Below are 115,343 nucleotides of genomic sequence, written 5' to 3'. Positions count from 1 at the left end.
CGTCTCGGCAGTGATACCGGTACCATCGGAAATGAAAAAAGCAGTGCGTTTCATGCGCGAAGCCTTAAGATAACAGAATTTGCGAGGGCGTCAGTCCTGAGCCCTCGATCAGCGTCAAAGTGGCATTGTGGCGTATTTGTGACTTGCAGACCAGACGGCAAAGCCCGCGCTGCGAACCTATTCATCGATTGACGGAGAGATCACCTTGCTAGAGTACGTAGTGTCCTTTGAGCAACTGGGTGTTGGAGATGTTGAGCGAGTTGGCGGCAAGAACGCCTCGCTTGGTGAAATGATCAGCAATCTGGCTGGTGCCGGTGTATCCGTACCGGGTGGCTTTGCCACCACCGCTGATGCCTATCGCGAATTTCTCGAACAGAGTGGTCTCAACGACCGTATCAATGCGGCGCTAGACGTGCTGGATGTGGATGACGTCAACGCTCTGGTGCGTACCGGTGCGCAGATTCGCCAGTGGATCATGGAAGCCGAATTCCCCGCTGCGCTGGATAGTGCAATTCGCGAAGCCTTTGCCAAGCTGTCGGCTGGCAATGACAACCTGGCTGTCGCCGTTCGTTCCTCGGCTACCGCTGAGGACCTGCCTGATGCTTCCTTCGCTGGTCAGCAGGAGACCTTCCTCAATATCCGCGGCGTAGACAACGTCATCCGCGCTACCAAGGAAGTTTTTGCCTCCCTGTTCAACGACCGCGCTATTTCCTATCGAGTCCACCAGGGCTTTGACCACAAGCTGGTTGCCCTGTCTGCTGGCGTTCAGCGCATGGTGCGCTCTGAAACAGGTACTGCTGGCGTGATGTTCACGCTGGATACCGAATCCGGTTTCCGTGACGTGGTGTTCATCACCGGTGCCTACGGCTTGGGCGAAACCGTCGTGCAAGGTGCGGTAAACCCCGACGAGTTCTATGTTCACAAGCCGACCCTGGAAGCGGGGCGCCCATCCATCCTGCGCCGCAACCTCGGTAGCAAGGCGATCAAGATGGTTTACGGCGAAGAGGCCAGCGCTGGCCGCTCGGTCAAAACCGTGGATGTGGATGCCGCCGAACGCGCACGCTTCTGTCTGAGCGATGAGGAAGTTGTCAGCCTGGCCCGCCAGGCAATGATTATCGAGAAGCATTATGGCTGCCCGATGGATATTGAGTGGGCCAAGGACGGGGACGACAATCAGCTGTACATCGTTCAGGCTCGTCCGGAAACGGTCAAGAGCCGCAGCAATGTCAACGTCATGGAACGCTATCTGCTGAAGGATAAGGGCACGGTGCTGGTAGAAGGCCGGGCGATCGGCCAGCGTATCGGCGCAGGCCCGGTGAAGATCATCCGTGACGTGTCGGAAATGGACAAGGTTCAGCCCGGTGATGTGCTGGTGTCGGACATGACCGACCCGGATTGGGAGCCAGTCATGAAGCGCGCCAGCGCTATCGTTACCAACCGCGGCGGCCGCACCTGCCACGCCGCGATCATCGCCCGCGAGCTGGGGATTCCGGCTGTGGTCGGTTGCGGTAACGCCACCAGCGAACTGAGCGATGGTCAGGAAGTGACTGTTTCCTGCGCCGAAGGCGATACCGGCATGATCTACGAAGGCCGGCTGGAGTTCGATATCCGCACCAACAGCGTGGATGCCATGCCGCCGCTGCCGTTCAAGATCATGATGAACGTCGGCAACCCGGACCGTGCATTCGATTTCGCCAACCTGCCCAACGAGGGCGTGGGTCTGGCGCGTCTGGAGTTCATCATCAACCGCATGATCGGTGTGCATCCCAAGGCGCTGCTGAATTTCGACAGCCTGCCTTCGGAAGTCAAGGACAGCGTCGAGAAGCGCATCGCCGGTTACGCTGACCCGGTCAGCTTCTATGTCGACAAGCTGGTCGAGGGCGTCAGCACCCTGGCAGCGGCGTTCTGGCCGAAGAAAGCCATTGTGCGACTGTCGGACTTCAAGTCCAACGAATACGCCAACCTGATCGGCGGGCGCCTGTACGAGCCGGAAGAAGAAAACCCGATGCTGGGCTTCCGTGGCGCGTCGCGCTACATCAGCGAATCCTTCCGTGACTGCTTTGAGCTCGAATGCCGGGCGATGAAGCGGGTGCGTGATGAAATGGGCCTGACCAACGTGGAAATCATGGTGCCTTTCGTGCGCACCGTGGGCGAAGCCAAACAGGTTGTCGAACTGCTGGCCGAGAATGGCCTCAAGCGTGGTGAGAACGGCCTGCGCCTGATCATGATGTGCGAGCTGCCGGCCAACGCGCTGCTGGCTGACGAGTTCCTGGAGCACTTTGACGGTTTCTCCATTGGTTCCAACGACCTGACTCAGCTGACTCTGGGCCTGGATCGTGACTCCGGCATCATCGCGCACCTGTTCGATGAGCGGAACGCTGCGGTCAAGAAGCTGCTGGCCAACGCCATTGCTGCCTGCCACAAGGCCGACAAGTACATTGGTATCTGCGGCCAGGGTCCGTCGGATCATCCGGACCTGGCTCGCTGGTTGATGGAGCAGGGCATCGAAAGTGTATCGCTGAACCCCGATTCGGTAATGGATACCTGGTTCTTCCTTGCGGAAAACAACGGCTGATCAGCCTGGGAGCATGACGATGTATATAACGCCAGACCTGTGTGACGCTTATCCCGACGTCGCGGTTGTCGAACCCATGTTCGGCAACTTCGGCGGGCACGACTCCTTTGGCGGCGAGATCGTCACGGTCAAGTGCTTTGAAGACAACTCCGTGGTCAAGGAGCTGGTTGAAGAGAACGGTAAAGGCAAAGTCATGGTAGTGGATGGCGGCGGCTCTCTGCGCTGCGCCATGCTCGGCGACATGCTGGCGGACAAGGCGGCAAAGAACGGCTGGGAAGGCATTATCATCTACGGCTGCGTGCGCGATGTGGATGTGCTGATCCAGACACCGCTCGGCGTCCAGGCCCTGGCCAGCCATCCGCGCAAGAGCAACAAGCGTGGCGTCGGCGAGCATAATGTGCCGGTCACCTTCGGTGGCGTGACCTTCCGTCCGGGTGAATATGTATATGCCGATAACAACGGCATCATCGTATCGTCCACAGCCCTGCAAATGCCCCAGTAAGCGCCAGGCATTTTCAGTTCGACACATCGGCCGGGTGACATCATCCGGCCGATGTTCGTCTGTGCTGTGTATTCATCGACTCGGAGATAGCCATGGACGATCCATTTGAAAGCCAATTACGCCAGCTGATGCGCGAAGATGCCTCCGGGCAGCCTCCCAGCGCGGATGACAAGCGGCTGGAACGTGTCCTGCATCGAGCTCATATCCACAGCGGTCTGTTCGATCTGCTCCGGCTGTTCGCCAGCTGGGGGTGGGTCATCGGCGAAGGTGGAGGGCGCGGCTTGCGCCAGGCTGCCGCAGCTCGCCGGGAACGGCGTACCTCTTCCACTGATCTGAATTCATAGCGAGCCTATCCCATGGAACAAGAAACCTGGAGCCAGAGTTTTGTGGCTGCGATGACTGCTTTGTGGACCAAAGTAGCCTCTTTCATACCCGACTTGATCACCGCGCTTATCATTGTGCTGCTGGGCTTCGTGATTGCCCGTATCGTCGATGCGGTGCTGAGCAAGGGCCTGGCCAAGCTCGGGCTCGATCGGCTGATGACCGGCGCAGGGGTGACCAAGATGCTCGGCCGCATCGGCATTGCCTCGCCGGTATCGGCGGTCATCGGCAAGATCATCTATTGGTTCATTATTCTCACTTTCGTGGTTTCCGCTGCGGAAACCCTGGGGCTGGCACGGGTCTCTGCGACACTGGATGCCTTTGCGCTGTACCTGCCAAAGGTCTTCGGAGCGGCGCTGATTCTGCTGGCGGGGTTGCTGCTGTCCCATCTGGTAGCCGGGATGGTGCGCGGCACCGTCGAAAGCATTGGCGCCGACTATGCCGGCGGCATCAGCCGGCTGGTGCAGGGGCTGCTGGTCATCATTACGGTGTCGCTGGCGATAGGGCAGTTGCAGATCGAGACCCAGTTGCTCAATACCGTGATCGCCATCGTGCTGGTGTCCTTCGGTGCGGCGGCGGCGTTGGCCATGGGTTTGGGCAGTCGCGACACGGTCAGTCAGATTATCGCCGGGGTTTATCTCCGGGAACTGTATCAGATCGGAGATCGAATCAAGGTCGAAGACCGTGAAGGCGTGATCGAAGAGATCGGCACTGTTAAAACCACACTTGTGGATGATGAAGGCCGTTTCATTTCTATACCCAACCGCACTCTACTGGATAAACCCGTGTCGCTCTGACGGCGATACGGTCCTGCCAACTTGCCGATGACTCTGTTTTGACCGATAGCCTGGCTTCACGCAATCGCAGCCAATTGTCCGAGATGACGGACGAAGAACTGGTCGCGCGCGCCAATCGTGAACTTTTCCATACTACCGTTGCCTATGAGGAGCTGATGCGAAGGTATCAACGCACACTCTTCAATGTGTGTGCCCGATATCTTGGCAACGAAAGGGATGCTGATGATGTATGTCAGGAAGTGATGCTCAAGGTGCTGCACGGGCTTAAGCACTTTGAAGGTAAGGCCAAGTTCAAAACGTGGCTATATAGCATCACTTACAATGAATGCATTACCCAGTATCGAAAAGAAAAACGCAAGCGGCGGTTATACGATGCGCTTAGTCTGGACGCTCAGGAAGAAGCCCAAGAACCTGAGGGCCCAGCCGTAGACAGCAAGGGCCTGGACCATTGGCTCGTGCATGTCAACCAGGTAGATCGGGAAATCCTGGTATTACGCTTCGTTGCGGAGTTGGAGTTTCAAGAGATATCCGACATCATGAACATGGGATTGAGTGCGACCAAGATGCGCTACAAGCGAGCATTGGAAAAGCTGAGGAAGCACTTGAACAATCCTTTTTAGATGTGGCTCGCTTGAATTACCGTAGCTTCTGCTATACTGCCTGCGAGTTTTGCGCAAAACCTAACGTCCGAATGGATTTAACGGGGATTCAAAGATGAAATTGAAAAACACAGTAGGTATCGTTGTAAGTGCTGCTATCGCCGGCTCCGCGCTGCCGGTCATGGCCCAGAGTGCCGGTTCGGTTGAAGTCGAAGCCTTCGCCAAGCGCTATTTCACCGACAGCCGCCACAATCTGAACGACGGTACTCTGGTTGGTGGTAGCCTGGGCTACTTTGTCACCGACGACGTACTGTTGAACATCGGCCTGGGTACTTACAAGAGTCTGGAAGTGGATAACGGTCCGAACTCCGGTGAAGATATCGACGGCAAGCTCGCCCACGTTGAAGCCGTTTACCACTTCGGAGAAGGTGCGCTGCGTCCTTACATTTCCGGTGGCTTCGCTCACCAGGAACTGGAACAGGTCGGTACCAACACGGATGACCGTACCACTATGGCTGTGGCCGGTTTCGGTGTGAAAAACTACCTGAACGAAAACTTCTTCGTGAAGGCTGGTGTTGACGCCCTGTACGGTCTGGACCATCGCAACACCGAATGGCAGGCCGGCGTTGGCTTAGGTCTGAACTTCGGTTCTTCGCCCGCTCCGGTTGTAGCCCAGGCTGAGCCCGCTCCTGCCCCGGCACCCGCTCCTGAGCCCGAGCCAGAGATGCAGTCCGTTCGCGTTGAGCTGGACGTCAAATTCGACTTCGACCGCGATACCATCCGTCCGGAGTTCCGTCAGGACATCCAGAGCCTGGCTGAGTTCATGAAGACCTATCCTTCGGTCACCACTACCGTTGAAGGTCACACTGACTCCGTCGGCACTGATGCCTACAACCAGAACCTGTCCGAGCGTCGCGCCAACTCTGTTCGTGAAGCGCTGATCGCTGAAGGCGTTGAGTCTTCCCGCGTGAATGCAGTCGGTCACGGCGAAGCTCGCCCGATCGCTGACAACTCAACCGACGATGGCCGCGCCATGAACCGTCGCGTTGAAGCTGAAGTGGAAACTGAGGTTGAAGTTCGTTAATCGATCTTCTTCATCATAGACCCCGTGGCGTTGCATTCGCGACCACCTGGGGTCAGCTTGCCAAGGATGGCAGGCCAAAAAAAGCCGGTCATTGACCGGCTTTTTCGTTTCTGACTCTAGGTATTTCTCAATCGACGGCCTGGTTCACGCCAGGAAAGCGCAACCTGAAATCCTCAGGCATCGGCGCAACCTTTGCGGTAAGGAAGTGATAGAACACGAAGCCGGACTTGGCCAGGGCAACCAGCTCGCCGCTATCGGCCTTGGTGATACGGAAGATGATATCGCCGCCGTACTTGTTCAGATCCATCAGCCCCACTTCAAAGACGAGAGTTTCCCGGGCGAACGCCTCCTTGAGGTAGGTGGTGGCCAGATCGGTGACGATAATGCCGACCTCTGTGACACCAGCTTCTTCTATACCGAACTGATACAGAAAGCGAGCCCGGGCCTCAGATATCATCGAGACCATGGAATCGTTTGCCAGATGCTTGCCTGAGTTGATGTCGGTGATGCGGACGGTCAGTTGAGTGGTGAAGTAAAACTGATCTTCCGGAAACTCCAGATGTAAACGTGCCATTCTTTCCAACCTGTTGCTGCATGATGTGCCGGAGGAGCGAGTACGCCGTCGCGGCCGGCAATGGAGCGCGCATTGTACGCGACTTGGCGGCTTGGAGCCTACTGGAAGGAAAAAGGCCACCCGGAGGTGGCCTTTTCTTCAACACGCGGGCCGAGGCCCGTGAATCAATTCGATCAGAACTGGTTCATGGTGTTGTCTTTACCGCCGGCTTTCAGAGCAGCTTCGCCAGCGAAGTACTCTTTATGGTTGTCACCGAGGTCGGAGCCAGCCATGTTCTGGTGCTTGACGCAGGCGATACCCTGGCGGATTTCCTGACGCTGAACACCTTTCACGTAGGCCAGCATGCCTTCCTTGTCGAAGTACCCTTTTGCCAGGTTGTCGGTAGACAGTGCGGCAGTGTGGTAAGTCGGCAGGGTGATCAGGTGGTGGAAGATACCGGCTTCACGGGCTGCATCAGCCTGGAAGGTGCGGATCTTCTCATCAGCCAGCTGGGCCAGGTCGGTCTCGTCGTACTCGACGCTCATCAGGCTGGCACGGTCGTAGGCGGAAACATCCTTGCCTTCGGCAACCATGGCATCGAATACCTGCTGACGGAAGTTCAGCGTCCAGTTGAAGGACGGGCTGTTGTTGTAGACCAGCTTGGCGTTCGGTACCACTTCGCGGATGCGGTTGACCATGTCGGCAATCTGGCCAACGTGCGGCTTCTCGGTTTCGATCCACAGCAGGTCGGCACCGTGTTGCAGGGAAGTGATGCAGTCCAGTACGACTCGGTCGACACCAGTGTCCTTGCGGAACTGGAACAGACCGGAAGCCAGGCGCTTGGGCTTGAGCAGCTTGCCGTTGGCCTTGATGACCACGTCGCCGTTCTCGATGGAATCGGCATTCTCGATGTAGTCGCCATCGAGGAAGCTGTTGTACAGGTCGCCCAGGTCGCCCGGCTCGTTGGTAACAGCGATCTGCTTGGTCAGACCAGCGCCCAGGGAGTCGGTACGGGCAACGATCACACCGTCGTCGACACCCAGTTCGAGGAAGGCATAGCGAACGGCGTTGATCTTGGCCAGGAAGTCAGAGTGCGGAACAGTGACCTTACCGTCCTGGTGACCGCACTGCTTCTCGTCGGACACCTGGTTCTCGAGCTGGATGCAGCAGGCACCCGCTTCGATCATCTGCTTGGCCAGCAGGTAGGTGGCTTCGGCGTTACCGAAACCGGCGTCGATGTCGGCAATGATCGGCACCACGTGGGTTTCGAAGTTGTCGATCTGGGCCTGGATTTCCTGGACCTTGGCGTTGTTGCCAGCGGCGCGGGCATCGTCCAGAGCGGTGAACAGCAGGTCCAGTTCGCGGGCGTCAGCCTGGCGCAGGAAGGTGTACAGCTCTTCGATCAGACTGGAAACGGCAGTCTTCTCGTGCATGGACTGGTCGGGCAGGGGGCCGAACTCGGAACGCAGCGCCGCGACCATCCAGCCGGACAGGTACAGGTAACGCTTGTTGGTGGTCTTCAGGTGCTTCTTGATGGAAATCAGCTTCTGTTGGCCGATGAAGCCGTGCCAGCAGCCGAGGGACTGCGTGTAGGCAGAACTGTCGGCGTCATACTCGGCCATGTCCTTGCGCATGATAGCAGCGGTGTACTTGGCGATATCCAGACCGGTTTTGAAACGGTTCTGTGCACGCATGCGTGCGACGGATTCCGGGTTGATGGCGTTCCAGCCGTTACCGGCGGTTTCTTTGAGCGCGGAAACTGCTTTGATATCGTTCTGATATGCTGACATGGTCAATCCTTCAAAGTGTGCGTTGGTTCTGACGTTAGTCGACCCCGAACCCTTAAGCCAGAGCCTGGGTTGCGGCACTCCGCAGTGCGTCGAAACAGTGACCGGAATTGAAGAATGACATAAGAGAGAGGAGGGTACGTTACAGTCGATGCGCTGGATGGCGTGTTTTGCTCAAGCTGATAGCTTGAAGAGCATACCGCCGCTCCGGTGTCATACAGGCTGCTACGTTTGAATCGCTTCCCCGTCCCTCAGGACAACTTCGTTCCAGTCGCAACCTCGTCGAACTGCCTTGTGGGCTGTCGAGACACAGATGGGTCCTTAGGTTCAGGAACCATCCGGAGACCCGTAAAGGGGCTCTGGCTAGCGGGAGCGGGGCAATAATGCGGCCTGGAAAAACAGAAGTCAACGATCTTGTAGTGAATTTATCTAAACACTACAAAACTCCAACAAAACTCATTGCAAGCGTTCGACCATCAATCGGATGCTCTGCTGTTGCGCGCTGCGGGTGGTGGTTCGGCGCCCTAGGCCGCGGTCCTGGCGGCTTTCAGCATTATCCACCCCACCAACGGTAACCCACTCGCCGAGGCGTGCGGTGACTACCGTATCGGTACGCTGTACGTCGATGACATCCTTGCCGGCAGGGTGCAGCCGATCGTTGTTGGCGCTCAGGGTGATGGTTGCAAGATCGCCGTTCAGGCGCACGGTGGCGTAGAAGCCGGAGGTGACGTCGTGATATTCGGTCTGATTGATCACTTGGCCATAGATATTGGTCGTGGTGCTGGTCAGCGGTATCCGTTGGCCGGTCTGGATCAGCACCGGGTAGCCTTCGTTGGCTGTGATCACCCGGGTACCGTCACCCGCGCCGCGGGTTTCACGGCGGATGACCCGCGCCTGATTGGCACCTCGCGGCTGCCCCACAACAACGTCCCCAGCGCCAGTTTCCAATCGACCATCCAGCCGGTAGCCGGACTCGTTACCCCGTGAACTGGCCGAGTTGCTGACAGTGATACGCAGCTTGGCCGGTTGGCGATCAAGCTCGCTCAGCAGCGCTCGGATCTCCTGCAGCCGCTCAGGCTCGGCGCGAATGATCAACTGATTGCCATAGGCGGAGACACGTTCGTCGGCACGGAGCATCGGCTGAATAGCCGGAATGACATCCTGGGCCATATTGTAACCCAACGGGATGACCTCGGTCCGCGGCGCGGCGAGGAGCTGAACAGAGCTGAAAGCAAGGGCGAGACTGGTAAAAATGGCCAGCATGATTCGCAGATTCATGGCGCGATCTCCTCGTTACCGAAGCTGAGTTTAGCATTCGAGGGCGCGCGAGAGATCGCCGCCGGCGCCGTTACTGGGCTGCAGTGGCTTCCCACGTCATGCTCTGGTGAGGAATGCCGGCATCGAGATACACCTCCGAGCAGGGCACGAACCCCAGTTGCCCGTAGAAATCGAGCGCGTGGGTCTGGGCCGACAACCTCAGCTGCGTCATGCCTTGCTGGCGGGCGTGCTGCATGACGGCCAGCATCAGTTGCCGGCCAAGGCCTTTGCCGCGCGCCTGTGGCAACAGGGCAACACGTCCGATGCGGCCATCGTCCAGCAGCCGGGCAGTACCCACCGGTTGTTCGTCAGCAGTCAGCAGAAAGTGCGTGGCATGCGCGTCATCTGCGTCCCACTCGAGCTCTGGTGGTACCTGTTGCTCGTCGATGAACACTATCTGACGAATATCGCGCAATGCCGGCGTGCTATCCCAGTCCGCTAGCCGAATATCCAGATTATTCATCCTCGTCCTCTTCCAGCAGCAGATCGCCTTTGCTCAGCAATTGCTCCAGAAGCAGGACGGCCTCATCGTCCTGGCGCCACGCCTGCAACTGCTCGGCATCAAGATAATCGCGATTGCAGATCAGCTGCACCAGCGGCAGCAGTCGGGTCGGTAGCAGGCAATGTTCGCCACTGGCGAACAGCATCAGGTACTCGTCCTGCTCCTGGCGCCAGGCGAGGCGGGCGTTAGGGCTGCGTACCAGGCCGTAACCCTGGCCCAGCGCATCGTTCAGCACCTGCTCGTCCAGCTCTTGCGCCGTGATCATTTCCGGGTAGCGTGGCTCGGTCATGAAGCGGCCGAACCAGGTGCCCAGGGCTTCCTTGTCCTGAATCAGCTCCAGCAGGAGCTTTTGCAGGCGGTCAACCGTCGGCCCATCGATTTGTGCCGGGTCTGCGGGCAGGCTGAGACCAGCATCGCTGTAGCGCTGATGATCACCGAGATACTGACCGAGAAAGTCGCTGAAATGGGTCAGTACTTCGGCGTGGCTGGGAGCCCGGAAACCGATCGAGTAGGTCATGCATTCGTCTTCAGCGATGCCGTAATGGGCCAGGCCCGGGGGTAGATACAGCATGTCACCGGGGCCAAGTACCCACTCATCCTGCTGCTGGAAATCGCTCAGAATGCGCAGGTCGGGATGATTCAATAGCGGGCTGTCAGCATTGCAGGCCTGTCCGACCTTCCAGCGTCGATGGCCATGTCCCTGCAGCAGGAATACGTCGTAGTTGTCGTAATGCGGGCCAACGCTGCCGCCCGGCGCAGCGTAGCTGATCATCACATCGTCGACCCGCCAGCTTGGCAGAAAACGGAACGCCTGCAGCAGCTCGGCCACCTCGGGCACGAACTGGTCAACGGCCTGGACCAGCAACGTCCAGTCCCGCTCCGGCAGCTTGCGGTAGTCGTCTTCGGTGAAAGGACCATGGCGCAATTCCCAGGGCGTGGCGCCCTGTTCCAACACAATGCGCGATTCCACTTCCTCTTCCAGGGACAGGCCTGCGAGCTCATCCGCGCTCAGCGGATTTTCGAAATCGGCAAAGGCCTGGCGGATCAGCAGCGGCTTCTTCTGCCAGTAATCCCGGAGAAACTCATCGGCAGACATGCCGCCAGGGAGGGTGGTGACGGAAAAGGACATGGGGCAGCCTCGAATGCGGCAGGAAGGTCGAAGGGAGTGGCTTGAGCCGATGCCCGGCGAGACCGGGCATCGGCGGCAGTTCAGATACGGCGAGCTTGCGCCACGGCGTTGCCAATGTAATTGGCAGGCGTCAGGGCCTTGAGTTCCCGCTTGGCTGCATCGGGAATCTCCAGCGCGTCGACAAAGCTCTGCAGCGCCTGCGGGGTGATGCCCTTGCCGCGGGTCAGCTCCTTGAGCTTTTCGTAGGCGTCCGGCACAGCGTAACGCCGCATGACTGTCTGCACGGGCTCGGCGAGCACTTCCCAGCAGTTATCCAGGTCTTCAGCAATACGTTGAACATTCAGCTCTAACTTGCTGATTCCTTTAAGAGTTGCTTCATAAGCAATGATGCTGTGAGCAAAGCCGACACCCAGGTTGCGCAGCACGGTGGAGTCGGTCAAGTCGCGCTGCCAGCGGGAAACCGGCAGCTTGCTGGCCAGGTGCTGGAGGATCGCATTGGCGATACCCAGGTTGCCTTCCGAGTTCTCGAAATCGATTGGATTGACCTTGTGCGGCATGGTCGAGGAGCCGATTTCACCGGCAATGGTCTTCTGCTTGAAGTAACCCAGGGAAATGTAACCCCAAATATCCCGGTCGAAATCGATCAGGATGGTATTGAACCGGGCCACCGCATCGTACAGCTCGGCGATGTAATCATGCGGCTCGATCTGGGTGGTGTAGGGGTTGAAGGTCAGCCCCAGGGTTTCTTCGATGAACTGACGGGCGTTGGCTTCCCAGTCCAGCTGGGGGTAGGCCGACAGGTGGGCGTTGTAGTTGCCGACGGCACCGTTGATCTTGCCCAGCAGCGGAATGTTCTCCACTTGGGTGATCTGACGCTCCAGGCGGTAGACGACGTTCGCCAGTTCCTTGCCCAGGGTCGTGGGGGACGCCGGCTGACCGTGGGTACGCGAGAGCATCGGCACGTCGGCGAACAACACCGCCAGGGCGCGAATTTCATCGGCCAGGCGACGCATCAGTGGCAGCACCACCTCGTCGCGACCACTGCGCAGCATCAACGCGTGGGACAGGTTGTTGATGTCCTCGGAAGTGCAGGCGAAGTGAATGAACTCGTTGATTTTCTGCAGCTCGGGCAGAGCGGCGACCTGTTCCTTGAGCAGGTACTCCACCGCCTTGACGTCGTGGTTGGTAGTCCTCTCGATTTCCTTGATGCGCTCAGCGTGGCTCAGCTGGAAGTCATCGACCAGACGATCGAGCAGGGCATTGGCCTCGTCGGAGAACGGACCGATCTCGGGAATGCCCGGGTGCGCAGCCAGGCATTGCAACCAGCGGACCTCAACCTGCACACGAAAGCGGATCAGGCCGTATTCACTGAAAATGCCACGCAGGCTGGCGGTTTTGCTGCCGTAACGGCCATCAACGGGTGAAACGGCGGTCAAGGAGGAAAGTTGCATAGGAGTTCTCGTCAAAGGCTGGCTGAAAGCCGCAGATCATACACCATCCTGAGGTGATTGGGTTCGACCTGCGGGCAGGTGGGCAGCGCCTCGTGCGCTACCCGTTGAGGATGGAGCGGGTCGCTTCCAGCAACTTGCGGCGTGACAACAGCAGTTGCCAGCGATGACCGCCGAGCTGACGCCACAGGCGCGCCGAGCGGATGCCAGATAACAGTAGTGCACGGATGCGGTTGGCAATATCGGGTTGCTGGAGATGCCGCATGTCGCCATGCACCTGAATGCGCAGCCGCAAGGTGCTCAAGGTATCCTGATAGGCGCTGCCCAGGGAGGCCATGGTGTTGTCATGCAGCAGCCCGAAGTGACCAACCTGCTGCTGCGCCTGATCCAGACGCTGACCGAGCACCGCCAGCATGTCGTCGCGCTTGTCCAACTGCCGTTCGAGGGTAATCAGGTTCATGGTGTAGCGCAGGGCATCACGCTGCAGGCTGGCGGTATCCCGCTCCAGCATGGCATTGAGCGCCTGCAGTCCGCTGCGAATCTGGTGATGGGAGCCGCCATAGATACCGAGGGTGTCGTCCGGCGAGCGTTCGAAGATGCTCTGGATAAGACAGCTCACCGGGCCTTCGCTGTGCTGGCCGGTGCGCGCCAGTTTATCGACCTGCAGTGCCGCCTCGAAGATCGCTCCCAAGGCCAGTACCTGTTCTTCAGCCAGTGTCATGGCGCTTCCTCATAGGCGGGAGTCGCCTGCTCGATGACACCGCCGCCCAGGCAGACATCGTCCTGGTACAGCACTATGGACTGCCCCGGGGTAACTGCACGCTGCGGCTCATCGAAGCGGATCAGGTAGCCATCGGCAGTCCGCTCGAGGGTGCAGGCCTGATCGGGCTGGCGGTACCGCACCTTGGCGGTCAACCGCATGGGCTCGGTGATGTCCAGCGGGTTGACCCAGTAGATGTTGGAGCAGGCGAGCGCGCTGGAAAACAGCCAGGGGTGCTCATTGCCCTGGCCGACGACCAGCACATTGCGCTCGAGATCCTTGCGCAGTACATACCAGGGATCATCACTGGCGCCCTGCAAACCACCGATGCCCAGACCCTGACGCTGGCCGATGGTGTGATACATGAGACCATGGTGACGGCCAATGACCTGCCCATCAGTGGTCTCTATCTCGCCAGGCTGGGCTGGCAGATACTGCTTGAGAAAATCGGTGAAGCGACGCTCGCCGATGAAGCAGATGCCGGTGGAGTCCTTCTTGCGCGCCGTGGCCAGCTGGTATTTCTCGGCAATGCGCCGTACTTCGGGCTTTTCCAGTTCACCCACCGGGAACAGCGTACGGGCAAGCTGCTCGCCGCCAACCGCATGCAGAAAGTAGCTCTGGTCCTTGTTCGCATCCAGCCCACGCAACAACAGCGTCTGGCCGTCGCGCTCGGCACGGCGGGTGTAATGGCCGGTGGCGATCAGGTCGGCGCCCAGCATCAGCGCGTAGTCCAGGAAGGCCTTGAACTTGATTTCCCGGTTGCAGAGGATGTCCGGATTGGGCGTGCGGCCGGCCTTGTATTCTTCCAGGAAATGCTCGAACACATTGTCCCAGTACTCGGCGGCGAAGTTAGCCGTATGCAACTTGATGCCGAGGCGATCAGACACCGCCTGGGCATCAGCCAGGTCTTCGCGGGCGGTACAGTATTCGGTGCCGTCGTCTTCATCCCAGTTCTTCATGAACAGACCCTCGACCTGGTAGCCCTGTTCGAGCAACAAGGCCGCAGAGACGGAGGAGTCGACCCCGCCGGACATGCCGACAATAACCCGGGTCTGGCTGGGCGTTTTGGTTTGCGTAGTCATGTCAACGAATCAGATCCAGTGGATACCGCGGTTTGTTCAGGTAATCGGTGAGGCATTCGAGCACCATGGGACTACGCAGCTGTTCACCCAGCGCAGCAACTTCTTCCAGGGTCAGCCAATGGGCGCCTACGATACCGTCATCCAGTTGCAGGTGGGGCTGGTGAGCCACCGGCTGGGCGATGAAGCAGGTACGCTGGTAGGTAACACCATTTTCGCCGCGGAACAGGTAGACTCCGGTAAGCCCGGTGATTTCCACTGTCCAGGCGGTTTCTTCCAGAGTTTCGCGATGAGCAGCCTGTATGAGACTTTCGTCTGCTTCCAAATGCCCGGCAGGCTGATTGAATACAACTCTATTGTTGCTGACTTCCTCAACCATGAGAAACCGGCCGCGATCTTCGACGATAGTGGCGACGGTAACGTGAGGTAAAAAGCGCATATTTGACTCCCGATTCAGGCCGATAGGTTACCGTAAACCGGCCGCCCGGTGAATGGTCGGGATGAAACGCAACGGCTCCAGCGAGGGAGGGGGCTGGAATTGAACGGAAAAAGGGCTAGGATGCGAAGAGCGTCCAGGCCCTGTAGTGAGAATGTAGTCTCACTACAAAATCTGGTCACCAATCAATCAGTGGCTCCTCGAGAAAGGCGTTTCTTGCGGGAGATACCATTGAAGATGATGAAAGTGCGTGACTTTTTGTAGGAAAACTACAACAATACGGCCCACCAAATCCGTATTCTTCCGATTCGGACCAACCGTCCGGGTCTTCACTGACAACGACACACAACGGAGTCACAAATGGGATACCAAAAGATCCAGGTGCCGGCGAGCGGCGACAAAATTACCGTCAACGCCGACTTCACCCTGAATGTTCCTGCCAACCCGATCATCCCTTACATCGAAGGTGATGGGATCGGCGTTGATATTTCCCCGGTCATGATCAAGGTAGTCGATGCGGCCGTGGAAAAAGCCTACGGTGGCAAGCGCAAGATCTCCTGGATGGAAGTGTTCGCCGGCGAGAAAGCCACCCAGGTCTACGACCAGGACACCTGGCTGCCGGAAGAAACCCTGGATGCAGTCAAGGACTACGTTGTTTCCATCAAGGGCCCCCTGACCACGCCGGTAGGCGGCGGTATCCGCTCCTTGAACGTAGCTCTGCGCCAGCAGCTGGACCTGTACGTCTGCCAGCGTCCGGTTCGTTGGTTCACCGGCGTACCCAGCCCGGTCAAGAACCCCGGCGACGTCGACATGGTCATCTTCCGTGAGAACTCCGAAGACATCTACGCTGGTGTCGAGTGGAAAGCCGACTCCCCCGAAGCGAAGAAAGTCATCAAGTTCCTCACCGAGGAAATGGGTGTTACCAAGATTCGCTTCACCGAAGGCTGCGGCATTGGCATCAAGCCGGTTTCCGAGCAGGGCACCAAGCGCCTGATGCGCCAGGCTCTGCAATACGCAGTGGACAATGATCGTAGCTCCGTGACCATCGTGCACAAGGGCAACATCATGAAGTTCACCGAAGGTGCCTTCAAAGAGTGGGGCTATGAAGTCGCTCGTGACGAGTTCGGCGCCGAGCTGCTGGACGGCGGTCCGTGGATGCAGTTCAAGAACCCGAACACCGGCAAGAACATCGTCGTGAAAGACGCCATTGCCGACGCCATGCTGCAACAGATCCTGCTGCGCCCGGCCGAGTATGACGTTATCGCTACCCTGAACCTGAACGGTGACTACCTGTCCGACGCACTGGCTGCCGAAGTGGGCGGTATTGGTATTGCTCCGGGCGCCAACCTGTCCGACTCGGTTGCCATGTTCGAAGCGACCCACGGTACTGCACCCAAGTACGCCGGTCAGGACAAGGTCAACCCTGGTTCGCTGATCCTGTCCGCAGAAATGATGCTGCGCCACATGGGTTGGGTAGAAGCGGCTGACCTGATCATCAAGGGTACTGAAGGCGCCATCGCCAACAAGACCGTTACCTATGACTTCGAGCGTCTGATGGACGGTGCCGTCCTGCGCAAGTGCTCCGAGTTCGGTGATGATCTGATCGCTGCGATGTAATTCAAGCGGCAGTCAGAAGCAATAACAAACAAGCCGGCAAATGCCGGCTTGTTTGTGTAAGAGTGCCCGGTACAGCGAGGAACACGCGGGCAGGTGTCAGTTAAACAAGCGTCGCCACCGGAGCCGCTTCGGTCATTTCAGCCGATTTGCGAACCGGCTCACCAACGGCCTGGATATTGACTGCATGCAGGCCCTTCGGACCCTGGATGATGTCGAACTGTACAGGCTGGCCTGCCTTGAGCGTTCGGTACCCATCCATCTGGATAGCTGAGTAGTGGGCAAAAAGGTCTTCATTGCGACCATTGGCTACCACGAAACCATAGCCTTTGGCATTGTTGAACCATTTGACCTTACCTATCTCCATACTGCTTTCCTCTGCTGTCCCCATACTGGGTAGTGAATCCTGCTGTGACCTCACATGACACGGAATGTCGGAGAATGACGAATTACGTATCAGGCTTGTTACACTTATTAACATTGAATCGAGATAAGTCAAGGCGGGTACTGGCAAGCTGTGTACCAGTGCACATTTTGCCTGTAGCCTGACATACACCATGTGATCAAAAGACATTTGCAACGATGGAAACTCAACTAACGTTCATGCAGGAGCCGGGGCAGCCGGAGCACGAAGAAGATGATGGTCTGGCGGTACAAACCGGCAAACCGGAACTGCAGCCGCCGGCACGCTATCAGGTCATTATGCTCAATGACGATTACACGCCGATGGATTTCGTCGTGGAGGTACTGGAGGTCTTCTTTATGCTGAATCGGGAAAAGGCTACACAGATCATGCTCAGGGTCCATACTGAGGGCAGAGCCGTATGTGGCGTCTATTCTCGGGATATTGCCGAGACCAAGGCGGCTCAGGTAAATGAATATGCCAGGGAATGTCAGCACCCGTTGATGTGTCAGATAGAACGCGAAGCGTAATAGAGCGACCAGAGTCGCACAATGAGGGGGCAGTATGCTAAATCGAGATCTGGAGATCACCCTGAACCTGGCGTTCAAGGATGCTCGCAGCAAACGCCACGAATTCATGACTGTCGAGCATCTGCTGCTGGCCTTGCTCGACAACCAGGCCGCCGTGGCCGTGCTGCGGGCATGCGGTGCGGACATGGACCGGCTGCGTCGGGAACTGACCGAGTTCATCGACTCCACCACACCCTTGATTCCAACCCAGGACATCGAGCGCGAAACCCAACCCACGCTGGGCTTTCAGCGCGTATTGCAGCGCGCCGTGTTCCACGTCCAGAGCTCCGGCAAAGGCGAAGTGAATGGCGCCAACGTGCTGGCTGCGATCTTCAGTGAGCAGGAAAGCCAGGCGGTGTTCTTCCTCAAGCAACAACACATCGCCCGCATCGACATCGTCAATTTCATCTCCCATGGCATCTCCAAGGTGGCCGATGATAACGAGAGCATGCAGGCCGAGCAGGAGAGCCTTGATGAGGAGGGTGGCGAGGCGGTGGCCGCTAATAATCCTTTGGAGTCCTACGCCAGCAACCTGAACGAGCAGGCGCGGCTGGGGCGGATCGATCCGTTGGTCGGCCGCGCAGCGGAAGTCGAGCGGGTGGCGCAAATCCTGGTGCGGCGACGCAAGAACAACCCGCTGCTGGTCGGTGAGGCCGGCGTCGGCAAGACGGCTATCGCCGAAGGGCTGGCCAAGCGTATCGTCGATGGCGAAGTGCCGGACATTCTCACTGAGGCAGTGGTGTACTCGCTGGATCTCGGTGCGCTGCTGGCAGGTACCAAGTACCGGGGCGATTTCGAGAAGCGCTTCAAGGCGCTGCTCAAGGCGCTGAAGAAGCGTCCCCAGGCGATCCTGTTCATTGACGAAATTCATACCATCATCGGCGCGGGCGCCGCATCCGGCGGGGTGATGGATGCGTCCAATCTGCTCAAGCCGCTGCTGTCCTCAGGCGAAATTCGCTGCATTGGTTCGACCACCTTCCAGGAATTTCGCGGCATTTTCGAGAAAGACCGGGCCCTGGCGCGGCGTTTTCAGAAAGTCGATGTGGCCGAGCCTTCCGTCAGCGACACCATCCAGATTCTCAAGGGGCTGCGCAGCCGCTTCGAGGACCACCATGGCATCCGCTATACCGACGATTCGCTGAAGGCGGCGGCGGAACTGGCCGACCGTTATATCAATGATCGGCACATGCCGGACAAGGCCATCGATGTGATTGACGAGGCAGGAGCCTACCAGCGTCTCAAGCCGCAGGATGAGCGGCCCGAGTGCATCGACGTAGCCGAAGTGGAAGCCATCGTCGCGAAGATCGCACGGATTCCACCCAAGCATGTCTCCACCAGCGACAAGGAACTGCTGAAGAACCTCGAGCGAGACCTGAAATTGGTGGTATTTGGCCAGGACCAGGCCATCGATGCGCTCAGCACAGCCATCAAGTTGTCCCGCGCCGGGCTGAAGTCCGCCGACAAGCCGGTAGGCTCGTTCCTGTTCGCCGGCCCGACCGGGGTGGGCAAGACCGAAGTGACTCGCCAGCTCGCCAAGAGCCTGGGGGTGGAGTTGCTGCGCTTCGACATGTCCGAATACATGGAGCGGCATACCGTATCACGGCTGATTGGCGCGCCTCCGGGTTACGTCGGCTTCGATCAGGGCGGTCTGCTCACCGAGGCGATCAACAAGACGCCGCACTGCGTATTGCTGTTGGACGAAATCGAGAAGGCCCATCCGGAAGTCTTCAATCTGCTGCTGCAGGTCATGGACCACGGTACGCTGACCGACAACAATGGTCGCAAGGCGGATTTCCGCAACGTGATCATCGTGCTGACCACCAACGCCGGGGCAGAGTCCATGGCCCGGTCGTCGATCGGCTTCACCACCCAGGACCACACCACCGATGCAATGGAGGTGATCAAGAAGACCTTCACGCCTGAGTTCCGCAACCGCCTGGATGCCATCATTCAGTTTGGCCGGCTCAGCCACGACAGCGTCAAGTTCGTGGTGGACAAGTTCCTCACCGAACTACAGGCCCAGCTGGAAGACAAGCATGTACTGCTGGACGTGGATGAAGACGCTCGTAACTGGCTGGTGGAACATGGTTACGACCCGCTGATGGGTGCGCGGCCCATGGCACGCCTGATCCAGGACCGGATCAAGCGGCCGCTGGCAGAGCAGATCCTGTTTGGTGATCTGGCCGAGCATGGCGGCACCGTGCATGTCACCCTGCGCGACGGCGAGCTGGTGCTGGATGTGCCAGAAGAAGAGATGGCCTGACCGGCCTGGCAGCGGAGCCGGAAACGGCTCCGCTGATTGGGCGCCTCAGACGTTGAAGCTGGCCCACACCGGCGCATGGTCCGACGGCTTTTCCATGGCACGGATGTCATAGTCGATGCCGGTATCGACACATTGGTCGATCAGACCGCGGCTGGCCATTACCAGGTCGATGCGCAGGCCGCGTTTGGGGTCATCCTCGAAGCCGCGGCTGCGGTAGTCGAACCAGCTGAACCGATCATTCACCGCGGGATTCATATGCCGGAAGGTATCGACCAGCCCCCAGTCCTTGAGCCGCTGGAGCCACTCGCGCTCCTCGGGCAAAAAGCTGCACTTGCCGGTACGCAACCAGCGTTTGGCGTTGGCTTCGCCGATACCGATATCGCAATCCTGTGGCGAAATATTCAGATCCCCCATGACCACGATCCGCTGATCAGCCGCATAATCCTGCTGCAGATGCTCCTGCAGATCCGCATAGAACCTGGTCTTGGCCGGAAACTTGATGGGATGAGCCCGGCTTTCGCCCTGGGGGAAGTAGCCATTGAATACAACCAGCGGCGAGCCATCAGCGCAGGGCAGGGCGGCACTGATCATGCGGCATTGTGCCTCCTCACCATCATTGGGCAGCCCCTTGCGTACCCACAGCGGCTCTTCGCGGGTCAGCAGCGCCACGCCGTAATGGCCTTTCTGACCATGAAAATGCACGTGATAACCCAATGCCTGAACCGACTCCAGCGGAAACGCAGGGTCATCCACCTTGGTTTCCTGAAGACCGATGACATCGGGCGAGTGCTTGCTGACCAGCTCCTGCAACTGGTGAGGGCGGGCGCGCAAGCCGTTGATATTGAACGAGACAACTTTCATCAAAATTCCTATCCTGAAGAAAACGGGAAAGCCGGAATGCGTATCGGCCAGAGGCGGTCTGCATGTTAGCATTCCCCGGCGGCAAGTTGGCCGCACCAACCCGTCCGGCAGGTTAGGAAACGCTGAACCACGATGCCATATTGATGCTGGAACAGAAAATGGTCCGTTTTTCCATATTGCTGGCTCTACTGCTGTTCACCACGGTCGCCCATGCGGAACTCGAGGTGCAGGTCGAGCCACGCAATGATGCGGCCCGCAAGAATATTGAGGCCTTCATCGGGCCTGTGACGGCCACCAGCCGCGAAGCCATGTGGCGCCTGGCCCGGTCCAGCCGGGAGCAGGCACTCAGCGCGCTTCAGGCACTGGGTTATTACCATGCCCGGGTACGCCCGCGGGTCACCGGCGAGGATACCGACCCGGTGCTGCTGCTGGAAGTGACCCTGGGCGAGCCCGTGCGGCTGGATAACGTGACCCTGGAGGTAAGCGGGGCGGGCCAGGATGCGGACTATTTCAACTTCCCCCTCAGCCGCCACATGATGCCCGGCGCGCAGCTGCACCATGGCCATTATGAAGACACCAAGAGTCTGCTGCAGAACCAGGCTTTGCAGCACGGCTATTTTTCCGCCGAGTTTCTGGAAAACCGGCTGCTGATCGATGTCGAAGACAATCTGGCGGATATCATTCTTCGCTATGACACCGGAGAACGCTACAGCCTCGGTGAGGTGAGCTTTTCCGAAACGCCTTTCGATGCCGATCTGCTGCAGCGCATGGTGCCGTTTCGCTATGGGGTACCCTACGAGGCGGATTTGATTGCCGAGTTCAATCGCGAGCTGCTATCCAGTGGTTACTTCGAAGCGGTGCAGGTTACCGCACCGGCTGATCTTGCGGTGGATGGGATAATCCCTGTGCAGGCCCAACTCAAGGCGCGCAAGCCCCACTCGCTGGGCTTCGGTGGCGGTTTTTCCACCGACGTAGGGCCGCGCGTGAAGGCTGACTGGACGCAGCATTGGCTCAATTCCCGAGGGCACAGTCGTGGCGCCGAGCTGGAGGTGTCTGCCCCCCGACAGAAGATAACGTCCTGGTATCAGATCCCTCTCACGCCGCCTCAGTCCAGCCATCTGCGCTTCTTCTCCGGCTGGCAGCGCGAGGATATCGACGATACCGAAAGCCAGAGCATGGTCATCGGCGGCTTGTTGCAGCGACGGTTGGAGAACGGCTGGAACCGCAGCATCGGTCTGCGCCTGGAGCAGGAACGCTATTCGCTCGGCGACGACTCCGGCCGCAGCACTCTGCTGATTCCCAGCCTCGGCTTTCAGCGTACCGTCAGCGACAACAGCATGGACCCGAGCCGCGGCTACAGTCTGATGATGGATCTGCAGGGCGCCAAGGCCGGCATCCTTTCCGATATCGACTTCCTGCGCCTGAATCTCGCTGCCAAGGGGCTGTATACCCTGTGGGACAACCACCGTTTCCTGACCCGCGCCCAGGTCGGCGGCATCGCCAGCGATGGCTTTTCCAGCGTGCCGCCATCGCTGCGCTTCTTTGCCGGTGGTGACCAGAGCGTACGTGGTTACGATTACCGTACCCTGGCACCTACCGATGATACTGGCGAGCGTATAGGCGGGCGCTACCTGCTGGCCACCAGCGGGGAATACCAATACGAGTTCCGCCCCAAATGGCGCGCGGCAGTGTTCATAGACCACGGTAATGCGGTGGACAGCTGGAAAGACCCGATGAAGACCAGCACCGGGGTAGGCATACGCTGGGTCTCGCCGGTAGGCCCGATCCGCCTGGATCTGGCCAGGTCTATGAGCGATCCGGATGAGGGCTTCCGCATACACTTCTCCATGGGTGCCGAACTGTGACGGGGTTTCTACTCAAGGCGCTGTTGCGCGGGCTGCTCATTCTATTGGCAGTGCCTGTGCTGTTGGTGGCGATCCTGCTGGCGGTGCTGTCCAGCGAAGGGGCCAATCGATGGCTGTTTGGCAAGCTGCCGGAACTGGAGCCGCGCCTGCAGTTGGAGTTCAGTGGCGGGCAGTTGTGGCAGGGCTGGCATTTTTCCCAGGTGGCCTGGCGTGACACTGGTATCGAACTGACCATTGATGAGCTGGAACTGGCCTGGACACCCGGCTGCCTGCGCGGCAAACGCCTGTGCATCGATCTGCTCTCGGCGGAGCGCATTCAGGTACACACCACCCCCACGGATGAGCCGGACGAGTCACGGCAGGACATCACCCTGCCGGAGATCCGCCTGCCCCTGGGCATACAATTGCAGGAAGCGCGCGTCGGTGAGGTGCGGGTGAACGGCGAAGAAGCGCTGCTTCACGATATTTCCCTGCAGGCTCAGCTCAGCGGCGACCAGCTGCATATCTCCCACTTCAGCGGCCAGGGGCCCGACCTGACCTGGGACCTGGAAGGCGATCTGCGCATGAGCGGCGACTGGCCGCTGCGGGTGGTAACCGCACTGGCCTTGCCGCCGATGGATGAACGCCCTTGGGAGCTGCAGGCCCGCATCGATGGAAGCGTTGCCCAGCTGCAGCTGGAAGCCCGCAGCAGCGGTTATCTGTCCGGCGTGCTGACAGCTGACGTCCAACCACTGCAAGCCGAGCTGCCGCTGACAGCCCAGTGGCGCGGCGAGTCTTCTTTTCTGGCGCTAGAGTCTCTGCCGCCCAGCCTGACCCTGAACGATCTGGTGGTGAACCTGGCCGGTGATCTGGAGAGAGGCATCGCATTGCAGGCCGACAGCCATTTGCCAGGTGAAGGTGGCAGGATAGACCTGACCGTACGCGGCCAAGCCACGAGCACCGGCGTATCCGACCTCAACTTGCATCTGGTCGTGGCTGAGCAGCCGGAACGGGAACTCAGGCTCACAGCCAATGCTGGCTGGTCTGACGTACTCACCGCCGATGCGCAGCTCGCCATGCAACAGTTTCCGTGGCAATGGCTGTATCCGCAGGATATCGGACCGCTGGAAGTGCACCAGCTGAATCTTGAGGCCAATCTGCGGGATATGGCATTCGACGCGGCACTGCAGGCGCAACTCGGCGGGGTGGGAGAGCAGGAGGCCGATCTGCAACTGGCCCTCAGCGGAACCCCGGAACATATCGATATCGCCCCCTTGGCGCTGACCACCGAGCAAGGCAGCCTCACTGGTGAAGCGGCGCTGAGCCTGCTCGATGGCATTGCCTGGGACGTCAGACTGCTGTTGCAAGAGCTCAATCCGCAGATGTTCGCAGCCGAGTTGCCCGGCTCGCTGAATGGCCCGGTAACCAGCTCCGGCAGTATCCGCGATGAGCAACTGCAACTGACTGCCGACTGGGACTTGAGCGGCACCTTGCGACGCCAGCCCCTGGCCCTATCCGGCGCTGTGGCAAGCGCCGAAACGGGCTGGCAGATCACCGATCTGGAGCTGCGCCAGGGTGACAACCGTATCCGTGGTGCAGGGCACTGGGGGCAGACCGTAGAAGGCCGCTTCGATATCAACCTGGCGCGCATGGCAACGCTGTGGCCGGGGCTGTCTGGCAGTCTGGTAGGTAACGCCGAGGCATCGGGATCGGCAAATGAACCGACCGTGACGCTGGCATTGCAGGGTGAGCGGATGGGCTATGCCGATTTCGGCCTGGCGGCGCTCAGCGCTGACGGCCGGGTCACGCTCAATTATCAGTTGCCCGGCAATCTGACCCTTTCTGCCAGCCGCCTGCGCAACGGTGATACCCGGCTGGGCAACCTCAGCCTGGTACTTGACGGCACCCGGGCATCGCATCAGCTGGCGATTGATCTGCAAGGCGGCCTGGTGGATCTGGATACGAGCCTGACCGGCAGCCTGAATGACGAACGCTGGCAGGGCCAGTTGCGCGACGCCAGCATCGCCGCTGAAGACATGGTCTGGCAACTGAACGACTCCGCAGCCCTGAACTATCGCTTGGCCAATGGCGAACTGCGTCTGGGCGCCCACTGCTGGAGTCACCTGCAGAGCCAGCTCTGTTTCAATGGCGAACAACGGTTGATGCCCGACCGGCAGGTAAATCTCAGACTCACCGATTTCCCGCTGGCCTCGTTGCAGGAATGGCTGCCGGATGACCTGATCTGGGATGCAACGCTCAATGCCGAAGCGCAATTTCGCCAGGCGGTGGGTGCCGAGCCACGGGCCAACGTGGTGGTCAGTAGCCGTAACGGTGAGCTGCGGGTCAACAACCCGGACCAGCCATTGACCTTCCCTTACGAAAACCTGGAATTCACCATCCAGCTCGATCCCGAGCAGGCCCGTAGTCGGCTGCAGTTGGTCAGTGACGGGCTCGGCAATCTTGATGTCCAGGCCGATATTGCCGACCCCGGCGGCGCCCAGCGTCTCGACGGCCGCTTCGATCTGCGTGATGTGCAACTGGATATCCTGCGACCCTTCCTGCCGCAGGTCGACACGCTCAACGGAGACCTGATTGGCCGCGGCACCTTGGCCGGGACGCTCACCGAGCCGCAAGTAGACGGCGATATTTTGCTGAGCAATGGTGAAATCAGCGGACCGGAGCTGCCGGTCAGCTTCAAGCAGTTGCGGATGCAGGTGGGTATCACCGGTCAGCAGGCCGTGATCGACGGGCAATGGCAGAGCGGGGAAGGGCAGGGCCAGCTCGCCGGCACCGCCGCCTGGGCACCGGCCCTGGCCGTGGATATCAGCCTGACCGGTACCAACCTGCCAATCCGCGTCGATCCCTACGCTGACCTGTTGGCCAGCCCGGATCTGCATATCGGTCTGGCCGACAATAACCTCGCGCTCACCGGCACCATCGCGATTCCCGAGGGGGATATCACCGTGCGAGAGCTGCCGCCGGCCGCCGTCCGAGTGTCACCGGATGCAGAGATTGTCGGTGCCACCGAAGAGATGGAAGGATCCCTGCCGCTGGGCATCAGCATGGGCATTCAGCTGCTGATCGGTGATCAGCTGAACTTCAGCGGCTTCGGTCTCACTGGCCGGCTCAGTGGCCAGCTGCATGTGCGCGAAAACATGACCGCCGCTGGTAACCTGAATATTCTGGACGGACGCTTTCGCGGCTACGGCCAGCGCCTGGAATTGCGGCGGGCGCAGATTCTGTTCGCCGGCCCGATCAGCAAGCCCTACCTGGATATCGAAGCCATCCGCCGGGTCGATGATGTCATCGCTGGCCTGCGCCTGACCGGCCAGGCCGATGCACCCATATCCGAGGTGTTTTCTGAGCCGAGCATGGCCCAGGAGCAGGCGTTGGCCTACCTGATTCTCGGGCGCCCGCTGGGTGCCGATACCGGTGACAGCAACGTCTTGGGTCAGGCCGCGCTGGCGCTGGGCATGGCCGGTAGCACGCCGCTGGCGAAGAACATTGCCGGGTCGCTCGGTATTGATGATTTTCAGTTGGATACCGAGGGCAGCGGCCTGACAACCAGTGTGGTAGCCACCGGCTATCTCACCGAGAAGTTGAGTCTGCGCTATGGTGTAGGGGTGTTTGAACAGGCAAACCGGTTGGCCGTGCGTTACGATCTGACCAAACGCCTGTACCTGGAAGCCGTTGGCGGCCTGGTCAGCTCCCTGGATTTTTTCTACCGCATCGATTTCTGATGCATCACTTGTGACTTAAGGAGTTTCAAATGTCGAACGTTACATTGCGTGGCAACCCGATTACCGTTGGCGGCCAATTTCCCTCCGCTGGCGACAATGCTCCGGCATTCAGCCTGGTGGGTCTGGACCTGGCTGACGTGGATCTGTCCTCGTTTTCCGGCAAGCGCAAGATCCTGAACATCTTCCCCAGCGTGGACACCCCGACCTGCGCCACCTCGGTGCGTACCTTCAACAGCAAGGCCAGCAACCTGCCCAACACCGTGGTGCTGTGCATCTCGGCGGATCTGCCCTTTGCCCAGAAGCGTTTCTGCGCCGCTGAAGGCCTGGAGAATGTGATCAACCTGTCGACCCTGCGCGGCGGCGAGTTCATCCGCAACTACGGCGTCGCCATCGAGAATGGCCCCATGGCTGGCCTGGCCGCGCGTGCGGTTGTCGTGCTGGATGAAAACGACAAGGTGCTGCACAGCGAGCTGGTGTCCGAGATCGGCGACGAGCCGAATTACGACGCAGCACTGGCCGTCCTGGCCTGATCTGTGTGCTGGCCGGCTTCGCCCTTGCGGCGAACCGGCCGGTATTGGCGGATGCTCCCCAGGCGGCTAACGCCCCTTGATCGGGATCGCCTTGATTGAGCTGGCTCGCTGATCGTCCAGCGAATCGTAGTAACTGTCCTGGGTCGTGGACAGGCTCTCGTGGCGCAGGTCTGCCTGCAGATCCTTCATGTCCCTGAACGGCGCATCCAGCGTTGCCGACGTATGTCGCAGCCAGTGCAGACTCGCCGCGCGCAAGGCATCGCAATCCTCCTGCAGCCCTTCGGCAATCATGCGCGCGCACGCCGCATCGAACACCATCTGTACCAATTCCCGTATCCGCCGGCCCGATAGCCCCGTGCGGCCATCCAGCGCCGACAGCAGCGGTGTCTGTTCGCCAGGGTAGGGCAGGTCAGTCAGCCCCAAAGTACTGCGGTAGCGGACCAGATACGGCAAATAGCTGTCGCGCACGCTCACTTTGGCCGCCTTGTTGCCTTTACCCACCACATGGAACCACCAGTTATCACCCGCTTTCTTGAAACTGCCCATGGTCGGCTGCCAGTTATCCCGCCCAGTCAGATCCGATACCCGCAGGTACATCGAGAACAGCGTGGTGAGAATGAACAGGGTACGCTCATGGAACTCCGGCTCCTGCTCAGCCATCTGTTCCGCAGTTTCGATCACGAACTCCCATTGCAGTTGGGTCAACGAGCGGCTGGTCACCTGGGAGACAACGCTCTGCTTGTAGCGGGATTTCTGTTTGACCGCCCGAAACGGATTGGCATCGGTGTAATCCTCATCGATGCAGAATTGATAAAAACTGCCGCACACGGTGAATACCTGGGCAATGGTGGTCTGCGACATCTGATAGGCCTGGATCTCCGGCATGCCAGACTCGGTTTCATCAGCCAGTTTGCGCGTTGCCTTGCTCACCGTGTAGTTGAATGGGCGCCAATCGGGATTGAGCACAAAGATATCCGAATCGGCTTTCTTGCGACCACCAATACGTATAAAGCGCGACTTGGTCACCGGACCGACCCAGTTATCGGGCGGGTTGAGGCAGAATTCCAGAAAGGCTTCGGCATCCTGGCGGCGTAAATGCAAGATAGGCTTCTTGCACACCAGCAACGACCACAACAGCAGACGCTCGACATGGGTGCGGTAGCTGTTGAACGTAGCCTGATTGGCGGCATAGGATTTCAGGAACAGCTTGACCACAGAATAACCATCCATGGCCTCGGTGGGATTGGCGAATCTCTCGAAGGCAGTGAGAACAGCGGGCAGTTCGCCGTCCAGATTATGCCGAGTAAGAAACTGGAAGTTCTTGTAGGTATCGAACAAGGGAACCGGTTGGGACATAAGGCGAATGATCCAGAAACCAAAGACAGAACGGCGCGGCCAGTGAGATTACCACATATGTAATATCCGATAATGGCTAATATCGGAAACGGGATATAGCGGAGATGGCAGCTTCCACCTAGGTTCGCATAATCTATATTATGTTAAATTAGATATGTATCTAAGAAGAACCTTACGATTTGCTTATTGCAGTCCGGCGTACCCGCAGTCGACTGCCCCCCTCCGTTCTCAGCCTGAAAGCCATGCACTGCGTGAGGACGCCCGCCAACTACGCCTGCAAACGGAACACCATCGAATTCCAGGCTGCGCAGCATTGCACCCAAACGTACATGAAGATGAAATGATTAGCAGCGATCATCGGCAAGCATCACCCCACTGATAGTACAGGATGTACCATGTCTCGTTTTACTCGTCGTGACTTTCTGCGTCTTTCTCTGGCGACCGTGGGCACCGTCGCCATTTCCACAGGGCTGCAAGGCTGCCTCAGCAGTAGCAGCAATAGTCGAGCTGATGAGCAGGCTCGACAGGCCGCCTTTCTGCATGGTGTTGCCAGTGGCGACCCGCTTCAGGACCGGATCATGATCTGGACCAGAGTCACGCCTCAGGATACTGATCAGCGCGATATAGAGATCAGTTGGGAAGTTGCCAGTGACTCCGAGTTCACCGACTTGCTGCATGACGGGAGCTTCACCACTGGCGCCGAGCGTGACTTCACCCTCAAGGTCGACGTGCTCAACCTGCTGCCGGGTCAATCCTATTACTACCGTTTCCATTGCGCGGGAGCCACCTCGTCTACCGGCAGCATGCGTACCCTGCCCGCAGCCAGGGTTGATCAGGTGCGTCTGGCCGTCTTGTCCTGCTCCAATTTCCCCGCTGGCTATTTTCATGTGTACGCCGAAGCGGCCAAGGTCGAGCAGCTAGACGCTGTGATACATCTGGGCGACTACATTTATGAATATGGGGCTGGTGGTTATGCCAGCGAAGATGCTCAGGCCCTTGGTCGTCAACTGCCTGCAGACAATGCAGGCGAACTCCTGACCTTGACGGATTATCGACGCCGCTATGCGCTGTATCGCACCGATCCTGATCTGCAGCGTCTGCATGCCAGCGTACCCTGGCTTCTGGTCTGGGATGATCATGAAGTAGCCAACGATGCCTGGCGCGAGGGTGCGGAAAACCACAACGAGGGTGACGGCGACTTCGCTGAGCGCAAGCTGGCGGCGCTGCAGGCCTACTTCGAATGGCAACCGATACGCCCGGCCTCCGAGCATGACGAGGAAACCCTGTACCGGCGCTTCGACTTTGCCGACCTGGTCAGTCTGCATATGCTCGATACCCGCATCATTGGGCGCGATGAACAGCTCGACTTCACCAATTACCTGACTGCCGGCGGCATGGACGGCACGCGCCTGGCGGCGGATCTGGCCGACACTGACCGAACCATGCTGGGTTTGCAGCAACTGGATTGGCTGCAAACCCAACTGGCCACCTCGACCGCCACCTGGCAGGTGCTCGGTCAGCAGGTGCTGATGGGCCGCATGCTGGTGCCTGCGGAAATGCTGGCAGCGATACTCGCCACCATGACCGATCCGGGATCCACCGACATAACAACCCTGTTGACCGAGCTGGTCACCCTCAAAGTGCGTCAGCAGAACAATGATCCTACGCTGACGCCCCAGGAGCTTGCTCGGATCACGACGTTGATCCCTTATAACCTGGATGCCTGGGATGGCTATGCCTACGAGCGCGAAGTCCTTCTGGAAACCTGTGCCAACCTGAACAAGAACCTCGTGGTGCTGGCCGGCGACACGCACAACGCCTGGGCCAGTGACCTCAAGACGGTTGACGGCAAGCAGGTAGGTGTCGAACTCGCCACCGCGTCGGTGAGTTCACCGGGGCTGGAAGCCTATCTGGACTTGCCACCTGAAATGATCCAGCCAGCTGAACAAGCCATCACCATGCTGGTCGACGATCTGCATTACCTCAACGTCAATCAGCGCGGTTTCATGGTTGTCACCTTGACGCAGGAACAGGCCCGCGCCGATTGGCACTTCGTCGATACGATCAAACAGACTGACTATCGAATGGATACCAGCCGCAGCCACTCATTGCAAACCCTGCCCGGTGCCGGACAACGACATTTGCAGGCACTGCGCTGATCGAAACGTTGCTTGGCTGCTGTCGTCGTGCTGAAGGATTAGTACTCGCTAAAGGACCAGCACTCCCCATCAAAAGCCCGGCAAAAATGCCGGGCTTTTGTTTCCAGGCCTAGAAGCCGAACGGCGTAGCAATACGATCACCGCCCCTTGTCGCACGATACCTGTGTCGTCTGGCTACAAAGTAAAGACCCTCTGCGCTATAGTGCGTGCCCTTCATGACATGAAGAAATCACTGCGGCTTTCCTCCTTCCATTTCTCGATGAAGTCCTGCTCCGTGTCCGCTCAGCTATCCAATATCCTTGCTGCCATCCTGCCCATCCTACTGTCCCTGCTGGTCGGTTATCTGGTGGGTAAACGCCTGCCCAAGCCCGTTGTGAAACCTCTGCTGCGCTGCATCACTCCCGTGGTCTGGATAATCCTGTTCGTGATCGGCCTGGATTCGGGCGCGACCTTCAGCAGTCTTGCCTCGGGCATGGAGGTATTGAAGCAGTCGGCGCTCTACGCCTTTACCATCAGCGCCGTGGTATTTGCCTGCCTCATGCCGCTGAACCGGCCCGGCACCGCGCAAGAAGACAGCCCCGGCGGCTGGCTGGGACTCTGGCATCCGGTCAAGGAATGTCTGATCGCCTTCGGCCTGGTTCTGCTTGGCGCTTTTGCCTGGCGCCTGCAATGGCATGACAACGGCATTGGTGCTGCGCTGATCAATATCTCCGGGTGGCTCTATGCCCTGCTGTTCCTGATCGGCCTGGACCTGGCCCAGGTTGTCATCAGCCGCTCCTGGTTGGCCCCGCGGGTGCTGAAAATCCCGCTGGTGGTGATGCTTGCCTCCATGCTGGCCGGTGTGCTGCTGAGCTGGATCACAGGTGAGCGACTGGCCGTGGCCCTGGCCCTGAGCACCGGCTTTGGCTGGTTCAGCCTGTCTGGCGCCCTCGCTGGACAATATCTGGGAGAAGCTTACGGCAGCGTCGCTCTACTAACCGATCTGATGCGCGAGCTGATTGGTCTGACGGTGGTGTTCATGTTGGGGCGTAATTTTGCCAATAGCAGCATTGGCGTCTGCGGCGCAACGGCCATGGACACCACCCTGCCCTTCGTGCGCCAGGCCTGCCATTACGAATATGTGCCCACCGCTATCATCAGTGGCCTGATCCTGACCATTGCCGCGCCCTTCTTCATGCTGTTCTTCCTCAGCTTTGTCTGACGACAGCAGCCGGCTCCAAAGGACCCGGCAAAATGGCGCCCTTTGTTGATAGACTGTAGGCCCGGCATGCAGAGGATATTTGACTGCTGCCAATGGACTGCTGATGAGAGGAAAGACATGTCTGTGCAACCACCCATGTACGGTACCCAGGATGCCTCCTACCAGGCCGCTGGCGGCATCGATGGTTTGCGCCGGCTGGTGGATGACTTCTACCGGATCATGGATACCTGGGAGCCCGCCCGTACTATCCGCGCCATGCATTCAGAAGACCTGACCACCGCACGGGACAAGCTCGCCTGCTTTCTCAGCGGTTGGCTCGGTGGCCCCAAGCTGTTCCAGGAGCGCTACGGGCAAATCAGCATTCCCATGTTCCATACCACCTGGCCGATCGGTGAAGCTGAGCGGGACGCGTGGCTGGGCTGCATGGCGCAGGCCATCGAGTTGCAGCCCTACACACCTGAATTCAAGGACTACCTGTTGCGCCAGTTGCGGATACCGGCGGAACGTGTGGTTGCCGTGCAACGCACCCACTGACAGATTCAGGGTGCGACGTTCATATCCTTTGGCTGAACAAGTGCAAACGACGCGGCTGTTCCAGCCAATCCTGCAGTGTCTCTTGCCACATAGCTTGGGAGAGCTGCTCCAGCGCGATGCACTGTTCGTGGATCGTTGCCCCCGGTAACCCCAGACCGCGCGCCCAATGCAGTTCAAGTTGGCCGGATGGCGTAGAGGACTGGGCTCGCAGATGCGTTGCCAACCGCTGCGCCTGGCTTTGGACTTGTTCAAAAGGCAGCCCTGCCAACCGTTCTTGCTCACCTTTTAACCAAGTTGTAATGGCGGTTTCGATCTGTTCGTGGTCATGGGTGGGCGACTGCACCAATAGCATCAGCCCCGGGGTTCCTGCCACTTCATGGTAGCGAGCCACAACCCAGTAGCCGAGTTGCTGCCGAGTGCGCAGCTGATCGAAGAAAGACGCGCTGATGTGCTGTTGCAGCAATTGCCAACAGGCGCGCTCGGATATGCCGCTGGTGCGGGCCTGGCAATACAGAATCTGGGCCCGGTCAGCGTGCTGGCAATCCACCAGAACAGTCTTCGTGCCCTCCTCCACACGCCTCACCGCTGGTAGTTGCCAATGAAATGGCTGAGCCACACGGGGACAAAGGCGTTGCAGGCTGGCAGCTATCGGCTCCAGCTGTTCGGATTGCCAAGGTTGCGGATGCAACCAGACCACCTGGGCGGCCGATGGTTGAGCGGAATCGGCAGCGTCCCGGGGCTGGCTGGTTGGGCTCAATAGTACCTCCAGTTCATCGAGCAGACGATAGGCTGGCAGGGTATGGCTGCGCTCGTTCAGACTTTTCTGGTAGCGATGCTCGGCCAGGCGCTGCAGTGACAGATCAGGTGGCTGGGCCAACGCCGCCAGTGCCGCGGCTGTGCCAACCCAGAGGGCCTTGTCCGGACCTTGCAACTCCAGCGAGATCAAACCCGCTTCATCATGCCAGTGCAGGCTGAGACCAGAGGCATTTGCCCAGTTATCCAAAGGCTCGAGCAGGAGGGACCATACAGCTTTCAGCCTGTCTCGCTGGTGACGATCCAACTGCCCTTCGGGCCAGCACCAGGCAAAGCGGGTTGTTTCCATGCCCTGCCCCGCTGTGGGCACTTTCGGGCTTGGGATCATGTGCAAGCCGGGCATGGCGGTTACGCTGCGGCGGCCTATCTCCTGTGCTCTCACAACCCAGATCGGCCAGCCCGCCTCTGCCAGGGCATCAGCGTCGCCTGCAGCTGGTTGCCAGTACAACTGGCTACTGGCGAAGCGGGTATCTGTCCAGGCTGTTCGTTGCGGCAAATTTGTACTGTCGCTCTGGCTCTGGGCAAGCAGCACGCGCTCTGGCTGAATCTGCTGCAGCAGCCGGTGCCATGCTTGCTCGCATAAATGCGCCCACTGGCCGGTGCTTTCCAGGATCTGCTCCGGGAGCTCGTATAGGGTGCGCTCCGCGAGTGCGGTCAGCCAGCGCAGCGGCTCCCCCTGTGGTCCGTTGAAAAAGGCCTGATCAGCCAATTGCTGGCGGGCATCCTGTGGCCAATCTGATATCGGTGTTGCCCGCAATGCGGCCAGCCAGGAGAAAAAGCCGCCGAGCAGCGCAGGATAGTCACTGGCCGCCAGCAAGGGCTCAACCTCAATCCGCAACAGGGTTTGCTGACCGGTATAACGCTGGGTGCGAACATTCAGTTGCGCGGCCAGCCCCTGGGCTCGCAACCAGCCAAGTCCCCCGGCCGGGGCTGGGCTGGCCAGCCACTCGCATAACCAGCGCAGGGCCTTTGAATCTTCTGCCGTATGGGCGTCATCCAGCGCAAACAGCAAGAGCCATTGTTCCTGCTTGCCGCGGTTCTGCCAGCGCAACAGGCCTGGCAGGCGCTGCGGAGAAAACAGCGGCCCCGCACTGGCTCTGGTTGCCGGCGCACCCGTCGGCAGGCGAGCATTCAGCTCATTTGCCAGTAGCTCGAGCTGATCCATGGGCAGCGCTGCGTGAAGCAGGAGGCAGCCATTGGCAGCTCGGTAGTGTTTTTCGTGAAACTGCCTGAGCGCCTGCGCCAGAGCCGTAAGTTCCAGGTTCAGACTGGCCAGGTTGCCTGCGCTGAAACGGCTCAGGGGATGACTCGGATTGAACATCTGTCCCAGAGCAGCCTGTTCATGCAGGGCATCATCCGCCAGCCGGGTATGAAACTCGGCATCGATCACCTGCCGCTCCGCGGCAACCGCCTCAGGCGCAAACAAGGGCGCGGCCAGCATATCGGTGAGCTGGGTCAGGCAGGCACCCAGGCCGGCCGGGTTGACGCTGAAATGATAGCGCGTGCGTTCGGCTGCGGTGCTGGCGTTGAAGCGTCCTGACCATTCGCTGACCAACTGCGGGAAGGAACCGGCCTGTGGGTAGCCCGCCGAGCCCATGAACAGCATGTGTTCCAACAAGTGCGCCAGGCCGGGTAGGTCTTCTGGCTCATCATGGCTGCCAACGGCGAACTGGACCACGCAACTGGCGGCATCGGCTGCTGGATCGCTGATCAGCAGGCAGAGCAGTCCGGACGCTGCCCTGCAGAGCTGGTAGCTTCGGCCGTCGTCAGGTAGGCGTGGGGGTTCGAGTATGTGCATGCGTGCTCTTTGATCTTCTGAGAGGCCGTTGGCGTAGCGCGAGTGCGCTACACCCCGAAGACAATACCGTCCAATTAAACCTAAATTATTAAATTACAAATACATACGATAGAAGCTTAATTCTGTATCGAGAACGTACTGCAGATTGGCTGGTTGTCGAAAGCCATGTCGCTCCTCATCGAATTTGACGTACTGCACGGGCACGCCCTGCTTTTCCAGCGCCGTGACCATCTGCTCGGTCTGCGCCGGCAACACCACCGCATCCTGCAGCCCCTGAAAGAAAATCGTCGGCGTACTGATAGCTGCTGCCTGGATCAGCGGCGAGCGCTCCTGATAGCGCTCGGGCTGGGTGAGCGGATCACCGATCAACCAGTCAATGTAGTCAGCCTCGAACTTGTGGGTAACGGCACGCAGTTGCAACAGATCACTTACACCATACAGGCTGGCCGCTGCACGAAAACGCCCACTGGCATGGACCAGGCTGTTGAGCGTGGTAAAACCGCCTGCACTCTGGCCGCGGATAAATACCCGTTCGGGATCGATCAGGCCGCGCTGGGTCAGATGGTCGATGGCCGCCAGCACATCCTCGGTATCGGTCACGCCCCAGTTGCCCTGCAGCCGCTGCCGGTAGGCTCGGCCAAAGCCGACACTGCCTCGGTAGTTCAGATCAGCCACGGCAAAACCGCGCTGGGTCCAGAACTGGATGCGGTTATCCAGCGCCGGGTAACAGGCTGAGGTCGGGCCGCCATGGGTAAAGATAACCAGTGGCGGCCGCTCACCGCTTGCCAGCCCTGCCTGGCTGTTGCGTGGCGGATAAAAAAAGCCGTGGGCCAGCTCCTGATGGGCTGTGGGATAGGTCATGGGTTCGGGATGGGAAATATCCTCCGGCAGCAGCCTGTTGGACGCCTGTGCCAGCACACTGACCTCCCCGCTGGCGAGGGAGACGTGCACTACCGCTGCACTGCAATCGCGGGAGCTGGCCAGACAGAACAGTCCGGTGCGGTTGTGGGCCAGCCCCCGAAAGCGGGTATATCCCTGGGCCAGCTGTTGCTCTTCGCTTCGATCGGCGTGACGCAGAGCCAGGCGACCATAGCCCTGTTCGCTCCAGCTCAATGCCAGCCAGCCATCTGGCAGAGCAAGATAATGCCTGGGGTTGAGTTGCCAGGGCGCTGGGGCGTGGTCGGCTTCGCGCGATGGCAACATGTGCCACTGGTCTGCCGTCTGCCGCCAGGGCCGCCAGTGGCCGGTGCGGTCTGTCAGGGACAACAGCTCATTGCTGTCATCGAATAATGGCTGCTGCAGTGATTCACCCTCGCCCATGCGTTCAACCGCGCCTGGCAGGCCCTGGCTATCCAGGTCGGCCCAGCACAGCGAGCTGCTGGTCCAGGGGAGTTCGGGACGCTGCCATTCGATCCAGGCCAGGCGCTGGCCATCGGGACTGAGACAGGGACTGTTGTAGAAATCCGCGCCCTCGGCAAGCAGTTGTCGGGCGCCCTGCCAGTCGATCGCGACCAGCCGATGGCTCACTACGGTTCCGTCATGCTGCTCTTCAACCGCAACGACACGTCGGCGTAATGGATCGTGAACCAGCCCCCCATAGCGGCAATCGGCGGCGAAAGTGAGTTGTTCGCAGGTCAGACTGTCCAGCGACTGACGATACAGCTGTTGATCGGCTTCGTTAACGAACACCAGACTATCGCCGGCCAGGCAAAGCGCGCCGCCGCCATACTCATAGACCCGGCTCCGCACGCTATAGCCCGGCGGGGTAAGTCGCCGCGTACCGGCCGGCGTCCACTCCACTACGGCATTGAGCCCCTCCTCCGGGAAAAACTCCACCCAGAGCACATGCTGGTCATCACAGATCAGGTCAGCGTAATCCGTGCCGGCGGCGACGGCATCGGCTGCGGAGAAGCTACTGTGCCAGTGCCCGGCCCGCTCAGCTCTTGCAGATGATTCTGGAGGTGCGTTCATTGCGAAAGGTCAGTGCCTCGATCGGTGGCTGGGGTAGATCGGCCTCGGCGCGGGCGGCAAGGATCTGATGATGGTGTGGTGATTTGCTGCAGACTGGATCGGCCTGGGTGGCGTCCCCAGTCAGCATATAGGCCTGACAGCGGCAGCCGCCGAAGTCCTTTTCCTTTTCGGGGCAGGAGCGACAGGGTTCCTGCATCCAGTCATCGCCCCGATAACGGTTGAAGCCGAAGGAGTCATACCAGATATGCGACAGGCTATGTTCGCTGACATTGGGAAAGGCCACCGGCAGCTGCCGGGCACTGTGGCAAGGCAAGGCGGTGCCATCGGGGGTAATCGTCAGGAAGATGTTGCCCCACCCGTTCATGCAGCCCTTGGGGCGATCTTCATAGTAGTCAGGCATCACCAGAATCAGCTTGCACGGATGGTCTTCGGCCGCCAGCTTGGCCCGATAGCGATTGGTAACCGCTTCAGCGTGGTCCAGCTGCGCCTTGGTGGGCAGCAGGCCGGCGCGATTCAGATGTGCCCAACCGTAATATTGGCAGGTGGCCAACTCGACAAAGTCCGCCTCCAGCGCCAGGCACAGCTCGATGATCTTCTCGATCTGATCGATATTGTGCCGGTGGGTAACGAAGTTCAGCACCATCGGGTAGCCTGCGGCCTTGACCGCCCGGGCCATGGCCAGCTTCTGATCGAAGGCCTTGCGCGAGCCGGCCAGCATGTTGTTGACCTCGCTGTCCGAGGCCTGAAAGCTGATCTGGATATGATCCAGCCCGGCGTCCAGGAACTGATCGATGCGCGCCTGATTCAGCCCCATCCCCGAGGTGATCAGATTGGTGTAATAGCCCATGTCCCGCGCCGCGCTGATCAGTTCGGCCAGGTCATCACGCACCAGCGGCTCACCACCGGAAAACCCCAGCTGGGCCGCACCCAGCGCCCGCGCCTGGCTGAACACCTCAATCCATTGGGCAGTGGTCAGCTCCTGTTTGTGTTCGGCAAATTCCAGCGGGTTGGAGCAATAGGGACACTGCAGCGGGCAGCGGTAAGTCAGCTCGGCCAACAGCCACAACGGCGGTCCCTGTTCGGGTCGGTCTTGCATGTCAGCGGAAAAGGATCCAACGTTGTTCATGGGCTTCCCCCATAAAGGCCAGGACGTCTTCATCCAGTTCGGGTGCAGACGGAAAACAGGCTTGCAGTTCAGCGATGATCTCGTTGATTGAGCGCTGGCCATCGACCCGTTTCAGGGCTTCTGCAGCGCTTTCATTGAGTTTGACCATCCCTTCGGGATAGAGCAGTACATGGCAGTTCTGTACTGGTTCCCATTGCATCCGGTAGCCGGGACGCAACGCCGGCACGGCGGTCGGCTGCGGTATGCTCATAAGCGGATCCCCCGGTGCCAGACCGGCTGGTCGGTGACCGTATGGTATGGTGCGCGGCCCAGTTCATAGGCCATCGACATGGCATCGAGCATGCTCCAGAGCACATCCAGCTTGAACTGGAGAATCTCGAGCATGCGCTGCTGAGCCTCGAGTGTCTGATAATGGTCCAGGGTAATGCGCAGACCATGCTCCACATCCCGGCGCGCTTCGCCCAAACGGGTGCGGAAGTAGCGATAACCCTGGGCGTCGATCCAGGGATAATGCTGCGGCCAGCTATCCAGCCGCGACTGATGGATCTGTGGGGCAAAGAGTTCGGTCAGCGATGAGCTGGCCGCCTCCTTCCAGTTGGCGCGGCGGGCAAAATTGACATAGGCGTCTACCGCAAACCGCACACCGGGCAGTACATGGCGCTGATCGAGGAGTTCTTCCCGGCTCAGGCCCACGGCTTCGCCCAACTGCAGCCAGGCTTCGATGCCACCGTCACCGTCGGCCGTGCCATCGTGGTCGATGATCCGCTGCACCCACTCGCGGCGCGCAGCGGCGTCGTTGCAGTTGGCCATGATGGCTGCGTCCTTGAGCGGGATGTTCACCTGATAGTAGAACCGGTTGGCTACCCAACCGCGGATCTGCTCTGGAGTGGCGCGCCCTTCATGCATGGTGATGTGGAACGGATGATGGATGTGGTAGTACCGGCCCTTGTCACGCAGGGCCTGCTCGAACGCCGCGCGGCTCATCGGCTCAGTTGGCACCTTGCTCTCCTTACAGATTGATCAACATCCCATCATGGGCGACTTCGATGCCGTGGCGCGTCAATTCGGCGCGCTCGGCAGAGTCTTCGTCCAGAATCGGATTGGTGTTGTTGATGTGGGTCAGTACGCGCCGGCTCTGCGGATAGGCACTGAGTACCTCGATCATCCCACCAGCCCCGCTCTGGGGCAGATGGCCCATCTCGCTGCCGAGCTTGGTCCCTACCCCGGCGTGGAGCATTTCGTCCTCGCGCCAGAGGGTGCCATCCACCAGCAGGCAATCGGCAACGCCCATCGCGTCTCTGACCTGACTGCTGAGCTGTCCCAGGCCAGGCGCATAGAACAGCACCCCGCCGGTATGGGTGTCGCGCACCAGCAAACCGATATTGTCACCGGGATGCGGATTGTTACGGTGCGGTGAATATGGCGGCGCGGCGCTGCGCAACGGGATCGGGGTGAAATGCAGGGCCGGACAGGCGGGAACGGTAAAGCCGGCGTCCAGCTCTATACGGTTCCACTGCAGGCCGCCGTTCCAGTGCTCGAGAATATTGAATAGCGGAAATCCGGTGCTCAGGTCCTGATGAACCATCTCGGTGCACCAAACCTGGTGCGGGCAACCTTCACGCAGGGTCAGCAGTCCCGTGGTGTGATCGATCTGGCTGTCCATCAGGATGATTCCGCCAATCGCGGTGTCGCGCGACTGGCGGCCCGGTTGCAGCACTGGCGTCTGTTCCAGTTGTGTGCGGATATCCGGGGAGGCGTTGCACAGAATCCAGTTGCCACTGCCGTCGGACAGGGCAATCGAGGATTGGGTGCGTGAGCGGGCATTGATCTGCCCCTTGCGCAAACCGTCACAATTACGGCAATTGCAGTTCCACTGCGGAAAACCACCGCCCGCAGCGGAGCCTAGAATATGGATCAGCATGATATGGGTCCTGGATGCGGCTGCTTGACCGGTTCAGCATGCAACCGGCCAAACAGCACGCCTGTGCTCAGCGGTTGGCAAAGTACATGGTGACTTCAAAGCCAATGCGCAGATCGGTATAGCTGGGTTTGGTCCACATAATCGAATCCTCCAGTAAGTTGACGATCAGGCCTGCCGACACCTGCCGGCAAACTCGGTTAAGCACTTGAACCCTGACGTGCTACATAGGCAACCCTCCTTACCATAGGAGCCTGGCGGGCCCCTGTCGACCCATACGCCATAGCCAGTCCGGTCCGCTATTGCTCGACAGCAACCGTTTCCAGCCAGGCGCGGATAGCCCAGAGTGCTTCCTGGCTGAGAAAATCAGCCATCTTCGGCATATACACTCGACCGTCACGTACGGCGCCATTGACGACCCTTTCCTTGTACCACTCATCGCCGTAGTCGCCGTTTTCCAGGTAGCGCAGGTCGGGATTGATGCCGCCGGAGATACCATCCAGCCCGTGGCAGGCGGCGCAGTTCTGGTTGTAGGCGGAGGCGCCGATGGTCACGGCGGTGTCATATTGCGGATGGCCTTCACGGTAAGGGTTGGTGTCCAGCCACTCATCGCCAAGATCGCCGAGGCCCTTGGTATCAACTGCCTGGGGGGTCACATTGCCATGCGCCCATGCCTGGCCGACTGCCAAGGCCAGCCCTATGGCGACCAGTTTCAGTGTCTTCTTGTGGTGTGTCATCCTGCTTACCTCGCGGCCAGGTGATCTGTGTGTGATCACGGATGTTTTTATTCTGTTGTCGGCAAGGATGATAAGAAGGCCCTGTCTTCCCCCCTATGCTGCTTTGGTTGTCGAGTTCTGCTCCCTTGGTAGTAGTTCATGGGCAGCCCCGATGTCACAGACGCCATCAGGCGCGGCGCGGTACGGCGCCGGCAGATACCAAGGCAGCAATTTCCTGCTACTGAAGTAGCGGTCCCCCGGTATCCCTCCCAAGGAGCATCCGCAAGGGACTATTTCCCGCCAACTACGGGTTATTTTCCGTTTCGCCCCTTCCTTGCCCTGACCAAGATGTTGGCGTGGACCAGCAACGCTGCCCTCTTCCAACAACAAGGAACACTGCCATGACAACAAAAACACTTCCTGCCCTGAGGCCTGCAGCCCGGGCCGTCAGATACCTGATTCTCTCGGCGGGGCTTGCCCTGAGCGCCTCTCAGGTGGCGGCCAAACCAGTCACCTGGGACGATATCGCCAACGATCACGTCTCCACCCACAACGTACTGATGTACGGCATGGGCAACAACGCCCAGCGTTACAGCCCGCTGAGCCTGGTGAACGACGAGAACGTCTTCAAGCTGACGCCGGCCTGGTCGTTCTCGTTCGGCGATGAGAAGCAGCGCGGGCAGGAGTCCCAGGCGCTGGTGCACGACGGCGTGATCTATGTCACCGGTTCGTATTCGCGGATGTTCGCCCTGGATGCCAAGACCGGGAAGCGTCTGTGGAGCTACTCCCATCGCCTGCCTGATGATATTCGGCCCTGCTGCGACGTGGTCAACCGCGGTGCTGCGATCTATGGCGACAACGTATTCTTCGGCACGCTAGATGCCGGGATCGTGGCGTTGAACAAGGACACCGGCAAGGTGGTCTGGCGGGAGAAGTTCGGTGATCACCGTGCCGGTTACACCATGACCGGGGCACCGACCATCGTCAAGGATCAGAAGACTGGCAAGACGCTGCTGATCCACGGCTCCTCCGGCGACGAGTTCGGCGTGGTCGGCAAGCTGTTTGCCCGTGATCCCGCTACTGGCGAGGAAATCTGGATGCGGCCCTTCGTCGAAGGTCACATGGGTCGCCTGAATGGCAAGGACAGCACGCCCACCGGCGACATCAAGGCGCCCTCCTGGCCCGACGACCCGAACTCCCCCACCGGCAAGGTTGAGGCCTGGAGCCAGGGTGGTGGTGCGCCCTGGCAAAGCGCGAGCTTCGACCCGGAAACCAATACCATCATCGTCGGTGCCGGCAACCCCGCGCCGTGGAACGGCTGGGCGCGGACCTCCGAGGACGGCAATCCGGCTGATTACGACAGCCTCTACACCTCCGGCCAGGTCGCGGTGGACCCGACCACCGGCGAGGTGAAGTGGTTCTACCAGCACACCCCCAACGACGCCTGGGACTTCTCCGGCAACAACGAGCTGGTGTTGTTCGACTACAAGGACTCGTCGGGCAAGACCGTCAAGGCCACCGCCCACGCCGACCGCAACGGCTTCTTCTATGTGGTCGATCGCAACAACGGCAAGCTGACCAACGCCTTCCCGTTCGTTGACGACATCACCTGGGCCAGCCATATCGACCTGGAAACCGGCCGCCCGGTGGAGAACGAAGGCCAGCGCCCACCACGTTTGCAGCCGGGCCAGGAGCGTAGCGAATCGGTCGAGGTATCGCCACCCTTCCTCGGTGGCAAGAACTGGAACCCGATGGCCTACAGTAAGGACACCGGTCTGTTCTATGTTCCCGCCAACCACTGGAAGGAAGATTACTGGACCGAGGAAGTCAGCTACAACAAGGGCTCGGCCTACCTGGGCATGGGTTTCCGCATCAAGCGCCTGTATGACGACCACGTCGGCATCCTGCGGGCAATGAACCCGACCACCGGCAAGGTCGAGTGGGAACACAAGGAACCGCTGCCGCTGTGGGCAGGCGTCCTGGCTACTGCGGGCAACCTGGTGTTCACCGGCACTGGCGACGGCTACTTCAAGGCGTTCGATGCCAAGACCGGCAAGGAGCTGTGGAAATTCCAGACCGGCACCGGGGTCATTTCCCCGCCGATCACCTGGGAACAGGATGGCGAACAGTACATCGGCGTAACCACCGGCTACGGTGGCGCGGTTCCGCTGTGGGGCGGCGACATGGCCGAGCTGACCAAACCGGTCGCCCAGGGTGGCTCCTTCTGGGTCTTCAAACTCCCCTCCTGGTCGCAGCAGACCGCCAAGCGCTGAGCACTATCGCGGTAACCAGCGTTGCGCCAGGCCCAGCCTGGCGCAACAGCACGAATCACAGACAGAGGTACGGAGCATGAAACCACTGACACCCCGTATGCTGCTGATATCCGGCCTGGCAGCATTCAGTCTGACGCTGCAGGCCCAGGTGGCGGATGTAGCTGAAGAAGATGTCGTCACCATCAACGGCTGTGCCCTGGTGCGCGGCACATCCTGCCCCGGCGTAGACCTGCGCCAGGCCGATCTGCGCCACAAGGACCTGAGCAAGGCCGACTTCACCGGGGCCGATCTGCGCGGCGCGGACCTGCGTCACGCCAAGCTGGATCAGGCCAAACTGGATAACGCCCGGCTCGATGGCGCCAACTTCAACCGCGCCAGCCTGCAGCAGACGGCCATGCGCGGAGCCAGTGCCATCGGCAGCAGCTTCGTCGCCGTCCAGGCCTGGAACCTGAATGCCCAGGGTGGCGAATTCAAGCAGGCCGACTTCACCGGCGCCAACCTGGAGTTCGCCCGCTTCAGCGCAGCGCACATGCATGACGTGATATTGCGTGCCGCCAATCTGGAGATGGCCTGGCTGCCCAAGGCCGACCTCAAGGGCGCCGACCTGAGCGATGCCAACCTGCAGGAATCGAAAATGAACCACGCCAACCTCGAGTCGGCCACCATGACCGGCACCCGCCTGCATTACGGGACTTACCTGAACATGCACATGACCAACTGCACCGACTGTCCGGTGAACTGGGAAGCCCATCTCGGCTCCCAGGCGCGCTAGGGTGGGTTGACCATCTCAGCCGCCTGTCGGCCAACCAGCCCGTGCAGGCGGATCACACCGGTATCGATGGCCAGGTGAACCAGTTCGGTCAACGAGGTCACCTCAAGCTTCTGTTTCAGACTGGTCAGGTTGTTGGAAATGGTCTTGCTGCTCAGGCACAGGTGGTGGGCCACCTGACGCGGCGCCAGTCCCTTGGCAAGCATGACGAAGATCTCGAATTCGCGCGGCGTCATGCACTCCAGCCGCGGATCGAGCCGGGTTTGATCGCCCGAACAGGCAAGCTGGATGGCCAATTCCTGCTCGATATAGCGATGTCCGGCCAGGCAGCGCTTCACCGCTTCGAGCAATACCTCTTGCCCCGCGCCCTTGGTTATGAAGCCCATGGCGCCGGCGGCCAGCGCCTGGCGCACCAATGGCAACTCATCGTGCATGCTGAAGAACAGAACGCGCAGCAGCGGCCAGCGCTGCAACAGGCGACGAGCGGTTTCGATACCACTGATGCCGGGCAGGCTGACCTCCAGGATCACCAGGTCCGGCACCCGCTGCTGGACGGCACAGAGCGCTTGTTCGCCATCACCGGCTTCGAGGATTGCCGCCTGCGGAAACTGCGCCGTGAGCAGGCTGCGGTAGCCCTGCCTGACAATGAAGTGACCATCCAGTAACAGGATATGCATGCCCCGACCTCCCAGCCAATAGCGGCGGCACCGCCAACGTGCTTCCATGCTAAGGCCTGGGCCCTGCACTTGAATGCTACCTTGGTACTTCCTGAGCGCTACTTGTTGGCAGGGTGCGGCAGTTTTTTCCACTGCCATCTACTACTTTGGTTGTATCTTGTGATGCCAATGTACTATTTGAAAGTGCCCCTGCCGCAGGGTGTAATGCCGGACATAATACAAATGCTGCGAGCGTCATGACTGGCAGCCCATAACAAGAAGAATCTGGAGCAGGCCATGCACAAGATATTGATAGCCGACGATCATCCGCTGTTTCGTGAAGCTATCTGCAACGTGATTGCAGCCGGCTTTCCCGGCTCTGAACTGCTGGAAACCTCGGACCTGGACAGCGCGCTGACCATTGCCCGGGAGCACGATGATCTGGACCTGATCCTGCTGGACCTGAACATGCCCGGCATGAACGGGTTGAACGGCCTGATCAGCCTGCGCAACGAGTCGCCCTCGATCCCGGTGGTGATCGTCTCCGCCGAGGAAGACAAGCAGGTGGTACTGCAGGCCATCACCTATGGGGCGGTGGGTTTCATCACCAAATCCTCGCCCAGGGCGCAGATGACCGAGGCCATAGTGCAGATCCTCGCCGGTGACGTCTACCTGCCGTCGGATATCATCCGCTCCAACCGCATCATTACCCGCCGCACCCCCGATGAAGCCCCGTTGTCACCCGAGCTGCTGTACGCTCTCACCCGCAAACAGTTGCTGGTCCTGGAGCGCATGGCCAAGGGTGAGTCGAACAAGCAGATCGCCTATCACCTGGACATTGCCGAAACCACGGTCAAGGCGCATGTGTCGGCGATCCTGCGCAAGCTCAGCGTCAGCAACCGGGTGCAGGCGATTCTTTCCGCCGTCGATGTGGACTTCAGCGCCTATCTCAGACGCTGAAGCGTCACCGCTCTGTGGGTGTCAGCATGTGGCTCATGGCAGCCTTCAGCTTCATCGGCTTGACCGGTTTGTGCATCAGCATGTGCCCCAGCTCCCGTACCTGCTGCTTCAATTCGTTGCTGTAGTTGGCGGTGATCAGTAATACCGGCAGCGGCATGGCCCGGCGGACGTTGATCGCCGCGGCAACATCCACCCCATTGACCCCATTGTCCAGGTGGTAGTCGGCGAGCAGCAGATCCGCTGCGGCGCGGAAGCCATCCACCTGACTGGCCAGGTCATCGGCTGACAGCGCCGTGATCACCTGGCACTCCCAATTCTCCAGCAAGGTGCGCATGGCCGCGCAGATGGACGGGTCATTATCCAGCACCCAGATACGCGCGCCGCGCAAGTATTCGCCAATGCTGGCCGGCATGCTCAGCTGCTTGGCCGCAGCCGGGCCGCGCCTGCCGTAGGGTATCTCGACGGAAAACACCGATCCCCTGCCCTCGACCGAACGCACCTGGATGCAGTGACCAAGCATGCGCGCGACCTTATCGGCGATGGCCAGCCCCAGGCCCAGCCCCTGATCCCGAGCTTGGCTCGCGGGCTGAATGCGCTTGAACTCCTGGAAGATCTCTTCCAGCTTGTCCTGGGCAATGCCCATTCCGGTATCCCAGACTTCGATGCGAAGCCCCCGAGCATGCCGTCGACAACCCAGCAGCACCCGGCCATGCTGCGTATAGCGAACCGCGTTGGTCAGGAAGTTGCGCAGAATACGCGCCAGCAGCTGCACATCGCTGTGCACCACGCATTGGCTGCCGACAAAACGGAACTGCAACTGTTGGCTGGCGCAGACCTGCCGGTACTCGTTGGCCAGGTTGTCCAGCAGGTCAGCGATATTGAAGGAACCTACATCGGGCTTGATCACACCGGCATCGAGCTTGGATATGTCCACCAGGGTGCCAAGCAGGTTCTCGACATCTTCCAGGGACTGGTTGATTTGCCTGGCCAACGCACTACTGGCCGGCGGCACCGGCTGCTCGAGCAGGGCGCCGGTGAACAGGCGCGCCGCATTCAGCGGCTGCAGCAGATCATGGCTGACCGCGGCGAGGAACTTGGTTTTCGACAGATTGGCCTGTTCGGCCTCATGCTTGGCTTCGCGCAAGCGCGCCTCCGCCCTGGCCCGCTCATTGATTTCCTGACGCAGTTGGTCATTGACGCTGGTCAGTTCCCGGGTACGTTCGCGCACCCGTTGTTCCAGATGCTGATAGGCCTGGTGCAAGGCTTCAGCGCTGCGCTGGCGCTCGGTGACATCGCGGATCAACACGAACAGGCCGGTAACCTCACCATCGGCGTTGCGGTTGGGTACATAGGAACGCAGCAGGTAGCGCTCATCCCCCTGGAGGCTGCGTTCGGCAAACTCGAAGCTCACGCTTTCGCCCTGGAAGGCCCGTTCGATGTAGGGCTCCAGACGAGCGAATTGCTCCGCGTCATGCACATGAATCATGCTCTGCCCGAGGATGTTGCCGCGTTGCCAGCCGTACCATTCGTCATACATCCGGTTGGTGAACTGATAGCTCAGGTCCTGCTCTACGTAGGCGATCATGGCCGGCAACTGGTCGGTGATCAGGCGTACCCAGCGCTCGCTTTCCAGCAGTGCCTTGGCATACAGGTCACGCTCGGTGATATCGGTGTAGGTATTGACGAAGCCACCGGCCGGCATGGGGTGGCTGCGCATTTCCAGCACCCGGCCATTGTCCAGGCGCTGTTCACGGGTCAGCTCTGGCTGGCCCGCTACGCTGTGGCTGCCGGGCGTGAACAGCTCCAGTTCGCTGTCCTCCAGCACTTCGGCAAAGGGCCGGTGCGGCTGTATCGGGGCCAGCCCGGCCAGCTCCAGGAAGCGGTAGTTCCAGAGCTCCAGCCCGCCCTGCTCGTTGACCACGGCAACGCCCTGGGACAGGCTGTCCACGGTCCGCTGCAGCAGTCGCGTCTTCTGCGCCAGGGCCTGTTCCCGGCGGGCTGTTTCGGAGTTCTTCAGGTCGGTGATGTCTGTATAGAGAATGACCAACCCGCCCTCTCGGGTCGGACGCTCACGGACCTGGACCCAGCGTTTGTTGCGCATACGGTAAAGCATGTGCCCATCGCTGCCGGCTTCCATGTCGATCACCAGGCCGGTTGCGGTCGCCAGGCGCTTGAGCTCCTCCAGTCGCGCCCCCTCACGCACCCGCACCCGGGTGCCATGCCAGAAGCGCGCATAATGACTGTTGAACAGCACCGCACGTTTGTCCTTGTCGAACAGTACCACCCCGTCATTCATGCTTTCGATGGCATCTGCCAGGTGATGCCGGGCGGTTTCCGCCCGCGCCCGCGCCTCGTTGAGCAGCCGGTTGCTGGCTTGCAGCTCGGCCATGGTCTCGTTCAATGCCTGGGTACGCTCGCGTACCTGCTCGGCCAGCTCTACCGAATGCTGGAAAGCTGCGTAACCTTCGGTACGCGGGTTGGCAATCGACTCGACGCGCTCGATCAGCGCCGCATTGATCCGCCGCAGCTTATTGTTGGCGGCGCGCAGAGCCTGCAGTTCGTCGCGATCAGCCTGCGTGCTCGCTTCAGTGCGGGTAGGCAAAGACCACCCCGGTGAAGGTTTGGTTGATGTGCATGCCATTGAACTGTTCGCCATAGGTATTGAAACCTATCACTGCATTGCTGGCCATGTAGCTGGCCAGCTCTTCATCGTCCCCCAGCAGCTCCGCTTCCAGCCGACGCAACACGCAGTCGCAGGCGATCATGAGTACCGGCTCGCCCAGGCGCTGGCGCAACTGCGCCAGTTGCTGCTGCAGGTCCGGCAGCAATGGTCGCGAGGCCATTGCGGTCAGCACGATGCCGGTATCCACTGCGCAATAGAAGGTCAGGCTGCCATCAGGGTTGACCCGCTGGATGGAGCGTACATAGAACTGATCACGGATACGCACCGCCAGTGCGTTCAGCGCGAAGGTGGCGGTACTCAACTGCTCGACAGGCACACCAACCAGCCTCGCGTACTCCTCTGCGGCGGGCTCGGCATTGAGCTCCAGCACGGTCCGGCGCTCGGTATCGGCGGCGGTTACCACCAGTTTTTCAGCCTTCGCCTCCAGGTTATGGGTGGTGAAAACTTCGAAATCGAGCCAGGTATTGACCATCACCACTACCGCCGCCTCGGAGTGGAAGGTGCCCTGGTAATAGACGTAAGTATGCACCGGGTGATCGTCGCCGCCCGCCGATCCGCCAAAATGCGGAATGCTCCCCAGCGTGGCGTTCAGGGTGGCTAGCACCACTTCCTCGCGGCTGGAAAGGCCATCGAGCAAGGTCAGGGCAAAGGTGTGCCCCTTGATCGGAGCCAGTCCCGCGTGGCGGCAGTGGTCGAGCATTCGGTCGGCCGCCGCCTGAGCATCCACCAGGCTGAAATCATCCAGTGCACTGATCAAGGTACAGTCGATGGCGAAGGCGCGGCAATCGAATCCCACGGCGCTGATGCAGCCCCGGCCATAACCTTGCGGGGTTATCTCGCCGGCCGTAGTGCAGCCGACCAGAACCACTCCGCCAAAATGCTGCTCCAACGCCTCCCCCAGCCTGGTGAGCGGGTACTGAGATGAGCAGAAGAACAGCACGAAGCCCAGATGGGGATGGAGCAGCTGGCTAGCCAGGCTCTGCGCCGCCAGCTCGGGATCGGCAATATCGGTAATGGCGGTCCGGAAACAATCTGCCAATATCTGCTGCATGATTACCTCTCGCACTAGGGGCTGTTGTCATTCTATTGAGCCCCCCGCCCCGGCCCCATCCTGCTTGAGTAGCAAGACCCTAGTGCTAAAGGACGAAGGGCTGCCCGCCGGCCTCTACCAGCCCAGCGCCACTCCCAGGGCCAGGGTGTCGGTTTCTTCTATCCGGTCACCGGCATCACGGTTCTTCAGGTCGAAACGGTTGTACTCGGCAACCAGTGTCAGGTTCTCATTGAGACTGTGGAACAGGCCGATACCGCTGGTCTTGAAGTCCGCCTGATAGCCCAGGCCGTTGCCGTCATCCCGGGTCTTGCCATAGGACAGCGCCACCCGGGTCTTGCCAAAGGTATAGGAGCCCTGCAGCAGGTATCCCTTGCTGTCGCTTTCGCGCAGGCTGGCCTGGGTCGCGTTGTTGGTGAAGAAGGGATTGACGCCCTCGGCGTTGAAGCCGGAGCCGGTCAGCGACAGCGCCCCCAGCTTGGCCTGCACACCGTAGCCCAGCCCGCGGGAGGTCACCGAGTCAATGCCTGCGCCGGTATTATCCGCCTGCTGGTACATGCCGTTGAGCCAGGTGTGCAGTTGCGCGTCACCCAGCTCGAACTGGTAGGTGAGCTCACTCTCGAAACGGGGGCTGTCCTGGTAGTCCTTGCCGGTCTGCACCCCGTTGTCGTCCACCAGATGACCATCGACCGGGTCCATGATGCCCACGGCGGCGCGAAAGCCGCTCATCACCGGTGAACGGTAGGTGATCTGCGAAGTGGGAAACGGATAGGGATAGCCGGTGCCGATATTGCCGAAGGATACGCCGCCACCATCGACCAGGCCGAGGGTGTCGCTGGACTGGCCATAGGCAGTAAGGAACTCGTCGAGCATGATGTTCGAGCGTCCGAACAGGCCGAAGTCCTTGCCGAACAGTACCTCACCCCAACTGCCGGAAACGGTACCGTAGAACTGGCGAACATCGATGCCGGTCTCGGTGGCGTTGTCCTGGCTGTCGTTGATGGTGACCCAGAACGAGGAACGGCCACCGAGGGTCAGGTTGTCGTATTTCTTGCCGACATTGAAACCGATGTAGTTGGGCAGGAAGCCCATTTTCACCCGCGACTGGTTGCGGTCCAGATCGGGGTCGATATGATCAACCTTGTTGTGCACGTAGAAGGCATTGAAATAGCCGTCGACCGAAAAGCTGGTGTCATCCTGATCGTACAGGGTAATGGCGGCCGAGGCCGGTGCGCTGAGCATGGCCGCAGCCAGGGCGGTCAATAGAGGATAGGCAGTATTGTTCTTGTTCATTGTGCTCTCCGATGGAATCAGTGGCTGACGAAACTGGGCGTCCAGCGGATTATCGGAAAGCGGAGGCAGCGCCCCCATTCTGCCAAGGAGCTGAAAGTACCGGGCTTTGGTGGGCCCTACCAAAGATTGACGAGCTGCTGCCAAAGCACAGGCTCGCTTGCTACCTTGGGAGGAAGCGCGTTTTTCCACTCACCCTCGGGCACATTGCTGCCTGGCTCTGGCCGAGGTGGAGGGACTTGGGCCTGGGAGGTTCGAGCACCAGCTCGTACCAGGACTGGCCAGTGGCAATGGCGTTACCGGCTGACTCCCATCAAGCTGGTGCTTGACGTTCCCAGGGCCAGAGCCTAATGCAGCACCTGCCCGAGCATGGCCCTGAGCTTGCCGGCCTTGATCGGCTTGTTGAGCACCGGTATGCCCAGGTCACGCAAGCGCTGCCGACTGTGTTCACTGCGATCGGCGGTGATCATGATTGCCGGTATCTGCCATTGGAAGTGTTCGCGCAACCGGCTTACCGCATCGCAACCAGTCTGCCCGGCATCGAGGTGGTAATCGGCAAGGATGGCGTCCGGGAGGCGACCACCCAGCGCCTCCAGTGCGCCCGGCAGGTCGACCGCGACCTGCACCCGGGCGCCCCACTGTTCCAGCAGCCCCTGCATACTGGAAAGGATCATCGCATCGTTGTCGATCACCAGCAGATGCCGCCCCTGCAGCGGCGCGTGCAACCGCGCCAGCAGTGCATCCGGCGGGGTCGGTGCACTGGCCCTGGCCAGCGGCACGGTGACGCTGAACATGGAACCTGAGCCAACCACCGATTGCACTTGCAGGGGCGCCTCGAGCAGCCGGGCGATGCGTTCGACAATCGCCAGCCCCAACCCGGCTCCCTTGCGGGGGCCGACACGGTCACCATGCAGTTGGTTGAACTCACGGAATATGTCATCGAAGCGTTCGCTGGGGATGCCCAGGCCGGTGTCCCACACCTGGATGCTCAACAGCTCACCCCGGCGCCGGCAACCAATCAGTATCCGCCCGCTCGGTGTATAGCGAATGGCATTGCTCAGCAGGTTGCGCAGAATGCGGCTGAGCATGCGGTAATCGGTACGCACGGCCCAGCGCCCGAGCCGTGCCCGCACCTGCAGTCCGCAGGTTTCGACCAGCCCCTGAAACTCGCTCAACAGCGGGTCGATGATCTCGGCCAGGGTGTGATTGCCCAGCTCCAGCGGGATGTTGCCATGATCCAGGCGGGCAATATCGAGCAGGTCACTGAGTATGTCCTCGGCGTTTTCCAATGCTGCGTGGGAGCGTTCGACCAGTTGCGCCTCGGACCTGGGCAATGCTCGTTCACGCAGGGTGGCCATCAACAGCCGCGCGGCATTCAGCGGTTGCAGCAGATCGTGACTGACCGCGGCCAGGTAGTGATCCTTGTTGCGATTGGCGAGCTCGGCGGCATCCCGGGCATCACGCAGTGCCCCTTGCACCCGCTCCCGCTCGATGATTTCGCGGCGCAGGCTGTCATTCAGGGTTTCCAGTTCCAGGGTGCGCTCATGCACCCGCTGCTCCAGTTGTTCGTTGAGCTGCTGCATGGCCCGCTCGGCCTGCTTGCGACCGCTGATGTCGGCAACGAAGCCCTCCACCAGTTGGCGCCCCTCCTCTTGTTTGAGCAACAGGTTCATGCGCACATCCAGCTCGCTGCCATCCAGGCGCCGCAGGCGAGTCTCGTAGCCAACCAGCTCGCCCTCCAGCTGTAGCCGCTCGCAGACCTGGACGAACTCCGCCGGCCCCCCGGCGAAGAAGTTATCCTTCAGCTCACCGGCTGCCGCCAGCACGGCCTCGGTCGAGGGATAGCCGAGCATGCGCACCAGCGAGGGGTTGGCGGCCCGGATGCCGTGCTCCATATCACCCTGGAATATGCCATGCACGGCATTCTCGAACAGCCACTTGTAGCGATTGCGCTCTGTTTCCAGTTCCTGCAGACGGTCCATCAGTTCCGGATAGTAGCTTTTACGCGCGGACTGCAGCCCCAGCCCCAGCAGGCCGGTCAGCATCTCGCGACGTGGATCAAAGTGCTTCGGCATAAACCACTTCCACATCCCTGATGCTGGATTCACGCGGGTTGGTCAGGATACAGGGGTCGTCCATGGCGTGGATCGACAGCATCGGCAGATCGCTGATGCCCACTCCATGCATGCCCAGCGTCTGCGCGAAGCCCACCGCATGCTTGAAATCAATCAAATGCTGCACCAACCGCTGGCGGACCTGCGGGCCGCTCAGGCCGCGGATATCGATTCCCAGCGTCTGGGCCACCACCTTGAAGCGGTCTGGCGCGGCATCATAATTGAAGGCCACCACGTGCTCCATCAGGATGGCATTGCACAGACCATGGGGCAGATCCAGATAGCCGCCCAGGCTGTGCGACATGGCATGCACCGCCCCGAGAATGGCATTGGAGAACGCCAGCCCGGCCTGCAGGCTGCCGAGCATGATTTTCTCGCGCAGCTGGATATTGTCGGGCTGCTTGATCATCGCCACCAGGTTGCCGTTGATAAGTCGCATGGCCTCCAGCGCGTGGGCATCGGTCATCGGCCCACTGCCGGTGGATACATAAGCCTCGATCGCATGCACCAGGGCATCGACGCCGGTACAGGCAGACAGGAAAGGATCCATGGTGGCGGTGACTTCCGGATCGATCAGGGCCACGTCCGGCACCACCGCCTTGCTGATGATCGAGAACTTCACCCTCTCCTGCTGGTTGGAAATGATCACGAACTGGGACACATCCGCCGAGGTGCCCGCCGTGGTCGGTATCAGGATCACCGGCGGCACGGGCGTGCGAATGGTATCGACTCCCTCGAAATCGAGGATATGCCCACCGTTGGTGGCGACAATGCCGATCGCCTTGGCGCAGTCCATCGGGCTGCCCCCGCCAATGGCAACGATGGCATCACAAGCCGAGGAGCGATAGACCTCGGCGCCCAGCATCACCTCCTCTACCCGCGGATTGGCCGATACCTGGGTATACAGAACGTAGTCCACGCCCTGCTCTTGCAGACTGTTCTCCACGTCTGCGGCCCAGCCCGCTGCTACCACGCCAGGGTCGGAAACCAGCAGTACCTTGCGGGCGGCGAAGGTGTTGACGTAGTTGGCCACGGTTTTGCGTGAACCGGCGCCGAAAATGATCTCGGGAGTAACGAATTTGCGTAGCTGGCTAATATCGTAGGCCATGGTAGTAAGCGACCTTTATTGTTTTATTTGTGGAAACCACAGGTTACCTCAAAGCGGGCGGCGGAGGCGTTTTTACGACTGAAGTCGTGCCTCGGCGCCCCTCAAGTCGCATGGTCGCGTGTCCTGAGGCGGATAGCATGGTGAGACACCATGAACCGATCGAGGCAAGCCATGTCGATGTTCTCTCGACTGCAGCCAACGCTACGCTTGCTGGCGCTGATCCTGCTGCTGATCAGCCCGCTGCTGCCAGCCGATAGCGCTCCACCACCCAAGGTCCAGGAAGCGATCCAGGCGCTGTTCCCCCAGGCGACTCGGGTTGATGCCAAGCAGGGCGATGTGCCTGTTTACCCGGTATACCAGTTGAATGAGCTGCTCGGCTACGCCTTCGAATCTACCGACCACTCCAGCCTGCAGGGGTTTGCCGGCAAACCCTTCCACCTGCTGGTTGGCCTGGATGTCGATGGAGTGCTGACCGGGGTCCGGGTGCTGGGTCACCATGAGCCGGTATTCCTGCATGGTATGGGGGACAAGGCCCTGCTGGATTTTGTTGAACAATACCGCCAGCACCCCCTCAGCAAGCCCGTGGTGGTCGGCGGTCGCAAGCCGGATTCCAGTGACGGCCAATCGATTACCCAGTTCGATGGCATCAGCAAGGCCACCGTCTCCGTGGTGATCCTCAATGAAAGTGTGTTGCAATCGGCTCTGGCCGTCGCTCGCGCTTATCTTGAAGGCTTTACCAGCGCGCCGTTGGCGACACCACGCATGGATCTGTTTGAACCATTGGATTGGCAACAACTGCTGGAGCGGGGGCTGGTCCAGCGTTGGCTACTGAAGCCCGACGAGTTGGAGCAGCGCCTGGGGCATTCACTGGAGCATTATCCAGGCATGGATCACGACCAGGCTTTCAGCGAGCTGTTCCTTGCCTACCTGGATACGCCCATGAGCGGGCGCAACCTGTTGGGCGAGCAGGGTTTTGCCCGTTTGCAGAGCAGCCTGCGCGACGGAGAGCAGGCACTGCTGGTGATGTCGCGCGGCAGCTACCGCCATGTGCCGGAGGATTTCACCGCCGCCTCCTCGCCCAGCCGGCTGCTGCTGGTGCAGAACGGCCAGGCCATCGAACTGCACGATATGGACTTCGATAACGGTGCGCTGCTGGATAGCCTGGCGATAATGCCCCCGGATGATCTCCAGGCGCATATATTCCGCATCAAGACCCACGCAGCCTACAATCCCGCGCAACCCGCCCAGGTGCGGCTCAACGTCAACCTGCAACGCAATCACCTGGTAGAAAGCCAGCTGGTACTGGAACACCCCTTCGAGCCCGACCCCAGGCTATTCGAGATCCACCAGCCCAGCGCCGCCGCCAAGCCGAGTCCGGTGTGGTTGCGTCTATGGCAGGAGCGTTGGTGGCAGTTGGCGCTGCTGGGTAGCGCGTTATTGCTGTTGAGCCTGATCTTCACCTTCCAGCACCGGATCAGCCGGCACACCCGTGCCTTTCACCTGCTGCGCGGCGGTTTTCTGCTGTTCACCTTGGTGTTTATCGGGCTGTATGCCCAGGGGCAGTTGTCGGTGGTCAATATCACCACGCTGTTGCTGGCACTGGTCGATGGCTTCGATATCCGGGTATTTCTGATGGACCCGGTGATCTTCGTGCTCTGGAGCTTTACCTTTGTCAGCCTGTTCATCTGGGGGCGCGGACTGTTCTGCGGCTGGCTCTGCCCGTTCGGTGCGCTACAGGACCTGGTCGCCTGGCTGGGCCAGAAACTGCGCCTGCGCCAATGGAAAATAGCGGAGCCGCTGCACCGCCGTCTGCAGTGGATCAAGTACGGGATTCTGCTGGTCCTGCTGGTCAGCGCCCTGCTGTCGCAGACCCTGGCCGAGCGCTTGGCCGAGGTCGAGCCGTTCAAGACCACCATCACCCTGTTCCTGATCCGCAGTTGGCCCTTCGTCGCTTATGCCTTGCTGTTACTCGGGCTGGGCCTGTTCATCCACAAGTTCTATTGCCGCTACCTGTGCCCGCTGGGTGCCGGGCTGGCGGTACTCGGCAGGCTGCGCCTGTTCTCCTGGCTGAAGCGCATTGATGCCTGCGGCAAGCCTTGCCAGCATTGTCGCAACCACTGCGGCATAGGCGCGATACACCGCGACGGACGGATCGACTATGACGAATGCATCCAGTGCCTGGAGTGCATCGTCATCCTGCATGACGATCAGCAGTGCGTGGCTACGATCAGTGCCCGCAAGAAGGCCGAGAAGAGCCAGCGCAAAGCTGGCTCTGGGGCACTGATCTACAAGAGTTAAGGGCGGGTTCGCATTAGCGCCACTGATACTGCAGCCCCAATCCCACCAGCCAGCTGCGCTCCGGCGCCGGCTCGTAGTAGCGCCCACCCGAGCCGTTGACGATCAGCGAGCCGATATACTCGCGGTCGGTGATGTTATCCAGGCGAGCGAAGGGCTCGAGGGACAAATTGCCGACCGGGTATTGATAGCCCGCGCGCCAGTTGAACACCGTATAACCCGAGGCCTTGTGCTGGTTGTCGTCGGTAGCGTAGCGCTGGCTCATGCCCTGGGCCTCGATGGCGGTGGCGAAGCCACTGTCCTGGGGCTGCCAGGCCAGTTCGGCGAAGAAGCTGTGGCGCGGAATGCCCGGCAGGTCATTGCCCGCATGGTTGGCGCCATCGCCGTCGACGAAACGATCGTACTCGGCCTGCAGCCAGGTATAGGCAAGGTAACCACTCAGGCCAGCGGCGAACTGCTGCTCGATGCTCAACTCCATGCCGCGGCGGGTGGAGCGCCCGGCATTGGTATAGGTAGAACGGCCGGTGCCCAGCTGGTTGGTGCCGGTAACGATCTCATCCTTGACCCGGCTGTGGAACAGGGCGAGATCCAGCCGGGTGTTTTCCCGGCGCCATTTCAGCCCGATCTCGGCATTGCGGGACAGGCTCGGCTTGAGCGCCTGGTTCATGCCAGCACCATCGGGCCGGTAGGCCAGCTCCTGGAAGGTCGGGGTCTCGAAGCCCTGGCCGAAGGCGGCGTACAGACTCATCTCCGAGCTCCACTGCCAGTTCAGACCCAGCGCCGGGTTGGTGCGGTGCACACTCATGCGGCCGCTGTCGTCCTGGCCATCGTCCAGATAGTCGTCGTCCGAGTCGAATTCCACCCAGTTGTAGCGCATCCCCGCTACCAGTTCCCAGCGCGGCGCCAGTTGCCAGGTACTGATCAGATAGGCTTCCTGGCTGTCGACCCGGTTGAACTCGTCGCGCTGCAAGCCGCCCTTGCTGCCGCTGGCATTGACGAAGCCTTTGCGTTCCTCGCCCTGGTAGTTGTAGGCCAGACCGGCTGCAAAGGTCACCGGCAATTCGAACACTCGGGTCTCACGCTGCCAGCCCAGTTCGCCGCCGCCGAAACGTCGGTCCAGCTCGACTACCCCGCCACCAGCGGTCGCGCCACTGCCGGGAAAGGCCAGAAACTGCTGCATGTCTCGCTCGCCACCGTAGACCATCGCCGTCAGTTGGTCGTCATTGGCCAGGCGCCGCTGGTAGTTCAGCCCAACCTGGTTGTGGCGTACCGACTTGCGGGTATCGAAGGTGTAGGCCTGCGGTGGTGCCTGGCGTCGGTCGGCGCGCATCTGCTCAGCGGTCAACCCCAACGGGTCCTGGGTATCGGGCTGGTCCAGGCTGTTGATCAACAGGGTCAAACTGGAATCATCATCAATATCCCAACCCAGACGCAGGTTGGCGATGTCGCGGCGGGTGTCGCTGTGGTCGCGGTAGCCGTCGGTCTCCAGCCGCGAGACGTTGGCGCTGATGTTCAGGTCGCCATGCTGGCCACCGTAGCGCAGGCGCGAGCGCCACAGTCCGTCGCTGCCGATCACCGTGCGGTTGTCCAGTGTCGGGTAGAACGGTGCCTCACCGGTGTAGCCCTGAATGATGCCGCCGGAGGCATTGCCGTACAGCGTGGTCAACGGGCCGCGCAGCACCTCGATGCGCTGCAGACCATCAAGGTCGAATAGTGCCGGTTGGCCCTGACCGTCAGGCATGGTCAGCGGAATACCATCCTGCACCAGACGCACGCCACGCACGCCGAACTGGGCACGGGCGCCGAAACCACGAGATGAAATTTGCAGATCCTGGGCATAGTTCTGCCGGTTGAGGGCCACCAGTCCGGGTACTCGTTGCAGGGATTCCGAGAGGTTGGCACCCAGGTTGGGCCCATTCAGCTGCTGGCCTGACACCGTATGCCGCGCCAGCGGCAGTTGCAGGTCCTGGTCATCGCCACCACCGAGGATGATCTGCGCCGGCAGGCTGAGCCGGTCCTGGGCGTGGGCCTGCGGTAGCAGTGCAAGCGTAAGTGCGAGCGCCAGCGGCGTCCGTCTGAGTATGCGCTCACTGGATGTTGTGCACATGTCGTGTCCTTTTTGTCATTGCAACCGAAAGCCTGCTGATAGCGGCGGACATCATACTGAGGGCGCGCTTATCCGGCAGCCTGGTAGATAAAAAAAGGCCCCGAAGGGCCTAAGATCCGAAGCATGCTATTGCGGCCTGCCGGTGGAGCGGACCGGCACACCGTCTGGTTACCAACAGCTCAGAAAAGGCCCATCGGATTCACGTCGTAGCTGACCAACAGGTTCTTGGTCTGTTGATAGCTGTCGAGGATCATCTTGTGGGTCTCCCGACCGACACCGGATTTCTTGTAGCCGCCGAAGGCTGCGTGGGCCGGGTACATGTGATAGCAGTTGGTCCATACCCGTCCGGCCTGGATTCCGCGGCCCATACGGTAGGCAACGTTCATGTCTCTGGTCCAGACGCCGGCGCCCAGGCCAAACTCGGTATCATTGGCGATGGCCAGCGCTTCGGCCTCATCCTTGAAGGTGGTGACACTTACCACCGGGCCGAAGATTTCTTCCTGGAACACACGCATCTTGTTGTGTCCCTTGAGCAGGGTCGGCTCGATGTAGTACCCACCACCCAGTTCGGCCTCCAGACGCTCGGCGTTGCCACCGATAAGGAATTCAGCGCCCTCCTCCCGAGCGATTTCCATATAGGAAAGGATCTTGTCGAACTGCTGTTCGGAAGCCTGCGCTCCCACCTGGGTATCAGTGTCCAGCGGATTGCCACGTTTGATGCGGCGAGTGCGTTCAAGCACCCGCGCGATAAAGTCGTCGTAGATACTTTCCTGAATCAGCGCGCGGGCCGGGCAGGTGCAAATTTCACCCTGGTTGAAGAAAGCCAGCACCAGACCTTCGGCCGCCTTGTCGATAAAGCTCTCTTCCGCCTTCATGATGTCGGCGAAGTAGATATTGGGAGACTTGCCACCCAGTTCGGTTGTGGACGGGATGATGTTCTCCGCTGCACAGCGCATGATATGCCGGCCCACCGGGGTGGAGCCGGTGAAGGCAATCTTGGCGATGCGCTTGCTGGTGGCCAACGCTTCACCAGCTTCCCGGCCATAACCATTGACGATATTGAGTACACCCGGCGGCAGCAGGTCGGCGATCAGCTCGGCCAGCACCAGGATGCTGACCGGCGTCTGCTCAGCCGGCTTGAGCACGATGCAGTTACCCGCTGCCAGCGCCGGCGCCAGCTTCCAGGCGGCCATCAGGATCGGGAAGTTCCAGGGAATGATCTGCCCTACTACACCCAGCGGCTCATGGAAGTGATAGGCCACGGTGGTTTCGTTGATTTCCGCGGCACTGCCTTCCTGGGCGCGGATACAGCCGGCAAAGTAGCGGAAGTGATCGGCCGCCAGCGGGATGTCGGCATTCAGCGTTTCACGCACGGCCTTGCCGTTGTCCCAGGTCTCGGCTACCGCAAGCAGCTCCAGGTTCTGCTCGATACGATCGGCAATCTTCAACAATAGATGCGAGCGCTCCTGCACAGCGGTTTTCCCCCATGCCGCCTTCGCCGCGTGAGCTGCGTCCAGCGCCAGCTCGATATCTTCGGTCGTGGAGCGGGGGATCTCGCAGATGGCTTCACCGGTAACCGGCGTGGTGTTGCTGAAGTACTGGCCTTTGACCGGGGCAACGAATTCACCGTTGATGAAGTTGCCATAGCGGTTCTTGAAGGTGATGAGGGAGCCGGCAGCTCCAGGATTGGCGTAAATCATTGTTCTTAGTCCTCTATGCGCAGCCTGGCCCCAAGGCGCAGGTCATGCTTCGATACTAGTGACTCCAGGCGTGTAGCGTGAATGCCTCCTTGGCAGGTCTGGTGTCGTCATTTAGTAGTAGATGCTGCGGTTAGCGGATCAACACTTAGGGCGGGTGACGGCTGATGATGGTCTGCAGCCAATGGGTCTGCCCCGCTTCGACAAGGCGTGCATCCGGTCCGGCATTGGCGGCTTCGATGCATACCATGCCGCGATAGCCATCCGCGGGGAACTGGGACAGGCGTGCGCCCTTGGCTTGCCATGGGTTCCATACCACCACTGATTGGCTATTGCGGCGCTGCACCCACAACGGCTCGCCCGAGCCATCAAGCAATTGCACGTCCGCTGTGGTGTCAAAGTACACCCGGTCCACTTCGCCACTGAACCGAACGGGTCCCTGCTGGCGACATTGCGCGCCCGCCTGCAACTTGTCGATGTAACTGGCACCCTCCAATCCCAGGATCTGGGCGCTATCGATATCGTCCACGGGTAGATAGCTGTGCAGCGCCTGGCTCAGAGGCTGGGGCCGGGGGCCGGTGTTCGTTGTGGTGAGCGTCACACTCAAACTGCTACCAAGCACCATCTCGACCTGGACGGCCCAATGCTCACCGGGCAATTGCCGGGCTATCTCCTGCTCGGGCAGTTCCAGCACGAGGCGCACCTGCTGCGAGTCGGCTTCGGCCAGGCGCAATTGCCAATGGCTGGTACGGGCGATGCCGTGTGCCGGCCCCGGGCGCTCATCGGCAAACCATGGCCAGCACAGCGGAATACCGCCGCGCAATGCGGTGTCGGGCTTGGCCGGGTCCACCGGACTCATCCATAACAAGGGTTGTTGACCGGTGGGTGCGCAAGCGATGATCTGTGCCCCCTGTTCCGCGATCCGGGCATGCACCGCTGGGTGGTCAACCTCAATGAAACGACGTCCAAGCGCATTGCGGGTCCGGATGACGCCGGTTGGCAGAGTATCGATCACGCCTATTCCGCTCCCATGCAGAGATATTTCAGCTCGGTATATTCATCCAGGCCATGGCGGGAGCCTTCGCGCCCCAGACCGGACTCCTTGACGCCACCGAATGGCGCCATGGGATTGGAAATCAGCCCCTCGTTGATACCGATGATGCCTGCCTCCAGCGCATCTGCCACCCGCCATATGCGGTGGATATCACGGCTATAGAAATAGGCCGCCAAGCCAAAGGGAGTGGCATTGGCCAGCTCGATCGCTTCTTCCTCGGTGTCAAAACGCAACACCGCCGCCAGCGGGCCGAAGGTTTCCTCGTGGCACAACGTCATTTCGGTGTTGATATCAGTCAGCAACACCGGCTGCACATAGTTGCCTCGATCGGTGTCCGGCGCCGGCCCGCAGACCCGTTTGGCTCCCTTGGCCAGGGCATCCTCGAAATGCTCCACCACCTTCTCTACCGCATCGCCATTGATCAACGCCGATTGCGTGACGCCCGGCTCGAAGCCATCTCCCACCCGCAGCTTGCCCATGGCTTCAGCCAGCGCGGCGACGAATTCATCATGCACGCCCGACTGCACCAGAAACCGGTTGGCGCAAACGCAGGTCTGCCCGGTGTTGCGGAACTTGCAGACCATCGCGCCTTCTACCGCCCGGCTGATATCCGCATCGTCGAAGACGATGAAAGGTGCGTTGCCACCCAACTCCAGGGAGATCTTCTGAATATGCTCGGCGCATTGCGCCATCAGTCGGCGGCCAACATCCGTCGAGCCGGTAAAGCTGAGTTTGCGGACCTTGGGGCTGTGGGTCAGGGCTTCACTGATTTCACTGGCTTTGCCGGTCACTACATTGAATACGCCGTGGGGAATGCCCGCCTCGTCCGCCAGTGCTGCCAGGGCCAGAGCAGAAAATGGCGTTGCGCTGGCCGGTTTGACGATGATGGTGCAACCTGCGGCAAGTGCCGCGCCGGCCTTGCGGGTAATCATCGCTGCGGGGAAATTCCAGGGCGTGATCGCTGCACATACTCCGACCGGCTGCCGAGTGACCAGGATATGCTGACCGATCCGCGCCCCGGGAATGGTCTCCCCGTACATCCGCCGGGCCTCCTCGGCAAACCAGCGGATGAAGGAGGCGGCATATTCGATTTCGCCACGGGATTCCACCAGCGGCTTGCCCTGCTCGAGGGTCATCAGCGTTGCCAGATCTTCCTTGTGTTCGAGCATCAGGTCATGCCAGTCCAGCAGGCAATCGGCCCGTTCCTGGGCGGTACGAGTGCGCCACTGGCGCAGCGCTGCTGACGCCGCGTCAATCGCCGTACCTATCTCCTCCGCCGACATGACCGGCACCCGCCCAACCAGATCGCCATTGGCAGGGTTGTCCACTTGCAGCGTCTGACCGCTGGCGGCATCAAGCCAGCGGCCATCAACATAACACTGCTGACGAAACAGCCGGGGGCATTTCAGCCGAGAAATCGTCATATGTCCTCCTGAACAAGGGGAATGGGCCTTGATAGACGGTTAGATAGCACCGTCACGCAGGGCTTTGCAGGCCATATTCAGAGGTTAGACACAGCCATGCGGGGACGCAAACGGGAGAGGAAATAAGCGGACCAGAGCGGCAAGGGAGCCGGCGCCCAGCCCCCCTCCATAGAACATCGAAATCAACTGCCTTCGACGCGAAAACCGATTTTCACAGTGACCTGGAAGTGCGCCACCTTGCCATCGACAATGTGCCCGCGGGTTTCCATCACCTCAAACCATTCGACGTTCTTCACGCTCTTGCTGCATTCGGCGATTGCGTTACTGATGGCGTCTTCAATGCTATTGGTCGACGAACCGACCAGTTCGAGCTTCTTGTAGGTGCGATGATCTGACATATCAACCTCCTCTTTTGCCTGTCCTGAGTATGGCAAAGGATTGACAGGTTGGTTCAAAGATCCCCGCTGACGCTCCGTCGCGCTTTGCGCCGGCTATCGGTTTTGGCTGGGCAACCAGGCGCACGGCATTTCTCAGTGCGGCTGCGCTCGAGTTCCTGCAGTGCATGCCAGGCTTCGCACAGGGATCGGGATGATCCAGCCATCAAAGTCACTTTGCTCATGGAACAGCCTCCGGAATAAATCGATAGACCGAGTATTATCGCGATGACACAAGCTGTCAATGAGAATAATTCCCATTATTCTTCGGGTTTTCTCCTGCGTCGCATTGCAATATGAAGATACAAGTCTATAATCGCAACGCAAATCATTATCACCGGGAAACGGGACTCAACCATGGCACGCACCTTTCGCTACACCACATTGGCTTTGACGATATCCGCTGCGGTGCTGCTCAGCGCCTGCGACAACAACCAGGACCCGGTGGCGCAATCTCCGGCCGCGACGACGTCCGATGCGGCGCAGTCCCAGCCCGCTGACAACACCAACACCACACCAGCTGCCACGGCGATCAGCGAAGCTGATGTAGCCAGCCATTATGCCGACCTGGCCCACGCGGTGTACCTCGATGCGCTGACCGCTGCCCAAGCTCTCGACAAGGCCATCGCTACCTTGCTGGCAGAGCCGAACGAGGCGAATCTCGAGGCTGCCCGCCAGGCGTGGCTGCAGGCGCGTATTCCCTATCAGCAGTCCGAGGCATTCCGGTTCGGCAATGCCGTGGTGGATGATTGGGAGGGCCAGCTGAACGCCTGGCCGCTGGACGAAGGACTGATCGATTACGTTGCCGCCGACGACTATCAGCACGAACTGGGCAATGAAGGTGCGACCGCCAACCTGATCGCCAACCAGACCCTGACCATTGGCGGTGAGACGCTGGATGCCAGCGAACTCAGCTCCCAGCTGCTGGCTGACCTGAACGAAATCGGCGGCTCGGAAGCGAACGTCGCCACGGGCTACCATGCCATCGAGTTTCTGCTCTGGGGCCAGGATCTGAATGGTTTCGAGGCCGGTGCCGGCCAACGCCCGGTGACGGATTTCGTACAGGGAGAGGGCTGCACCAACGGTAACTGCGACCGCCGGGCGGCTTATCTGAGCGCCGCATCCGAGCTGTTGGTCAATGATCTGCAGTGGATGGTCGAACAGTGGTCCGCCGACGAAGCCGGCAACTACCGCGCCGAACTTCTGGCGCTGCCGACCCAGGACGTGTTTCAGAAAATGCTGTTCGGCATGGGTTCGCTGTCACTGGGCGAACTGGCCGGCGAGCGAATGAAGGTCGCACTGGAGGCCAACTCCTATGAAGACGAGCATGATTGTTTCAGCGACAACACGCACAACTCGCATTACTACAACGGCAAGGGTATTCAGAACATCTACCTGGGCAGCTACCAGGCATTGGACGGCTCGGTGACCAGTGGCCCTTCCCTCTCGGCACTGGTAGCGGAAAAGAATCCCGAGCTGGACCAGCGTCTGCGGGATGATCTGGATTCCACCATGGAAGCGCTGACCGTCATGAAAGAAGCCGCCGAAGGTGAATCAGCCATGACGTTCGACATGATGATCGCCCCGGGTAACGAGACCGGCGCGACTATCATCAACGATGCCATCGCCGCTTTGGCCCAGCAGACCGGGTCCATTGAGCAGGTCGCTACGGTCGTGGGCGTAGACTCCCTGCAACCCGATGACGCTGGCCATTCCTTCTGATCCGTGATGATGGCGCCCGAGCCCCCGGCCAGTTCCGGGGGCTCGGGCGTCCATGTCTTCATCCAGGCCATACAGATTCACGCCCATGAAATTCTTGCTTTTCACTCCTGCTCTGGCGCTATGCCTGTTCGCCACTCCCAGCCTGGGCGCCGACTATCCGCTGCAGGACACACCCAACTCCGGCGGTGCCGGTACCGTTACCCAGAGCGACCACAACGCCTACTCCCTGCCCCTGGGCAATCTGCCGATCTCCCGCCGTCTGGACTTCAGCGTGGGCAACAGCTTCTTTCGCAACCCCTGGGTGATTGCGCCGTCGAGCACCGACGCCCGTGACGGCCTGGGCCCGCTGTTCAACACCAACTCCTGCCAGGGATGCCACATCAAAGACGGTCGTGGTCACCCGCCGGCACCGGGGGAAACAGCCGTTTCGCTATTTCTGCGGCTGTCAGTGCCGGCCGGCCCGGATACGGATCCGCAGCTGTTGCAGCAACATGGTTTCGTACCCGCTCCAGTCTATGGCAGCCAGTTGCAGACGGCCGCCATCCCGGGGATGAAACCGGAGGCGCGGTTGAATATCGAATGGCAGCTGTTCGAGGAAACCCTGGCCGATGGCAGCAAGGTGGAATTACGGCGCCCGCAGTACCGGATTGATGACCCAAACTATGGCGCCCTGCCCGAGGATCTGCTGATTTCACCCCGTGTCGCTCCGCCAATGATTGGTCTCGGCTTGCTCGAAACCATCCCCGAGGAAGCCATATTGGCGGCCGCAGACCCGGACGATCTGGATGGCGACGGTATTTCCGGGTGCGCCAATCAGGTGTGGGACCGCGTAGGCCAACGCACCGCGCTGGGGCGCTTCGGTCTGAAAGCAGCTGAAGTCAGCGTCATGCAGCAGAGCATGGCCGCCTTCGCCGGTGATATGGGGCTGAGTTCCAACATCGTTCCGGACACGGACTGCACCGCCGCGCAAGAATGCGACCGCTTTGCAGACGGCGGTACGCCCGAGGTCAGCGACAAGATTGCCGCCTTCGTCAACTTCTATGCCATGAGCCTGGCAGTACCGGCCCGCCGTGATATGGACAACCCAGCTGTGCAGTCGGGTGCGAAGCTGTTCAATGAGATAGGTTGCGCCGCCTGCCACACGCCGCGGCATACCACCGGCACACTGGCTGACCGACCGGAACTGAGCGATCAGGAAATCTGGCCCTATACCGATCTGCTGCTGCATGACATGGGCGAAGGGCTGGCCGATGGCCGCGCCGAATTCCTGGCCGACGGCAACGAGTGGCGCACGCCGCCGCTCTGGGGCCTGGGGCTGACCCAGCAGATCAATCCCCGAGCCGGCTTTCTGCATGACGGCCGCGCCCGTACGCTGGAAGAAGCCATTCTCTGGCATGGCGGCGAAGCCCAGGCAACGACAGAGCGCTACCGGACATTGCCGGCGGAACTGCGCCAGTCGCTGCTTACCTTCTTGAACTCCCTGTAACGGATCTCACATGCCCTCATTATCCAATCTGAGTCTACGCACCTTGAAATGGGGCTCCACCGCCCTGCTCGCTGCGTCCTTCTGCACTAGCGCCTGGGCGCAAGCGCCCCGCGAAGCCTGGCACGGCGCCCTTACCGAAGGCTATGCTGCTTTGGCCACCAGCACCGCCAACCTCGACCAGGCGGCAACGACCTACTGCGCAACGCCCTCGGCAGAGCAGCGTGAAGCCCTTGAGTCCGCCTGGTTCAGCGCCTTCGACAGCTGGCAGGCGGTGCGCTTCGTCGATTTTGGGCCGATCGAGCAGGACAATCTCAGCTGGCAATTCCAGTTCTGGCCGGACGCCAAGAACACGGTCGCGCGCAAGGTGAATCTATGGCTGGGCGGCGAGCAAGCGATCGGCGTCGACCAGCTGCGGGCCGACAGCGTAGCGGTGAAGGGCTTTCCCGCCCTCGAATACTTACTCTTCGACCCGCAGGCCGCCAGGACCCAGCCGCTGCCGGAAAAACGCGCCTGCGAACTGGTGACCGCCATCAGTAGCCTGCTGCAGCACAACGCCGCGCACTTGCAGGAACAATGGCAGGCGTTCCGCCCGCACTACCTGAGCACCGAGCAGTTCCAGAACACCACGGTGCTGGCCGCCATGCACGGGCTCGACATCCTGCGTAACAAGCGCCTGGCGGCGCCCATGGGTCTGGAAGGCAAGCCACGGCGCAATCCCTACATTGCCGACGCCTGGCGCAGCGAACATTCTTTGGCCGGTATCCGCGCCAGCCTGGTCGGCCTGCAGCAGTACTTCCTGCCGGGATTGCGCCAGTTGATGGTTGATGCCGAGGGGAGCGAGCTGGTCGAACGCCTGGATCAACAATTGACGGCGACCATTGCCCGGCTGGAGCAACAGCCGGCGGATATGCAGACGTTGCTGGCCAACGATGACGGCTATCGCACGTTGCAATTGATCTTCATTGAAATCGACAAGCTGAACCAGCTGCTGTCCGGCAATATCGCCAGTCAGCTGGGGATTATCCGCGGCTTCAATTCGAGCGATGGGGACTGACATGCAGCGGCGCGATTTCATCCAGTTCAGCCTGCTGGGCATCGCCGCTTTCTGCAGCGCCCATAGCTTTGCTGCCAGCAGCCGCGAACTGCCGGATCTGCGTTTTCTCAGCTCGGTCGACACGGCCCTTGGCGAGCATTTTATCGTCGCCGCCAACAGCAACGGGCGGGAGCTGTTCCGCCTTCCGGTAGCTGAGCGCTGTCACAGCGGCTGCCTGCATCCGAACGCGGTCCAAGCGGTAATCATGTCTCGCAGACCTGGAAAAAATCTATATGTAATCAATATGCTGGAAGGTACTCTTGATGCATTGGTTGAAGCTGGCGACGGTTTTCATTTCTACGGCCACGGTGTATTCAGCGAGGACGGCAGCCGCTTCTACGCTACGGCCAATCATTATCCCAGCGGTGCCGGGCAGATACGGGTTTACGCAGCGGATGATGGTTACCGGCATCTGCACGATCTGCCTGTAGGCGGCATGGATCCCCATGAACTGCGTCTGCATCCCGACGGGCAAAGGTTGGTGGCCGCGCTGGGGGGAATCAAGACGCACCCGGACTATGGCCGTATCAAGCTCAATCTGCAGTCCATGCAGCCGGCCCTGATCGTGATGGATCGCCATAGCGGTGAGGTACTGCAGCGTTGCGAGCCCTCCCATCACCAGCTCAGCTGTCATCATCTGGATATCAGCCGCGACGGCATCGTCATCGCCGGATACCAGTTTGAAGGAGAGAAATGGCAAACCCCGCCATTGATCGCCCGGCTGGATACCAACACCGGGGACTTCAGCGAGATTGCGCTGGCGGAGCATGAACAGGCGATTCTGGGCAACTACACGGCCAGCGTTGCGATCAACCCCCACTCCAACGTCGCGGCCATTACGGCGCCTCGTGGGAATTGCGTCATGCTGTTGGATTATCGTTCAGGGCGGCCCATGGGAGTGGTCTCGGTACCTGATCCTGGGGGTGTGCTGGCGGAGCGTGATGGCAGCTTTGTGGTGTCGTCCGGTCATGGCGGGCTATACCGGGTCCAGACCTCGGCGACAGAGCCTGAGCTGATCACCCACCACTCCCTGCGCTGGGATAATCACCTGACCCGCGCCTGAACAGGGAGGCGCGGCTCAGCGGCTGGAAACCATGCGCTCTATACAGCGGCGGGAATCCTCGGGCAAATGGGTGAATTGCAAACCGGTCCAATACTGGCCGCTGGCGAGGCTCTTGCGATCCCAGCGGCTTTCCGCGTCCAGCATGAATTCGCTGACGCCATTGAGGTTCATCGGCAGATTCACTTGCAGCGCCCAGCTTCGGTTCAATTCGATCGGTCGTTCGCTCAGCAGCATCAACCCTTCGGTGTGGAGATCCACAACACGCCCAAGTAATTCCCCGCTATCCAGGTCGTATACTTCCAGGCTGTTGCTCACGTGGTGGCGCTCCAGTTTTCGTCTTTCGTTCATGACATACTCTGTCCGGTATATGACCCTAAGTGTCGACCAATTAGGTGATAGCTAAAAGCCATATTCCATGTATTTACGTAAACATTGAAGCGTTTTGTGATGCGTTTGACATATCAGCGTCGCCTTGCCCCTGCTCCGGAGCGGCACCCATAATGACCGGACGTAAACGGCTCCCACATACCGGCCCATTGGCCACCCATAACGAGGATAACCCATGCGACTCACCCAGTTCAGCGTACTGCTTGGCGCAACGTTACTCAGTGTCCAGGCGTTGGCGCATGACTTCACCGCAGGTGACATTCATATCATCCATCCTTGGTCACGGGCACTGCCGCCGGTAGCGCCCACTGGCGCCGCCTATCTGGTATTGGAGAACAAGGGAGACCAGGCCGACCGACTGACGGGAGCCACCTCGCCCATTGCGGGGCGGGTCGAATTGCATGAGCACGTCCACCAGGACGGATTGATGAAGATGCAGCAGATCGACAGCGTGGCCATTGCTCCCGGCACGCAGGTGGAGTTCAAGCCGGGCGGCAATCATTTCATGCTGCTCGATCTGCAGCAGCCGCTGGTCGAGGGTGGCAGCTATCCGCTGACGCTGAACTTCGAACACGCGGGCGAGGTGGAAGTCGAAGTCAAGGTGACCGGAGAGCCGGCCCCTGCTGCGCCTGCCGATCATGACGCCCATAGCCATCATTGAGCGTCACGACAGCAGCTCGCCGGCTCAGTCGCAGCGAGTCGGCGTGCGCATGGTGACAAATTCCTCCGCAGCCGTGGGGTGAATGCCCAGGGTGGCATCGAACACCGCCTTCGTCGCCCCGGCCTTCAGCGCCACCGCCAACCCCTGGATAAGCTCGCCGGCATCCGGGCCTACCATATGAATGCCCAGCACCCGGTCGGTGCTCTGGTCCACCAGCAGCTTCATGAAGCTCTGCTCGTCATTGCCCGCCAGGGTGTTGCGCATCGGCCGGAAGCGGCTTTCGTAGATATCCAGCTTATGCCCATTGGCGCGCGCCTGTTCCTCGGTCAAGCCCAGGGTGGCGATGTTGGGAATGCAGAACACCGCTGTAGCGATATCCGCATAATCCACGGGGCGGTACTCCTCCGGCCGATATAGCCGCCGCGCCAAGGCCATCCCTTCGGCCAGGGCCACCGGCGTCAATTGAAGGGTATTGGTCACGTCGCCAATGGCGAAGATCGCGGAGTCGGTAGTCTGATAATCGCCGTCGACCTTGATGAAGCCCTTGTCGTCCAGGGCTACCTCGGTATTTTCCAGACCCAGCCCATCCAGCTTCGGGCGGCGCCCGGTTGCATAGAGCACCAGGTCGGTATCCAGGCTTTCGCCATCCTTGAACTCGACATGGAGGCTGCCGTCGGCCTGCTTGTCGATTCGGGCCACGTCGGCATTGAAGCGCAGATCGAGCCCCTTGTTCTGCATTGTCACTACCATGTGATCACGCAGCCCCTGGTCGAAGCCGCGCAGGAACTGCTCGCCCCGGTAGGCGAGACTGGTATCGCAGCCCAGACCATGGAAAATGCTGGCGAATTCGATAGCGATATAGCCGCCGCCGACAACCAGGCAGCGCTTGGGCAATTGATCGAGGTAGAACACCTCGTTGGAACTGATCACATGCTCTCGGCCGGGGAATTCAGGAATGAATGGCCAGCCGCCGGTTGCAATGAGAATGCGCTCGGCAGTGAAGGTCTTGTCGCCCACCGCAACCGTGTGGGAGTCAAGCAGCCGTGCCCGACCATGCACCATGGTTACCCCGGCGGCGGTAAGCAGGTTGTGATAGATGCCATTGAGCCGGGTGATTTCGGCATTTTTGTTATCCAGCAAGCGTTGCCAGGTGAAGCTGGCATCGGCCAGATCCCAGCCGTAACCGCGGGCATCGGCGAAGTCTTCGGCAAAGTGGGCAGCATAGGCAAACAGTTTTTTCGGCACACAGCCAACGTTCACACAGGTTCCGCCGAGATACAGTTCCTCGGCTACCGCCACCCGCGCGCCGAAACTGGCAGCCATCCGGCTGGCGCGCACACCACCCGATCCGGCACCGATAACGAAAAGGTCAAAATCATAATCCGACATGCTTGCTGTCCTGCAACTGATACGAGCGTCACAGCATACCCGATTGGCTCCCTTCGGGTGTAAAACGGCCGGATAGGCATTTTCAATTTCATGCCCCGGCAACGGGCCTCGCGACGCTGCGGGTAACGGGCTGATCAGCCCTGTGCCAGCAGTTCGTCGTATTCGTCATTGTATTGCTCGGCCAGCTCGCTTTTCTGTTGTTCGGTAAGCAGTTTCCCGGCCATCTGGAAGAACTTCTGCTCTTCCTCTTCAAGATGATGCAGCACCTTGTCACCCAACGCCCGAGCAGTGTTCAGCCAGGCGGAACTGGACATCTCGATCTCGTCGAGCTTTTCCACCAGTTCGTCCATTTCGTGGTGTTCAGCAATGGCGTGACGGCTCAGATCGACACCGTTCTCATGGGCCATCAGCGGGATATAGAAGTGGCGCTCTTCTGCCGTCTCATGGGCATACAGTTCTTCCTTCAGCTGCTGGTACGCTTCGACCCGCTCCTGGGTGTCACCGCTGGTCCGCAACACCGCATCGACATACTTGCGCTGCTTGTCATGGCTCATCCGCAATGCTTCGAAAATGGTCATATGCCGCTCCGTCAACCTAGGTAGTTTTTTGGACTAAGCGCACCGATCGAAGTTCAGGCAGGCTAATCGGCCCGTCTGTGTAAAAAATTGTTACAGGCCGACCCAGCCCTTTCATAACCCGCCCAGCGGGCCTACACTAGCTGCAGCCTGACGCGAAGAAACATCTGATTCGCGTATAAGAACCAATAATCAAGCCGATTCTCCAAGGAGTCCGGCATGCCTGATGCTGTATCAACACAGCCCCACAACTGGGCATTGGCTGCTTTCCTGCTGGGTGTTCTGGGCCTGTGCGCCTTCATGTTGCTCGTTTCCAGCATTCTCGGCAGCAGAGCCTGGGGCCGCAGCAAGAACGAACCCTTCGAGTCCGGTATCGTTTCCACTGGCGATACCCGCCTGCGATTCTCCGCAAAATTCTATCTGGTCGCGATGCTCTTCGTGATCTTCGATGTTGAAGCCCTATTCCTGTTTGCATGGGCCGTTTCGGTGCGCGAAAGCGGCTGGGCCGGTTTCATCGGAGCCTCTATCTTTATTTCAATTCTAGTTGCGGGTCTTGTCTACGAGGCGGCTATCGGTGCCCTTGATTGGTCACCAGCCGGCCGCCGCAGGAGGCAAGCGAAGCTGAAATGAGGCTTTTAACATGCAATATGAACTTGTTCGGATCGATCCGGATGCCGTCAATGACGAGTATCCCATCGGTACCAGGGAGACCGTCGACGGTAGGCTGCTGAAAGATCAGGTTCACCGCAACATCTTCATGGGCAAACTGGAAGATGTCCTCAACGGCGCGGTGAACTGGGGACGCAAGAATTCTCTCTGGCCATACAACTTCGGTCTCTCCTGCTGCTATGTGGAGATGACCACCGCCTTCACCGCCCCGCACGATATCGCGCGCTTTGGGGCGGAAGTCATTCGCGCCTCGCCCCGCCAGGCGGACTTCATGGTTATTGCCGGCACCTGCTTCATCAAGATGGCGCCGGTCATTCAACGTCTGTACGAACAGATGCTGGAGCCCAAGTGGGTCATTTCCATGGGAGCCTGCGCCAATTCCGGCGGCATGTATGACATCTACTCCGTCGTCCAGGGCGTGGACAAGTTCCTGCCTGTGGACGTCTACATTCCCGGCTGCCCGCCCCGCCCCGAAGCCTTTCTGCAGGGCTTGATGCTGCTGCAGGACTCCATCGGCAAGGAGCGCCGCCCGCTGTCCTGGGTCGTTGGCGACCAGGGTGTCTACCGAGCGGATATGCCTTCGCAACGCGAGCAGAATCGTGACCGCCGCATTCAGGTCACCAACCTGCGTACTCCTGACGACGTGTGAACCGGCGCCACGCCAACACCGCCGCCGTATTCACCGTTGACCGATAGCGATTCATATGAAGACTGCAGATCAGGCGCTGTATATACCCCCATACCAGGCTGACGACCAGCGGGTCGTTGCCGAGCTGACGTCGCACTTCGGGGCCGCCGCTTTCACCATCCAACCGACCCGCACCGGTATGCCGGTGGTCTGGGTTGGCCGCGAGCAACTGATCGCAGTGTTGCAATTTTTGCGGCAACTGCCGCAACCCTACGTCATGCTGTATGACCTGCATGGCATGGACGAGCGCCTGCGCACCCATCGGCAAGGGCTCCCCGACGCGGATTTCAGCGTGTTCTACCATCTCATGTCACTGGAACGTAACAGTGACGTGATGATCAAGGTCGCACTCAAGGAAAACGATCTCAATGTCCCCACCGCCGCGTCCATCTGGCCGAACGCCGACTGGTATGAGCGCGAAGTCTGGGACATGTACGGCATTCATTTCGAAGGCCATCCGCGACTGACCCGCCTGCTGATGCCTCCGACCTGGGAAGGCCACCCGCTACGCAAGGACTATCCGGCGCGGGCCACCGAGTTCGATCCCTTCAGCCTGACCGCCGCCAGGCAGGACGCCGAGCAGGAAGCCCTGCGCTTCAATCCGGAAGATTGGGGCATGAAACGGGGCGGCGAGCATGAGGATTTCATGTTCCTCAACCTTGGCCCCAACCACCCCTCGGCCCACGGCGCTTTTCGCATCATCCTGCAGTTGGACGGCGAAGAGATCATCGATTGCGTACCGGACATCGGCTATCACCACCGCGGCGCCGAAAAAATGGCCGAGCGCCAGAGCTGGCACAGTTTCATCCCCTATACCGATCGCATCGACTACCTCGGCGGGGTCATGAACAACCTGCCCTACGTACTGGCGGTGGAAAAGCTCGCCGGCATCACCGTGCCGCAGCGGGTCGATGTGATCCGCATCATGCTGGCCGAGTTCTTCCGCATCCAGAATCATCTGCTGTACCTGGGCACCTATATCCAGGACGTCGGCGCCATGACCCCGGTGTTCTTCACCTTTACCGACCGTCAGCGCGCCTACAAGGTGATCGAGGCGATCACGGGGTTTCGCATGCACCCGGCCTGGTACCGCATCGGGGGCGTCGCCCATGACCTGCCGAACGGTTGGGACCGACTGGTCCGTGAATTCCTCGACTGGATGCCCAAGCGTCTCAATGAATACGAAAAAGCGGCGCTGAAGAACAGCATCCTGATCGGCCGAACCAAGGGCGTGGCTGATTACAACACCAAGGAGGCCCTGGAATGGGGCGTTACCGGTGCCGGCCTGCGTGCCACGGGTTGCGACTTCGATATCCGCAAGGCACGGCCCTACTCCGGCTATGAGAACTTCGAGTTCGAAGTGCCGCTGGCCGTCAACGGCGACGCCTACGACCGCTGCATGGTCAAGATGGGCGAGATGCGCCAGAGCCTGCGGATTATCGAACAGTGCCTGAACAATATGCCCGAGGGGCCGTACAAGGCGGATCACCCGCTGACCACGCCGCCGCCGAAGGAACGCACGCTGGAGCATATCGAGACCCTGATCACTCACTTTCTGCAGGTCTCCTGGGGGCCAGTGATGCCGCCCAACGAGTCGTTCCAGATGATCGAGGCGACCAAGGGCATCAACAGTTACTACCTGACCAGTGACGGCAGCACCATGAGCTACCGCACACGTATCCGCACGCCGAGTTTCCCGCATCTGCAGCAGATCCCGTCAGTGATCCGCGGCAGCATGGTGTCGGACCTGATCGCCTATCTGGGCAGTATCGACTTCGTTATGGCTGACGTGGACCGCTGATTATGACTACGTTGATTAAGACAGACCGTTTCGCTCTCAGTGACGCCGAACGCGCGGCCATCGAACATGAGATGCATCATTACGAAGACCCACGCGCGGCATCCATCGAGGCACTGAAGATCGTGCAACAGGCGCGTGGCTGGGTGCCGGACGGTGCTCCCGATGCCATTGGCGAGGTGCTCGGCATTCCGGCCAGCGATGTGGAGGGTGTCGCCACCTTCTATAGCCAGATCTTCCGTCAGCCGGTGGGGCGTCACATCATCCGCGTGTGCGACAGCATGACCTGCTATATCGGTGGGCATGAAAGCATTCTTGGCAGCATCCAGAGCCAGCTCGGCATCGGCCCGGGGCAAACCACCAGCGACGATCGCTTTACCCTGCTGCCGGTGTGCTGCCTGGGCAATTGCGACAAGGCGCCGGCCTTGATGATCGATGACGATACTTTCGGCGACGTCACCACCGACAGTGTGGCCGCACTGCTGGAGGCCTACCCATGAAAACCTTCGCTTCCTTCGGCCCTGCCAACCGTATTGCCCGGACCGAAGAAACCCATCCACTGACCTGGCGCCTGCGCGATGACGGTCAGCCGGTCTGGCTGGAAGAGTATCAACAGAAAAACGGCTATACCGCGGCCCGCAAGGCACTGCTGGACATGGCCCAGGCCGATATCGTCAACACGGTGAAGACCTCCGGGCTCAAGGGCCGCGGCGGCGCCGGCTTCCCCACCGGGGTCAAGTGGAGCCTGATGCCGGCAGACGAATCGCTGAACATTCGCTATCTGCTGTGCAACGCCGATGAGATGGAGCCCAATACCTGGAAGGACCGCCTGCTGATGGAGCAGCTGCCACACCTGCTGATCGAAGGCATGTTGATCTCGGCGCGAGCGCTCAAGGCGTACCGTGGCTATATCTTCCTGCGTGGCGAATACGTCGATGCGGCGCGTCATCTGAATCGTGCCATTGATGAAGCCAAGGCCGCCGGTCTGCTGGGCAGCAATATCCTCGGCTCGGGTTTCGACTTCGAGCTGTTCGTGCACACCGGCGCCGGGCGTTATATCTGCGGTGAAGAAACCGCACTGATCAACTCCCTTGAAGGTCGCCGCGCCAATCCCCGCGCCAAGCCGCCCTTCCCTGCCGCCGTCGGCGTCTGGGGCAAGCCGACCTGCGTTAACAACGTGGAAACCCTCTGCAACGTGCCGGCCATCGTCGGTAACGGCGTGCAGTGGTACACCGGACTGGCGCGCCCGGACAGCGGCGACCACGGCACCAAGTTGATGGGCTTCTCCGGCAAGGTGAAGAATCCCGGTATCTGGGAACTGCCCTTCGGTATCACCGCCCGCGAACTGTTCGAAGAGTATGCCGGCGGCATGCGCGACGGCTACACCCTCAAGTGCTGGCAGCCCGGCGGTGCCGGTACCGGTTTTCTGTTACCGGAACACCTGGAAGCGCAGATGTATTCCGGCGGTATCGGCAAGGTCGGCACACGCATGGGCACCGGGCTGGCGCTCGCGGTTGATCACACCATCAGCATGGTGTCGCTGCTGCGCAACATGGAGGAGTTCTTCGCCCGCGAGTCCTGCGGCTGGTGTACGCCTTGCCGTGACGGCCTGCCCTGGAGCGTGAAGACCCTGCGCGCGCTGGAACGCGGCCAGGGCCGCCCCGAGGATCTTGAGATATTGGCACGCCTGGTGGATTTTCTCGGGCCGGGCAAGACCTTCTGCGCCCACGCGCCGGGGGCAGTCGAGCCGCTGGGCAGCGCAATCAAGTATTTCCGCAGCGAATTCGAAGCCGGTATCAGCCCCGCGGCAGCGGTCGGCAAGCCAGGCGCCGAGTTCGTGCAGGCGTGACGAGCAACGGAATTCCATTAGCAGCGCCCGTATAACGGGTAAGAAGGCAGTGCAACCATGGCCACTATTCATGTAGATGGTAAAGACTACGAAGTCGATGGGGCGGACAACCTGCTGCAGGCCTGCCTGTCCCTTGGCCTTGATGTCCCCTATTTCTGCTGGCACCCGGCGCTGGGTAGCGTGGGCGCCTGCCGCCAGTGCGCGGTCAAGCAGTACAGCGACGAGGACGACACCCGCGGCCGGCTGGTCATGTCTTGCATGACTCCCGCAACGGACAACAGCTGGATCTCGATCGACGACGAGGAAGCCAAGGCCTTCCGCGCCAGCGTCATCGAGTGGCTGATGATCAACCACCCGCATGATTGCCCGGTGTGCGAGGAAGGTGGTCACTGTCACCTGCAGGACATGACGGTGATGACCGGCCACAATCAGCGGCGCTACCGCTTCAGCAAACGGACCCATCAGAATCAGGAGCTGGGGCCGTTCATCGCTCACGAGATGAACCGTTGTATCGCCTGTTATCGCTGCGTGCGCTATTACAAGGACTATGCCGGCGGCACCGACCTGGGTGTATTCGGCGCCAATGACCAGGTGTACTTCGGCCGGGTCGAGGACGGTACGCTGGAGAGCGAGTTCTCCGGCAACCTGACCGAGGTCTGCCCCACCGGCGTATTCACCGACAAGACCCACTCCGAGCGCTACAACCGCAAATGGGACATGCAGTTCGCCCCGAGCATCTGCCATGGCTGTGCCTCCGGCTGCAATATCAGCCCCGGTGAGCGTTATGGCGAGATTCGCCGCATCGAGAACCGCTTCAACGGGTCGGTGAATCACTACTTCCTGTGCGACCGCGGCCGCTTCGGCTATGGCTACGTCAACCGCAAGGACCGTCCGCGCCAGCCGATCGTCCAGCGCTCCAGGCTGAGCATGGGTATCGACGCCGCGCTGGATCAGGCCGCTGGTCTGCTCAATCGCCGCCGTATCATCGGCATCGGCTCGCCCCGCGCCAGCCTGGAAAGCAACTTCGCCCTGCGCGAGCTGGTCGGCGCCGATGACTTCTTCTCCGGAATCGCCCGCCATGAGCTGGACAATATCCATGCCATCCGCAATCTCCTGCAGCATGGCCCGTTGCCCGCGGCGACCATCCGCGACATGGAGAGCCACGATGCTGTTTTTGTACTTGGCGAAGACCTGACCCAGACCGCCGCGCGCATCGCCCTCGCCCTGCGCCAAGCCGCCAAAGGCAAGGCAACCGAGATGGCCGCAGCTGCCGGCATCCAGAGCTGGCACCAGGCAGCGGTGCAGAATATCGCCCAGGGTGCCCTGAATCCGGTATTCATCGCCAGTGTGGACAGCACCCGGCTGGATGATATCGCCGCCGAGTCGGTACAGGCTGCACCGGATGACCTGGCCCGTCTCGGCTTTGCCGTGGCCCATGCCATTGACCCCGGTGCGCCGGCAGCACCCGGCCTGGAAGCCGATGCCCTGGAATTGGCACAACGTATCGCCGGGGCACTGCTCGCGGCCAAGCGCCCACTGCTGGTTTCCGGCGCCTCGCTGGGCAGTCGCGCGATCATCGATGCAGCAGCCAATATTGCCCAGGCACTGAAGAACCGCGAGAAGAACGCATCCATCAGCCTGGTCGTGCCGGAAGCCAACAGCATGGGCCTGTCGATCCTGCTGGCCGACGACCCGGCTGACAAGTCGGTCGAAGCCGCCCTCGCCGCCCTGAGCGCCGGCCAGTACGACGCCCTGGTGATACTGGAGAACGACTTGTATCGCCGGGCCGACAAGCCCAGCGTCGATGCGGCACTGGCCGCAGCCAATGTGGTGATCGTCGTTGATCATCAGCAGACGCCGACCAGCGATCAGGCGCACCTGCTGCTGCCGGCCGCCAGCTTTGCCGAAGGCGACGGAACGCTGGTCAGCCAGGAAGGCCGTGCCCAACGTTTCTTCCAGGTGTTCGATCCGAGCTACTACAACTCCGAGGTGCTGGTCCGTGAAGGTTGGCGCTGGTTGCACGCCCTGCGCAGGACCCTGCTGGGCAAGCCCGTGGACTGGACCACTCTGGACCAGGTGACCGAGGCCTGCGCTGCGGCACACCCACGTCTGGCTGCCATTACCGACGCGGCGCCGGATGCCAGCTTTCGTATCAAGGGCCAGAAACTGGCGCGTGCGCCCCATCGCTACAGCGGCCGCACGGCGATGCGCGCCAATATCAGTGTGCATGAACCGCGTCAGCCGCAGGACCCGGACAGTCCCTTCGCCTTCTCCATGGAAGGCTACGCCGGCAGCAGCGAGCAGCGCCAGCAAATCCCCTTTGCCTGGTCACCCGGCTGGAACTCGCCGCAGGCGTGGAACAAGTTTCAGGATGAAGTGGGTGGCCATCTGCGCAGCGGTGATCCCGGTGTGCGCCTGCTGGATGATACCCGTACAGACCTCACCTGGACCCAGCCACCCAGTGCCTTCGCGCCAGCAGCGGGCACCTGGCAGGTCGTCCCCCTGCATCACCTGTTCGGCAGCGAGGAGAACAGCAGCCGGGCCGAGCCGATTCAGCAGCGCATGCCGCCGCCGTATATCGCCCTGGCCGAGACCGAGGCCGCTCGTCTGGGCGTTACCGAGGGAACGGCATTGAGCCTGGTATTGGATAACCAGCGACTGCAGTTGCCGGTACGCATCAGCAGCGGTCTGCCGCTGGGCGTGGTTGGTCTGCCGGCAGGCCTGCCGGGCATCCCGCCCCTGACGGCCAGCAGCGTGGTGACTGATCTGAGGGAGGCCGCACAATGAGCTGGTTTACTCCCGAGGTGATCGCCGTACTGATCAATGTGATCAAGGCCATCGTCATTCTGCTGGCCGTGGTCATTGCCGGCGCCCTGCTGAGCTTTGTCGAACGACGCCTGCTGGCCGTGTGGCAGGACCGTTACGGCCCCAATCGGGTCGGCCCCTTCGGTATGTTCCAGATTGTCGCGGACATGCTGAAGATGTTCTTCAAGGAGGACTGGACCCCACCGTTCGCCGACCGACTGATCTTCACCCTGGCCCCGGTGGTGGCGATGAGCTCGCTGCTGGTGGCCTTTATCGTGGTGCCGATCACGCCAACCTGGGGGGTGGCGGACCTGAATATCGGCCTGCTGTGGTTCTTCGCCATGGCCGGGTTGACGGTCTATGCGGTGCTGTTCGCCGGCTGGGCCAGCAACAATAAATTCGCCCTGCTTGGGGGGCTGCGCGCTGCAGCCCAGACCCTATCCTACGAGGTGTTCCTGGGCCTGTCGCTGATGGGCGTGGTGGCGCAGACCGGCTCGTTTAATATGCGCGATATCGTTGCCTACCAGGCCGACAACCTGTGGTTCATCATTCCGCAGATCTTCGGCTTCCTGACCTTCTTCATCGCTGGGGTGGCGGTCACCCACCGCCACCCGTTCGACCAGCCAGAAGCGGAACAGGAGCTGGCCGATGGTTACCACGTGGAATATGCGGGGATGAAATGGGGCATGTTCTTCGTTGGCGAATACATCGGCATCGTGCTGGTATCCGCGCTGCTGACGACACTGTTCTTCGGCGGCTGGCATGGCCCCTTCGATCTGCTGCCGCAGCTGCCATTCCTGTGGTTCGCCTTGAAGACCGCCTTCTTCATCATGATCTTCATCCTGCTGCGCGCCTCGCTGCCCAGGCCGCGCTACGACCAGATGATGGCGTTCGGCTGGAAGGTCTGCCTGCCATTGACCTTGATCAACCTGCTGGTGACCGGCGCAATTGTGCTGGCAGCAGCCTGAGGAGACAGCCATGATCAAATCGATTATTCATGTAGTGCATGGCACCTACACCCAGCTGCGCAGCCTGGTGATGATCTTCAGTCATGCATTCCGCAAGCGGGACACCCTGCAGTACCCCGAAGAGCCGGTATATCTGCCGCCGCGCTACCGCGGCCGCATCGTGCTGACCCGCGATCCCGACGGTGAGGAGCGCTGTGTGGCCTGCAATCTGTGCGCCGCCGCCTGCCCGGTGGGTTGTATCTCCCTGCAGAAGGCCGAGACCGAGGATGGTCGCTGGTATCCGGAGTTCTTCCGCATCAACTTCTCGCGCTGCATCTTCTGCGGCCTGTGCGAGGAAGCCTGCCCGACCACCGCCATTCAGCTGACCCCCGACTTCGAGCTGGCCGAGTACAAACGCCAGGATCTGGTGTACGAAAAGGAAGACCTGATGATTGCCGGCACCGGCAAGAACCCGGACTACAACTTCTATCGCGTGGCCGGCCTGTCAATCGCCGGCAAGCCCAAGGGCGCCGCGCAGAACGAGGCCGAGCCGGTCAACGTCAAGGGGCTATTGCCATGATCTGTGTGAGGAATACCTGATGGAATTCGCCTTTTATTTCTCCGCCGGAGTGGCCGTGGCGGCCACGCTGATGGTGATCACCAATACCCGCGCGGTACACGCGCTGCTGTATCTGGTCACCTCGTTGCTGGCCGTGGCCATGTGCTTCTTCTCCCTCGGTGCGCCCTTTGCCGGCGTACTCGAAATCATCGTCTATGCCGGCGCTATCATGGTGCTGTTCGTGTTCGTGGTGATGATGCTCAACCTGGGAAGCGACAGCCGCAACCAGGAGCGCCAATGGCTCAGTCCGCGGGGCTGGATCGGACCTGGAATCCTGTCCGGCCTGTTGCTCGCCCAGCTGCTGTACGTGTTGTTCAGCGAGCCATCCTCCGGGACCATCAGCGGCGCCAGCGTGGATGCCAAAGCGGTGGGCATCGCCCTGTTCGGCCCCTACATCCTGGCTGTTGAACTGGCAGCGATGATGCTATTGGGCGCAATGGTCACCGCCTTCCATATTGGCCGCCATGAAGCCAGGGAGGTGGCATGAACGGTATCCCCATGGAGCACGGCCTGGCATTGGCCGCCGTGCTGTTCAGTCTTGGCCTGACCGGATTGATGATCCGCCGAAACATTCTGTATGTGCTGATGAGCCTGGAGATCATGATGAACGCGGCCGCGCTGGCCTTCGTCGTGGCAGGTGCCCGCTGGGAGCAGCCCGACGGACAGGTGATGTTCATCATGGTGATCACCCTTGCCGCCGCCGAGGCCAGTATCGGCCTGGCCATATTGCTGCAGCTGTATCGCCGCTTCAGGACCCTGGATATCGACGCTGCCAGTGAGATGCGCGGATGAACCTTCTATTTCTTACCCTGTTGTTTCCACTGCTGGGCTTCCTGCTGCTGGCGTTCTCCCGCGGGCGCTGGTCGGAGCGTACCTCGGCGCTGGTTGGCGTCGGCTCGGTGGGGTTGTCGGCACTGGTCAGCGCCTGGATCACCTGGCTGTTCAGCACCGGCGCGCTGCAGGATGGCGCCTATATCCAGATACTCTGGCAATGGATGGCGGTAGGCGACTTCACTCCCAGCCTGACGCTGTATCTGGACGGGCTGTCGCTGACCATGCTGGGCGTGGTCACTGGCGTGGGCTTTCTGATCCACCTGTTCGCCAGTTGGTACATGCGCGGCGAGGCGGGTTATTCGCGCTTCTTCGCCTACACCAATCTGTTTATTGCCAGCATGCTGTGTCTGATCCTGGCCGATGATCTGCTGTTCCTGTACCTGGGCTGGGAAGGCGTGGGGGTCTGCAGCTACCTGCTGATCGGCTTCTACTACACCGAACGCAAGAACGGTAATGCCGCGCTCAAGGCCTTTCTGGTCACCCGGGTCGGTGACGTGCTGATGGCTTTCGGTCTGTTCATTCTGTTCATGCAACTGGGTACGCTGAATATCCAGGAGCTGTTGATGCAGGCACCGCAGCGGTACGCCGAGGGCGACTTCTGGATCACCCTGGCGACCTTGTCGCTGCTCGGCGGTGCGGTGGGCAAATCCGCCCAGTTGCCGCTACAGACCTGGTTGGCCGATGCCATGGCCGGCCCGACTCCAGTGTCGGCGCTGATCCACGCGGCAACCATGGTGACCGCAGGCGTCTACCTGATCGCCCGCACCCACGGGCTGTTCCTGCTGACCCCGGATATCCTCCAACTGGTCGGCATCGTCGGCGGGGCAACGCTGTTGCTGGCAGGCTTCGCCGCGCTGGTACAGACGGACATCAAGCGCATCCTCGCTTACTCCACCATGAGCCAGCTCGGCTACATGTTTCTGGCACTGGGTGTCGGCGCCTGGGAGGCGGCGGTCTTCCATCTGATGACCCATGCGTTCTTCAAGGCGCTGCTGTTCCTCGCCTCCGGTTCGGTTATCCATGCCTGCCACCATGAGCAGAACATCTTCCGGATGGGCGGGCTATGGAAAAAGCTGCCGATAGCCTACGCCAGCTTTATCGTCGGCGGCGCGGCGCTGGCGGCGCTGCCACTGCTGACCGCCGGTTTCTATTCCAAGGACGAAATCCTCTGGGAAGCCTTCGCCAGCGGCAACAGCGCCCTGCTATACGCCGGCCTGCTGGGTGCCTTCCTGACCTCCATCTATACCTTCCGGCTGATCTTCGTGGTGTTCCACGGTGAGGAACAGACCCAGGCCCATGCAGGCACGGGGCTGGCGCATAACCTGCCGCTGATCGTACTGATCATCCTCTCGACCTTTGTCGGCGCACTGATCACGCCACCGTTGGCCGGTGTATTGCCGCAGAGCGCCGGGCATGCCGGTGGTGAGGGCCGGATCGGTCTTGAAATTGCTTCCGGCGCTATCGCCGTGGCGGGCATCCTGGTGGCGGCCTGGCTGTATCTGGGGCCTCGCCGTGTGGTCGGGGCCATACGCAACAGCGCACCGGGCCGTTTCCTGACTGCCTGGTGGTTCGCCGCCTGGGGCTTCGACTGGCTGTACGACAAGCTGTTCGTCCAGCCCTATCTGTGGCTGACCCGGATTCTGCGCCGCGACCCGCTGGACCGCACCATCGGTATCGTGCCGTTGCTGGCGCGCGGCAGTCATGCGCTGCTCAGCCGCAGCGAGAATGGCCAGATTCGCTGGTATGCCGCCTCCATTGCCGGTGGTGCCGTGTTGGTGATCGGTATTCTGCTGCTGTCGGTGGCCTGATTATGAATTCACGCAAGGAAATGATCCCGTCATGATTTTGCCTTGGCTGGTCCTGATTCCCTTCATTGGCGGCCTGCTGTGCTGGCAGGCCGAACGTTTCAGCAGCACCCTGCCCCGTTGGCTGGCGCTGCTGACCATGGGGCTGGTGCTGGTCCTGAGCCTGTGGCTCTGGGCCAGCGCAGACTATTCCCTGGCTGGTGTAACCGATGGCGCGCCGGTCTGGACGCTGGAGTTCAAGCACGTCTGGATCGAGCGCTTCGGCATCAATCTGCATCTGGCGCTGGATGGCCTGTCCCTACTGATGCTGATCCTCACCGGTATCCTGGGTGTGCTGTCGGTGCTCTGCTCATGGAACGAGATCCAGCATCGCATCGGCTTCTTCCACCTCAACCTGATGTGGATTCTCGGTGGCGTGGCCGGCGTGTTCCTGGCCATGGATCTGTTCCTGTTCTTCTTTTTCTGGGAAATGATGCTAGTGCCGATGTATTTTCTCATCGCGCTCTGGGGGCATAGCGGCGAAGGCAAGAAGACGCGGATCAACGCAGCGACCAAGTTCTTCATCTTCACCCAGGCCAGCGGCCTGATCATGCTGGTAGCAATTCTGGGTCTGGTACTATTCAATTTCAGCCAGACCGGAGTACTGACTTTCGCCTATGATCAGCTGCTCGGTCTCGATATGCCGCCGGGGGTGGAATATATCCTGATGCTCGGCTTCTTCATCGCCTTTGCGGTGAAGTTCCCTATCGTACCGCTGCACTCCTGGCTACCTGACGCCCATGCCCAGGCGCCTACCGCCGGCTCCGTGGACCTGGCGGGCATCCTGCTGAAGACTGCCGCCTACGGCATGCTGCGCTTCGCCCTGCCGCTGTTCCCCAACGCCTCGGTCGAGTTCGCGCCGATCGCCATGACCCTGGGTCTGATCGGTATTTTCTACGGAGCAATACTGTCCTTTGCCCAGACCGACATCAAACGCCTGGTGGCCTATTCCAGCATCTCGCACATGGGTTTCGTACTGATCGGCATCTATGCCAGCACCCAGCTGGCGCTGCAGGGGGCGGTGGTGCAGATGGTTGCGCACGGCCTGTCGGCGGCGGCGCTGTTCATCCTCTGTGGCCAGTTGTATGAACGTATCCATACCCGGGATATGCGCGAGATGGGCGGATTATGGGCCCGCCTACCCTATTTGCCGGCGCTGAGCATGTTCTTCGCCACCGCCTCGCTGGGTATGCCGGGTACCGGTAACTTCGTCGGCGAGTTCCTGATCCTGTTCGGCAGCTTCGCCAACAACCCCTGGGTGGTGGTGATCGCCACCTTCGGCCTGGTACTGGCCTCGGCCTATTCGCTGATCATGATTCACCGCGCCTACTTCGGTGCCGAGCGTTCCGGCGAAGCCTTGCGCGGGCTCGATCGGCGCGAACTGGTCATGGTGCTGTCACTGGTCGTATTGCTGGTCGGGCTCGGGTTATACCCCCAGCCGGTGCTGGATACCTCTGCAGCGAGCATGAGCGGAGTACAACACTGGCTCAGCGACGCCCTCTCCAACCTTGTTCCGACCCGGTAGCCGTTTGATGGAAAATGACGCCATGCAATTTACCCAGTCCCACTTCATCGCCCTGCTGCCGCTGCTGATCGTCGGCGCCACGGCCATCGTGGTCACGCTCGCCATCGCCTGGCGCCGCAAGCACGATCTGATCTTCGTACTGACTGCGCTGGGCCTCAACCTGGCGCTGCTGTCACTGATCCCGGCGTTGCAGGTCGTGCCCCTGGAAGTCACCGCGCTGATGCAGGTGGATCGCTTTGCGCTGCTGTATATGGGCATCATTCTGATTGCTACCCTGGCCTGCGCCACCCTGGTCCATGCCTATTTGGGCAAGACCAATACCGGCGAGGGCTTTCCCGGCAACCGGGAGGAAATGTACCTGTTGATGCTGTTGTCCGCGACCGGCGGACTGGTTATGGTCGGCGCCTCGCATCTGGCCACGCTGTTTATCGGCCTGGAACTGCTGTCAGTGCCGGTCTACGGCATGGTCGCCTACGCGTTCTTCAACAAGCGCTCGCTGGAAGCGGGTATCAAATACATGGTGCTGTCAGCGGCCGGTTCGGCCTTCCTGCTGTTCGGCATGGCGCTCGCGTACGCTGAATCCGGCAGTCTGGCCTTCCCTGCTCTCGGCGCTGTGGCCGTGACACCGATCCTGCAGATCGGTTTCGCCATGATGCTCATCGGGCTGGCCTTCAAGCTGTCGCTGGTACCCTTCCACCTATGGACCCCGGATGTCTACGAGGGCGCTCCCGCGCCGGTTTCGGCGTTTCTCGCCACCGCTGCGAAGGTCGCCGTATTCGCCGTCTTGCTGCGCCTGTATCAGGTGTCGCCGGCAACCAGCGGGGGCTGGCTGAATGAACTGCTGACCGTGATTGCCATCGCCTCGATCCTGTTTGGCAACCTGCTGGCACTGATGCAGAGCAATCTCAAGCGTCTGCTGGGTTACTCATCCATTGCCCACTTCGGCTATCTGGTGATCGCCCTGATCGCCAGCGACGGCCTCGCGACCGAGGCGATCGGCGTATACCTGGCCACCTATGTACTGACCACCCTGGGCGCTTTCGGTGTGGTCACGCTGATGTCCACGCCGTTCAAGGGGCGCGACGCCGATGCCTTGTACGAGTACCGCGGCCTGTTCTGGCGCCGCCCGTACCTGACCGCGGTATTGACCGTGATGATGCTGTCGCTGGCAGGGATTCCGCTCACCGCCGGCTTCATTGGCAAGTTCTATATCATTGCGGCCGGGGTCCAATCGAGCCTCTGGTGGCTGCTCGGCGCGCTGGTCATCGGTAGCGCCATCGGTCTTTACTATTATCTGCGGGTCATGGTCACCCTGTATCTGGTGGAGCCAGGCATTCGACGCCACGACGCACCACTGAACTGGGGCCAGCAGGCCGGCGGTATCATGCTGCTGCTGATTGCCTTGCTGGTGTTCATTCTCGGCGTGTATCCGCAACCATTGCTGGGGCTGGTTGAACAGGCCACACTAGCGGGACTTTGATAGGTCGACCGGGACAAAGTCCCGGATCAACGGAACTTTTGTTGATCCTTCGGATCGATTTTATCCGCAGCACGGTCAATACTTGCTTCATCCGCTGCCTCGGCAGTGATACGACGCTCTACTTCCGAAGTACTGAAAAGGATAATCGACATGCAACGTCTTTCCCTGGTCATCGCTACCACCGGCCTCCTGGCTCTCGCTGGTGCTGCTCACGGCAGCAGCTTCATCGGCACCACAGACGCCATCGCCGGCTCCCTGGTCAATACCATTGACGCGACCAGCGATGCCACTACCGGCAACAACAAGGTGGTACTGGAAGCCCGTGAGGACGCAGCCAGCTTCGTCGGTAGCGATGGCCAGCTGCGCAGTGCACGTCTGGAGGCCGCTCTACTGCATATCCGCCAGTCCCACCCCGATCTGGAAGCGACTGACCTGCAACTGGCCGAGGCGATTCTCGCGCTGTGATGCATGCCTGAGATCAATGCCCGCTCGATAACGGCAGCGGTTAGCCAGCTTGGGTAAGGCGTACTCCATCGCAGGTCAGCTGCTGTTGGTCGGCGCCTTGCTGATGAGCCCTATCGCCACGGCGGGGTTGCAGCTGGACCTGGACCAGAGCCAGCTCACCCCGGCCCAAGTGCAAGTCAGCCAGAGTCTGCTCGCGGAGGCCACCGCGGCGCTCCCCCCCTCGCTGGTTGAGCAACTGGACCGGACCGTGCCGGTGCGCTGGCGTGACCTGCCGAAATCGGTATTCGGGCGCGCCACGCCTGGCGGCACGCTGGAGCTGAACCGGCATTGGCTGACGGACCTCAGCGCCGGGTACGAGGACCGTTTCCCCGACGGGCGCCAGCACGGCACCTTGCGCCAGGAACTGCTCGCCACGCTGATTCACGAGATTGCTCACCTGTATGATCGCGGTCGCTCCTGGCAAGCGGAACAGCGTTCTCTGCTGCGCCACTGCCGCAACCGTTACCAAACCCAGGGCAAGGCCGGCTTGCCTGCGGAATGTCGCGGCCAGACCGAACGCCGCTTTACCCTGAGCGACGACCCGCGCTTTCTCGATCTGGCCGGCTGGGCACAACAGGCGGGGCGCCGAGGTATACGAGAATCTGATAATTACCAGTCCTACCGCAGCCCGGACAATTATGAGCTGCACAGCCCGGCAGAATACCTGGCGGTCAATCTCGAATACTTCCTGCTCGATCCGCAATACGCTTGCCGGCGCCCGGCTCTGCATGCGTATTTCAGAGATCACTTCGACTGGGCACCGCCAGCGGCAGATTGCCCCGGCGAAGTCCCCTACCTGTATGCCGGACTGGACGCACAGCGTCCGGCCCTGGGCTCGCTGGACCCCGAACGCATCTATGCGGTCCACTATCTGCTGGCCGAGCCCAACGAGCAATGGGCCAGCCGCTGGGGGCACAGTATGCTGCGGCTGGTGGTCTGCGCGCCGGGCCGCCCGCCCGGCCCGGATTGTTTGCTCGACCTGGATCACCACCTGGTGCTGTCCTTCCGCGCCTTTGTCGATGACCTGCAGTTGTCCAGCTGGGACGGACTGATCGGCAACTACCCCTCGCGGCTGTTTATGCTGCCGCTGCAGAAGGTGGTCGATGAATATACCCGACTGGAACTGCGCGGCCTCAGCTCGATACCGCTGCGAATGGATGAACAGGCGCGCCACCAGCTCGCCCTGCAGGCCGCGACCCTGCACTGGAGTTATGACGGCACCTATTATTTCATCAGCAATAACTGCGCTGTCGAAACCCTGAAATTATTGCGCAGCGGCAGTGCCCTACCCCAATTGCAGGATATGGACAGCCTGACACCTGCTGGCTTGCTGGCAGTGCTCAACGCCCGCGGGCTGGCGGACCTGCGACCATTGCAGGACCGTCAGGCGGCGCTGCGCCAGGGTTACTATTTCGATTCCTATCGGGAGCGTTACCAGCAAATGTTCGAGGTCATTCGTAGCCGATTGCAGATACCTATCGAGCGCATTGAAGATTGGCTGGCCAACCCCGCGGATCAGCGACAGGTCTGGTTCGCCGCAGCGGATACCCGCTCCACCGCCGCCTTGCTGGTATTGGAAGAAGCTATTCGGCGCCGTCAGATGCTGTTGATTCAGCAGGATCTCAAGCAGCGATTCCTGTCTTCGGACGCCCCACCAGCACTCACCGAAACCGCCCAATTGGTCCAAGGACTGCTGAGCGCCAGCAGCTTTCTGAGCCGTCCGGGGGAATTATTGGACGAAGGCTACGGCTTGCCGCAACCGCAGGAATCCCAACGCTTCATCGAACTTGCTGGTGCCAGACAACAGGCACTGTTGACCACAGCCGATGACGTCGAGCAGCGCCTGCTATCGCTGATCAATCCACAACAACGTCAGCAGCTGGACGCCACGAACGGCAATATCAGCCTGCTGGCGCAGCAATTGCGACGATTGCATGAGGAGTCCGGTGGGATTCAGTTGCCGTGATTACACTCAGCGACAATGCACCCACCCAGTAATACCAGGCGCGCTGAGTGATTGAGCTATCAGGAGAAATTGCGCAGCAGTTGCTACGTTGCGGACCAACGAGATAACGAGGCCTATGCCTGTAACCCATGGTTATTGGTGCCCGGAGCCGGAATCGAACCGGCACGATGTTGCCATCGAGGGATTTTAAGTCCCTTGCGTCTACCAGTTTCGCCATCCGGGCTGGCTGGCACTTGGGTTTGAACATGACCTGCAAGATGGATCTTGATCCAGCCATAACTCCAAGAGATTCAGAATGTTACACAGATCATATCGCCGTAACAAGGACTTTCTTCGAGACTCGAGGCCGACCGACAAGCTGAACCATCAGCTCAATGCCACCTCCAATCAAGAGAGCCATTCAAGGTCCTCAGGAGGTTAGTCATGAGTATTGATCCGCTTGATCTTCCGCAAGAACAGCAGCCGGTACCAGGGCAGCGTCCAGGCCAGGGGCCGAACCCGGGTACGCCTCCAGAACGCGCCCCGACAGAGCCGCCGGGGCCGGATAATGTGCCGCAGCAAGCTCCGGAGGAGGCTCCTGATATGGTGCCGAAGCCCAGGGCGCAGCCGCCAGGAACAGTGCCGGGGCCAGATGAGCCGGATATACCTGATCGAAGTGAGCCGCTTTGACAGAAATGCTGTCCCTTCCCGAGATGACTCACGCCATTTTCGTCCCGCCGCAATAGCGCCTGGAAAGCTTGATACGGCCAGCGCTTAACACCTATTGATCAGACGCCCCCTTGTTCGCCCCTTCAGCAAAATCGCTGTTCACGGGTTACACTTCTGAATTCTACTCCGTAGAATTCCACAACGTAGAACAAGGCGAGAGACGATGAAGAAGCAATTTCAATTGAGAAGTCGCAAGGAAGTCCATTGGACTCGGCAGTGGCTATTGGGCCAGATACAGGGTGGTCGGTTGTCGCTGCGTTATCAGTTGATTGAGCTGCTGGATACTGCGGAGCAGGTGCAGCAATTGGTTGACCAGCAATTGGATTCGGAATCCCGTACACGCTTGCAGAAAGCGCTTTCCGCCAGGCGGGCACGGGAAGCAGCCCTTCCGACTCGCAAGGGGGCACCTTCTACGCGAATGGTACGAACCGAGGTAACTGCACTGGCACGTGAGATGCTGCATACCGTTGCTGCCTCCAGGGGAGTTACTACCTCCGAGCTGATTACAAAACTGCTTGAGGATGAATACGACAGGGTTGCGCGCTGATCACCATGAACCTGTTGCAATATCTGCAGACATGCTATTCTCTAATTGCATTCTCCAGACACCCCCCCCCTGAATAGCAAACGGGTAGATAAAATGTCATTAGCAGATATTCAGAAAATCAGCGCCGAGAAACACCAGAGCACCGTGGGCTTGCGCACAGCGGTAACGATCATGGAACGCTGGGGTGCTTCACGGGAGCAGATGTCGCGGATTCTGCGTGTTTCCGGCAGCACCCTGGCCCGGGCCAAAGCCGGTAACGGGACCATTGCCCTGGATAATGATCAGCTCGACCGAATCAGTTATGTGCTCAATATCCATGGGACGTTGCGGCTGATCTTCGACAACCCCGACAACGTGTATGGCTTCCTCAAGCTGCCCAACGATAATGCCTTTTTCAACGGTCGCCAGCCGCTGAATGTCATGGCTGACGGCAGCTTTGCATCACTTTACGAAACGTTTCGCCGAATCGACGGGTTGCGGGGGGCAATGTGGTGAACTGGGTCGACCTGCCCGAGGTCGCTCCTGGCACCGCAACCGGCTACCGCCTGGTCAACTCCAAGTATCCCCCCATCGCCCTGTTCGATGATGTAGCTGATCCTGAGGAATTCGAGGCGCTGCATGAACTCCAGGCGCGAACCAATCCGCGCTTGTTGAACGAGGCCGGGAGACTTGAGTTCATGCGCCGCACCGATATCCCCTTCGGCATCCCTGGCTGTTCCTATGCGGTAGCGCCCTTCACTCATATCAATCCTGCCGGCTCGCGCTTCAGTGATGGCAGCTTCGGCGTCCTCTATCTGGGGGACTCGATCACTACGGCCCTGGCGGAGGTGCAATATCACCAGCAGAGCTATTGGAGCGGCGTGAAAGGCCTCGCCTTCGACCGCATCCTGCTGCGCGGGCTGTGCTGCAAATTCGACCAGACCGGTTTGCGCGACCTGACCGGTATCACGCCTGACCATCCGATCTACGACCCCGACAGCTATGCCGCCGCGCATGTCGCTGGCGCCCGCCTGAAGCACGCCGGGATACCTGGCCTGAAGTATCACTCAGTCCGCAGTCCGGGCAATACTTGCTGGGGACTGCTGACTCCAAGACCGGTGCACTCCATCGTGCAAGCCACCCACTACGAAATGATTTGGGACGGCAAGGCGATTTCCAGCGTGAACAAGATCGCCTCGGTCTAAAGGCGGAGCAGACTCGCATCGCGGCATTTTTGAGAATGCTGCGGAAACGGTTCGCAGAAAGCCAGAAAGCCAGAAAGCAAAAAGCCCCGCAGACGTAGAGTCTGCGGGGCTTTAATACTGGAGGCCGAGGTCGGAATCGAACCGGCGTTCACGGATTTGCAATCCGCTGCATGACCACTCTGCCACCCGGCCTCGAAGGGGGCTGCTGTGCTGCTACTGCAACACAACTGAATATGGAGCGGGAAACGAGACTCGAACTCGCGACCCCGACCTTGGCAAGGTCGTGCTCTACCAACTGAGCTATTCCCGCTCTGGAACGGCGCCTATTCTATCTTTCTCCGACGCCCTGTCAAGTCATTGATTCAAAAAAGTTTATCTGTCGTTTTTTTCGCCAGCATCGGGGCGCAGGTGCGGCCAGGCCGCGCGCAGATAGGCCACCATGGACCACAGCGTCAGCGCGGCAGAAATCATCAGCAGCACATACCCGAGAACGACCCAGGCAGTCATTGGCAAGGCCGGGTTGGCCAGCAGCACAACCAGGGCGATCATCTGTGCGGTGGTCTTGTATTTACCCAGGTTGGAGACGGCTACCTGCGACCGCGCACCAAGCTCGGCCATCCATTCACGCAAGGCGGAGATAACGATCTCACGGCCGATGATAACCACTGCCGGCGCCGTTACCCAGAAGTTGCTGTGACTCTGCACCAGCAATACCAGCGCCACGGCGACCATGAGTTTGTCTGCCACCGGGTCGAGAAAAGCACCGAAGGGGGTACTCTGCTCCCATTTGCGCGCCAGATAGCCATCCAGCCAGTCGGTAATACTGGCCAGAGTGAAAATCACTGCGGCAGCCAGATAACTCCAGTGGAACGGCAGGTAATACAGCAGGATAAATACGGGGATCAGGCCAACCCGCATCAAGGTAAGAATATTCGGAATGTTCATAACGTCTCTGCGAACGGGTTTGGACAGCATTCTAGTCGCTATGCAGGGCAGTATATATCTGTTCTGCCAGTTTTTTGCTGATGCCGGGCGCCTTGGCGATCTCCACGGCGCTGGCGCGAGTCAGCTCCTGCAAGCCGCCGAAGTGTTTCAGCAGCTCTCTGCGTCGTTTCGGACCCACCCCGGCGATTCCTTCGAGGGTGGAGGTGTTTCGGGTCTTGCCGCGGCGCTGGCGGTGGCCGGTAATGGCGAAGCGGTGCGCCTCGTCGCGAATATGCTGAATCAGGTGCAGCGCCGGTGAGTGGCCGGGCAGCACCAGTTCATTGTGCGGGTCGTTCAGGTACAGAGTCTCCATGCCGGCCTTGCGGGTAACGCCCTTGGCCACGCCAAGCAGGGTCAAGTCATGAATGGCCAACTCCTGGAGCACTTCGCGAGCCATGTTCATCTGACCCTTGCCACCGTCAACCAGGAGAATATCCGGCATCTTGCCTTCACCATCGCGCAATTTGGCGAACCGCCGCATCAATGCCTGCTGCATGGCTGCATAGTCATCACCTGCGGTTACGCCCTCGATGTTGTAGCGCCGATAGTCGCTTTTCAAAGGCCCTTCGGGACCGAATACGACGCAGGACGCCACGGTCGATTCGCCACTGGTGTGGCTGATGTCGTAGCACTCCAGGCGGGTGGGAATCTCATCCAGCCCGAGCGCTTCCTGCAGCGCCTCGAAACGCGCCTGTACATTCTGCCGGTTGCCGAGCATGGAGGTCAGCGCCTGTTCGGCATTGGTAACCGCCATGCTCTGCCAGCGGCTGCGCGTGCCCCGCACCCGGTGAGTGAAGTTGACCGCCCGGCCCCGTGCCTGCGCCAGCGCATCGGCGATAACGGGCAGATCCTCAGGGACCGCGTTGAGGATGATTTCCTTCGGCAGCTCCCTTTCGCCGGTGCCCAGATAGTATTGCGGCAGGAAAGCCGCGAGAACTTCACCGGGGGTCTGTTCGATTGGCACCCGCGGGAAGTGGTTGCGACTGCCCAATACCCTGCCCTGCCTGACCATGATGACGTGAACACAGGCGCCGCCCGGCGTCACGGCGGCGGCAATGACGTCCACGTTGCCATATTCGGTATCGATGTTCTGCTGATCCTGCACCCGCCGCAGTTGGCCGATCTGATCACGCAGCTCGGCGGCCCGCTCGAAGTCGAGATTCTGTGCAGCGCTCTCCATGGCCTGGGTCAATTCATCCGTCAGAGCATTGCTGCGCCCTTCCAGAAACATGACCGAATGCCGCACGTCCTCGGCGTACTCCTCCTCGCTGACGAAGCCAACACAGGGCGCCTTGCAGCGCTTGATCTGGTATTGCAGACAGGGCCGGGTACGGTTGCGGAAATAGCTTTCCTCGCACTGACGCACTTTGAAGGTCTTCTGCAGCAGGCTCAGGCTCTCGCGGATCGCACCCGCGCTGGGATAGGGGCCAAAATAGCGTCCCTTGGCCTTCTTGGTCCCCCGATGCAGTCCGAGCCGTGGATAGGCGTCCAGACTGGAAAGATAGACATAGGGGTAGGATTTATCGTCGCGTAACAGAATGTTGTACGGCGGGCGCGAAACCTTGATCAGGCTCTGCTCAAGCAGCAGCGCCTCGGTTTCGTTGGCCGTGACGGTGGTGTCGATGTGCCGGATACGCGCTACCAGCGCCGCGGTCTTGGGGCTCAGCCCGGTCTGGCGGAAGTAACTGGACAGGCGTTTCTTCAGGTTGTTCGCCTTGCCAACGTACAGCAACTCGCCGTCGGCATCGAACATCCGGTAGACCCCCGGCTTGCCGGTTACCGCTGACAGGAAGGCCGCGGCATCGAACCCTTCCGGCTTCATGCCTGGCTGAATGTGGCGTCGATCATGCCATGACGCACTGCCAGCAACGTCAGCTCCACATCACTGGTGATGCCGAGCTTTTCGAATATACGGTAACGATAGGTGTTCACGGTCTTGGGACTGAGGTGAAGCTTGTCGGAAATGCCTTGCACCTTCTCACACCCGACAATCATCAGCGCAATCTGCATCTCCCGCTCCGACAGCGCATCGAAGGGCCCCACATTGCCCGGTTCGTACATCCGCGCCAGCAGTAGCTGGGCAATATCGGGACTGATATGGCGTTGGCCGGCCACTACCTTGCGGATGGCGTTGACCATCTCTTCCAGGGCGGCCCCCTTGGTGACGTAACCGGCAGCTCCAGCCTGCATCAGACGAGTCGGGAAAGGCTCTTCGTCACAGGCGGTAACGGCGATAACCTTGATGCTGCGATCATGCTGCAGCAGCTTGCGGGTGGCTTCCAGGCCGCCGATTCCCGGCATGCGTACATCCATCAGAACGACGTCCGGCTTCAACGCTCGTGCCTGGGTGATGGCCGTTTCGCCGCTGTCCGCCTCTCCCACAATGGACAGTCCGGGCACGTCACCGAGCATTCGGGTGATTCCCATGCGCACCAGATCATGATCGTCCACCACCAATACCTTGATCACCGTTTACCCCTTTCATGAGCACAGCGGGTGTAGCTTCTAAATGCCGCAATATCCCGCAACCGCGCCACGATAGCAAATTGGTGATTATTGTGAAACGCCAACGACCTCCGCCCCCTCCGGCGTCTGCAACAATAGCGCCAGTTCATCCAGGCAGCCGGGGTCATCGATGGTAGACGGCGCCGTCCATTCCTCGCCCCGCACCATTTGCCGCAGAACACGCCGGAGGATCTTGCCCGAGCGGGTTTTCGGTAGCCGACTGACCACCAAGGTGCGCTGATAGCACGCCAGTGCTCCGATCTCCTCGCGTAGCAGTGCCGCCAGCTCCGCACTCAATCGGGCTGCCTCGATGGTGACATCGTTCTTCAGCACTACCAGTCCGACCGGCAACTCTCCCTTGATTGCATCAGGCACACTGATGACCGCACATTCGGCCACCGCCGGATGCGACCCCAGCACTTCTTCCATCTCCCCGGTGGAGAGCCGGTGGCCGGCCACGTTGATGATGTCATCTGTACGGCCCATGACGAAAAGATAGCCATCGGCATCGATATAGCCGGCGTCACCCGTCTGGTAGTAGCCGGGAAACTCGCTCAGGTATCCGGTCTGCAAACGCTCCGGGCTACCCCAGATGGAAGTGAGACAGCCCGGCGGTAATGGCAGGCGGATAACGATGTTGCCCTGCTCGCCCGCCGCGACCGGTTGCCCCTGGTCATCGAGGATCGCCAACTGATAACCGGGCATCGGGAAGGTCGCCGAGCCGGGGCGGGTTTCGGCAAGACCGTAACCCGCCGGGTTGGCAGCGACCGCCCAGCCGGTTTCCGTCTGCCACCAGTGATCCAGTACTGGCCGCCGGATATGTTCGTGCAACCATTCCCAGGTAGGCGGATCAAGGCGCTCTCCCGCCAGGTACAGCCGCTCCAGCTGACTCAGGTCATACCGACCGGCCAGCTCGGCACGGGGGTCCTCCTTGCGGATGGCCCGGAAGGCGGTGGGCGCAGTGAATAGCGCCTTGACGCCGTGCTCGGCACACACGCGCCACACCGCACCCGCATCCGGTGTGCGTACCGGTTTGCCTTCGAACATGACGGTGGTGCAACCGGCCAACAACGGCCCGTAGACGATATAGGAATGACCGACCACCCAGCCGACATCCGATGCCGCCCAGAATACCTCTCCCGGCTGCATGCCATAGACCGCCTCCATGCTGTAGCGCATCGCCACGGCGTGGCCGCCGTGGTCGCGCACCACGCCCTTGGGCTTGCCGGTGGTCCCAGAGGTATAGAGGATGTACAGCGGGTCCGTTGCCGCGACCGGCACGGCATCAGCCGGGACTGCCGCTGCCAACTGCTGACGCCAATCCAGGTCTCGCCCGGGTTGCAACCCGGCAACCGCCTGGGGACGTTGCAGCACCACGCAATGGCGAACCGGATGATTTGCCCGGGCAATCGCCTGGTCCACCAATGGCTTGTATTCCACCACACGGTCAACCTCGATACCGCAGGAGGCCGTGAGGATGATGTCGGCTTGGGCATCATTGATGCGTACCGCCAGCTCGTTGGCCGCGAACCCGCCGAACACCACGCAATGTACGGCCCCGATACGCGCACAGGCCAGCATGGCGATGACCGCTTCTGGCACCATGGGCATGTAGATGATGACCCGGTCGCCCTGTTTCACCTGCAGGCTGCGCAACATACCCGCACAGAGCGCTACCTGTCGGTGCAGCTCGGCATAGCTGATATGCGTCTTGGTGCCGGTCACAGGCGAGTCGTGAATAATGGCCACCTGCTCTCCCCGGCCATCTTCGATGTGCGCATCCAATGCCAGCCAGGCAGTGTTCAACTTGCCATCGGGAAACCATTCAACCAGGCCGGGGCTGACGTCGCTTGGCTGGCAGGTGATGTTTGGAGGGGTGTGCCATCTCAGCTTGGCGGCATGATCGGCCCAGAACAGCTCGGGATCACGGATCGCGCGTTGCCGGGCGAGGACATAATCAGGGGGTGCGGACATGATCGTCTCCTTATTGTCATATCAACCTAGACCATCCTGCTGAAAACGAAACTAGACTTACGTCGGATGGGCTGCACGCGACAACCAAGGTGAACTATCCCTTTCGGAGAGAGGCGCAGATGAGCAGAGACGACTCGCTCGATCAGATGGGCAGGACCGCCGTGAAGCAGAATATTCACGGCATCATGACCTTCCTGCTCGGCTACCCGCCATTCGATCAGATGGAGACCCATCATCTGGCCTGGCTGGTGGAGCATTGCCAGTTGCGCTTCTATGCCGCCGGGGATGCCATCATCCGCCCCAGCGACGGGCCGGCGCAGCATTTCTATATCGTCAAACAGGGGCAAGTGCGCGGCGAACGGCGGATCGCCGGGCAGGACACGCCAGACACTACCTTCGAGATCAGTATCGGTGAATGCTTTCCCCTGGCCGCCCTCATTGGCGATCGGGCCACCCGTACCGAGCATATAGCCGGGCAGGATACCTTCTGCCTGCTATTGCCCCGCGTCGATTTCAGTGAGTTGGTCGGCATATCTCCGGTGTTCCGTGATTTTGCCCTGCGCGGCGTCAGCAGCCTGTTGCAACAGGTCAATCTGCAGGTGCAACGCCAGGCGGCGGAAACGCTCGGCGCCCATTATTCACTGGACACCCTTCTGGCCCAGATTGCCATCCGCAAGCCGGTCAGTTGCTCTCCCGTCACGCCAATCGGCACCGCCGTCAGAATGATGCATGAAGCCAGCGTGGGCAGTATCGTCATCACCGATGCGCAGGCCGCGCCAGAGGGTATTTTCACCCTGCGCGATCTGCGCCGTATCGTTGCACACGGCGAGACCGACCTGCAGCGACCCATCGCTGAGGTAATGACGCCGTCGCCCTGCTACCTGCCTTCAACCGCCAGCGCCTTCGATGCCGCCATCAGCATGACCCGAGAACATATTGCCCACCTGTGCGTGGTGGACCAGGGGCGGTTGGTGGGCGTGGTATCCGAGCGTGACCTGTTTGCCCTGCAGCGGGTAGACCTGGTGCACCTGGCACGTGCCATCAGCCAGGCCGAAAGCATTGCCAGTCTGGTAGCGCTGCGCCGGGACATTCGTCATCTGGTCGACAGCATGCTGGCCTATGGCGCATCTGCTGGCCAGGTCACCCACATCATCACGCTGCTCAACGACCACAGCGTATGCCGGGTCATCGAGTTGTGCCTGCGCCAGCATGGCGACCCAGGCGTTCCCTTCACCTGGTTATGCTTCGGCAGCGAGGCCCGACGCGAGCAGACGCTGATGACCGACCAGGACAACGGCATGCTGTTCGAAGCGGAGAATGCCGACCAGGCCGCGGCCTACCGCCAGCAATTGTTACCACTGGCACAGCAGATCAACCAGGCGCTGGCCGAATGCGGGTTCACCCTGTGCAAGGGCAACATCATGGCGAGTAATCCCGAGCTCTGCCTGTCCCGTGCCGAATGGCAGGCCCGCTTTACCCGCTGCATCCAGTCGGCCACGCCGGAGAACCTGCTGGCGTCGTCCATCTTCTTTGATTTTCGCGTGATCTGGGGCGAGCCGGCGGGTGCCCAGGCCCTGTTCGGCAGCGTACTGGACATGGTGGCACGCAATAGCACTTTCCAGCATCTGATGGCCCGCAACGCCCTCGCCCACCGCCCGCCGATCGGTCTGTTCCGCGACTTCGTCACCTCCCGCAGTGGCCGTGAGAAGGACACCCTGGACCTGAAGATCCAAGGGTTGACACCTTTTGTCGACGCTGCCCGAGTGCTGGCCCTGGCCTACGGTATCAGCGAGACAAGTACAATCCGCCGGTTACAATTGCTCAAGCAGCAAGAGGCGATCGCGGCCCTGGATGCCGATGCCTATACCGAGGCCTATGAGTTCATCCAGCTTATCCGGATGCAGCAGCACCAGCGTCAGGAGCGTGAGCGACAGCCGTTCAGTAACCGCCTCGTGCCCGACACCCTGAATCACCTGGACCGCCGCATCCTCCGCGAATCCTTCCGTCAGGCCCAACGCCTGCAGTCCAGCCTGGCCTTGAGATATCAGCTATGAAGCTGCGCAGTCTGCTCTTGCGTGGTCGTTCAACTGGTCTCACACCGGCGATGACGGCACGCCGGGCTGCCCTGCCCGCACCCCAGCCCATCGACAGCACACCTATTGATCAAGCGCGACTGGTGGTACTGGATCTGGAAACCAGTGGGCTCGACCTGCAACGCGATGAAATCCTTTCCATTGGCGCCGTGGCGATTACCGGCAACACCTTGCAGATGGCTGACCAATTCGAATGCACACTGCTACGACCAGCCCATCGGGCCAGCCAGGCTACCTTGCTGCATGAAATCGCGCCCAGCGAGGTCCATGCCGGTTGCCCCGCCGAGGAAGCGCTGCTCGGTCTGCTGGAGTTCGCAGGCCGCTGCGTCTTTGTGGCTTTCCATGCGGGTTTCGATCAACGCATGCTCAGCCGCGGCCTGCGCCAGGATCTGGATTACCGCCTACAGCATCGCTTTCTGGATGTGGCCGAACTGGCTCCCATGCTGTTTCCCGAAGCAGACCGGAAGTGCTCGACGCTGGACGATTGGCAGCAACACTTCCGGTTAGTCAACAGCGAGCGCCACAATGCCGCCGCCGACGCTCAGATCAGCGCCGAGATCCTGCTGATCTTGTTGCACCGGGCCGCCACCCAGGGCACTGCTACACTGGCAGAACTGAACAATCGACTGGTGCTCTGGCGACGACTCAATCTGGTGCGCTCCAGCGGCTTCTAATTCAACCCCTCGGTCTGCGGCACAACACCATAAGCCACACGGATGCGGCGTGACTGATCAGTCTCTAGCCAATTCAATGGCCGTTTACGTTTTTTAACGTGAATTATCGGAAATTCAGGACATAACCCATAGCGATACGGTTTCTTTCCTGCTAGTTTCCGCGCCTCCAACAAAGTCAACAGGAGTACCCGATGATCAAACACGCTTGGTTCAAAACCACCCTGGCCGTAGCCGTAGCCAGTGCCTCCTGCCAGTTGATGGCCAACGGGTTGGCCATCAACGAGCAAAGCGTCAGCGGCATGGGTACCGGTTTCGCTGGCCGCTCCTCCTCCGCCCAGGATGCCAGTACCGTGTTTGGTAATCCGGCGGGTATGTCGCGCCTGGATCGCGCCGAGATCAGTGGTGGTTTTGCGGCGATCAAAGCTAGCACCGATATCGACGCTGCCAGTCCAAACCCTGCCACTGGTACGAATCTTGTCCAGGGCACCAACAAGGGTGATATCGCGCCCGAGGCAGCTGTTCCGTTCGCCTATTATGTTCGCCCCCTCAACGACAAGTGGCATTTCGGCCTTGGCCTCTATGTCCCGTTCGGTGTGATCAGCGATTATGAAAGCACTTCTCAGGGCCGGGATCTCGGTCTCTACAGCAAGGTGCAGGTGATGACACTGCAGCCGACACTCAGCTACCGTATCAATGACCGCGTAGCCGTCGGTTTCGGCCCAACCATCAACAAGATCGACGGCAAGCTGACCAGCAACCCCATCGCGGTCCTTGGCTCCCCCGCTGAGGTAAACATCAAGGGTGATGATATCGGCTACGGCTTCAACGCGGGTATTCTGGTAGATGTAACCGACCGCCTGGCCTGGGGCTTCACCTATCACTCCAAGGTGGAATACGAACTGGAAGGACGGATCCGTAACACCGGCTTCCCTCCGGTTGCGCCCATGCCGGCCAATGGCAGCCACAAGGCCACTCTGGATTTCACCTCGCCCGAGTCGGCTGACACCTCGGTCACTTACAAGGCCAACGACAAATGGACTCTGTATGCCGGTGCCACCTGGACCCGCTGGAGCCAGCTGGATAGCATCGTAGCGGAGCTCAAGCAGCCTCTACCGGGCTTTTCCGAAGTGAGTGAAGACCTGAACTGGGACGACACCTGGTCCTATGCCATCGGTGTTGCCTATCAGCTCAACCCATCTTGGGTACTGCGCAGCGGCTTCACTCTTGACGAGTCCCCCACCAGCAACGCTGATCGCACCGTGCGCATTCCGGTGAGCAACCGTAAGATCGTATCGCTGGGCGCCGGCTGGAATATCGACCAAGACTGGACCCTGGACTTCGCTTACGCCTACCTGCGTGAAAGCAAAGGACGGGTAAACCAGACCAACCACGCAACAGGCACCCAGTACGCCGCCGAATATCGCAACAGCGCCCACGGCGCCGGTGTGCAGGTAACCCACCGCTTCTGATCCTTCAGACGGTAAAAGAAAAGGCCCCGGTTGCTTCCAACCGGGGCCTTTTCCTTCCAACTCAGATTACATCAGTGAGCGATGGCACCTCCTGCTCCACGGGGCACACGGATATCTTCGATCAGGTGCTGAATCTCCTCCGGCGGCGCCTTGGTAACCGAGGCTACAGCGACAGACGCGATGAAGTTGAAGATCATTCCCAAGGTACCGATCCCTTCTGGCGAGATACCGAACCACCAGTGTTCAGCGGTATCCAGCTCAGGACTGATGAATTTGAAGAACACGATATAACTGAAGGTAAAGACCAGACCCACCGCCATACCGGCAATCGCACCTTCCTTGTTCATCCTCTTGGAGAAGATGCCCATCACAATGACCGGGAAGAAGGACGCCGCCGCCAGACCGAAGGCAAAAGCCACCACCTGCGCCACGAAGGCTGGTGGGTAAATCCCGAACAGGCCGGCGACGATCACCGCGACACCCGCCGCAATGCGCGCTGCCAATAGCTCGCCCTTCTCGCTGATATCCTTCTTGAAATTACTCTTGAGCAGGTCATGCGAGATGGAAGTCGAAATAACCAGCAATAGACCTGCCGCAGTAGACAGCGCCGCGGCCAGACCACCAGCGGCAATCAGGGCCACCACCCAGCCTGGCAGGTTGGCAATCTCGGGATTGGCCAGAACCATGATGTCTCGGTCCACATACAGTTCAGTTTCCGCTTCGGTCGGGGCGTTGCTTATCAGCCGCTCCCCGTTCGCACCACGCTCATTGGTAAACTGCGGAGCGCCAGCAAAAGGAGCACCTGCACCGTACTGAATGACACCGTCACCGTTCTTGTCCTGCCACGCAATCAGTCCGGCGTTCTCCCACGTCTTGATCCATTGCGGAGCCTCTTCATAAGCCACGCCAGGCACGTTGGTCAGCAGGTTGATGCGGGCAAAGGCAGCTACGGCAGGAGCAGTGGTGTACAGAATTGCGATGAACAACAGAGCGTAACCTGCTGATTTACGGGCATCACGAACCGTTGGTGTGGTGAAGAACCGGACAATCACATGGGGCAGACCCGCTGTACCTACCATCAAGGCCATGGTGATGGCGAACACGTCGATGGTGGACTTGGTGCCGTCGGTGTAAGAAGTAAAACCTAGCTCTGCACCAAGACCATTAAGACGATCCAGCACCGAGGTATCGGTGCCGGTCACGGTGTCACCAAAACCGAACTGCGGAATGGGGTTGCCCGTGATCAGGATGGAAATGTAGATAGCCGGGACCATATAGGCAAAGATCATCACGCAGTACTGCGCCACCTGCGTATAGGTAATGCCCTTCATCCCGCCCAGCACGGAGTAGAAGAACACGATGGCCATGCCGATGATGACGCCCATGTTGATATCGATCTCCAGATAACGGGAGAAGACAATACCTACCCCGCGCATCTGACCCGCCACATAAGTGAAGGAGATGAAGATCACACAAATCACCGCTACCACCCGTGCCGTTTGCGAGTAATAGCGAGTACCGACGAACTCCGGCACCGTATACCGGCCGAACTTGCGCAGATAGGGGGCGAGACACATCGCCAGCAGCACGTAACCACCCGTCCAGCCCATCAGATACACACTACCGTCGTAACCGGTGAACGAGATGATACCCGCCATGGAGATGAAAGAGGCGGCCGACATCCAGTCAGCCCCGGTTGCCATCCCGTTGGCGATGGGATGAACGCCTTTGCTGGCGACATAATACTCGCTGGTACTGCCAGCGCGGGTCCAGATCGCGATGGCTATATACAGCGAAAAAGTCGCCCCCACCATAAGATAAATCAGCGTTTGGGTTTCCATATGCAAGGCTCCTGATTGTTATTCTTCGTGGAGGTCGTACTTGCGATCAAGTTTGTTCATCTTCAACACGTAGATCAGGATCAGCACCAGGAAGCCATAGATGGCGCCTTGCTGGGCAAACCAGAAACCAAGTGGAAAACCAAAAAACTGGATTTGATTGAGTGCATCTACGAACAGAATGCCTGCGCAGAAGGATACGACGAACCAGATGACCAACAAGGTGATCATCAACCGCAGGTTCTCCTTCCAGTAGGCTCGGGCTGCGTCTTCTTTGGATAAAGACATGACTGTCTCCTATTGTTGTTTTTATATTGCAGCTTAAAACTAGCATTAGGATGAGCAGAACGAGACTAAGACTTTGGTATAAACAGGAGAAATATCGTCGAGGCTGGGTGGTCAACCCTCCGGGTTAGCGGCATACACCGTGCGATTGCGACCTTCATTTTTTGCCCGGTACAGCGCTTCATCCGCCAGTGTAAAGATCTCATCCACCTCACCCTGCAGCGACGCCAGGCCGATACTCGCAGTGACAACAATAATGCTGCCTTCATGCTCAATGGCGCTGCGCTCGATAGCCAGGCGCAGGCGCTCCGCGATAGCCAGGGCACGCTCGTGCCCGGCATCGGGCAACAACACGGCGAACTCCTCTCCACCCAGGCGGCCCGCGATATCGTTCTGCCGCAGCATGCTGCGCATCAGTTGCGCCAGATGTATCAGCACCTTGTCCCCAGCCGCGTGACCGTAGGTATCATTGATACTCTTGAAATGATCCAGATCCAGAACCAGCAGCGCGCCATCAGCAAGCCCCTGCCCAGCGCGACGAAGTTCCCGCTCCATACCTTGCAAAAACGCTCGCCGGTTTGCCAACCCGGTCAAGGGATCGGTTGCCGCCAGCCGCTCCAGATTGCGCTCATGCTCCCGCCGCTCGGTTATGTCTGTGGCGATCCAGAGCTTTCCGGCATCGGTATCCTTGATCCGTATGGGGATATGATTGATCTGCAGTGTGCGCCCATCCGCCATGATCAGCTCGCTGATGCGTCGATTGCCCTCGCGTCTCTCCTCAGGCGGAGCCGCTTCCGACTGAAGATCGAGCAACTGGTAAAAGCGGCCTTGTTCGGTACCGGTGAGCGAGTCGGGCGGCATCTCCAGACCAAACAGATCACAGAGAGCCTGGTTGACGACCAGAATTTTGCCATCGGCGTTTTCCAGCAATACGCCGCCGGGGAAATGCTTGATTACCTCGATCAGGCGGACGCGAGCGGCGGAAAGCGCGATTTCCATCTGTCGACGCTCGGTGATGTCGATGAGAGTCCAGATAATATCTCCATCGGGCCGCTCAGCATCAAGCAGCGTGCCGTGGATGCTGAACCAATGAAGCTGGCCATTGGCATCAGGGAATGGATGCTCCGCCTCTACTGCGCCTTTGTTCTGACGCAGCAGTTCAACCTGTTCCAACAAGTCGTCAGCACCTTCTTCACCGCCCTGTAGCTGACGGAAAGGAATACGTTTTAGTGGGCGCCCACCGGCAAATAGCTCCTTCGCCCGGCGGTTGGCCAGGCGTATCCGGTGATCCGGCCCCACGAGCAAAATGGCCGCGGCGTTATTATCCAGCAAGGCGTTACGCAGCTGGGCTTCTGTCACTCGCTGACTGATATCGCTCTGCGTGCCGAGTACCCGCTTGCCTTTCTCGTCCTCCACCGCCCTGCCCCGGATTTCAGTCCACAACCAATCGCCGGTGGCTGTACGAAGACGCAACTCCAGACGGAACATTTCTCCCCTGGAAACCTCATTGATCACCTTATCCAGAGTAGCTCTGTCGTTAGGGTGCACCTGTTCGTACCAATGCGCGAAAGTCGTTGCGCGGTCATCGTGCTCATGCCCCAGCATCCGCATGCAACGCTCATCGAAATACAGGGTGTCATCCACCAGATGCCATTCCCAGAGCCCGTCATGTACCGCATCGATGGTCAGGCGCAGCCGCGCCGTGCTGTCGCGCAATCTGTCATTGATCGCATGCTGGCGGCTTATATCGTGAATATAGCCATGCCAGAGAACGCTGCCGGCGACGTCCGGCTGCGGGTTGGCATAACCAGCAACCCAGCGGATTTCACCATTGGGGAATAACAGTCTGAACTTGATGTCCCAGGGGGTCAGTTGTGCAGCCGACTCGGCAATAAGAGCAATCGCCTCGGGCCGGTCTTCCGGGTGGATGATGTCGAATATCTCAGGCAGATCCTTGATTACCTGTGCGGGCGAGAGTCCAACCAAAGTCTCGATACCCTGGCTGATATACAACATCTCGGACGTGCCATCAGGCCATCGACGGAATTGATAAACCGCGCCGGGCACTTGGGCTAACAACCGGCTCAAACGCTCCTCGTTCCAAGCCAGATTCCGCTGCTCGAAACGCAGTCGCCCCATCAGCAAGGCGATTGATAGCGCCGCCAGGAGAATTGCCAGCGTGCTGACTGCAGTCCAGAACCGGCTCTTGGTGAAACGGTGAGTAACCGGTGACAGCGCCGTCTCTCGATCCAAGCCGACGCTGATCGCGAGCGGATAGTCATCGACCCAGCGCCAGGCATAATCACGATTGATACCATCCCAGGCGGGAGCCAAGCGGTACTTGCCACCACCCGCCCCCGTGGCCATGCTGGCCTGCAACGCACCGGATACCTGGTTCCCTATGATCTCGTCCTGCCGGGTTGAGCGAGCCAGATAATAGCTGCGCTCATTAAACAACAGCGCAACGTCACCGCCGGTATGGGGAAAGACTTTCTGGAAATAGCGAGAAACAAAGGTAGGCGATACCGACACCACCAAAACTCCGGCAAATACACCTTCACTCCGCAACGGCTGTGCGAGCTGAATGGACCATTTGCCTGATAAACGCCCAAGCACCGGATCACTGATATACAGCCCCGATGCTGGCGCACGCCCTTCGGCATGTACGCGAAAATGCTCCCGGTTGGCGATCGAGATCGGCGTCTGCGCGTTTCCTCCAGAGGGAGCCAGAGTGCTGTAAACAACATCTCCGATAGAGTCAGCCACCGCTACCTGAAGGATGGTGCCATCTTCATAGGTATCGATGGCAGTTCTGACCGCCGTATCAAACTGATCCAGGTCATCAAGATATTGCGCGACCAGGCTATCACCCAGGTAGTCCAGGCCAGCCATCAACACATGGATCTGCATCGCCAGTGCTTCGGAGGTCTGCTCTGCCCGCAGCTCCAACTGCCGCTCGGCATAAGCCAGCTGCGATCTCTGATTCTCAATCAGCAGCCACCAGTACGCCATGAGAATGAGCACCAGAACCGAGACTGCAATCCAGAGCGGGCCTGATGGCCGTGCCATAGCCGGCTCGCTTTCAACTCTACCTATTTCGCCCATTTATGCTTCCTGCCGCAAACAGCTTACAGTATAGGTGCTATTCGCGCTCTTAATCAGCAGAGCCTCCGGAGCGGTTGCTCCGGAGATGCCTACCCTTTATTGAGTAGTGTCTGTTCCGGTCGCAGGTGCCGTGCTGTTCATCCCGTCATCCGCTGGCTGCCCCATATTGCTTTGCGGCTCAGCCGATGGCGGCATAGCATTTTCTTCATTGGTACGATCATTGTCATCTGGACCACAGCCAGCCAGCATCAAAGCAAAGGCAGGAACCAACAAGTACGTCAGTCTCATAAAGGACTCCTTCTCATGATTGAAAATAGTGCGTTGGGTTTGACCGGACGTCATGAGGTAAGTGCAGATTAGTTTGCAGGAAAATGGCTGAAGGAGTATCGGAACGGGACCATCAAAAACAACAAAGCCCCGATCAACGGAGCTTTGGGAGGGGAAAAGTGGCGGAGGGCTGCCAAGCCATGGGCTACGCGACGGGGAGCCCCCCGCACGCTTCAGGCAAACAAATGACCAGGCTGAAAGGCCGGTAGCCAGCGTCGTTGCCCGCCCCGGCCCAAACCAAGTCGATACTACCTCCGATCTCGGCCAGGCCACTGCGTACTGCATCCATACCCACGCCACGGCCGGACACCATGGACACTTGCCCCGCGGTGCTCAGGCCGGAGTGGAACATAAGCTCAGCAATCTCGTCGTCGCTGACAACTTCATCGTCTCGCAACAGCCCTGCCCCGATAGCTTTGCTACGTAGGCGTTGCAAAGCCAGGCCGCGTCCATCGTCGCTGACACGCAAGGTGATGTGCTTTCCGTCTGTGCCCCCATCGACATGAACAGTACCAGCGCCAGGCTTGCCCATTGCCAGGCGCTCGGCGGCCGGCTCAATACCATGATCGAGACAGTTACGCAGTATATGCACCATGGCGTCACTCAGCCGTTGGGCTTGTTTGTTACTCAGATGACAATCAGCCAGTGCCGGGCCGACGATCAACTGCGACGCAGGCTTGTCCAGCTCATTGGCAATTCCGCTCAAGCTCTCCCCCAACGCGCTCAGCATGGCGTTGAGGTTGCTGCCGCTGGCCTGTTGCAGTAGCGCCAGTAGCTCGCTGTCTCGACGCTGGCTGGCCAGTTGTTCCAGTTGCTGCCATAGAGTATTGCTGACGATCTGCGTATCCCGGTCGCGGCCAAATCCTTGCAGGCGGCTGGTATAGAGTAAGTGGTACTGGCTGAAGTCATGGCTGACCTGATGCAAGGCTTGTTGCAGTGCGCTGACTGACACGTCAGCCCCCGAATCACGGCTGGCCTGTAGAACCTGTTCGGCATCATGCAGGCTGTCGGTCACAGCCATCAGCCCCAGGGTCCGGGCATTCCCTTTGATGGTGTGCAGTTGGCGGTACAGGATGGTCTGGGCCTCATCAGCAATCACGTCCTGAGTGCTGTCGAGCAACTGTCGGCAAACAGCCAGTTGCTGTTCACTGGCATCCATGAAAGCGGTGAAACGTGATTCACCAGCAGCGAGGATTTCACTCAGGATCTGCAATTCATGCTGCTGTTGATCGGCCTGCTGTTGCAGTTCGCGCATGCGGCTGAGGTCGCGTACGACCAGCATCAGGCGGCTGACTTCGTCCTGCTCATTCAGCATCGGGTTCCAATGCAGCTCGAGAATCTTGCGCTGACCGGCAAGCGTGACCGTGACTTCTGTCGGCAGCAGATGGGCGTTGCAGTCGAACATGAAGGCATCCTGTTCGAGCACAGCCATTAACGCTGCTTCGATCTGCTGCAGGGCGTCCGGGCCGAGTTCGCTGTGCTTGAATAATGTATCCATCAGCGCAGCCCCTGCCAGCTCCTCCTGCTCCAGAATACTGGACAGGTGCGCGGAGAAGTCGGTGTGCAGGGTCAAGTCCGGCAGAATGGTACAGATCCCCTGTCGCATGTTTTGCAAGACAGCCTGGATCTCGCGGTTTTTTTGATCCAGCTCGGTATTATGCTGACGAATGATCTCCATCTGCTGCTCGTGGGCCATTTCCACCAGCGCAGACGCACGAATGAAACCAATATAACGACCGCCTGCGGTAATCAGCACCCCTTCTGTGCCGGGCACAGCATGGGCGGCCTGCAGTACCTGCTCGATAGTGGCGTCGATCTCCGCACTCGGGCAGGACGTCAGGAAACTGTCCAGTTGACGAGGCTGCCCGCGGTTGGACAGTAGTGCCATACCGTAACGGGAATAGACATAGCTCTTCAGACTCCGCTCGCGGATCAGCCCCAGCGGGGTACCGGCCAAGTCAAGAACAGGAAAAAAGTGTTCTTGCTGATGGCCACGAAACACTTCCAGCACCTGCAGCATGTCACTCTCGATGGACACCGGCCGAATGGTTTCCAGCGCCCGGTGGATCGATGCTGTACCGTAATCCCGCAGTTGGTGCAGTCGATCCTCGGGAGTATAGAAGCGGCGTTCTTCAGTAGTATTTTCAGTCATGCCCGACGTCTTGCTATCCAGGCTGTGGGGACTGCTCAGTGCGGCGGTATTGGGCGTCATTTCCGGGCTACCAGGTCATGTATTTGATGGCATAGTAATACCACTACATTTCCGCTACGTGACAGGCTGATGGAGTTCGCCCTATTGGCCATAAGCCATCATTTTGCCCTTGCGGTCATCAAAGTGACATCACCCGCTGTTTAGCATGACGGCCTGTCAAACTTCCTGATCATTTCAATGAGGTGCCGGCTGTGTTTCTCGTAACCCTGCTGCTGTTGCAGACCGTGTTGTTGGCTGGGGTGGGTTGGTATTACTACCAGCAGCGTCGGTGTTTGATCGTCCTGACGGATAAGCAACGCACCATACTGACAGAGCTGACAACGTTGGCGGCCAGCAATCATGAGCAGACAGCGCAATTGCAGTCTCTGAAGACCCGGGAGCGGCAACTGTTGCAGCAGATCGATGCTCAACAGCACGATCACGACCAGCAACTGTCAGCCCTTCGTGAGGAACGAGATAACGCTCATGGCTTGCAGGACGGTCGCTATCAGGCCGTGCAGGAGCAGTATCAGCAGGCACAGCAGCTCAATCGGCAGTGGCTTGATCTGGGTGAAGATATTGATCGGCTCGGGCAGATTGTGCACGCCTTTGATCGCTGGAATGGTCGCCTGGATGAACTCATGGCACACAACCAGGCCATGCAGAGTGAAAGCCAAGAGTTCACCGGTATCGTCAAACAGACCATTCTGCTGGCTCTGAATGCCAGCATTGAGGCAGCACGGGCCGGTGAGAATGGGCGCGGGTTTGCAATTGTTGCCGATGAGGTTCGGATACTGGCGCATCGCTCTGAGGCGCTGAATGACGGTTATCGCCAGCGCCTGCTGCAAAATGCGGTGATCACCACCGGTACCTTCCAGGATATCCAGGCGGCCAGCCGCATGATCCATACCGCAATTCAGGATATTCGACAGAACCTGGGGCGCCTGAGTGAGCAGTCGCGGCAGCAACCATCTTCCCTGGCCGCTTGAGTACATTCCCATGATCAGCGCACAGACCAGCGAACAGCTACTCACCCTGCTCAGCACCAGTGTATCGGGCTGCGTCACCAGCCTGAGTGGCGTGCATCCGGTATCCACCGACGACTGGATGTCCCAGCAGCACTGTGAGGACGCCCGACTGATCATGTTGACCTTGAGCGGTTACAACTTTCGGAGCCTGATCTGTCTATCGGCGGACAACACCGAGGCCACCACCGCGATGGACGATGACCACCTTCAAGAATTGGCCAATAACCTGTGTGGCACCTTCAAACGCCAACTGAGCCAGAGCATCCCCGAACTGGGTATGTCGACCCCCAGTGCCCTACCGTTAGGATGCGTGGCCTATTTGCAGGAAGACGGCGCTCCGGCACTGGCGGTACGCTGTGTCGATGCCAATGGCATAGTCCTGCATGCCTGTATGGTGCCGCTGCAGGTCGGTGAAACATGGAGCCTGTCGTCACTGGAGTTGAACACGCCCGAGCCCCAGGCACTGGGCGAACTCGAATTATTCTAGGCCGTCACCGGCCAAAAGCAGTACCTGGATTCATTCAGCGCATTCACAGGAGAATGTCATGTCACTTGTTCTGGTTGTCGATGATTCAGCCACCGTGCGCAACGATGTTGCGGGCTTCCTCCAACAAAACGGTTTGCAGGTGGTCACTGCTCAGGATGGCCGTGAAGGGCTGGAGCAGTTGAAGCGCCATCAGGGTATCAGCCTGGTGATCTGCGACGTCAACATGCCTAATATGGATGGTCTGACCATGGCCGAAAAATCCCGCAGTGAACTGCGCAGCTCGGCGCCCATCATCATGCTGACGACCGAAAGCTGTCCCAAAATGAAGGAACGTGGCAAGGCTGCTGGCGTCAAGGGGTGGATCGTCAAACCCTTCAATGGGCCGAGCACCATTGGCGCAATCCGCAAGCTGGCGTCAGCCTGAGATCAAGAGGTGGGTATCCCCTTAAAAGATGGGAAACGGTCAAGCGGTGATGATTAGTGGTACAGAAGATCACAAAAACAACAAAGCCCCGGAGTGCGGGGCTTTGAGGGCATAATGTGGCGGAGGGACAGGGATTCGAACCCTGGGAAGGCTTTCACCTTCGCCGGTTTTCAAGACCGGTGCATTCAACCGCTCTGCCATCCCTCCACGGCGGGCAATACTACCGGAAACTCGTAGGCAGTCAATGGAAAAAGACGCATCAGGTAACGTTTTTAGAACCTGCCGGTGTTGCCAGGTCGATATGAACGGGTATGATCACGAAGAAGGATGTCCGTACTGCAACCACTGGAGCCAATGAACCATGCAAATGCAACAGCGCAACACACTGCAACATACAGGGGTAAGTGAGGTAGAGGTCAGCAAGCTGTTCCGCAACACCTACTCGCTGCTCGCCATGACCCTGGCATTCAGTGCTCTGGTCGCCTTCACTTCCATGAGTCTCAATCTGCCCCACCCGGGTCTGATTATTACCCTGGTCGGCTTTTATGGTCTGCTGTTCCTGACGGCCAAGTTGCGCAATTCCGGTTGGGGCTTGATCAGCACCTTCGTCTTTACCGGTTTCCTGGGATATACCCTCGGCCCTATCCTCAATGCCTATCTGTCGTTGCCCAACGGCGGCCAGTTGGTCACCATGGCTCTGGGCATGACAGCGCTGGTGTTTTTCGGTCTGTCCGCCTATGCGATCCTGAGCCGCAAGGACTTCAGCTTCCTGTCTGGCTTCATCATGGCCGGCTTCGTCGTCCTGCTGTGCGCTGTGGTCGCCAGCTTCTTCATTCAGATCAGCGGGCTTCAGCTGGCTATCTCTGCGGGCTTTGTGCTGTTTTCGTCCGCGGTCATTCTGTACCAGACCAGCGCCATCATCCATGGTGGTGAAGACAACTACATCATGGCGACCATCACCCTGTTCGTATCGATCTACAATCTGTTCCTGAGCCTGCTGCAGTTGCTGGGCATTTTCAGCAACGACTGATTCAGCGGTTTTGGTTATACTCCGGAGGCTCGCCAGTTGGCGGGCCTTCTTTGTTTTCACTGGGTCGGATTCATGAAATTTGCCATTGCCCTGTTAGCTGGCCCGCAAGACCCGGCGGCTCGAAGCGCACTCGAATTTGCGCGGGCCGTTTTGTCTTCCGGACACCAGATCAGCCATTTATTCTTCTATCGCGAGGCGGTTCATCTCGCCTCGCTGCTTGGCGTCCAGCCGCAGGATGAGCAGGATATTACAGCCGAGTGGCGTCAATTCATTACCGAGCATCGATTGGACGCCGTCGTCTGCATTGCGGCCGCCCTCAGGCGTGGCGTGCTCGATAAGGCTGAAGCACGGCGCTGGGAGCGCCCCGCGGCCAATACCGCTGCCCCCTGGGAACTATCAGGGCTTGGGCAATGGGTAGATGCTCTGCAGAGTGCCGATCGAGCCGTGACCTTTGGAACCTGACATGAAAAGCCTGTTGATCATCAGTCGCCATGCCCCCACTCGGCACGCCGCCCGTGAGGCCCTGGATGTGGCGCTTGCCGCAGCCGCTTTTGATGTGCCTTGCGGTATTCTGTTCATGGACGATGGGGTCTTTCAATTGATGCGGGGCCAAGACGCCGCCCAGATAGGCCAGAAATCGCTGGCCGCGAACCTGCAAGCCCTACCGCTATTTGGCGTGGAGGATGTCCTGGTGTGTCAGCATTCGCTCGGGGAGCGAGGCCTGCAGGCCAGCCAATGCCTGTTGGAAACGCGTGTTGTGAACAACGCTGAGATTGCCACGCTAATTGAACATTACGATCAGATCTTGACGCTCTGACCTGTCCATAGGATGTCCCCATGCTGCACATACTCCGTCACTCGCCGCATGCCGATTCCCGGTTCGCCAGTTGTCTGCGGGCGATCAATGCCGACCAGAGCTTATTGTTGATTGAAGATGCGGTCTATACGCTGTTACCTGGCACGTCCGGCCGCAATGCACTGGAATACCTACCCGCAAGCGTAAGCCTGTATACATTGGAGAGCGATCTGCTGGGCCGGGGCGTCGCTCTGGATGATATTTCCAGCCGCATCGAGGTGATCGACTATCAGATGATGGTGGCTTTGTGTACGGAGCATGCCAAGGTGGTGAGTTGGTGAGCCTGTTGGTGGACGGGCGAGAAGTGGCGCTCGACAAGGACGGGTTCCTGGTTGATCTCGCAGACTGGTCCGATGATGTTGCCCAAGCCTTGGCGGAGCAGGAAGGTCTGGAGATGACAGCAGCTCACTTCGAAGTGATCCATGCTCTGCGTCGGTTTTACGCTCAATACCAGCTCTCCCCCGCCATGCGCCCGCTGGTCAAGTACATTGCTCAGGAGCTGGGCAAGGACAAGGGAAGCAGTCTCTATCTGTTATCACTGTTCCCGGGCAGCCCCGCCCGACTAGCCAGCAAGCTGGCTGGACTGCCAAAACCGGATAATTGCCTTTGATCGACACCTCCTATCTGCACAGCATCCTCGGCTGGGCTCTGGCGGGGTTCTACTGGCTGCTCACTGCCTCCGTCACTATTCGCATCATCGCCCAGCGCCGTCCGGTCAGCGTCACCCTTGCCTGGCTGCTCGTCATCTATATCCTGCCTTTTCTCGGCGCAGCGCTGTATCTCCTGATTGGTGAGCTCAATCTCGGCCGGCAACGTGCGGCTCGCTCCACCGCCATGGTCGAACCTTACCTGACCAACCTCACCACCCAATTTCAGGACAGTAGCTCTCCCCTCCCCGGCGGGGATCTGAGCTTGGCGATCAACCGCCTGATGACGACGCAGGTGGGCATCGGCGCGCTCAGTTACGAAGGTCTGGAGATTCTCGACACCCCCGAAGACATATTCGCACGTGTGATCCAGGATATTCGTAACGCGCAGCAATGCATTGTATTGGAAACCTATATCTGGCATCCGGGCGGGCTGGTCGATGACGTAGCCCGGGAGCTGATCGCCGCCAGCCTGCGTGGTGTCGAGGTGAAGCTGCTTATCGATCATGCCGGCAGCCGCGGCTTTTTCCGTTCTGTCTGGCGTACGGCCATGGTGCAGGCGGGCATCAAAGTGGTTCCAGCATTACCGGTTCGCCTGCTCCGCGCTCTGGCCCAGCGGATAGATTTACGGCTGCATCGTAAGTTAATCGTGATCGATGACCTGATTGCCTACACCGGATCGATGAACATGGCCGATCCCGCTCATTTCAAGCAGGAAGCGCAAGTAGGCCAATGGATTGACATGATGCTGCGTTTGGATGGCGAGGCGGCTGCGGGATTGGCAAAAGTATTCGCCTGGGACTGGGAAGTCGAAACCGGAGAGCGTTGTTTCCCCTCCCTCGCCGACAGGGCTGGCTTGCCAAGCCAGTGGTTGACGATCATCCCCTCCGGCCCCGGCTTGGGTAACCTGATCAACCAGACAGTATTGGCGAGCATCTACCGCGCCAATAAGAGCATCATCATCAGCACCCCCTATTTCGTGCCGTCGGAAGCAGTACTGGAAGCATTGTGCCAAGCGGCGAACCGGGGTGTGGAAGTCAAGTTGCTGCTGCCGCGCAAGAACGACTCTCTGATGGTAGGCTGGGCCAGCCGCTCCTATTTTGACGTCCTGCTCGAAGCTGGCGTGCAAATCCTGCTGTTTGACGGCGGGCTATTGCACACCAAAGCGATGTTGATGGATGAGAAGCTGGCACTGGTCGGCAGCGTCAACCTGGATATCCGCAGCTTTCAGCTCAACTTCGAACTGACCGTTGCTCTCTTCACCCCGGATAGCTGTACTTCCATCGGGGCGCTGCTACGCCGTTATGAGATATCCAGCGAACGTCTGCAGCCCGAGCGCTGGGCCTTGCGTGGCAAAGCCCCCAGAGCCCTGGAGCGGCTGATGTTCTTTATGAGCCCCTTGCTGTAGAACGTCTCATGCAGCCATGCGACGACACTCTTCGGCGCACTCATGGCACAGCGCAGCGCAGTCCTGGCAGTGTTCTGCATCATGTTTGGCGCACTCTTTTGCGCAATCATCGCAAATTTTCGCACACAGATTGCAGAATGCTCCGGCATAAACACTTTCGCGCGCCATGAGCGCCGCCGCCATACGGCATGCATCGGCGCAATCTCTATCCAGACGTATGCAGTCAGCCATCATTGCCACGTTGTTTTCCTGAAGGCAGGCTGACGCACAGGTTTCGCATGCGACCGCACACTTGTTGCAAGCTCGGATACACGCCTCGAATTCTGTATTCATGGGGTAAACCTCCACGTGAACATAATTTAAGTCGGGACACTCCATAGAGACTATCCTGCCCTAAGCTTGTTCAGACAATCAGGCAGGCTAATCGCAACGTAAGATTCACAGAAGTTGAATAATCAGTGCGAAGAGGCCTAGGAACAGCCAAAAAGCCGAGAATAGCCAGGGCGTTCGCTTGGAGAATATCAGCGCCTTGCTTTGTCCCTGGTAGGAAGATTCCCAGCTCGAAAAAAGCGGGGCGTCGTCATAAGCCGGACCTATTTCTGGCTGGCAGCTCAAAAGATCCGTCTGCTTCCGATGCCAGTGGTTAATAATATCGCAGGCCGCCTGAATCCCCGGCCAAGCACTCATTGAGCTCAACACACCAAAGAGCGCTAACATCGGAGGGATTATCAAAGTAAATATCGGCCCCCATTCCGGATTCGTATTGGCCATCGACGAGGCATAAGCAATTACGAGAAACGATTGGGCAGTCAGATAGGCGTTGGTCCGAGCAGATAAATTGTTCGCCTCATGGTGAATCTCTTTGCGGTAGAAATCCAGACGGTCCTTCGGCGAGACAAACATCTTCATATCCAGCCCTTCCATCATTGGTGGCGGAGTACAAGACGTGATAATCATCGAGCTTTCTCCCATAACCGATCTCTCAGGTTTGAATAGAAGCTGGGGAGCAAGTTCAACGCAAAAGGCGAACGGCAAGATGACGATTTCGGGCCAAAAAAAAACCCCGCCAGCTGGCGGGGTTTCTTATTTGAAGCTTGACGATGACCTACTCTCACATGGGGAATCCCCACACTACCATCGGCGATGCATCGTTTCACTGCTGAGTTCGGAATGGGATCAGGTGGTTCCAATGCTCTATGGTCGTCAAGCAATTCGGTTGTCGCGTGGGTGTTGAGTCCACACAACGAAAGGGTGGGAAAAGTGATAGTTGCTTAACAAGGAGGTCACTGTAATCTCGTGCCGTTCCAGCTTGTCGTTCAATCAATGTGTCAGGCCATGGCCCAAATTGTTTGGGCGTTATATGGTCAAGCCACACGGGCAATTAGTACTGGTTAGCTC

General features: G+C 59.9%; 100 protein-coding genes, 4 tRNA genes, 1 rRNA gene and 1 pseudogene (1 of these 106 running past the window's edge). 54 read left to right on the top strand and 52 right to left on the bottom strand.

What is annotated here, in order from left to right:
* A protein-coding gene (gene ppsR / locus DHB74_RS15305; RefSeq protein WP_036989783.1) for a posphoenolpyruvate synthetase regulatory kinase/phosphorylase PpsR crosses the window boundary here: on the bottom strand, window positions 1-54 show its 5' end (the start). The gene continues 765 nt to the left of window position 1, outside the view; the window shows 54 of its 819 coding nt (coding positions 1-54); its start codon is at window positions 52-54; its stop codon lies off the left edge, out of view.
* A 151-nt stretch (window positions 55-205) separates the two neighbouring features.
* On the opposite strand from ppsR, the gene ppsA reads away from it, so the two are divergent.
* The 6 genes from ppsA to DHB74_RS15275 all read left to right on the top strand — a co-directional run bounded on the left by ppsA (window position 206) and on the right by DHB74_RS15275 (window position 5,938).
* Complete coding sequence (gene ppsA, locus DHB74_RS15300) at window positions 206-2,575, top strand: phosphoenolpyruvate synthase (protein WP_036989784.1); 2,370 nt, start codon at window positions 206-208, stop codon at window positions 2,573-2,575.
* A gap of 13 nt (window positions 2,576-2,588) precedes the next feature.
* Entirely contained in the window at window positions 2,589-3,077 is a 489-nt protein-coding gene (gene rraA / locus DHB74_RS15295; RefSeq protein ID WP_036989785.1) for a ribonuclease E activity regulator RraA, read from the top strand.
* 92 nt (window positions 3,078-3,169) lie between these two features.
* Window positions 3,170-3,421, top strand: a complete 252-nt coding sequence (locus DHB74_RS15290) for a hypothetical protein (RefSeq protein WP_036989786.1) — start codon at window positions 3,170-3,172, stop codon at window positions 3,419-3,421.
* Between the two features lie 12 nt (window positions 3,422-3,433).
* Entirely contained in the window at window positions 3,434-4,255 is an 822-nt protein-coding gene (locus DHB74_RS15285) for a mechanosensitive ion channel family protein (protein WP_499161885.1), read from the top strand.
* Between the two features lie 38 nt (window positions 4,256-4,293).
* Window positions 4,294-4,875 (top strand): RNA polymerase sigma factor SigX, encoded by a 582-nt coding sequence (gene sigX, locus DHB74_RS15280; RefSeq protein ID WP_036989788.1) that lies wholly within the window; start codon window positions 4,294-4,296, stop codon window positions 4,873-4,875.
* A 94-nt stretch (window positions 4,876-4,969) separates the two neighbouring features.
* Window positions 4,970-5,938 (top strand): OmpA family protein, encoded by a 969-nt coding sequence (locus tag DHB74_RS15275; RefSeq protein ID WP_036989789.1) that lies wholly within the window; start codon window positions 4,970-4,972, stop codon window positions 5,936-5,938.
* A gap of 127 nt (window positions 5,939-6,065) precedes the next feature.
* On the opposite strand, the gene DHB74_RS15270 is transcribed toward DHB74_RS15275, so the two are convergent.
* The 9 genes from DHB74_RS15270 to DHB74_RS15230 form a co-directional block, all read right to left on the bottom strand.
* Window positions 6,066-6,512, bottom strand: coding sequence for a thioesterase family protein (locus DHB74_RS15270; RefSeq protein ID WP_036989790.1), 447 nt, complete (start codon window positions 6,510-6,512; stop codon window positions 6,066-6,068).
* Between the two features lie 173 nt (window positions 6,513-6,685).
* Window positions 6,686-8,281, bottom strand: coding sequence for an isocitrate lyase (locus DHB74_RS15265; RefSeq protein WP_036989791.1), 1,596 nt, complete (start codon window positions 8,279-8,281; stop codon window positions 6,686-6,688).
* A 453-nt stretch (window positions 8,282-8,734) separates the two neighbouring features.
* Window positions 8,735-9,556 (bottom strand): secretin N-terminal domain-containing protein, encoded by an 822-nt coding sequence (locus tag DHB74_RS15260; RefSeq protein WP_499161882.1) that lies wholly within the window; start codon window positions 9,554-9,556, stop codon window positions 8,735-8,737.
* A 70-nt stretch (window positions 9,557-9,626) separates the two neighbouring features.
* A complete protein-coding gene (locus tag DHB74_RS15255; RefSeq protein ID WP_074781210.1) occupies window positions 9,627-10,058 on the bottom strand; it encodes a GNAT family N-acetyltransferase in 432 nt (143 codons plus the stop codon).
* Window positions 10,051-11,226 carry a ribosomal protein uL16 3-hydroxylase gene (locus tag DHB74_RS15250; RefSeq protein ID WP_074781209.1) on the bottom strand — a complete coding sequence of 392 codons (1,176 nt, stop codon included), beginning with the start codon at window positions 11,224-11,226 and terminating at the stop codon, window positions 10,051-10,053. Before DHB74_RS15250 ends, DHB74_RS15255 begins: the two co-directional genes overlap by 8 nt.
* Window positions 11,227-11,306: 80 nt before the next feature.
* Window positions 11,307-12,677 (bottom strand): adenylosuccinate lyase, encoded by a 1,371-nt coding sequence (gene purB / locus DHB74_RS15245; RefSeq protein WP_074781208.1) that lies wholly within the window; start codon window positions 12,675-12,677, stop codon window positions 11,307-11,309.
* Between the two features lie 97 nt (window positions 12,678-12,774).
* The gene (hflD, locus tag DHB74_RS15240) at window positions 12,775-13,395 is read right to left on the bottom strand and encodes a high frequency lysogenization protein HflD (protein WP_499161879.1); all 621 of its coding nucleotides are present in this window, start codon (window positions 13,393-13,395) and stop codon (window positions 12,775-12,777) included.
* On the bottom strand, window positions 13,392-14,516 hold the full coding sequence (gene mnmA, locus DHB74_RS15235) for an MnmA/TRMU family protein (RefSeq protein WP_499161877.1): 1,125 nt from the start codon (window positions 14,514-14,516) through the stop codon (window positions 13,392-13,394). Before mnmA ends, hflD begins: the two co-directional genes overlap by 4 nt.
* Window position 14,517: 1 nt before the next feature.
* Window positions 14,518-14,952 (bottom strand): NUDIX hydrolase, encoded by a 435-nt coding sequence (locus DHB74_RS15230; RefSeq protein WP_074781205.1) that lies wholly within the window; start codon window positions 14,950-14,952, stop codon window positions 14,518-14,520.
* 357 nt (window positions 14,953-15,309) lie between these two features.
* Here DHB74_RS15230 and icd point away from each other — a divergent pair, with 357 nt between their 5' ends.
* Complete coding sequence (gene icd / locus DHB74_RS15225; RefSeq protein ID WP_036989800.1) at window positions 15,310-16,566, top strand: NADP-dependent isocitrate dehydrogenase; 1,257 nt, start codon at window positions 15,310-15,312, stop codon at window positions 16,564-16,566.
* Between the two features lie 100 nt (window positions 16,567-16,666).
* Here the strand turns inward: icd and cspD are convergent, their stop codons facing one another.
* A complete protein-coding gene (cspD, locus tag DHB74_RS15220; protein ID WP_407920287.1) occupies window positions 16,667-16,954 on the bottom strand; it encodes a cold shock domain-containing protein CspD in 288 nt (95 codons plus the stop codon).
* Between the two features lie 191 nt (window positions 16,955-17,145).
* Here cspD and clpS point away from each other — a divergent pair, with 191 nt between their 5' ends.
* Window positions 17,146-17,496, top strand: a complete 351-nt coding sequence (gene clpS / locus DHB74_RS15215; RefSeq protein WP_036989803.1) for an ATP-dependent Clp protease adapter ClpS — start codon at window positions 17,146-17,148, stop codon at window positions 17,494-17,496.
* Between the two features lie 34 nt (window positions 17,497-17,530).
* Window positions 17,531-19,798, top strand: a complete 2,268-nt coding sequence (clpA, locus tag DHB74_RS15210) for an ATP-dependent Clp protease ATP-binding subunit ClpA (protein ID WP_499161875.1) — start codon at window positions 17,531-17,533, stop codon at window positions 19,796-19,798.
* Between the two features lie 45 nt (window positions 19,799-19,843).
* Here clpA and xthA read toward each other — a convergent pair whose 3' ends face one another.
* Window positions 19,844-20,659 (bottom strand): exodeoxyribonuclease III, encoded by an 816-nt coding sequence (gene xthA, locus DHB74_RS15205; RefSeq protein WP_074781204.1) that lies wholly within the window; start codon window positions 20,657-20,659, stop codon window positions 19,844-19,846.
* A gap of 158 nt (window positions 20,660-20,817) precedes the next feature.
* On the opposite strand from xthA, the gene DHB74_RS15200 reads away from it, so the two are divergent.
* The 3 genes from DHB74_RS15200 to tpx are packed head-to-tail and all read left to right on the top strand — an operon-like array spanning window position 20,818 to window position 26,773.
* Complete coding sequence (locus DHB74_RS15200) at window positions 20,818-22,524, top strand: autotransporter assembly complex protein TamA (RefSeq protein ID WP_036990342.1); 1,707 nt, start codon at window positions 20,818-20,820, stop codon at window positions 22,522-22,524.
* Entirely contained in the window at window positions 22,521-26,243 is a 3,723-nt protein-coding gene (locus DHB74_RS15195; RefSeq protein ID WP_499161872.1) for a translocation/assembly module TamB domain-containing protein, read from the top strand. The genes DHB74_RS15200 and DHB74_RS15195 overlap by 4 nt, the downstream gene beginning before the upstream one ends.
* A 29-nt stretch (window positions 26,244-26,272) precedes the next feature.
* Complete coding sequence (tpx, locus tag DHB74_RS15190; protein WP_280165626.1) at window positions 26,273-26,773, top strand: thiol peroxidase; 501 nt, start codon at window positions 26,273-26,275, stop codon at window positions 26,771-26,773.
* 66 nt (window positions 26,774-26,839) lie between these two features.
* Here tpx and DHB74_RS15185 read toward each other — a convergent pair whose 3' ends face one another.
* On the bottom strand, window positions 26,840-28,129 hold the full coding sequence (locus DHB74_RS15185; RefSeq protein ID WP_499161870.1) for a tyrosine-type recombinase/integrase: 1,290 nt from the start codon (window positions 28,127-28,129) through the stop codon (window positions 26,840-26,842).
* Window positions 28,130-28,524: 395 nt separating this feature from the next.
* Here DHB74_RS15185 and DHB74_RS15180 point away from each other — a divergent pair, with 395 nt between their 5' ends.
* The 3 genes from DHB74_RS15180 (at window position 28,525) to DHB74_RS15170 (ending at window position 32,023) form a co-directional block, all read left to right on the top strand.
* Window positions 28,525-30,288, top strand: a complete 1,764-nt coding sequence (locus tag DHB74_RS15180; RefSeq protein WP_499161868.1) for an alkaline phosphatase D family protein — start codon at window positions 28,525-28,527, stop codon at window positions 30,286-30,288.
* A 274-nt stretch (window positions 30,289-30,562) separates the two neighbouring features.
* Window positions 30,563-31,489, top strand: a complete 927-nt coding sequence (locus tag DHB74_RS15175; protein ID WP_169304596.1) for a LysO family transporter — start codon at window positions 30,563-30,565, stop codon at window positions 31,487-31,489.
* Window positions 31,490-31,606: 117 nt separating this feature from the next.
* The gene (locus DHB74_RS15170) at window positions 31,607-32,023 is read left to right on the top strand and encodes a group II truncated hemoglobin (protein ID WP_499161865.1); all 417 of its coding nucleotides are present in this window, start codon (window positions 31,607-31,609) and stop codon (window positions 32,021-32,023) included.
* A gap of 19 nt (window positions 32,024-32,042) precedes the next feature.
* On the opposite strand, the gene DHB74_RS15165 is transcribed toward DHB74_RS15170, so the two are convergent.
* From DHB74_RS15165 to pedF, 8 genes are all read right to left on the bottom strand, one after another.
* A complete protein-coding gene (locus tag DHB74_RS15165) occupies window positions 32,043-34,634 on the bottom strand; it encodes an insulinase family protein (protein ID WP_499161863.1) in 2,592 nt (863 codons plus the stop codon).
* 93 nt (window positions 34,635-34,727) lie between these two features.
* Entirely contained in the window at window positions 34,728-36,605 is a 1,878-nt protein-coding gene (locus DHB74_RS15160) for a S9 family peptidase (protein ID WP_499161861.1), read from the bottom strand.
* Window positions 36,571-37,731: a pyrroloquinoline quinone biosynthesis protein PqqE gene (gene pqqE, locus DHB74_RS15155; RefSeq protein WP_499161859.1), complete on the bottom strand. Its 1,161-nt coding sequence runs from the start codon at window positions 37,729-37,731 to the stop codon at window positions 36,571-36,573. The genes DHB74_RS15160 and pqqE overlap by 35 nt, the downstream gene beginning before the upstream one ends.
* On the bottom strand, window positions 37,703-37,981 hold the full coding sequence (pqqD, locus tag DHB74_RS15150) for a pyrroloquinoline quinone biosynthesis peptide chaperone PqqD (protein ID WP_280165618.1): 279 nt from the start codon (window positions 37,979-37,981) through the stop codon (window positions 37,703-37,705). The genes pqqE and pqqD overlap by 29 nt, the downstream gene beginning before the upstream one ends.
* A complete protein-coding gene (pqqC, locus tag DHB74_RS15145) occupies window positions 37,978-38,715 on the bottom strand; it encodes a pyrroloquinoline-quinone synthase PqqC (RefSeq protein ID WP_136869586.1) in 738 nt (245 codons plus the stop codon). Before pqqC ends, pqqD begins: the two co-directional genes overlap by 4 nt.
* A 25-nt stretch (window positions 38,716-38,740) precedes the next feature.
* Window positions 38,741-39,652, bottom strand: coding sequence for a pyrroloquinoline quinone biosynthesis protein PqqB (pqqB, locus tag DHB74_RS15140; RefSeq protein ID WP_499161857.1), 912 nt, complete (start codon window positions 39,650-39,652; stop codon window positions 38,741-38,743).
* A 67-nt stretch (window positions 39,653-39,719) separates the two neighbouring features.
* Window positions 39,720-39,791, bottom strand: a complete 72-nt coding sequence (gene pqqA, locus DHB74_RS15135; protein ID WP_063607997.1) for a pyrroloquinoline quinone precursor peptide PqqA — start codon at window positions 39,789-39,791, stop codon at window positions 39,720-39,722.
* Window positions 39,792-39,948: 157 nt separating this feature from the next.
* On the bottom strand, window positions 39,949-40,386 hold the full coding sequence (pedF, locus tag DHB74_RS15130) for a cytochrome c-550 PedF (RefSeq protein WP_499161855.1): 438 nt from the start codon (window positions 40,384-40,386) through the stop codon (window positions 39,949-39,951).
* 380 nt (window positions 40,387-40,766) lie between these two features.
* On the opposite strand from pedF, the gene exaA reads away from it, so the two are divergent.
* Window positions 40,767-42,638 (top strand): quinoprotein ethanol dehydrogenase, encoded by a 1,872-nt coding sequence (exaA, locus tag DHB74_RS15125; RefSeq protein WP_499161853.1) that lies wholly within the window; start codon window positions 40,767-40,769, stop codon window positions 42,636-42,638.
* Between the two features lie 76 nt (window positions 42,639-42,714).
* Entirely contained in the window at window positions 42,715-43,410 is a 696-nt protein-coding gene (locus tag DHB74_RS15120) for a pentapeptide repeat-containing protein (RefSeq protein ID WP_051610859.1), read from the top strand.
* Here the strand turns inward: DHB74_RS15120 and DHB74_RS15115 are convergent.
* Window positions 43,407-44,084, bottom strand: a complete 678-nt coding sequence (locus DHB74_RS15115) for a response regulator transcription factor (RefSeq protein ID WP_036989821.1) — start codon at window positions 44,082-44,084, stop codon at window positions 43,407-43,409. The genes DHB74_RS15120 and DHB74_RS15115 overlap by 4 nt on opposite strands.
* Window positions 44,085-44,360: 276 nt before the next feature.
* Between DHB74_RS15115 and DHB74_RS15110 the strand changes: the two genes are divergently transcribed.
* On the top strand, window positions 44,361-45,023 hold the full coding sequence (locus DHB74_RS15110) for a response regulator (protein WP_036989822.1): 663 nt from the start codon (window positions 44,361-44,363) through the stop codon (window positions 45,021-45,023).
* Window positions 45,024-45,027: 4 nt separating this feature from the next.
* Here the strand turns inward: DHB74_RS15110 and DHB74_RS15105 are convergent, their stop codons facing one another.
* The 5 genes from DHB74_RS15105 to ercA form a co-directional block, all read right to left on the bottom strand.
* Window positions 45,028-47,664, bottom strand: coding sequence for a hybrid sensor histidine kinase/response regulator (locus DHB74_RS15105; RefSeq protein ID WP_499161850.1), 2,637 nt, complete (start codon window positions 47,662-47,664; stop codon window positions 45,028-45,030).
* A complete protein-coding gene (gene nosP / locus DHB74_RS15100) occupies window positions 47,609-48,757 on the bottom strand; it encodes a nitric oxide-sensing protein NosP (RefSeq protein ID WP_499161848.1) in 1,149 nt (382 codons plus the stop codon). Before nosP ends, DHB74_RS15105 begins: the two co-directional genes overlap by 56 nt.
* A 114-nt stretch (window positions 48,758-48,871) precedes the next feature.
* Complete coding sequence (locus DHB74_RS15095) at window positions 48,872-50,047, bottom strand: porin (protein ID WP_193075810.1); 1,176 nt, start codon at window positions 50,045-50,047, stop codon at window positions 48,872-48,874.
* A 344-nt stretch (window positions 50,048-50,391) separates the two neighbouring features.
* A complete protein-coding gene (locus tag DHB74_RS15090; RefSeq protein ID WP_499161845.1) occupies window positions 50,392-52,119 on the bottom strand; it encodes a hybrid sensor histidine kinase/response regulator in 1,728 nt (575 codons plus the stop codon).
* Window positions 52,103-53,266 (bottom strand): alcohol dehydrogenase-like regulatory protein ErcA, encoded by a 1,164-nt coding sequence (ercA, locus tag DHB74_RS15085; RefSeq protein ID WP_036989830.1) that lies wholly within the window; start codon window positions 53,264-53,266, stop codon window positions 52,103-52,105. The genes DHB74_RS15090 and ercA overlap by 17 nt, the downstream gene beginning before the upstream one ends.
* A gap of 171 nt (window positions 53,267-53,437) precedes the next feature.
* On the opposite strand from ercA, the gene DHB74_RS15080 reads away from it, so the two are divergent.
* Window positions 53,438-55,564 carry a 4Fe-4S binding protein gene (locus DHB74_RS15080; protein ID WP_499161843.1) on the top strand — a complete coding sequence of 709 codons (2,127 nt, stop codon included), beginning with the start codon at window positions 53,438-53,440 and terminating at the stop codon, window positions 55,562-55,564.
* 13 nt (window positions 55,565-55,577) lie between these two features.
* Here the strand turns inward: DHB74_RS15080 and DHB74_RS15075 are convergent, their stop codons facing one another.
* The 5 genes from DHB74_RS15075 to DHB74_RS15055 all read right to left on the bottom strand — a co-directional run bounded on the left by DHB74_RS15075 (window position 55,578) and on the right by DHB74_RS15055 (window position 62,241).
* A complete protein-coding gene (locus DHB74_RS15075) occupies window positions 55,578-57,668 on the bottom strand; it encodes a TonB-dependent receptor family protein (protein WP_499161841.1) in 2,091 nt (696 codons plus the stop codon).
* Between the two features lie 179 nt (window positions 57,669-57,847).
* Window positions 57,848-59,368 (bottom strand): acetaldehyde dehydrogenase ExaC, encoded by a 1,521-nt coding sequence (gene exaC, locus DHB74_RS15070; protein ID WP_499161839.1) that lies wholly within the window; start codon window positions 59,366-59,368, stop codon window positions 57,848-57,850.
* A 145-nt stretch (window positions 59,369-59,513) separates the two neighbouring features.
* The gene (locus DHB74_RS15065) at window positions 59,514-60,380 is read right to left on the bottom strand and encodes a D-hexose-6-phosphate mutarotase (protein WP_051610862.1); all 867 of its coding nucleotides are present in this window, start codon (window positions 60,378-60,380) and stop codon (window positions 59,514-59,516) included.
* A 2-nt stretch (window positions 60,381-60,382) separates the two neighbouring features.
* Window positions 60,383-61,843 carry an NAD-dependent succinate-semialdehyde dehydrogenase gene (locus tag DHB74_RS15060; RefSeq protein ID WP_036989834.1) on the bottom strand — a complete coding sequence of 487 codons (1,461 nt, stop codon included), beginning with the start codon at window positions 61,841-61,843 and terminating at the stop codon, window positions 60,383-60,385.
* Between the two features lie 182 nt (window positions 61,844-62,025).
* Window positions 62,026-62,241, bottom strand: coding sequence for a dodecin (locus DHB74_RS15055; RefSeq protein WP_036989835.1), 216 nt, complete (start codon window positions 62,239-62,241; stop codon window positions 62,026-62,028).
* 393 nt (window positions 62,242-62,634) lie between these two features.
* On the opposite strand from DHB74_RS15055, the gene DHB74_RS15050 reads away from it, so the two are divergent.
* The 4 genes from DHB74_RS15050 to DHB74_RS15035 all read left to right on the top strand — a co-directional run bounded on the left by DHB74_RS15050 (window position 62,635) and on the right by DHB74_RS15035 (window position 67,641).
* The gene (locus DHB74_RS15050; RefSeq protein ID WP_499161835.1) at window positions 62,635-63,999 is read left to right on the top strand and encodes an imelysin family protein; all 1,365 of its coding nucleotides are present in this window, start codon (window positions 62,635-62,637) and stop codon (window positions 63,997-63,999) included.
* An 85-nt stretch (window positions 64,000-64,084) separates the two neighbouring features.
* Window positions 64,085-65,485 (top strand): di-heme oxidoreductase family protein, encoded by a 1,401-nt coding sequence (locus tag DHB74_RS15045; RefSeq protein WP_499161834.1) that lies wholly within the window; start codon window positions 64,085-64,087, stop codon window positions 65,483-65,485.
* Between the two features lie 10 nt (window positions 65,486-65,495).
* Entirely contained in the window at window positions 65,496-66,539 is a 1,044-nt protein-coding gene (locus DHB74_RS15040; RefSeq protein WP_499161832.1) for an imelysin family protein, read from the top strand.
* A gap of 1 nt (window position 66,540) precedes the next feature.
* Entirely contained in the window at window positions 66,541-67,641 is a 1,101-nt protein-coding gene (locus tag DHB74_RS15035; RefSeq protein WP_499161830.1) for a DUF1513 domain-containing protein, read from the top strand.
* A 15-nt stretch (window positions 67,642-67,656) separates the two neighbouring features.
* On the opposite strand, the gene DHB74_RS15030 is transcribed toward DHB74_RS15035, so the two are convergent.
* The gene (locus DHB74_RS15030) at window positions 67,657-67,989 is read right to left on the bottom strand and encodes a PilZ domain-containing protein (protein WP_051610865.1); all 333 of its coding nucleotides are present in this window, start codon (window positions 67,987-67,989) and stop codon (window positions 67,657-67,659) included.
* A gap of 214 nt (window positions 67,990-68,203) precedes the next feature.
* On the opposite strand from DHB74_RS15030, the gene DHB74_RS15025 reads away from it, so the two are divergent.
* The gene (locus DHB74_RS15025) at window positions 68,204-68,689 is read left to right on the top strand and encodes a copper chaperone PCu(A)C (protein WP_499161828.1); all 486 of its coding nucleotides are present in this window, start codon (window positions 68,204-68,206) and stop codon (window positions 68,687-68,689) included.
* Between the two features lie 24 nt (window positions 68,690-68,713).
* Here DHB74_RS15025 and gorA read toward each other — a convergent pair whose 3' ends face one another.
* Both gorA and DHB74_RS15015 read right to left on the bottom strand, forming a co-directional pair.
* Entirely contained in the window at window positions 68,714-70,078 is a 1,365-nt protein-coding gene (gene gorA, locus DHB74_RS15020; protein ID WP_036989840.1) for a glutathione-disulfide reductase, read from the bottom strand.
* A 134-nt stretch (window positions 70,079-70,212) separates the two neighbouring features.
* Window positions 70,213-70,656: a hemerythrin domain-containing protein gene (locus DHB74_RS15015; protein ID WP_036989841.1), complete on the bottom strand. Its 444-nt coding sequence runs from the start codon at window positions 70,654-70,656 to the stop codon at window positions 70,213-70,215.
* 216 nt (window positions 70,657-70,872) lie between these two features.
* Here DHB74_RS15015 and DHB74_RS15010 point away from each other — a divergent pair, with 216 nt between their 5' ends.
* The 13 genes from DHB74_RS15010 to nuoN are packed head-to-tail and all read left to right on the top strand — an operon-like array spanning window position 70,873 to window position 85,711.
* Window positions 70,873-71,283: an NADH-quinone oxidoreductase subunit A gene (locus DHB74_RS15010; protein WP_499161825.1), complete on the top strand. Its 411-nt coding sequence runs from the start codon at window positions 70,873-70,875 to the stop codon at window positions 71,281-71,283.
* A gap of 10 nt (window positions 71,284-71,293) precedes the next feature.
* Entirely contained in the window at window positions 71,294-71,971 is a 678-nt protein-coding gene (locus DHB74_RS15005; RefSeq protein ID WP_499161823.1) for an NADH-quinone oxidoreductase subunit B, read from the top strand.
* Between the two features lie 55 nt (window positions 71,972-72,026).
* Window positions 72,027-73,811: an NADH-quinone oxidoreductase subunit C/D gene (gene nuoC, locus DHB74_RS15000; RefSeq protein ID WP_036989844.1), complete on the top strand. Its 1,785-nt coding sequence runs from the start codon at window positions 72,027-72,029 to the stop codon at window positions 73,809-73,811.
* A 2-nt stretch (window positions 73,812-73,813) separates the two neighbouring features.
* Entirely contained in the window at window positions 73,814-74,308 is a 495-nt protein-coding gene (nuoE, locus tag DHB74_RS14995; RefSeq protein WP_499161820.1) for an NADH-quinone oxidoreductase subunit NuoE, read from the top strand.
* Entirely contained in the window at window positions 74,305-75,657 is a 1,353-nt protein-coding gene (gene nuoF, locus DHB74_RS14990) for an NADH-quinone oxidoreductase subunit NuoF (RefSeq protein WP_499161819.1), read from the top strand. The genes nuoE and nuoF overlap by 4 nt, the downstream gene beginning before the upstream one ends.
* A gap of 57 nt (window positions 75,658-75,714) precedes the next feature.
* Window positions 75,715-78,444 (top strand): NADH-quinone oxidoreductase subunit NuoG, encoded by a 2,730-nt coding sequence (gene nuoG, locus DHB74_RS14985; protein ID WP_499161818.1) that lies wholly within the window; start codon window positions 75,715-75,717, stop codon window positions 78,442-78,444.
* Window positions 78,441-79,430, top strand: a complete 990-nt coding sequence (gene nuoH, locus DHB74_RS14980; protein WP_036989848.1) for an NADH-quinone oxidoreductase subunit NuoH — start codon at window positions 78,441-78,443, stop codon at window positions 79,428-79,430. The genes nuoG and nuoH overlap by 4 nt, the downstream gene beginning before the upstream one ends.
* Before the next feature lie 10 nt (window positions 79,431-79,440).
* Complete coding sequence (nuoI, locus tag DHB74_RS14975) at window positions 79,441-79,989, top strand: NADH-quinone oxidoreductase subunit NuoI (RefSeq protein WP_036989849.1); 549 nt, start codon at window positions 79,441-79,443, stop codon at window positions 79,987-79,989.
* 19 nt (window positions 79,990-80,008) lie between these two features.
* A complete protein-coding gene (nuoJ, locus tag DHB74_RS14970; protein ID WP_036989850.1) occupies window positions 80,009-80,515 on the top strand; it encodes an NADH-quinone oxidoreductase subunit J in 507 nt (168 codons plus the stop codon).
* Window positions 80,512-80,820, top strand: a complete 309-nt coding sequence (gene nuoK, locus DHB74_RS14965; RefSeq protein ID WP_036989851.1) for an NADH-quinone oxidoreductase subunit NuoK — start codon at window positions 80,512-80,514, stop codon at window positions 80,818-80,820. The genes nuoJ and nuoK overlap by 4 nt, the downstream gene beginning before the upstream one ends.
* The gene (gene nuoL, locus DHB74_RS14960; protein WP_036989852.1) at window positions 80,817-82,670 is read left to right on the top strand and encodes an NADH-quinone oxidoreductase subunit L; all 1,854 of its coding nucleotides are present in this window, start codon (window positions 80,817-80,819) and stop codon (window positions 82,668-82,670) included. Before nuoK ends, nuoL begins: the two co-directional genes overlap by 4 nt.
* A 31-nt stretch (window positions 82,671-82,701) precedes the next feature.
* Entirely contained in the window at window positions 82,702-84,231 is a 1,530-nt protein-coding gene (gene nuoM, locus DHB74_RS14955) for an NADH-quinone oxidoreductase subunit M (protein ID WP_036989854.1), read from the top strand.
* 22 nt (window positions 84,232-84,253) lie between these two features.
* A complete protein-coding gene (gene nuoN, locus DHB74_RS14950; RefSeq protein WP_036989855.1) occupies window positions 84,254-85,711 on the top strand; it encodes an NADH-quinone oxidoreductase subunit NuoN in 1,458 nt (485 codons plus the stop codon).
* Between the two features lie 26 nt (window positions 85,712-85,737).
* On the opposite strand, the gene DHB74_RS14945 is transcribed toward nuoN, so the two are convergent.
* Window positions 85,738-85,863, bottom strand: a complete 126-nt coding sequence (locus tag DHB74_RS14945) for a hypothetical protein (RefSeq protein ID WP_268873972.1) — start codon at window positions 85,861-85,863, stop codon at window positions 85,738-85,740.
* On the opposite strand from DHB74_RS14945, the gene DHB74_RS14940 reads away from it, so the two are divergent.
* Together DHB74_RS14940 and DHB74_RS14935 are read left to right on the top strand one after the other, a co-directional pair.
* Window positions 85,862-86,176 carry a DUF2388 domain-containing protein gene (locus DHB74_RS14940; protein WP_036989857.1) on the top strand — a complete coding sequence of 105 codons (315 nt, stop codon included), beginning with the start codon at window positions 85,862-85,864 and terminating at the stop codon, window positions 86,174-86,176. The genes DHB74_RS14945 and DHB74_RS14940 overlap by 2 nt on opposite strands.
* Before the next feature lie 103 nt (window positions 86,177-86,279).
* Complete coding sequence (locus DHB74_RS14935; protein WP_051610954.1) at window positions 86,280-88,181, top strand: DUF7844 domain-containing protein; 1,902 nt, start codon at window positions 86,280-86,282, stop codon at window positions 88,179-88,181.
* Between the two features lie 136 nt (window positions 88,182-88,317).
* On the opposite strand, the gene DHB74_RS14930 is transcribed toward DHB74_RS14935, so the two are convergent.
* Window positions 88,318-88,404: transfer RNA gene (locus tag DHB74_RS14930), tRNA-Leu, on the bottom strand.
* Window positions 88,405-89,052: 648 nt separating this feature from the next.
* Here DHB74_RS14930 and DHB74_RS14925 point away from each other — a divergent pair.
* From DHB74_RS14925 to DHB74_RS14915, 3 genes are all read left to right on the top strand, one after another.
* Entirely contained in the window at window positions 89,053-89,436 is a 384-nt protein-coding gene (locus tag DHB74_RS14925; protein WP_036989858.1) for a hypothetical protein, read from the top strand.
* 93 nt (window positions 89,437-89,529) lie between these two features.
* Entirely contained in the window at window positions 89,530-89,931 is a 402-nt protein-coding gene (locus tag DHB74_RS14920) for an antitoxin Xre-like helix-turn-helix domain-containing protein (protein WP_036989859.1), read from the top strand.
* Window positions 89,925-90,620 (top strand): RES family NAD+ phosphorylase, encoded by a 696-nt coding sequence (locus tag DHB74_RS14915; protein ID WP_051610867.1) that lies wholly within the window; start codon window positions 89,925-89,927, stop codon window positions 90,618-90,620. The genes DHB74_RS14920 and DHB74_RS14915 overlap by 7 nt, the downstream gene beginning before the upstream one ends.
* A gap of 118 nt (window positions 90,621-90,738) precedes the next feature.
* Here the strand turns inward: DHB74_RS14915 and DHB74_RS14910 are convergent.
* From DHB74_RS14910 to DHB74_RS14885, 6 genes are all read right to left on the bottom strand, one after another.
* Window positions 90,739-90,812: transfer RNA gene (locus DHB74_RS14910), tRNA-Cys, on the bottom strand.
* Window positions 90,813-90,854: 42 nt separating this feature from the next.
* Window positions 90,855-90,930, bottom strand: a tRNA-Gly gene (locus tag DHB74_RS14905).
* A 62-nt stretch (window positions 90,931-90,992) separates the two neighbouring features.
* Window positions 90,993-91,565, bottom strand: coding sequence for a CDP-diacylglycerol--glycerol-3-phosphate 3-phosphatidyltransferase (gene pgsA, locus DHB74_RS14900; RefSeq protein WP_036989959.1), 573 nt, complete (start codon window positions 91,563-91,565; stop codon window positions 90,993-90,995).
* A 31-nt stretch (window positions 91,566-91,596) separates the two neighbouring features.
* Window positions 91,597-93,426, bottom strand: a complete 1,830-nt coding sequence (gene uvrC, locus DHB74_RS14895; RefSeq protein ID WP_036989960.1) for an excinuclease ABC subunit UvrC — start codon at window positions 93,424-93,426, stop codon at window positions 91,597-91,599.
* Entirely contained in the window at window positions 93,423-94,073 is a 651-nt protein-coding gene (uvrY, locus tag DHB74_RS14890) for a UvrY/SirA/GacA family response regulator transcription factor (protein ID WP_036989962.1), read from the bottom strand. Before uvrY ends, uvrC begins: the two co-directional genes overlap by 4 nt.
* 84 nt (window positions 94,074-94,157) lie before the next feature.
* A complete protein-coding gene (locus tag DHB74_RS14885; RefSeq protein WP_051610896.1) occupies window positions 94,158-96,083 on the bottom strand; it encodes an AMP-binding protein in 1,926 nt (641 codons plus the stop codon).
* A gap of 119 nt (window positions 96,084-96,202) precedes the next feature.
* On the opposite strand from DHB74_RS14885, the gene DHB74_RS14880 reads away from it, so the two are divergent.
* From DHB74_RS14880 to DHB74_RS14870, 3 genes are all read left to right on the top strand, one after another.
* Window positions 96,203-98,137 (top strand): putative nucleotidyltransferase substrate binding domain-containing protein, encoded by a 1,935-nt coding sequence (locus DHB74_RS14880; RefSeq protein WP_036989963.1) that lies wholly within the window; start codon window positions 96,203-96,205, stop codon window positions 98,135-98,137.
* Complete coding sequence (locus tag DHB74_RS14875; RefSeq protein WP_036989964.1) at window positions 98,134-98,850, top strand: 3'-5' exonuclease; 717 nt, start codon at window positions 98,134-98,136, stop codon at window positions 98,848-98,850. Before DHB74_RS14880 ends, DHB74_RS14875 begins: the two co-directional genes overlap by 4 nt.
* Window positions 98,851-99,044: 194 nt before the next feature.
* Window positions 99,045-100,319, top strand: coding sequence for an OmpP1/FadL family transporter (locus DHB74_RS14870; RefSeq protein ID WP_036990381.1), 1,275 nt, complete (start codon window positions 99,045-99,047; stop codon window positions 100,317-100,319).
* Window positions 100,320-100,390: 71 nt separating this feature from the next.
* On the opposite strand, the gene DHB74_RS14865 is transcribed toward DHB74_RS14870, so the two are convergent.
* From DHB74_RS14865 to DHB74_RS14845, 5 genes are all read right to left on the bottom strand, one after another.
* On the bottom strand, window positions 100,391-102,160 hold the full coding sequence (locus DHB74_RS14865; RefSeq protein ID WP_036989966.1) for a sodium:solute symporter family protein: 1,770 nt from the start codon (window positions 102,158-102,160) through the stop codon (window positions 100,391-100,393).
* Window positions 102,161-102,178: 18 nt separating this feature from the next.
* A complete protein-coding gene (locus tag DHB74_RS14860; protein ID WP_036989967.1) occupies window positions 102,179-102,445 on the bottom strand; it encodes a DUF4212 domain-containing protein in 267 nt (88 codons plus the stop codon).
* A 111-nt stretch (window positions 102,446-102,556) separates the two neighbouring features.
* Window positions 102,557-105,511 (bottom strand): diguanylate cyclase, encoded by a 2,955-nt coding sequence (locus tag DHB74_RS14855; protein ID WP_036989968.1) that lies wholly within the window; start codon window positions 105,509-105,511, stop codon window positions 102,557-102,559.
* 132 nt (window positions 105,512-105,643) lie between these two features.
* Complete coding sequence (locus tag DHB74_RS14850; RefSeq protein ID WP_074781151.1) at window positions 105,644-105,835, bottom strand: hypothetical protein; 192 nt, start codon at window positions 105,833-105,835, stop codon at window positions 105,644-105,646.
* A 184-nt stretch (window positions 105,836-106,019) separates the two neighbouring features.
* Entirely contained in the window at window positions 106,020-108,026 is a 2,007-nt protein-coding gene (locus DHB74_RS14845) for an ATP-binding protein (protein WP_036989969.1), read from the bottom strand.
* 725 nt (window positions 108,027-108,751) lie between these two features.
* On the opposite strand from DHB74_RS14845, the pseudogene DHB74_RS14840 reads away from it, so the two are divergent.
* From DHB74_RS14840 to DHB74_RS14830, 3 genes and pseudogenes are all read left to right on the top strand, one after another.
* Window positions 108,752-109,054 (top strand): annotated as a pseudogene (locus DHB74_RS14840) (methyl-accepting chemotaxis protein); the annotation flags it as partial.
* 10 nt (window positions 109,055-109,064) lie between these two features.
* Entirely contained in the window at window positions 109,065-109,580 is a 516-nt protein-coding gene (locus tag DHB74_RS14835; RefSeq protein WP_036989971.1) for a hypothetical protein, read from the top strand.
* A gap of 58 nt (window positions 109,581-109,638) precedes the next feature.
* Window positions 109,639-110,004, top strand: a complete 366-nt coding sequence (locus DHB74_RS14830) for a response regulator (RefSeq protein WP_036989973.1) — start codon at window positions 109,639-109,641, stop codon at window positions 110,002-110,004.
* 117 nt (window positions 110,005-110,121) lie between these two features.
* Here the strand turns inward: DHB74_RS14830 and DHB74_RS14825 are convergent.
* A tRNA-Ser gene (locus DHB74_RS14825) sits at window positions 110,122-110,211 on the bottom strand.
* Window positions 110,212-110,371: 160 nt separating this feature from the next.
* On the opposite strand from DHB74_RS14825, the gene DHB74_RS14820 reads away from it, so the two are divergent.
* From DHB74_RS14820 to cls, 6 genes are all read left to right on the top strand, one after another.
* A complete protein-coding gene (locus DHB74_RS14820) occupies window positions 110,372-111,034 on the top strand; it encodes a Bax inhibitor-1/YccA family protein (protein WP_036989975.1) in 663 nt (220 codons plus the stop codon).
* A 72-nt stretch (window positions 111,035-111,106) separates the two neighbouring features.
* Complete coding sequence (tusD, locus tag DHB74_RS14815) at window positions 111,107-111,496, top strand: sulfurtransferase complex subunit TusD (RefSeq protein ID WP_499161817.1); 390 nt, start codon at window positions 111,107-111,109, stop codon at window positions 111,494-111,496.
* A gap of 1 nt (window position 111,497) precedes the next feature.
* Window positions 111,498-111,851 (top strand): sulfurtransferase complex subunit TusC, encoded by a 354-nt coding sequence (tusC, locus tag DHB74_RS14810; RefSeq protein WP_036989977.1) that lies wholly within the window; start codon window positions 111,498-111,500, stop codon window positions 111,849-111,851.
* A gap of 20 nt (window positions 111,852-111,871) precedes the next feature.
* Window positions 111,872-112,171: a sulfurtransferase complex subunit TusB gene (gene tusB / locus DHB74_RS14805; RefSeq protein ID WP_036989978.1), complete on the top strand. Its 300-nt coding sequence runs from the start codon at window positions 111,872-111,874 to the stop codon at window positions 112,169-112,171.
* Entirely contained in the window at window positions 112,168-112,500 is a 333-nt protein-coding gene (locus DHB74_RS14800) for a TusE/DsrC/DsvC family sulfur relay protein (RefSeq protein WP_036989979.1), read from the top strand. The genes tusB and DHB74_RS14800 overlap by 4 nt, the downstream gene beginning before the upstream one ends.
* Window positions 112,497-113,945, top strand: coding sequence for a cardiolipin synthase (cls, locus tag DHB74_RS14795; RefSeq protein ID WP_051610900.1), 1,449 nt, complete (start codon window positions 112,497-112,499; stop codon window positions 113,943-113,945). The genes DHB74_RS14800 and cls overlap by 4 nt, the downstream gene beginning before the upstream one ends.
* A gap of 6 nt (window positions 113,946-113,951) precedes the next feature.
* On the opposite strand, the gene DHB74_RS14790 is transcribed toward cls, so the two are convergent.
* The 3 genes from DHB74_RS14790 to rrf form a co-directional block, all read right to left on the bottom strand.
* Window positions 113,952-114,278, bottom strand: a complete 327-nt coding sequence (locus DHB74_RS14790) for a four-helix bundle copper-binding protein (RefSeq protein ID WP_074781228.1) — start codon at window positions 114,276-114,278, stop codon at window positions 113,952-113,954.
* Window positions 114,279-114,383: 105 nt separating this feature from the next.
* Complete coding sequence (locus DHB74_RS14785) at window positions 114,384-114,854, bottom strand: hypothetical protein (RefSeq protein WP_407920286.1); 471 nt, start codon at window positions 114,852-114,854, stop codon at window positions 114,384-114,386.
* A 183-nt stretch (window positions 114,855-115,037) separates the two neighbouring features.
* Window positions 115,038-115,153 (bottom strand): 5S ribosomal RNA (rrf, locus tag DHB74_RS14780).
* Window positions 115,154-115,343: the final 190 nt, after the last annotated feature.

Origin of the sequence: Pseudomonas sp. G11-1 (assembly GCF_024031555.1) — a bacterium.
Lineage (GTDB): Bacteria > Pseudomonadota > Gammaproteobacteria > Pseudomonadales > Pseudomonadaceae > Halopseudomonas > Halopseudomonas bauzanensis.
Note: the sequence above shows the minus strand (reverse complement) of the source record. Positions and strands in the feature narration are given on the sequence as shown.

Coding starts and splice junctions, on each gene's coding strand:
- rraA (WP_036989785.1), top strand. CDS start 2,589: ATGACGATGTATATAACGCCAGACCTGTGTGACGCTTATCCCGACGTC.
- DHB74_RS15290 (WP_036989786.1), top strand. CDS start 3,170: ATGGACGATCCATTTGAAAGCCAATTACGCCAGCTGATGCGCGAAGAT.
- DHB74_RS15285 (WP_499161885.1), top strand. CDS start 3,434: ATGGAACAAGAAACCTGGAGCCAGAGTTTTGTGGCTGCGATGACTGCT.
- DHB74_RS15275 (WP_036989789.1), top strand. CDS start 4,970: ATGAAATTGAAAAACACAGTAGGTATCGTTGTAAGTGCTGCTATCGCC.
- DHB74_RS15270 (WP_036989790.1), bottom strand. CDS start 6,512: ATGGCACGTTTACATCTGGAGTTTCCGGAAGATCAGTTTTACTTCACC.
- DHB74_RS15265 (WP_036989791.1), bottom strand. CDS start 8,281: ATGTCAGCATATCAGAACGATATCAAAGCAGTTTCCGCGCTCAAAGAA.
- DHB74_RS15260 (WP_499161882.1), bottom strand. CDS start 9,556: ATGAATCTGCGAATCATGCTGGCCATTTTTACCAGTCTCGCCCTTGCT.
- DHB74_RS15255 (WP_074781210.1), bottom strand. CDS start 10,058: ATGAATAATCTGGATATTCGGCTAGCGGACTGGGATAGCACGCCGGCA.
- DHB74_RS15250 (WP_074781209.1), bottom strand. CDS start 11,226: ATGTCCTTTTCCGTCACCACCCTCCCTGGCGGCATGTCTGCCGATGAG.
- purB (WP_074781208.1), bottom strand. CDS start 12,677: ATGCAACTTTCCTCCTTGACCGCCGTTTCACCCGTTGATGGCCGTTAC.
- hflD (WP_499161879.1), bottom strand. CDS start 13,395: ATGACACTGGCTGAAGAACAGGTACTGGCCTTGGGAGCGATCTTCGAG.
- mnmA (WP_499161877.1), bottom strand. CDS start 14,516: ATGACTACGCAAACCAAAACGCCCAGCCAGACCCGGGTTATTGTCGGC.
- DHB74_RS15230 (WP_074781205.1), bottom strand. CDS start 14,952: ATGCGCTTTTTACCTCACGTTACCGTCGCCACTATCGTCGAAGATCGC.
- icd (WP_036989800.1), top strand. CDS start 15,310: ATGGGATACCAAAAGATCCAGGTGCCGGCGAGCGGCGACAAAATTACC.
- cspD (WP_407920287.1), bottom strand. CDS start 16,954: ATGGGGACAGCAGAGGAAAGCAGTATGGAGATAGGTAAGGTCAAATGG.
- clpS (WP_036989803.1), top strand. CDS start 17,146: ATGGAAACTCAACTAACGTTCATGCAGGAGCCGGGGCAGCCGGAGCAC.
- clpA (WP_499161875.1), top strand. CDS start 17,531: ATGCTAAATCGAGATCTGGAGATCACCCTGAACCTGGCGTTCAAGGAT.
- xthA (WP_074781204.1), bottom strand. CDS start 20,659: ATGAAAGTTGTCTCGTTCAATATCAACGGCTTGCGCGCCCGCCCTCAC.
- DHB74_RS15200 (WP_036990342.1), top strand. CDS start 20,818: ATGGTCCGTTTTTCCATATTGCTGGCTCTACTGCTGTTCACCACGGTC.
- tpx (WP_280165626.1), top strand. CDS start 26,273: ATGTCGAACGTTACATTGCGTGGCAACCCGATTACCGTTGGCGGCCAA.
- DHB74_RS15185 (WP_499161870.1), bottom strand. CDS start 28,129: ATGTCCCAACCGGTTCCCTTGTTCGATACCTACAAGAACTTCCAGTTT.
- DHB74_RS15180 (WP_499161868.1), top strand. CDS start 28,525: ATGTCTCGTTTTACTCGTCGTGACTTTCTGCGTCTTTCTCTGGCGACC.
- DHB74_RS15170 (WP_499161865.1), top strand. CDS start 31,607: ATGTCTGTGCAACCACCCATGTACGGTACCCAGGATGCCTCCTACCAG.
- DHB74_RS15165 (WP_499161863.1), bottom strand. CDS start 34,634: ATGCACATACTCGAACCCCCACGCCTACCTGACGACGGCCGAAGCTAC.
- DHB74_RS15160 (WP_499161861.1), bottom strand. CDS start 36,605: ATGAACGCACCTCCAGAATCATCTGCAAGAGCTGAGCGGGCCGGGCAC.
- pqqE (WP_499161859.1), bottom strand. CDS start 37,731: ATGAACAACGTTGGATCCTTTTCCGCTGACATGCAAGACCGACCCGAA.
- pqqD (WP_280165618.1), bottom strand. CDS start 37,981: ATGAGCATACCGCAGCCGACCGCCGTGCCGGCGTTGCGTCCCGGCTAC.
- pqqC (WP_136869586.1), bottom strand. CDS start 38,715: ATGAGCCGCGCGGCGTTCGAGCAGGCCCTGCGTGACAAGGGCCGGTAC.
- pqqB (WP_499161857.1), bottom strand. CDS start 39,652: ATGCTGATCCATATTCTAGGCTCCGCTGCGGGCGGTGGTTTTCCGCAG.
- pedF (WP_499161855.1), bottom strand. CDS start 40,386: ATGACACACCACAAGAAGACACTGAAACTGGTCGCCATAGGGCTGGCC.
- exaA (WP_499161853.1), top strand. CDS start 40,767: ATGACAACAAAAACACTTCCTGCCCTGAGGCCTGCAGCCCGGGCCGTC.
- DHB74_RS15120 (WP_051610859.1), top strand. CDS start 42,715: ATGAAACCACTGACACCCCGTATGCTGCTGATATCCGGCCTGGCAGCA.
- DHB74_RS15115 (WP_036989821.1), bottom strand. CDS start 44,084: ATGCATATCCTGTTACTGGATGGTCACTTCATTGTCAGGCAGGGCTAC.
- DHB74_RS15110 (WP_036989822.1), top strand. CDS start 44,361: ATGCACAAGATATTGATAGCCGACGATCATCCGCTGTTTCGTGAAGCT.
- DHB74_RS15105 (WP_499161850.1), bottom strand. CDS start 47,664: ATGGCATGCACATCAACCAAACCTTCACCGGGGTGGTCTTTGCCTACC.
- nosP (WP_499161848.1), bottom strand. CDS start 48,757: ATGCAGCAGATATTGGCAGATTGTTTCCGGACCGCCATTACCGATATT.
- DHB74_RS15095 (WP_193075810.1), bottom strand. CDS start 50,047: ATGAACAAGAACAATACTGCCTATCCTCTATTGACCGCCCTGGCTGCG.
- DHB74_RS15090 (WP_499161845.1), bottom strand. CDS start 52,119: ATGCCGAAGCACTTTGATCCACGTCGCGAGATGCTGACCGGCCTGCTG.
- ercA (WP_036989830.1), bottom strand. CDS start 53,266: ATGGCCTACGATATTAGCCAGCTACGCAAATTCGTTACTCCCGAGATC.
- DHB74_RS15080 (WP_499161843.1), top strand. CDS start 53,438: ATGTCGATGTTCTCTCGACTGCAGCCAACGCTACGCTTGCTGGCGCTG.
- DHB74_RS15075 (WP_499161841.1), bottom strand. CDS start 57,668: ATGTGCACAACATCCAGTGAGCGCATACTCAGACGGACGCCGCTGGCG.
- exaC (WP_499161839.1), bottom strand. CDS start 59,368: ATGATTTACGCCAATCCTGGAGCTGCCGGCTCCCTCATCACCTTCAAG.
- DHB74_RS15060 (WP_036989834.1), bottom strand. CDS start 61,843: ATGACGATTTCTCGGCTGAAATGCCCCCGGCTGTTTCGTCAGCAGTGT.
- DHB74_RS15055 (WP_036989835.1), bottom strand. CDS start 62,241: ATGTCAGATCATCGCACCTACAAGAAGCTCGAACTGGTCGGTTCGTCG.
- DHB74_RS15050 (WP_499161835.1), top strand. CDS start 62,635: ATGGCACGCACCTTTCGCTACACCACATTGGCTTTGACGATATCCGCT.
- DHB74_RS15045 (WP_499161834.1), top strand. CDS start 64,085: ATGAAATTCTTGCTTTTCACTCCTGCTCTGGCGCTATGCCTGTTCGCC.
- DHB74_RS15040 (WP_499161832.1), top strand. CDS start 65,496: ATGCCCTCATTATCCAATCTGAGTCTACGCACCTTGAAATGGGGCTCC.
- DHB74_RS15035 (WP_499161830.1), top strand. CDS start 66,541: ATGCAGCGGCGCGATTTCATCCAGTTCAGCCTGCTGGGCATCGCCGCT.
- DHB74_RS15030 (WP_051610865.1), bottom strand. CDS start 67,989: ATGAACGAAAGACGAAAACTGGAGCGCCACCACGTGAGCAACAGCCTG.
- DHB74_RS15025 (WP_499161828.1), top strand. CDS start 68,204: ATGCGACTCACCCAGTTCAGCGTACTGCTTGGCGCAACGTTACTCAGT.
- gorA (WP_036989840.1), bottom strand. CDS start 70,078: ATGTCGGATTATGATTTTGACCTTTTCGTTATCGGTGCCGGATCGGGT.
- DHB74_RS15015 (WP_036989841.1), bottom strand. CDS start 70,656: ATGACCATTTTCGAAGCATTGCGGATGAGCCATGACAAGCAGCGCAAG.
- DHB74_RS15010 (WP_499161825.1), top strand. CDS start 70,873: ATGCCTGATGCTGTATCAACACAGCCCCACAACTGGGCATTGGCTGCT.
- DHB74_RS15005 (WP_499161823.1), top strand. CDS start 71,294: ATGCAATATGAACTTGTTCGGATCGATCCGGATGCCGTCAATGACGAG.
- nuoC (WP_036989844.1), top strand. CDS start 72,027: ATGAAGACTGCAGATCAGGCGCTGTATATACCCCCATACCAGGCTGAC.
- nuoE (WP_499161820.1), top strand. CDS start 73,814: ATGACTACGTTGATTAAGACAGACCGTTTCGCTCTCAGTGACGCCGAA.
- nuoF (WP_499161819.1), top strand. CDS start 74,305: ATGAAAACCTTCGCTTCCTTCGGCCCTGCCAACCGTATTGCCCGGACC.
- nuoG (WP_499161818.1), top strand. CDS start 75,715: ATGGCCACTATTCATGTAGATGGTAAAGACTACGAAGTCGATGGGGCG.
- nuoH (WP_036989848.1), top strand. CDS start 78,441: ATGAGCTGGTTTACTCCCGAGGTGATCGCCGTACTGATCAATGTGATC.
- nuoI (WP_036989849.1), top strand. CDS start 79,441: ATGATCAAATCGATTATTCATGTAGTGCATGGCACCTACACCCAGCTG.
- nuoJ (WP_036989850.1), top strand. CDS start 80,009: ATGGAATTCGCCTTTTATTTCTCCGCCGGAGTGGCCGTGGCGGCCACG.
- nuoK (WP_036989851.1), top strand. CDS start 80,512: ATGAACGGTATCCCCATGGAGCACGGCCTGGCATTGGCCGCCGTGCTG.
- nuoL (WP_036989852.1), top strand. CDS start 80,817: ATGAACCTTCTATTTCTTACCCTGTTGTTTCCACTGCTGGGCTTCCTG.
- nuoM (WP_036989854.1), top strand. CDS start 82,702: ATGATTTTGCCTTGGCTGGTCCTGATTCCCTTCATTGGCGGCCTGCTG.
- nuoN (WP_036989855.1), top strand. CDS start 84,254: ATGCAATTTACCCAGTCCCACTTCATCGCCCTGCTGCCGCTGCTGATC.
- DHB74_RS14940 (WP_036989857.1), top strand. CDS start 85,862: ATGCAACGTCTTTCCCTGGTCATCGCTACCACCGGCCTCCTGGCTCTC.
- DHB74_RS14945 (WP_268873972.1), bottom strand. CDS start 85,863: ATGTCGATTATCCTTTTCAGTACTTCGGAAGTAGAGCGTCGTATCACT.
- DHB74_RS14935 (WP_051610954.1), top strand. CDS start 86,280: ATGAGCCCTATCGCCACGGCGGGGTTGCAGCTGGACCTGGACCAGAGC.
- DHB74_RS14925 (WP_036989858.1), top strand. CDS start 89,053: ATGAAGAAGCAATTTCAATTGAGAAGTCGCAAGGAAGTCCATTGGACT.
- DHB74_RS14920 (WP_036989859.1), top strand. CDS start 89,530: ATGTCATTAGCAGATATTCAGAAAATCAGCGCCGAGAAACACCAGAGC.
- pgsA (WP_036989959.1), bottom strand. CDS start 91,565: ATGAACATTCCGAATATTCTTACCTTGATGCGGGTTGGCCTGATCCCC.
- uvrC (WP_036989960.1), bottom strand. CDS start 93,426: ATGAAGCCGGAAGGGTTCGATGCCGCGGCCTTCCTGTCAGCGGTAACC.
- DHB74_RS14885 (WP_051610896.1), bottom strand. CDS start 96,083: ATGTCCGCACCCCCTGATTATGTCCTCGCCCGGCAACGCGCGATCCGT.
- DHB74_RS14880 (WP_036989963.1), top strand. CDS start 96,203: ATGAGCAGAGACGACTCGCTCGATCAGATGGGCAGGACCGCCGTGAAG.
- DHB74_RS14875 (WP_036989964.1), top strand. CDS start 98,134: ATGAAGCTGCGCAGTCTGCTCTTGCGTGGTCGTTCAACTGGTCTCACA.
- DHB74_RS14865 (WP_036989966.1), bottom strand. CDS start 102,160: ATGGAAACCCAAACGCTGATTTATCTTATGGTGGGGGCGACTTTTTCG.
- DHB74_RS14860 (WP_036989967.1), bottom strand. CDS start 102,445: ATGTCTTTATCCAAAGAAGACGCAGCCCGAGCCTACTGGAAGGAGAAC.
- DHB74_RS14855 (WP_036989968.1), bottom strand. CDS start 105,511: ATGGCACGGCCATCAGGCCCGCTCTGGATTGCAGTCTCGGTTCTGGTG.
- DHB74_RS14850 (WP_074781151.1), bottom strand. CDS start 105,835: ATGAGACTGACGTACTTGTTGGTTCCTGCCTTTGCTTTGATGCTGGCT.
- DHB74_RS14845 (WP_036989969.1), bottom strand. CDS start 108,026: ATGACTGAAAATACTACTGAAGAACGCCGCTTCTATACTCCCGAGGAT.
- DHB74_RS14835 (WP_036989971.1), top strand. CDS start 109,065: ATGATCAGCGCACAGACCAGCGAACAGCTACTCACCCTGCTCAGCACC.
- DHB74_RS14830 (WP_036989973.1), top strand. CDS start 109,639: ATGTCACTTGTTCTGGTTGTCGATGATTCAGCCACCGTGCGCAACGAT.
- DHB74_RS14820 (WP_036989975.1), top strand. CDS start 110,372: ATGCAACAGCGCAACACACTGCAACATACAGGGGTAAGTGAGGTAGAG.
- tusD (WP_499161817.1), top strand. CDS start 111,107: ATGAAATTTGCCATTGCCCTGTTAGCTGGCCCGCAAGACCCGGCGGCT.
- tusC (WP_036989977.1), top strand. CDS start 111,498: ATGAAAAGCCTGTTGATCATCAGTCGCCATGCCCCCACTCGGCACGCC.
- tusB (WP_036989978.1), top strand. CDS start 111,872: ATGCTGCACATACTCCGTCACTCGCCGCATGCCGATTCCCGGTTCGCC.
- DHB74_RS14790 (WP_074781228.1), bottom strand. CDS start 114,278: ATGAATACAGAATTCGAGGCGTGTATCCGAGCTTGCAACAAGTGTGCG.
- DHB74_RS14785 (WP_407920286.1), bottom strand. CDS start 114,854: ATGAAGATGTTTGTCTCGCCGAAGGACCGTCTGGATTTCTACCGCAAA.